Here is a 115,343-nt window from a genome sequence, read left to right on the forward strand (position 1 = left end):
GATGAGGAGGAATGACTAACGCTGGCTGATCGAGCTCCACGCCGCTTCAGCCAGCAGCTCACGGTACTCAAAGGGGCTCTTTTTGACCTTCGCCGACAGCCACGCACGGGAGTAGCTTTCCGCCGCGCCAATGATCAACGAAGGGATAAGTTCTGCGGGCAAATGGCTGAAGTGTTCCTTGCGCCCTTCCCCGCCCATCCACTCCTTCAACTGCTGGTTGCGCTGCTTGTTGCGCGCAATCAACTCGTCCTTGAACGGGCCGTTGGACACGGCAAAACGGCTTTGGAAAACAAACCGCGCCCAGTCCGGCTGGGCGGTGACCCATTCAACGTAGCTGTACACCAGGCCGACCACACCGGCGTGGGCCGTATCCGCCGCTTGCAGGTAGTGGTCACGCAGGCTGGCCTGGTCTTCCAGCGCAGCAAAGAACAGCGCGGCGACCAGCCCTTCCTTGTTGCCGAAGTGGTGATAGATAGCGCCCACGCTGGTGTCGCAGCGCGCACGGATGGTCTCGATGTTGGTCGCCTCGATGCCTGCCTCGTTAAAACAGGCCAGCGCCTCACGCAGGATGGTGCGCTTGAGGTCGCTGCGCCTGCCGGGGAAGGTGCGCTCGATGAGATCGATGGAGTGCATGGGGGGAACGCCAAATCAAAACAGTTTATAGGCTGAGCGACCGCCAGAGAAAGCTCGGGTTGACAGGCACGGAATCTACAGAATATTGTTCTGTTACGGAATATTATTCCGCAACTAAGCCTTGAGGATATTCGTATGAGCCAAGCACTGAGCATGTTCAATAGCGTAGGCCCTGCCGCATTCAGCAACCTGGCGTGCCAGATGGCACCCTACTTCAGCACCATCACTCCCGAGATCGCGGAACTCAAGCCCAACCATGCAGTGGTCACCGTGCCGTTTCGCAAGGAAATCACCAACCACCTGGCTTCGGTGCATGCCATTGCGCTGTGCAACGCCGCCGAACTGGCCGGCGGCATGATGACCGATGCGTCGATCCCCGCTGGCGCACGCTGGATTCCCAAGGGCATGAGCGTGGAATACCTGGCCAAGGCGAAAACCGATATCCGCGCCGTCGCCGATGGCAGCGCTATCGATTGGCAGACCGCGGGCGACAAGATCGTGCCGGTAGAGATCTTCGATGCGGGCGGCGTCAAGGTCTTCACTGCCCACATCACCATGAATGTGAAGCTCGCTTAGCCCCTCAGCCGGCACAGGCGGTATCAGCGACACGGCATCTGCAAGGCGTGACTGAACGCGTGGATGTGGTCGACGATGCGCCGCGAAGCGGTGCGGATTGCGGTGGAGGTATTGCCGGCGATATGCGGCGTCAATTGCGCACCGGCAATGCCCGCCAACGGCGAGCTGAAACGGCCTTTTTCCAGGGCGAAGGTGTCAATGGCGACCGCCTTGATATGCCGGGGAAACCGGATCATGAAGGCGGCCAGTTGCTGCTCGTCGACGATGCCACCGCGAGCGGTATTGATCAGTATCGAACCCTGGCGCATCCGCTTGAAATCGGCGCTGCCGAATAAGCCGCGAGTCTGCGGGGTGAGCGGCACATGGATCGAAACGATATTGGCCTCATCCAGCAACTGTTCCAGGGTTTGCCTGCGTTGCAGCCCGAGGCGGCGCGCCTCCTGCTCGGTAAAGCGCTCGGACCCGGTGGCAATCACCTTGATCCCCAAGGCGCTGGCTTTGCACGCCACCTGCTGGGCAATGCTGCCGGTGCCCACCAGCCCGAGGGTGAGTTCGGCGTATTCAGCAGCAGGTGCCAAGGTGCCTTTTGACCAGTGGCCTTGGTGGGTTTGCGCGTTGTAGTGGTCCAGATCCCGAGACAGAAACAACGCCTGGGCCAACACGTATTCAGCGACAGCGGTCGCGTTGGAACCCGGCGTATGCAGGACCGTCACCCCAGCCTGCTCGCACGCCTGCCGGTCAATATGGTTGAGGCCGGTCCCGGCCTGGGCGATGGCGCGCAGCGGTGTGGGCAACCCGGGTGAGCTGGCGGCGCGAATCAGTTCGCCGCCCAGCGGGATGTTCAAGCGCGTCTTGAACACGCTGTAACCCCCAGCCTGATACACCGCTGCGATAAAACCCCGCTCATCATGGCCGTTGATATCGGCATACCCGATGCGTGCGCCGTAGTGCTGCTGGATGCTGTGTTTATCGGTGAAATAATAGAGGTTAAGGACGACCGGCAAGCCCAGTTCAAGGAATCGATCGATTTCCTCATAGAGCAGCGGCGGACCGGGCGCGTCGAGTATCAGCGTGGTGAATGCCATGGGGTTTGATCCTTTTGAAGACACCGCTGACTCAAACAACGGTTGCTTGATTGCCGCTTCGAAGACCGCATTGCCCAAGGCCTCCGCCTGGTTCGACCAATAAAGCATGGTCCTGATTTTTCGGTAAAAGACCTGTTTGGAATAAAACGAAAGGGAAAAAATCATTGGCCGTCAAAAAGAACACGCCTGCGCTCCATGACCATAATCGAGGCGTTTAACTTTTTGATTAATCAGGGCTAAATAAAATAATTCGAAAACGTCTTACTCAAAGGAAAATCTCGGCCCCCATTGCGTGCGAGAGAAACCTGAAAAAATCTTCATAACCCTTGAACGTCAGCCAATGAATTGGCGAAGTATGTGTTTAGCAAGCCAGAGATTCTCTGCACCCCAGAGGATTTTGCGGCCATGCAACCGGCGATTGAAGGCATGGTCAACGACTTGAAAAGCCAGGTCATTGTGCAGACGCTGTAACGCCCTCGCCCTTCTTGCGTGTCAGTGCTGACGCACTGGCGCTGCGATGCTGAGGCGCGGGTATAAAAACCGCTCCCCACCCAGCCGTCGCTATTGTGAAGCGCTATCTGCCTTTAATGTTCTGACTCGACAGCTCGCACGCTCGTAAAATCAAGAATGACCGTAAACCTCTGTTGCTCACGGATCACTTCAATCTGCCAGCCCAGCTTTGCGCACAATTGCCGCATCAACTGCAACCCTAGCCCATACCCAAAATCGTCGGACTCCTGTCGCGGCTTGGCCTCGCGGACGTGATTGGCAATCATCAGCCGCGGGTATTCGAAACTGATGTCTACCGTGCCCTCTTCTGCGTATTGCAGCGCATTGCGCAGGAAGTTGCCGATCACGATACGACACGCCGTAGGGGGCAGTCGGCAAGGTTCGGTGTGGATGTCGATGCTTAGCTTGATATCGCGGTTACCGATCAGGTAGCGGTGCTTCTCAATCAGTTCGCCGACTACCTCGCTCAGATTAACGTCTTGCTCGGGCAGCGATTCGGAACGCTCGCGGCTCATCCACAGCAATGTCTCGGCAATCAGCTGCATGTTCATCACAGAGCGTTCTATACGTTGCAAGGAAGGCGGCAGCACACCGCCCGATTGCAGGGCCAACAATTCGATATTGGCCTTGAGCACCGCCAGTGGCGTGCGCAGTTCATGGCTGGTGTAGCGCAACAGGCGGCCTTCACGCTGGCTGGCGGCCTGCACCTGCTCAACACTTTTGGCCAGGGCATCGGCCAGCATATTGAACTCCTTGAAACTGAAACCCGGCCGTGTGCTGGCCAGGGCATCAGGGTCTTTGAGTGTGCCGGACCATTGCACCAGACGCCCCAGCGGCCGAACCAGCCACCAGACCAGCAAGGCGATGATGATCAGCGCCGGCACGAATACCGCCAGGCTGATGAACTTGACACTCTCTATGACCTGATCGAAATAGGCGTCAGACAACGGCGTCTCGACCTCACCCCCGGCTTCCTTATCGTGATCGATGTCGTACATGTAGAGGGTTTTGCCGTCACCCAGGGGCTGTTCGAGGATGATCTGGAAAGGCTCGTCGTCGTCATCGGAATAGAGATCGCCGAAGATATTCACCGCACCGAAGGACAGGCTCGGTGGGGTATCGAGCAACTCACGCACGTCCTGCGGCAATGCCTGCTTGCCGATGACGCTGGTATAGAAGTAATTGTGCGGCGTCGGCGTGGTCGGGTCCTGCTTGTAGTGCCGGAGAAAATACTGAGCTTCCTCCTCCATCATCGCGCTGGCGGTATAGAACAGGCCGCGCACGGTAAATTCAGGCAGCAGCTTGCTGTAGATCACCAGCACCACCGCAATCAAGCACAGGAAACTGCCGCTGATTACCCACTTCAGACTCAGGCCGTTACGCATGGGGTTTTACCTGAATGCCGACACCCGCCAGGGTATGGATCAGCGGCCGGCCAAAAGGCTTGTCCACGGCCTTGCGCAACCGATGCATATGCACCTTGAGCGTATCAGTGTCGGGTGGCTCGTCGCCCCAGATCTTCGCTTCCAGACGTTCTCGAGAGACCGGCTGTGGGCTTGCGCGCATCAGGTTTTCCAACAAGGTCCAGCAGATGGGCGACAAATGCAGCTCCTGCCCTGCGCGGCTGACCTTGCGGGTGGTCAGCTCCATTACCAGGTCATCCACTTGCAGGCGACTGGTCTGGCCGCTGCGGCGCAGGCTCAGGGCGCGAATCCTGGCGACCAGCTCGGCCAGCTCGAACGGCTTGACCAGGTAGTCGTCGGCTCCGGCAGCGAAACTGGCGAGCTTGTCGGATAACGCGTCCAGCGAGGTCAACATCAGGATCGGCGTCTGGATGCCCTGCTGGCGCAACCGATCGCATACCTGCTGGCCGTTCAGTCGCGGCAGCATGATGTCCAGGAGGATGACGTCGTAATGCTGATTGAGCGCCAGGTTAAGCCCGGTCTGACCATTACTGACGTGGTCGCAGACAATGCCGCTGATCTCCAGATACTCGATGACGGTGGTGGCCAGATCAAGGTTGTCCTCGACCAGCAGCAAGTGGATATGCACGGGGAAAACCTCGAACAGGGAGTGCGCAGAGGTTTGCAGGATAACGGAACTCGAGCTGCTTTCTGCTGACGTTTACCTGACGTTAACCCACTGCTGCTTAAGCTAAGGCTTCTCTTATCCAGAGCTCGCCCTCGCCATGAACCTGTCTTCGATGATCAAAGGTGCCCTGCTAGCCTTGATTTTCCTCGCCCTGCTGGTGGGTTTCCTGCCGCCGGACGCTCAGCGGGGGCGCATGGGCGGCAGCGGCTGGTTTCCGATTGGCCAGAATGCCGAGCGCACAGGATCGAGTTATGTCGCCAGCGCGTCCTGACGACATTGGCGCCAGTTATGCCGCCCAGTTGGTCGCGTGCGTGGTGCTGATTGTTGGCGTGTCGGTTTCGGTGGGTATCTATATTGCTCGCTTGAATGCCCACGTCGATAAGCAACGAGAGCTGGCGCCGGTGTATCTGCACGCCTGCCCCGAAGGTCGCGGGGGCTTTATTGTCTACCCGGATGGCAGGCGCAGCGGTGACAGTTGTTATAGAGCCGATGAAGGTGAATCGACAGAGGCCGGCCAGGCGCGGGATTAGACAGGACTCATGCCTGTCGCACCATGCATTTGCGCGCCCTATTTATTGCTCAGCGCATTGGCCAGACGCAGCATGGCAGATTCAATTTCACATGCGCTCAAGGACGAATACCCTAACAGCCAACCTTGCTTCTTTTGTTCGCCGGCGTATAGCCGGCTGAGGCCGGGCAGTTGCACGCCCGCACTGGCAGCTTGGCGGATGGTCTTTTCTTCCGACCAGCCCTCGGCCAGCAGGCAGGGAATCTGCAATCCACCTTGGGTGGTCAAGGCCGTCGCAATACCGTTCAGATGCTGGCTGATAGCATTGAGCATGACTGCACGGCGGCTGGCGTAGAGTTTGCGCATGGCCCGAACATGGGCGTTGTAGTGACCGTCCTCCATGAATCGCGCCAGGGTCAATTGAAGGACCTGCGGCGTATGGCCGTCCATCATGCTGCGCGCATAGGTGAAGGCTTTGACCAGTTCGACAGGCAGCACCATATAGCCCATCCGCAACCCCGGATAGAGCGTTTTGCTGAACGTGCCGAGGTAGATCGTGCGCCGATATTTATCCAGGCCCTGCACGCAGGCGGTCGGTAGCCCGTCGTAGTGGAACTCGCTGTCGTAGTCGTCCTCGATGACCCACTTGCCGTGCTCGGCTGCCCAGTTGATCAACTCAAGCCGACGTTCCAGGGGCAACGTCGCTCCGGTGGGGTATTGATGCGAGGGGGTGACATAGACGCAATCGGCGCCGCTGCGGTCTGCTCGCAGCAAGTCCGTGCGTATGCCTTGGCCATCGACCTCTATGGGCACGACCTTGGTCTCGGCCGTTTCAAAGGCCTTTCTGGCGCCGTAGTAGCCGGGGTTTTCCAACAAGATCGGTTTACCCGCATCCACCAGCAATTGGGCGCACAGGAACAGGGCTTGGCGCGTACTGCTCAACACCAGAATCTGGTCGGCAGAGCACTTGGCTGCGCGTTCAAGGTTCAAGTAGGTGGCGATGGCCTTGCGCAGAGGCTCAGCGCCTTGCGGGTCGCCATGCAGAAGAACGTTACTGCGATAGTCCTTCATGACGTGGCGTTGCAGGCGCTCCCATACATCAGTGGGGAAGGTACGGGTTTCCGGCAGCCCTGTAGCAAAGGCCTTAACCGTCTGTTGATCGTTAACGCCACCACTGTTGAAAATCATCATGCCGCGCTGACTCAAGCCCACTCCTGGCGTCACCTCACTGGGTCGGGTGGCTTGCGCCTTGATACGGCGACGTGCAGCACCGCGCAATTGGGCGCCGACCGTTTCGCAGACATAGCTTCCCGCCCCCTCACGTCGCACGATGAAACCATCACGATGCAGTTGCCCATAAGCGTTCTCGACCGTGTCGCGGGCCACGCCAAGCGACTTGGCCAGGACCCGCGTCGCCGGTAATTTCAGGCCAGACCCAAGGGTGCCCTCAAGGATAAGTGCACGCAGGGCCCGCTGAATCCGCTGATGCAGGTCCAGCTTCTGAAACTCGGCGTCATTGATCCTTATCTTCAAGGTGTCGAGCTCGAAGGTTTTCGCCATGCGGTCTGCCCTATGCGAATAAATTGGCCGGAAAAGGCAGGCCAGTTTATCCGTAGACTCTGCTCATCGCCATTTGCAGGGAGCAACGTAAAGCCATGTCTTCATCAACATCCATGTCATCTGTTCGCCTCGGCGATCTGCTTCATCCGATTCTCGCCGGTTTGATCTCGGTCATCGTCAACTATGGCGGCACCTTCATTCTGGTGTTCCAGGCGGCCAGGGTCGCCGGGTTAAGCCCGGAGTTGACCGCTTCGTGGGTGTGGTCCGTATCGATTGGTGTGGGCGTTACCGGATTGTTCCTCAGTTGGGTTTCTCGCGAACCGATCATCACCGCCTGGTCAACACCGGCGGCGGCATTTCTGGTGATCGCCCTGGCAAGCGCGCCCTATGCCGAAGCGGTGGGCGCATACATGATCTCGGCCGCCGCCTTTGTGCTGCTGGGATTGTCGGGCTACTTCGAAAAAGTCATCCGCCTGATACCGCCGGGTGTGGCGGCGGGGCTGCTGGCCGGTATCCTGCTGCAGTTTGGCATCGGCGCGTTTGGCGGCATAAGCCTTGATCCCATGCTGGTCGGCTTGCTGATTACCGTATATATCCTGCTCAAACGCTTTACCGCACGGTACGCAGTAGTGGGCATCCTGGTAGTGGGAGTGGTTGCGCTGCTGCTTCAGGGACGTCTGGATATGTCTGGGCTGACACTGCAACTCGCGGCACCCGTGTTCACCCGGCCAGAGTTCTCGCTCAACGCTTTGCTCAGTATCGCGCTGCCGCTGTTTCTGATCACGCTGACCGGCCAGTACATGCCTGGGATGCTGGTGCTGCGCAATGACGGGTTCAGCACCAGTGCCAATCCAATCGTGACCCTTACCGGGTTGGGCTCCTTGCTTATGGCGCCCTTTGGTTCCCACGCATTCAATATCGCCGCGATTACCGCCGCCATCTGCACCGGCAAGGAAGCCCACGAAGAGCCCTCCAAACGCTGGATCGCCGGTATTGCAGCGGGCTTCTTTTACATCCTTGTAGGGATATTCGGCGTGACCCTGGCAGCGGTGTTCATGGCCTTCCCGCCAGCTTTCATCACGGCGCTGGCCGGGCTCGCCCTGCTGGGCACCATTGGCGGCAGCCTGGCCAATGCGATGGCCGACGCCAAAACCCGTGAAGCCTCGCTGATTACCTTTCTGGCAAGTGCGGCCAATATCACGTTGTTCGGGATTGGCGGGGCGTTCTGGGGGCTGCTGATTGGTCTGATGGCGTACGCCTTAATCAATGGCCGTCTGCTGCGTGGCAAGCCGGTCGTCAATGTGGCTGCCGAGTCTGTCAGTGGTAAAGAAGCCGCTAGTTGAGGCGCGTACGTATTGTTTTCGTTCATGGTTGGCAGATAGCTAATGATTGGGAGCTACCTTCGTATGGCGGGTTAACCGGCGCGTCAGCTCCCTGTAGCAATGACTTGACCCACGCCCCCCGCTGTTCGCGGTTTAGATTCACGCTTGCTCCCCACATTCGGTCGCCCTCATGCAGTTGCGCTTCACTTCGTTCGCTGTGATCAGCTTACGGTGGAACTTTTACCCACAAGATTGCGCCCCATGCTGGGCGCAAAGCAAAAAAAAGCCTGCATCTCTGCAGGCTTTTCTCTATCTGGCTCCACGACCTGGACTCGAACCAGGGACCCAATGATTAACAGTCATTTGCTCTACCAACTGAGCTATCGCGGAATGCGCCGTATGTTACTGATTAAAAAGAAGAAGTCAAGCTTTGCGTTACATTCGCTTCAATTACCGCCATGACCGCTTGAAAACGCCGGTTCCGCCGCCAGATCCAGCCAGGCCCGTGCCGCCGGTGGCAGGTGGGCGCTGGCGCGCCAGGCCAGGGCGATGTGCCAGTCGGTGTGGGGTTCGTCCAGGGGGATCAAGGCGATGCCGGCGTGTTGGTGCTTGTGCGCCAGCATTCGCGGCAGGAAGGCAACGCCCAGGCCGGCGGTGACCAGGTCGACGATAAAGTCGATCTGCCCGCTACGGGCGGTGACTTTCGGGGTCACACCTTTGCGCTCACACGCGCTGAGAATCTTGGCGTTGAGGGCGAAACCGGCTTCGAACAGGATGAACGGCGAGTCCGCCAGGTCCGTGAAGTCGATGCGCTTGCGTCGGGCCAGTGGATGGCTGATGGGCAGTACTGCGATCAGGGGTTCGTTGCGTACCGGTTGGTAGTCAAAGCCTTCGTCCACCGGCAACAGCAGTGCGGCCAGATCGACCTCCCCGGCTTCCAGGCATTCACGCAGTTTTTTACTGCCGTACTCGGTCAGTTCAATGTCGATGTCCGGGTAACGGCTGCGGTACGTGGCGAACATGGCGGCAAACAGCACCCCGCACCCCACCGGCGGCAGGCCAATGCGTAGTACGCCGCGTGTAAGACCGCGCAGGTCGTTGATTTCAGCCATCAGGTCGTTGCGTTCGGCGAGTATCACCAAGGCGCGGCGGTAGGCGATTTCACCGGCGGCGGTCAGCTCGTTCTTGTGGCCGAGGCGGTTGAGCAACGGCGTACCCAGCTCGTCTTCCAACGTCTTGATCGCCTTGCTGACGGTAGACTGAGTCAACGCTACCACCTCGGCCGCCTGGGAGAACCCGCCCTGGCGCACCACTTCGACAAACGCACGCAATGTTCGCAGGTTCATCAGTATTCCTTTTGCGACTGGATAGCAGTGATAAAAGTTGTTTTTATCATGTCACAACTTTGCTTATCGTGTAGCACTTTGCCCTGTGGAGACACCGTCGATGATCATCTCGTCCGCTTCCGACTACCGCGCTGCGGCCAAGCGCAAGTTGCCGCGCTTTCTGTTCGACTACATCGACGGCGGCGCCTACGCCGAGCACACGTTGCGCGCCAACAGTTCGGACCTGGCCGAGATCAGCCTGCGCCAACGCATCCTGCGCAATGTCGACAGCCTGAGCCTGAGCACCAACTTGTTCGGCACGGAACTGGCGATGCCGGTCATTCTTAGCCCGGTCGGCCTGACCGGCATGTATGCGCGGCGCGGCGAAGTGCAAGCGGCCAAGGCAGCTGCCAACAAAAACATCCCCTTCTGCCTGTCGACGGTGTCGGTGTGTTCAATTGAGGAAGTGGCCTCGCAGAGCCCGCAGTCGATCTGGTTCCAGCTCTATGTGCTCAAGGATCGCGGCTTTATGCGCAATGCGCTGGAGCGAGCGCAGGCGGCCGGCGTGACCACGCTGGTGTTCACCGTGGATATGCCCACACCCGGCGCACGCTATCGCGATGCGCACTCGGGCATGTCCGGGCCGTACGCGGCGCAGCGGCGCATGCTGCAGGCGGTCACCAAGCCGCAATGGGCATTCGATGTGGGCTTGATGGGCCGCCCCCACGACTTGGGCAATATCTCCAAGTACCTGGGCAAACCCACCCATCTGGAGGACTACATTGGCTGGCTTGCCAACAACTTCGACCCGTCGATCAGTTGGAAAGACCTGGAGTGGATCCGCGAATTCTGGAAAGGCCCGATGATCATCAAGGGCATCCTCGACCCTCAGGATGCCAGGGATGCGGTGAGCTTCGGTGCCGACGGTATCGTGGTGTCCAACCATGGCGGCCGCCAACTCGACGGCGTGCTGTCCACCGCCAAGGCGTTGCCGCCGATTGCCGACGCGGTGGGCGATGACTTGACCGTGCTGGTGGACTCCGGCATTCGTTCCGGGCTCGACGTGGTGCGTATGCTCGCCCTGGGTGCCAAGGCGTGCCTGCTGGGGCGCGCGACCACCTATGCGCTGGCCGCCGAAGGCCAACGTGGGGTAGAGAACGTGCTGGATATCTTCGCCAAGGAAATGCGCGTGGCCATGACGCTGACCGGAGTCACTTCCATCGCGCAGATCGACCGCACGACGCTGGTCCAGCCGTGATGAAGGCGGTGTCATTTATGTGAGGTTTATTTGAGACGTTGTTTGTTCGCGACAAACAACGCGAACCACCGTGACATTAAAGTTGAACGGGTCGGCTGCAACGCCGGCCCATACCAGCCAAATAACTGGCGCCATTAATTAAAAGATAATTTTTGCTTTAATTACAGTCTTTTGATTTATAAGAACTTTTTAAAACAAAACGGCTTTGGCACGAATCTCGCTGTAACACTTGCCAAGCAGGTTAAGTGATGACAAGACGTGCGGCACGTGCCCCGGGGTTATAACTCAATGCAAAGCGGTTTAAACTGCTCCCATGTTTTACGGAACTGAAGGAACAGTAAGACGCCTGGCACTTGCCGCCCTCATCTCGCCTGTAAGACAGCCAAGTGCTTAGAGGCCACCCGCTTATGAAAACACCCACCCAGACCAACGCGATTGACTTCGACACTGCCAAATTGCAGCGCCTGGGATTTGGTCAACCTTCCCTGCGTCCACGCCGCCCCGCAACCCTGAGCGAACTGTGCCAGCAACTGAGCCAACAGTTGCAAACCAGCCTGGAGCCGGAGCGCATCCTCGGCCTGTTCTTTCGCGAAATACAACGCCTGGTGCCGCTGGACGCGTTGCAGTATCGCCATGCCGCCAGCGACCTGCGCCTCGAGTTCGGTCATCGTGGCCACCATTCGGTGAGCTACACCTTGAGCCACGAAGGCGAGCACCTTGGGGAACTGGTGTTTCGCCGCAACCAACGGTTGATCGACGAGGAACTGAGCCAGCTCGAATCCCTGCTGGTGACGTTGCTGTATCCGATGCGTAACGCCCTGCTCTACCGTGCAGCCACCCGCAGCGCCCTGCGCGATTCGCTGACCGAAACCGGTAACCGCGTGGCCATGGATCAGACGCTGCAACGGGAAATCGACATGGCCAGGCGGCATCTGCACCCCTTATCCGTGCTGATGCTGGACATCGACCACTTCAAGAGAATCAATGACACCCATGGTCACGCCGCCGGCGATAGCGTGCTGCGCACCGTGGCGGGGGCGATCAAACACCAGTTGCGTAACGTCGACATGGTATTTCGGTTTGGCGGGGAAGAGTTTCTGATCCTGCTGTCCAACACCGGACGCGATGCAGCGAAGATGGTCGGTGAGCGTTTGCGCCAGGCGGCACAAGCCCAGGACTATTGGGTGGAAGGCACGCGGGTCGAATTGACGGTGAGCCTGGGTTGCTCGACGCTGCTGGCGGCCGAATCGGCTGAAAGCCTGCTGCGCCGGGCAGACAACGCGCTGTACGTGGCCAAGCGCGAAGGCCGCAACCGCTTGGCGATGGCGGGGTAAGTCCCCGCCATCACGTTTACATCACGCCTCGCTGGCAACGCGCACCGGGCGCTCGCGAATGGCTGGCGCCTTCTCTTTGTCTTTCTCTACGTTCTCCAGGCGCATGCAGCTTTCCAGGAACAGGTACATGTAGTCGTAGCTTTTGCATACTGCCTGGCGCAACTCTTCCTGCAGGGCCTTGCCAGGGTTGTTCCCGGCCAGGGTGCAGATGATTTCCAGGGCTTCCCACGGGTGGGCGTCGTCGTACTGGGCGTGCATCTTCAGCCACTTCATCGCCCGCTTGCGATCTTCCTCGGGGAAGGCGTCGGCATACACACCGGTAGAGCAGACCACGGCAGACCACTCCCCAGTCGCCCCCTCGATCGCATAGTTGGTGGCGGCAATCGCGACGATCAACGAATCCGCCGAGCTGGTGTGCCAGCACCAATGACTCAGTGCATGCAGTTCCGGCGGCACGTCCTGGGCTTGCAGCTCTTCAAGGCTGACACCATGGGCACGCGCCCAATTCACCCAATAATCAGCATGGTTGAGTTCCACGCGAATGTTGCGCATCAGCCAACGTCGCGCCATATCCTCACCCGGGTGGCGGGCGAACTTGGTCTTGGTCAGGTTTTGCGCCATGTACAAAGCAAACTGTTCCACCACCGGCCAACCACCAATGAGGTAGTGGCGCATGGTCTTGGCGCTGAGGGCGTTGTCGCGCATACGCTGATACAGTTCGTGCTCGACAACCCGACGCTTGCTCTCGCTACAGGCCTGGATCAATTGCTGCGCCCAGGCTGGGTAACTAGAGGCTTCCATAAGCGGCCCGGTTCTGTTGAATGTGTCGATCACTGTAGGGCTCCTTTTTAAGTGTGATTTTACAGACCAGCAAATGTTTCAGCGGAATGTGCCGGGCGCCTTGAACACCAAGGGCTGAGGCCGCACGGGTCGACACTGCAAGCTATCAAAGGTAAACAATTGCGGGCGTTCAATCAGGTAGCCCTGAGCGTAATCCACACCGATCTCAAGCAACGCTTGTTCGATCTGGGGTGTTTCAACAAATTCGGCAATTGTGCGCTTACCCATGACGTGGCCGATGTGGTTGATCACTTCGACCATGGCGCGGTTAATCGGGTCGTCCAGCATATCCTTTACGAAACTTCCATCGATCTTCAGGAAGTCTACAGGTAAATGTTTCAAATATGCGAATGAGGACATTCCGGCGCAAAAGTCGTCGAGTGAGAAATGGCAACCTAACGCTTTGAGTTCATTAATAAATCGAATGGCACTACCCAAATTGGCTATAGCGCTGGTTTCAGTTATTTCAAAACAAATCATTTCTGGTGGAATGCTGTAAGCACCGAATTTCTCACGTAAAAAACCTAGAAAATCGTCATCACCGATAGTTATTCCTGACAGATTAATCGCACACATGGCCATAGGACGGCCCGGACGTTCAGTCATGCATCGAGCAATGATCTTGAATACGTTTTCAACCACCCAACGATCCAGCGACGTCATCAAACCGTATCGTTCGGCTGCCGGGATAAAACTGTCGGGCAAAATGATGCGCCCGGCTTCGTCATGCAGGCGTAGAAGAATTTCGATGTGCCCATTGCCGGCTTCGGTGTGGCCCAACGGCGAGATTTCCTGCGCATAGAGGCAAAACCGATCCTCCTCAAGGGCAATGTGCAGGCGCTGCACCCAGGCCATTTCGCCAAAGCGCAGCGACAACTCGGAATCATCGGCGTGATAGACCTGTATGCGGTTGCGCCCTTTTTCCTTGGCCATGTAGCAGGCCATGTCGGCCGCCCGCAGGGAGGTTTCCAGGGTGGTTGGGGTTTGCGAGATATGCACAAGGCCGATGCTGACGGTGGTCATGAACGGTCGGCCTTTCCACACAAAATGCAGGCTTTGCACCGTATGGCGCAAGCTCTCGGCGATCTTTTCCGCCACCGGCGCCGGGCAGTTCTCCAGCAGAATGCCGAACTCGTCCCCCCCCAGGCGTGCCAACGTATCGCCCTCGCGCAAGTCAGATTGCAACAGCGCGCAGATGTGGCGCAGGAGTTCGTCGCCTGCCGCATGGCCGCAGGTGTCGTTGACCAGCTTGAACTGGTCGAGGTCGAGAAACATCAAGGCATGTCGCCCATTTTGCTGGCGTGCCACCTGTTGCAGTACCTGCTCAAGACGGAACTCGAATTCGCGGCGATTGGCCAGGCCAGTCAAGGCATCATGGGTCGCCTGCCACGAAAGGTTGGCGATGTACTGGCGCTCCTGGGTCATGTCGTGCAGCACCAACACCGCACCGCTGACCTTGCCGGCACTGCGGATCGGCGCGCCCACCAGCGTGACCGAGACGGTGCTGCCGTCCAGGCGCTGGATCAGCTTGGAATGCTCGCTGCCGCCACTGAGTTGGCCCTTGATGATGTGTTCAATCAAGGTAAAGCCGTCGGGCTCGGCGTTTTCATCCAGCAACTTGAATAACGCCGCCAACGGCAAGCCCTGGGCCTGTTCGGACTTCCAGTGGGTCAGCGCTTCGGCCGCGGGGTTCATATAAGCAATGGCGCCGTCGACGTCGGTGGTGATCACCCCGTCACCAATCGACTCCAACGTGATCTGCGCCCGCTCCTTCTCCGCCTGCAGCGCGTCAGCGAAGGCGTGGCGCTGGGCCAGCAACTTGTGGGTACGCAACAGCGCCAGGACGATCAGCCCCAGGGCGGTGGCCAGGTTGGTGATCAACAACAGGCGCAGGATCATTCGCGAACCTTCGCCCAGCGCATCACTGAACGCCTTGGCGGCCGGCGTTACACCCTCGTTGATGGCAATGATGCGCGCTTTCCAGGCGCGCACATCCTGCTCGGTGACCTGATCGGTGCTGATGGCGCTGTGCATCTGCTGGGCCAGTTCATCCAGTTGCTCAAGGTAGCCATCGCCCACCGTCCACAGCTCAATGGCTTTTTCCAGGTAGCTGAAATGGCGGAAGTTGAGGTACAGCCAGATCAGGCTGGGGACGTCGTCCGGGTGATTGCCACCCTTGAGGATGCCCAGGCGCGCGGCAGCCAGGTTTGGCGTGGCCCGATCCAGAGCCACACGCAGCTCATGCCCGCCTTGAGGTACGGCAATGGCATGCTGGTATTTGAGATAGGTGGCGTCGTCGCGGCTATCGGCATACAGCGTCAGGTAATAGATGGCATCCTTCTGGCCCTTGGACCACAAGCTTTCGCCAGCCACATAGCCACGCACCGCAGAGAGCACGTAGAGACTGCCACAGCCTAACAATGCCTGGAACAAGACAACGGCAATAAAGGGCCAGACGATACCCAACAACCGTGGCGTTCCGAGAGTCCGCTTTTGCTTCATGAAGTCCCTTACACATGCACAGCTTGATACGCACGCGAAAATCCGCTTCCGATAGCACAGCCTAAGCTAAATCAACGCACTTGTTGCAGGTGTCCGTAAAGTTTGGCGTAGAGCCCGCCGTCGGCAATCAATTGCTGATGGTCACCATCCTCGGCGATGTGCCCGCCATCGAACACCAGTACTCGGTCAGCCTGTTTCACCGCGGACAGCCGGTGGGCGATGATCAGTGTAGTACGCCCGCTGAGAAACCGCGCCAATGCCTGGTGCAGGTTGTACTCGGTCGCCGCATCCAGTGCCGAGGTGGCTTCGTCCAGAATCACCACTTTAGGCTCGGCGAGCACCATGCGGGCGATGGCCAGGCGCTGCCGTTGACCACCGGAGAAGCGCACACCCGAGCGCCCCACCACACTGTCCAGGCCCATGGGCAGCGCCCTGACAGTAGCATCCAGCTGGGCGATTTCCAGCGCCTGCCAGCAGGCTTGATCGGAGCGAGTGCGGCCCATGGTCAAATTGGCGCGCACGGTGTCGTTGAACAGCGCCGGGTGTTGCAGGACTACGGCGACGTTTTCACGAATGGTTTCCAGGCCGATCTCCTGCTGGGTGGCCCCCCCAAAACGAATGCTGCCGGCCTGTGGTGTGTAGAGCCCCAGCAGCAACTGCACCAGGGTACTTTTGCCGCCACCGCTGGCGCCGACAATCGCCACCTTCTCCCCCGGCGCGATCGCCAGGTTCAATTGGTCGAGCACCAGGTCCTCACCGTAGCCAAACTCCAGGCCACGCACCTCGATACCGACAGTCTCATGCCCGGTAAACGGGTCGGCACCACCGGCGTACTGCGGCTCATCGGCGCGTGCCAACAGCTCGTTGATCCGCGTCAGCGCGCCGCCCGCGGCGTAGTAGGCGTATTGCAGGTTCAGCAGTTGTTCCACCGGGCCGATCATGAACCACAAGTAGCTGAACACGGCGAGCATCTGGCCGATGGACAGGTCGGAGAACAGCACCGTAAGCATGGCTGCCGCACGGAAAATGTCGATACCGAACTGGAACAGCAACCCACTGGCGCGGCTGGAAGCATCGGTTTTCCATTGGGAATGAATCGCATAGTCGCGCACTTCCTGGGCACGCTGGCCCAGGCGCCCAAGGAAAAAGCCCTGGCGATTGCCGGCGCGCACTTCCTGGATGGCATCGAGGGTTTCGGTCAATGCCTGGGTAAAGCGCGAGGTGCTGTCGTTCTCCAACTTCTTCAGATGCTTGACGCGCTTGCCCAATTGCACGGTGGCGTAGATCACCAACGGGTTGAACAACAGGATCAATAGCGCCAGCTGCCAATGCATCCACACCAGGATTGCCGACGTGCCGACCAGGGTGAGCATCGCCACCAGGAAACGGCTGAGGGTTTCGCCGACGAATTTGTCCAGGGTGTCCAGGTCGGTGACCAGGTGGGTAGTGACCGTACCGCTACCCAAGCTTTCGTACTCACCCAGGGAGATCCGCTTGAGGCGTTCGATCAGGCGCACGCGGATGCGATAGACGATGTCCTTGGCCAGACGCGCAAACAGCCGCGCCTGCACCACGTTGAACACCAACGCACCACAGCGCAGGGCCAGCGTTACCAATAGCATCAGGCCGATGTAGCCGGCGGCTTTCTGCCAACCCAGGGGCAACGCGTGGTTCATCACCTTGAGCGCGGCATCGCCGTGGCCCAGCAGCACTTCGTCCACCAGCAATGGCAACAGCAGGGGGATCGGCACACTGCACAGCGTCGCCAGCACGGCCACGCCATTGGCGATCCACAGGGCTTTCTTGTGGCGCAGCGCCAGACGGCGAATCTCTGCCCAGGTCAGGCGGTCAGTGCGTTGAGGTTGCTCATACACAGGCAGCTCGCTCCAGCCATCGACCCAATAACGGCGACAGCTCGGACAGCGGCTGGTAACCATTGGTCAGCAAGGCCAACTGGCCATTGCGCTCTGCGAGCAACGTCGGGAAACCGGCGATCCCCAGATCCTGCACCCAGGTGAAATCGGCGGCCGTGGCGGCATGCTGCTCGGCGCGGTCGAACTCGCCTGCAAACTCGATACGCGGAATACCGGCCTGCTCGGCCAAGTCCACCAGCACATGGGCGAGGGTCACGTCCTGTCCCTCGACATAGAACGCGCGCTGGATCAGCCCCAGCAGCTTCCAGGCGCAATCCGGCGCCAGGCTGCGCGCGGTGACGATGGCACGGCAGGCAGGCTCGGTGTCGTAGACAAACCCGTCAGGCAATGCGCCCTCACGCTTGAATGGCTGGCCGGTGGCCTCGGTGACCGCTTGCCAGTGTTCAAGAATGTAGCGCCGGGTGGTCGGCTCCAGCGCTGCACCGCTGCCGGTGCGCAAGCCGCCCACCACCAGGTGCACGTCCACGCCGGCCGCCTGGGCCTGCTCTACCAGCGCCTGCGCGACCGGGGCGAAGCCCCAGCACCAGGAACACATCGGATCCATTACATAGAGCAGGCGCGCAGACATGGCTCAGGCCTCGGAAGGAGTTTGCTTGTAGTTGAAACCAATCGGGTGCGGCATGTTGCGGGCCTTGGCCAGCTCGATCTGCTTCTGCCGGTCGATCGCGCTGCGACGGGTCTTCTCCGGCAGCTTATCCCAGCAATGGGGGCAACTGATGCCAGCCACATAATGCTCAGAGGCGCGATCTTCTACGCTCACTGGTGTGCGGCAGGCATGACATTGATCGTAGTCGCCTTCGCTCAAGTCGTGGCGCACGGTCACGCGATTGTCGAACACAAAGCAGTCGCCCTGCCATTTGGTTTCTTCCTGGGGCACCTCTTCGAGGTACTTCAGGATCCCGCCCTTGAGGTGATAAACCTCATCAAAGCCTTCGCTGAGCATATAGCTCGACGCCTTCTCGCAGCGAATGCCGCCGGTGCAGAACATGGCGACTTTCTTGTGCTTGGCCGGGTCGAAGTTGGCTTTGATATAGTCAGGAAATTCGCGAAAACTGGTGGTCTTTGGGTCGATTGCGCCCTCAAAGGTACCGATTGACACCTCATAATCGTTACGGGTGTCGATCAACAGCACTTCAGGATCGCTGATCAGCGCGTTCCAGTCTTGCGGGTCGACGTAGGTGCCGACTTTTTTGTTCGGGTCAACACCTTCGACGCCCAGGGTCACGATCTCTTTCTTGAGCTTGACCTTGGTTCGATAGAACGGCTGGTCGTCGCAGTAGGATTCCTTGTGGTCGATGTCGACCATGCGCGGGTCTTTTTTCAGCCAGGCCATCAGGCCATCGATACCTTCGCGGCTGCCGGAAACGGTGCCGTTGATGCCTTCTTCGGCGATCAGCAAGGTGCCTTTGATGCCGTTGTCGACCATCGCCTGCAGCAGTGGCTCGCGCAGGGCGACGTAATCTTCGAGGGTGACGAACTTATACAGTGCCGCCACAACAATCGGTTGAGTCATGGGTGTTCTCTCCAGGTGGCTACCCTCGTAAGGGGTGAACCGGATGCAAAAAGGCGTCGGTCAGGCGACGCGGCGCGCATTCTAACAAAAGTGCGGCGCCATCGCATCGGCACGCAGCCGCTGATAGGTCCTCAGCGATGTGGGTTACGTACCCCCTCCACTCGGTAACGCTGGCCGCCGAGATGGCTGAACATCAAACGATAGGCACCGCGTCCACGAGCAGCGGCGTAGCCGTGCAAATCAGCGGACCATAGTTGGTCTCTGTGAGCATGCCAATGAATCGCGCCGAAACGCCCTTCACGCAAGTGGCTGAGGGTAAGGGCAATACTGCGGCGCTCGCGGCCCGATAGTTGGGTATCTACAAGCCTCGCGGTATCGAACTCCATCTGCGGGGCAGCGGCTCTCGCTACCGCCGGCGCCACCAACGGCACCTGCGCCTGTGCTTGCCGACCACCGCGTGCGCGACTTGAGCCAGCCACCTGTGTCGTCACCCCAACCTCGAACGCACTTGGCCCCGCCTGCTGGCCGCTCGCGCCAGCGGCATCACGTCCTGGACTTCGCAGCACTATCGCGCCATAGCCCATGCGTTTCAACTCAGGCATCGGGTTACGACTCTCCCTCAGTGCGCGTACGACGTCTCCCGACTCGTCCACAGGTCCCGCGTAGCCACGCAGGGTCCCCTGATGCCGATGGACCATAAGGGTAATGCCTTCTTCACCATGACGGCGCGCGTAGGCAAAATTCACCAGCCGCTCCGTTTCTTCGTGACTCAGCCCCGCATCCTCCGCCGCTGCGATCGCCGTCTCCGAAACGGCCCTGGCGAAATCTTCTTCCTGTTGTTGTGCTGCGCTGGCCAGGGCCTGCGGCTGCATGCGTTGATAGCTAATGAAGTGGGCGGTACCAACCAGTCCGCCTCCCACCAGAGCCCCCACGGCAGCCCCCACCCTCGCATCGCCCAGCAACGCTCCCGCCCCCAGGCCCAGCAAGGCCAGAACCAGGATGAGTATGATTTCGTCCTGTATCTGAGGATTTTCCATGTCGGTAGGCTGCAACCCCATTGAATCAACGAACGTGACCGGGTTGTTGAACGCCATGAGATAAGGATTCAGCTGCGTCCCTCCCCCAACGGGGTCGGGGCTTATCCAGCGCTGCAACCATGGGGCGTAATAGCGGAAACCGTAGTAATACAAACCGCTGCCGTCACGCTCCTTGCCTGAATATCGACGGGTTTTGTAACTGCCCTCCACCGCGTTGCGCGATGCCCACCACGCTGTCCCCCCATACGGGAAATAACTCTCCTGACTCAATAACTCGGCCTCTTCGCCCAACTCCAACCCATGGCTCGACTGCTGATCGGTCAGGCAGAAACGCAGGGCTTCATCGTCAGCCCCCTCATCAAGTCCCAGCTCCCATTGCAAGACCTCCACCGCGCAGCGCGCTACGTCAAGGCGCAACACATTCAATCGACGCAATGGCCACTGGCGAATTTCCAGGCCTGGCAGGTAATAGACACGCGCCGTTTGTCGACTGCCGGCAACCTGCTGGTGAGTGAGCTTGAGCACACGCTGGCCGTCGCCTGCATACACATAAGCTTCCTCATCCGAGTCAGCTCCGTCGCGCACAACTGACGTGACCCTGGACAACTGATTACGCACATTCCACGCCATCGCTACACCACGCCCCAGCCGTTGCTGATTGCCATTGGCGTCAAAACCCTGCGCCAACGCGCCAACCGGATGCTCGCTAGACAACGCGCGGTTGCTGCCACTGGCGACCTGCATGTCGCGCGTGTAACCGACGCCACTGGACGGCACATGCCGCAACCGGGTCAGGTTGCCCCCCTCGTCATAAGCATAATGCTGGGTGTAGTTGCGACATAAACCGGCATCGGTCGAACCGAACGAAATACGCGCAGGCAGTGCTGGGGTGATGGCGGCGACGGTACTTTCCCGGCCTGTCGCCTGGGTCAGTTGGTACAGCGAGTCGTATTGATAGCAATAGGCGGCATTCACTTGCGTGTTGTGGCTCCATTGGGCCGGTTGCGCCTGATCCCGCAGCTTCGAAACATTTCCCACGGGATCATAGTCGTAGCGCAAATCCTGTAATGGCGCCGCCGGCTCATTTTGGCGGTACGCCATCAACCGGTTCATACGGCCATCCTCGGGCCGATAGGCGGCCAGACTGCTCACGCCATTGCCCAACCGGGCCGTCTCCACCTGACCGGCGGCATTATAGACGTAGCGGTCTATCACGGTTTTGCGTGCGCCACTTTTCAAGGCGAGGTGAATATGTTTCGTCTGTCCGTCCAACCCATAGGCAAACTGCCGACCATTACCCTTGGCGTCGACCTGTTCCAACGTGCCGCCGAGGGCATCAAATATCCAGCGTGTGGTGTAACGCTCGCCGTCCAACTGCGCGTCCTGATCGGCCTGAGCAAGCGGCCAGTCAACATCGCCCGGCGCCTCGCGAAATCGCCGCGTCTGCCGAAGCACTTGCCCGCTCATCCCATACGCTTCGAACACTTGGGTGCCAGCCGGGTCGGCATGGCACACCAGACGACCACCGCGGTTAAGGGCGCGGTGCTCAGACGTTGGGGTGGCATATACCAGGCGTTCAACACACCGGGGTCGCTCTTCGTCGGCAGCCTGTTCGAACACCGCCACCGGACGTTGCAAGTCATCGTAGTCGTGGCGCTGATAGCCCCCCCTACCATCCCAGACCTGCAACAGTTGCCCGGATGGCGCTACCAGCATCAGCCGCATGCCGGCGTCCACATCGTGGTTGCGGATCAGCGTCCCGGACAGGCTGTACACCGACACCTGATTCGCCTCGATCAATGGTTCACGTGATTTAAGGGTATGCAGGCGAGAGTCCCACTGCTCAAGCATCAGGCCGCTGGCCCCATAGACTTGACGCCTGACACGGGCCGTCGGCGCAGCCTGGGGGGTAGCGCGCAGATAAGCGACACTGCGGACCGTCAACCCACGGGGGTCGAATGCTACAAGCGAGGGCGTATTTCGATGAAGTGAAGCAGACATAATCACATGGCCTGAGTTGCACAATGGTCAGAAAAGCCTAGGGCTCATGTCTTGCACAGAGGTGGTATCGGTGTATAGGCACCTCAACCGGCGTGCACCGACGACGCCTGTAAATACCTATACCTGGCCCCGTTAACCTGCGTGATAGCGTTTTTCATTGCCCGCCGGCACCCTCGGCGGGCGTGAAGGAACGTATGAATATGCAAACCGACAGCAGCCCCTTGCTCGCCAAGCTGATTGATCACTCACGTCCTCCCGCCCCCGGTCGGGACGATTTCAAGACCGCCCTGCGGCGCCTCAACCTCAACTCGGTATTGGACATCGTACGATTGTCCGAAAGCGCCTTTGCCGAGCAACTGGCAACGTACAACGATGACGATGCACACACGGTGTACCTCAAGGCCCAGAGCGCCGCCGCGCAACTGGAAACGCTATTTCGCGAACAGCAAGTCTCGTCCCCCCCTTCTTCACCGCGCAATAAACGCAGTCTCCCCCCCGAGACCAGCGCAACCTACCAGGCCTTGTTCAAGGAAAAGTGGGACCAGTTCTGCTCCAGTTCGTCGATTGCAGCGGTTGACTCACCGACTGCCTACCTGCGGGCGCTCTATTTGTTCGCCCAGCAGCTGGAAGAAAACACCAAGGACGCAAACGCGCTCAAGCTGTCGCAGCGACGCCCGGAACTCAAAGACCAGGTGATCAACCAACATAGCGTTTCGGGCCAGGTTCCCATGTTGTCGATCGTCAACCAGATCTTGCTCAAAAATATCGCGCCGGCCAAAGAAGAAGATACCTATAAGGTGCTGAGTGAAACCTGGTATCCGTTTTCTCTGCCCTATCATTTGCACCATCAGCAATGCCAACAGGGCCTGTCGGGCGACAAGCCGGCGTTGGGTGAGTTGAACTATCGCATCAGTCGCCAATTGCCTCTGGCGGGAGAAACCAGCACTTACGGGCAGGTCGGCGAACAGAACAACGAAGTCCAGTGTCAGTTATCGGGGTTGAGCCCTCAACAACAGAACATGCTGAAAAGTAGCTTGGTAACCCAAGCGGGCGCGAAAGGGTTCTATCACGCCTATTACAACTGGAAGACTGATCTGATCGGACCGGCAGAACTCACTGACTTTCTGAACCATACACAACTGGATGCCGACCAACTTCAGGCGCTGCTTGCACAACAGACTCAGTCACCGCGCCAATCGCCTAACTGCAAGCAAAACCCCGGCCTCACCTACGGTGCGTGTTACATCAACGGCACGACCACACCCGCTATCAGCCTGGACAACGCCAAGCTGACCCACGTTAGCCTTGAGCGCTTCGACAGGCTGCAACGCATGATTCGTCTACAGCGCTGGCTCGGCCTGCCTTTCGCGCAATTGGACACCCTGATAGTCAGCGCCATGCGCTGCGAAGGCCATCGCAACAGCACGCTGCTGATCACCCATAACACCCTCCGGTCGCTGGGGGTCTTTTGCTATTTGAGCAAACGCTACACGTTGCAAGCCGAAGAATTTGCCGCCCTGCTTCATCAGTTACCCGTCCATGCCTCAGGCGACCGCGTGTCATTGTTCGACCAGGTGTTCAATCGCACGGGTTCCGCCCTGCCCCCCCTGTATCTGGACAGCGCTACGTTCGACGGTACCACCCGGCAACAGCTCTGCGCTGGGTTGGGCCTGCAAGACACCCAGGATTCGCTTCAACTACTGATCACCCCCAACAAACCTGCAACCCGTACGATCGAGACGGTCAGCGAGATCTATCGGCAAGCGAGAGTCGCTCGCCTGTTCGGGTTATCGGTCGTGGAATGCCGACAGTTGGTGCAAATGCTCGGGAATGCGAACTTTCTCATGCAGCTGCGCAACCCAACGTTACGCAACAAACCGAAGGGCACGACTGACTTCCTCGACATGCTCATGCACCTGGAGTGGGCCAGCCGTTGGTTTAAAGAAAACGGCAGCAGCCTGGCGCTGCTCAGCCGCCAGCTATTGCTGGATCGCCAGGCCCAGGACCCGATCATCAATCAGCTATTGAAGGAGTTCGCCAGCTATGACCAAGCGTCTCTTTCCGAAGCGTTGCACCGGCTTGATCTTCCTCAGCAACCCGATGACGAAACAGTTCGTTTACCCGCCGTTGACTGGGAATCCTTGGCCTATGCGGCGCTGCAACGGATGCGTCCCAATAACAGCATCGAGATGGCGCTCGATCAAGTGCTCTCCTCCGTTGAAATCAGCACTATGCCTGTACGTACGACACATTTGATCAACCAAGCGAAATCTACACTCAACACACTGCTGGGCAAGGTGCGTGATGAGTTGTGGGCTTTATATCTACGCCTTAAAGAAATCACCCAAGCCGTCCTCCATGAACCAAGCAATACCAACGGCTATCAAAAATACGACAATGACCACCATTTCCTGCGTTTATATGCCCCCGCTGCTTCGCCGCTGCAAACGCTCAGTTATCTGATACTGCGGTTACCTCACGCCGCCGATATTCTGCAACTGCCCCTCAGCCCACAAGCACTTCACCAGTTCCTGGTCAATCCGCACTGGCTCGCGAGCAAGTACAAGATGTCTTCGTTACTTGAACTCACCCCGTACAACCTCTACCTCATGCAGCAGTTCAAACATTGCCTACACCACTGCGGCCTGACGGAAGAGCAACTGCTCGACTACTTCGAACACGCCAATACCTTGCCCAACGGCGCTACGCAAAACACCAGTGAAGAAACGAACGAGCGTCTCGCTCAACTTTTAGGTTGGAATGCCAGTGAAATCGACGTCTTCTGCGACAAACTGAGACCTCCACGCATTACCTCAATGATGCGCCTGGACTGGGTGCTGCGCTGCCGCCAAGCCAGCATCGACACAGGCCTGCCTGCCAACATGCTGATCAAAGCCAGCGAACTGAAAGCCGACTCTACATTTGCTGACTGGAAGAGCGTCGGCGAGGCGATCACAAGTGCGTATTCATAACCCATTCACACCCTACTCACATTCGACCTGCTCAAGGATTGATCATGTCTCACTCGCTTAATCAACAGCTCAATGAAAGCCTGCGCGACGCCATGCTCGCGTACTACCTGACCTACAAGGTACCTACCGATTTAAAGGAAAAGATCACCCATGCCGACGATCTTTACGAATACTGGCTGCTCGACGTACAAGTCAGCCAAGCCGTACCGACCAGCCCGGTAGCCTGTGCCATCTCCAGCCTGCAGCAGTACATCACGCGCATCCAACTCGGCCTGGAACCGGGCTATGAAAAGCAGGGCATGACCGCGCAACAGGACACGTTATGGCGCGAACAGTTGCACACCTACGCTCTCTGGAACGCCAACCAACAGTTGCACTATCACCCCGCCAACTACTTGGACCCGACATTACGGCGTGACAAGACCGACAGTTTTGAACAGTTGGAAAACGACCTGAGCCAGTATCGAATTCAAGCGGATACCGTCACCACGGCGGTTCACAATTACCTGGCCAGGTTCGAGGAAACCGCCAACATACGCACGATCAACGGTTATATCGACGCCGACTTGAGCAAGCTGCATAGCGGCACCTATTACTTCGTCGGTAAATCGAGTTCCGAAAACACCTATTACTGGCGCTCCCTCGACCTGTCCAAGCGCGCAGGCTCGGTACTTTTTCAGGACGCCTGGTCAGACTGGGAGAGAATCAACTTGTCGGTCTCCGACGCCACCGCCGAGCAAAGTATCCGGCCGGTGTACTTCAATAACCGGTTATTTTTCATCTGGGCCGAATGCATCAAACCCGCCCCCACCAGTTCCGTCCCACCGGCGCAAACGGATTCAGAGGAAAAAAAACAGCTGACCGAATGGATCAACAGCCGCTACGTCAAGTTTCGCCTCAATTTTTCTTATAAAAAGCACGATGGCAGTTGGAGCGCACCCAAAGCCTGCATCGAGGAGCACTGCGCTACCGAAGACGTCAATACATTGACCTCTGCCTTTCTGAAAACCATTACGCAGACGGTAGCTATCGTCGACAGTAACGGCCCCCCGGTACTGTTTTTAAGTGTGCTGGCCACCAGCCGTAAAGACCCCAAACAGCAGGAGAACTTTATTGGCAAATTTTTCCAGGCTGTCCACGTCGACCAGTCCTTCAACATCACCACCATCGCCGATGGTGGCAGCCCCGAGCGCTACAGCGTGCTGACCGGCTCACAGGTGGACGAAGAGATAAACCGACTCCTGGAACACTTCGATCCATCGCAGAAGACAAAAGTGCAGACTGTCGTTCAAGGCAAAGATCAAAGCGTGAGTGGGTACTACAGTGAGTTGCTGCCTGACACCGCCCGGCAATACCTCACGTTCTTTGCTCATAAAAACCAAGGTAACTTGCAGTTCAAGGTGACACCCCCAAACAAGCACTCGATTTCCCCCAGGGAAGAAACGATTACCGAAGACAACAACCATTGGAACTTTGGAAAAAATCGAGAAAAAATAAAAAACCCAGAAACAAGTGACGTCTCTTTTGATTCAAACACCAATGAACTCGTATTTACTTCCACCCTCAATCAAAATTTCCGGCAATCGTACAGCGTCACATTAACAAAAGAAGCCCCTAAGGACATTAGCATCATACTGATGGTAGACGACGCACTGGATGATCCGAAAGCCACTCAGCTCAAACTGACCAGCGAGTCTAAAATTACCGGCCCAACAGACGCGTTAAAAACTGATTTTTACGCTATTTATTTTAAAAACACGGCCACGCATGACGAGTTCCCCAACGCTGTACATATCAAAAACGGGTTACTCATTAACGCCAAGTCCAAAGACGGGAACACCGTCTCACTCGAAGATCATTATATCGACAAGAATGCGTTCATCAGTTTATACACAAGTACAAAAAACTCCATCCAGGTCGCCCTTGACCGCTACAGCAAATACCCAGACGCAAACAAAAAGACGTCGCTGCACGCACAAAATACGTTGACCATCAAAAGGCCCAACGTGCGCACATCTAATTTACGTGCCTATAAGCACATCATTATGAGAGCCAATTTTACAGACTATCCATTCACCGAAAAAATCAATGCCAACTCGCATCAAATCATCAACTATCAGGACACTGTCCACGAAAGCCTCACCGGATCAAAACCCGAATTACCCAGCGGCCATCGGGTCACGGCGCGGATTCCAGTGACCACGGAGGAAATAACGTCGGGCATTACCCTGATACACGGGGTGGTGACGCTTGAGCCTGCCAAAGAAGACGGCTCGACAATTCTCGGCTATACCCTGAAAGCGACCACCTTGAAGCTGGCCCCTTCCACCTCTGACACAACGCTCAATCAACAACTGGCGCCGACGATCAAAAGACAGACGTCGGAAAAACTCGGCACCGCCGAATTTATTGATTTCCCAACGAGCACCTCAACCCCGCCTGCCGACACGCCCCCCCGCCTTCGCATGAATACCTGTTTTGCCGGCAATCTGGTCAAAGCGGCCAATGTCAGCCTTGAGCATTTGTTTTCGTTAACGCCGAAAACGTGGCAAGAACCTCCACTCACGCCAGGTGGAGCAGCAGAGGACATTGACTTTAACGGGGCTCACGGCAAGTACTTCTGGGAGCTGTTCTTGTACGTGCCCTGGCTGGTTGCCCACCGCCTGAATCAGGAGCAGCAGTATGTCGAAGCCCAAGCCTGGCTCAAACACATCTTCGACCCAGGGCGATTGGCCGATACGGCCAGCGAGCGCCCTGCATTTTGGGGGTTCAACGAGCTCGTTCGTACGGGTCCGCTCCCCGGTTCAGTCACTCACGACCCACATAAACTGGCGATTCGCTCACCGGTGCATTTTCGCAAAGCAATCTACCTGCTTTATCTCGACATACTGCTCAATCGTGGCGATGCAGCCTATCGGCAACTCACCCCCGACAGCCTGACCCAGGCCAAACTCTGGTACACGCGAGCCAATCACTTTCTCGGGCCACGCCCCCGCGTCACCACCACTGAACCGTGGGATGAAATCACCCTCGAAAGTTTGACGACGAGCCGCTCTAAAGCCCTGGTAGAACTGGAGCAAGAAAACCCACCAATCAATGTCAACCCTGCGACCGAAAGCACCGCACTGGCTTCGCTCACGGACACCGATAATCTGTGCCTACCCTTCAATACCGATCTGGTGGCGCGCTGGGACAAGCTCGAAAGTCGCCTGCATAACCTGCGCTACAATCTCGATATCACTGGCAAACCCTTGCGCCTGTCGCTGTACGCAACCCCGCTCTCACCTCTGAAACTGTTGGCCAGCCGCAGCAGCGGTGCCTTCGGCGAAGGAGGCGCGGCGCCGTTCATTGACGCGCAAGTCGGCCATTATCGCTTCCAGATCATGCTGGGCCACGCGCTCACGGCAACCGAGGCGGTGATTCAATTCGGCAACACGGTGCTGAGCCTGATTGAGCGCAAGGAACAGGCTGAATACCTGGAGTTGCAGCAACAACAAGCCTGGGACTTGGCCAATATCGTCGTCACCCAACAACACCAGGCATTGTTGCTCGACGAGAAAAACCGCCAGGCACTCGGCGCCAGTCGTAGCATGATCGAATCCCGGATGCGCCACTACGAACGCCTGCTCACCGAAGGCATCAGCCCCGCAGAAGCACACGCAGGCCAACTCTACCTGATCAGTAGCGGATTCGAGGCCGCAGGTTCCGCCGCCGCCGCAGCGGCCGGCATCGCGATGATCGCGCCGAACATCTTCGGTACGAGTACCGGCGGGTCGCGCTGGGAGGGCCCGTTTTATGCAGCCCAAGCCTTGGCTCAAGGCGTCGCGACAGTGTTGCGGGGCACTGCCGCAGACCTGGACCGTTCCGAGCAATTCAACCGTCGGGAGCAAGAGTGGGCGCATGCCCAGGATCAGGCCCGACTCGAATTGGCACAGGTCGATGCCCAGTTACAAGCCTATGCCGAGCAGGAAAAAGCCACGCGCCTGCAATTACGCCTGGCCGAGACCTCCCTGGCCCAGGCCTGGTCGAACTATCAATTGCTGGCCAAGCGCTTTACCAGGGCACAACTGTATGACTGGCTCAATGTACAACTGAGCAAGTTCTACTACCAAGTCTATGACCTTAGCCTTTCCCTGTGCCGCACCGCGCAAGCGTGCTGGCAGTACGAAGTCGCAGACTATGCGAGCACGTTTATCCAGCCCGGTGCCTGGAACAACAACTACCGCGGCTACCTGGCGGGTGAGGCCCTGAAGCTGTCGCTGTTGAAGATGAATGCGGCCTATGTGGACCAGAACGTGCGGGACCTGGAGATCGTCAAGACCATCTCCCTGCGTCATCGCATGATCGATTGCAAAGTCTCCACACCCACAACAGACACAACCGGCACTCAATCATCGAGTACACAAAACACATGGGCCGAGCATAAACGACAACTGGTCGATAACGGCACGTTGTGCTTCAAGTTGCCCGAGGCTCTGTTTGAAGAGGATTACCCCCACCACATCCTGCGGCGAATAAAAGGCATCAGCGTGTCGTTGCCCGCGACGCTAGGCCCCTATGAGGACATCAAGGCGATACTGACCCAAACCCATAACGAAATCGTATTGCCCGCAGGCGAGCGTCGCCGCGACATGCGTGCCCATCAGCAAATCGCACTGTCCACCGGCCTGGATGACAACGGCCTGTTCACCCTCAACTTCGAGAGCCACGATCGCTACTTGCCCTTCGAATACACCGGGGCCATCTCCAACTGGACCCTGGAATTCCCCAATCACAGCCGGCAAGAAGCCGTACTCCAATCAATCAACGATATCGTCATTCACCTGCGTTACACCGCCAGGGTGCCAGTTGCCAGCGGGGGTAAGGTATGAACGACGATACGCCCAACCTCCAAGTCAATACCCCGGCCCTGCCCAAAGGCGGCGGTGCCATTCAAGGCACCGGCAAAGGCTGGGGCGATGTCGGCGCCAGCGGTATGGCCACCTTTGAGATTCCCTTGCCGATCTCTCCCGCGCGCGGTTACGCGCCGGCCATGTCGCTGGCCTATCACAGCGGCGCTGGCAACGGCCCCTTCGGATTGGGTTGGGGGATACCCCTGCCGGCTGTCAGCCGGCGTACCTCCCATGGTGTGCCGGCCTACACGGAGCACGACGTACTGGTGGGCCCCGACGCGCAAATATGGCTACCCGAACGCGACGCCGAAGGTGCGATCGTCAGCCGCGCCGCGACCTCCTTCAATGGTTTGCCACTGACCATCGCCTACACGGCCACCCGGTACTTTCCCCGGGTCGAGAGCCATTTCGACCGTATCGAGCACTGGCACTCGGCAACCGATGCTGCAGGCTTCTGGTTGATACAAAGTGCCGATGGCAGTCAGCACTTTTACGGGAAGACCCCATTGGCCCGAATTGCCGATCCGGACCACCCGCACCATGTGGCGCAATGGTTGTTGCAGGAAAGCCTGAATACCCACGGCGAACACATTTATTATCACTACAAAAAAGAAACTGACTCCTCACGCTACCCGAGGGACTGTCGAGCCCAGCGTTACCTGGAGCGCGTCTGCTACGGCAACTTCACCGCCGAGGAGCAGGAACAACTCTACCTTTGGAAGACCGACGATGAGCCGGGCATGGGCTGGCACTTTCAGTTGCTCTTTGACTATGGCGAACGTGACCTTGAGCTGGATAAGCGGCCGACGTATCAGAAAATCCGGGAGTGGCCGACACGACCCGATCCTTGCTCGGATTTTTCGTTCGGCTTCGAGCTACGCACCCTGCGCTGTTGCAACCAGATTCTGATGTTTCACCACTTCCCCAAGGAAGCGCAAATGGGCACCGACCCGGTGCTGGTCAAACGTCTGCTGCTGGAATACCGCGCGCCCACCCATGTCAGCCTGTTGATTGGGGTCCATGAGCAGGCCTTCGACAGCTCGGGCAATAGTGTGAGCCGCCCGCCGCTGGAGTGTTTTTACCAATCGAGCCAGCTCAAGGTAGACAAGAGCGGCTATAAGCCCTTCAGTTCGCTGCCCGGGCTGCATGACAGCGATCGCTATCAACTGGTCGATCTGTATGGCGAAGGCATACCGGGTGTGTTGTATCGCGCTGACAAGAGTTGGTACTACCGTGAACCGCTCAGGCCGCAGCACACGAAAACCAGCGACGAGGTGATTTACGGCGCGGCCCAGGAGTTGGCGCGGGTGCCGGTCGCCGACAGCAGCCGGCCCATCCACCAGGCGCTGGCCGATGTGGACGGCGATGGCCGTTTGGACTGGCTGGTTGCCCACCCAGGAATGAATGGCTTTTTCAGCCTGGATGAACAGCGTAACTGGTCAGCCTATACGTCGTTCGATGCATTCCCCTCGGAGTTCTTCCACCCCCAGGGCATCCTCGCCGACTTGATGGGGACGGGACGCCCTGACGTTGCCATGATCGGCCCCCGTAGCGTACGCCTGTATGCCAATCGCCGAAGAAAAGGCTTCGAACCCGCCATTGAGGTGCCTCATAAGCTCGATGACGTCTTGCCGATCGTTTCCGCCTCGCCTAACGAGCTGGTGGCGTTCAGCGATGTACTCGCCACGGGCCAACAGCATCTGGTGCGTATCCGGCATGACGAAGTGAAATGTTGGCCGAACCTGGGTCGAGGCCGCTTTGCCCGAGGGTTTGTGTTGGCTACGTTGCCACTGCGTTATGAAACGTTCAAGCCGGCCAATGTACTGCTCGTCGACCTCAATGGAGGTGGCGCTACGGACTTGCTGTATTTGAGCGCCGCCCACCTGTGGATTTTCCTCAATAAAGGCGGCAACGGTTTCGAGGCGCAGGCGATCAAGGTCCCGTGGCCAGAGGGTGTGCAGTATGACGACCACTGCCAGGTCAACATCGTCGACGTGAGCGGCCGGGGCTGCCCTAGCCTGATCCTGACCGCCGCCCACCAGACCCCCATCCATTGGCGCTACGACTTTTTCAGCCACAAGCCCTGGCTGCTCATACGCACCGACAACAACATGGGCGCCCAGGCGGCGATCAAATATCGCAGCAGCGCCCAGGAGTGGCTGGACGAAAAACGCGAGCTGCATGCCAAGGGCCAGCCCGCTATCAGCCAGTTACCCTTTGCGCTGCTGCTGGCCAGCCAACAAACCCAACGAGACGAAATTACCGGCAACCAGCTGACCCAGCGCGTGAGCTATCGTCAGGCTTATTACGACCGTGTGGACCGCAAGTTTCGTGGCTTTGGGCTGTTGCTGCAAACCGACACCGACAGCCGCAAAGACGCCCCTCACGCGCCGGGTTCAAGCGCTCCCGTGCTCAGCAAAACCTGGTTTCATACCGGGCGATCCCTTGACATGCCCTGCCTCGGCCAGAGCACTCACGACCCGAACGCCAAGGCTCCCGGCCGCACGCTGGTCAGCCGCTACAGGGGGACAGCTGGGGCACAACCGCTGGATCATCATGACGACTTGATCAGCGACCCCGCACCGGCGCTGGCACGCGACGTGGCCCGTGCACTCAGTGGCGCGGTGCTGCGGGTCGAAGTGATGGCAGCAGACCCGGCGCAAGACGCCGTGCCCTACTCGGTCAAACACCAGCGGTATCTGGTCCGTGAACTGGCCCCCGCCAGTGCTCATACGCCCTACCCCCGGTTGCTGCCATTAGCGCTGGAGTCGATCAGCTATCAATATGAAGGCGTGGAAAACGATCCCGTCTGCCAGCACCAGATCAATCTGCGCTGGGATGCCTATGGTTACCTGGTGCATAGCGTGACCCTGCATTATGCCCGCCGTACCACCACCGACAGCCCGCCGCCCGCCGTGCTGGTGGATGAGCACCAGCAGCGCTGGTGGCACGATACCCATGACAACGCGCAACAATTCTATTACCTGAGCGAAACGCTGGCGCAGCCCATTCATCTGGACGACGCACAGCAGTGGTGCCTGGCCTTGCCCTACCGCCAACGAGACAACGCCCTGGTGCTCGGCAAGGCGCCGGCGCCTGGCGGGCTGGACCCTGCGCGTATCGCCTATGAGGTGTTCATCGATACCAGCGTCGGGCCGTTGGCCGCAGGGGCCAGCCGCACCCTGAGCGGCTTGTCGCTGCAGTACTACCGGCAGGCCGGTAGCTCCGGTAAAACCCTGGAGCCTGGCGTCGCCACCGTCCAGGCATTGACTGACTATCTGGAAATCGCCGAGCTGGATGACCAGGCCATAAGTGCCTACAACGACATTCCGGCCATGCCCAACCAACCCAAGGTGGACCTGGTGCAAAAGCTCACCGACAGCGGCTATCACACCATGGAGTTGTTTTTTCTATTCGAGGGCGAGGTGCCGCCCAAGGAAAACCGACTGTGGTCGATTCGCCGGCACTTTCCCCGCTATGGCAAGGCCACCCAGTTTTATCGGATAAGGGCGCTGCGGGCCACCGAGGCCCATGGCGAAACAAAGCTCACCTATGACCCCTACACGTTGCAAACCGTGCGCGTAAAAATGCCCGACGATTGTGTAACCAAGGCCGAATACGACTATCGATTGCTGCTGCCGATAAAAATCGTCGACCCCAATGGCACTATTCAAGAAGCGCTTTATGACGGTTTTGGGCAGTTACTCGCCAACACCTTTTACGGCCACGAACAAAGCCTCAGAGTGGGCTTCGCCGCCCTGGAAAGCTACCGCCCGCGCAAAAATGTAACGCCCGCATTGGCCATCGAACAGGCGCAAAGCGTGCTGCAAGACATGGCCAGCGCGCACTGCTACGCGCCTTTCAGTTGGATGGGCAGCATCGACTTGGCTCTGGTCAAGCCCGAGTGGATTACCAAGGGGTATCTGCTCCCCGGCGGGCATATCCGCATGAGCGCGCGATCGCGGCTGAGTGGTGCTCGCCAGCCCCTCAGTGACAGTGCAAAACAACTCAAGGCGTTGATCGATGAGGCCAGCCGTACGCCGGTACATGGGCTCATATTGCAAGCTGACCGCTACCCCGGCGATGCCGAACAACAGATTCGCATGACCCTGACCTGCTGGGATGGCTTCGGCCGCTCATTGCAGACCAAGCAGAAGACCGAACCAGGCCCGGCCCATGCGGTCGACGACAAGGGCAACCTGTTGGTCGACGAACTGCCGGATGCAAACGCCACTTTGAAGAAACAGCTGCGCCAAGTGCAAGCCGACCCCCGCTGGCGCATCAGCGAGCGTGTCGAATACAACAACAAGGGCTTGGTCATTCGCGTCTACCGCCCCTACTTCGCCGACAAGCACACCTACGTCAATGATCAATCCATGCGCGAGTTGGGCCACAGCGACCAACAGTTCTACGACCCTCTCGGGCGCCCGACAAAGACACTGACCGCAGGAGGATTTATGCGGCGTAACACCTATTGGGCCTGGTACACCGTCAATGAGGACGAAAACGACACTTATGCAGAGCTGAACTCCGACAACATACTGACTGATACCCCCTAAAGACCTGGGTATCTACAGAACTTTTGCTCCTGCGCCAGACCTGTAGCGGTCTGGCCCCTCCAACGTGAGCCGTTCAAATGTGTGTGTGGCTTGCCTGCAAAGGCAGCCTTGAAGCCGACTGGGATGTTGAATGGGCCGCAGCGACGACCCATTCATGTTCTTGTCAGGATCGCCGGGCTGCGCCCCATCGCGACGCCAAGGTTGTATACCCGCGCCTGGCAAACGTTACGAAAAAGCCGCGCCATTCGGTCAATGATGCAATCACGCCGCGGGCCGCCATGACAATTGTTCGAGTGGTCCGGCCTTGAGCGGCCTGTGGCAGGCCCGTCAGCGCAACGGCCAATGCCTCGACACCGGACGCGGCCCAGTGCGTCCACACCTGATTGAACATTCTGCTCAGCCCACCGTGCGCCGTCGCGACAGGATCCGGCAGCTGTACGGTTTGGCCATGGGGATCGTGGACGGCGGTCCGGTGACCGCCACGCATCATCGTTCCCATCGCCCCATCGTAGGCTTCTATTGCAGGTGAGACATTGGGTTGCATCAGCGCAGGCACTTCCCCGCCATAAACAGCGTTGGCCACGGTAGCAAGGGCATAGGCGGCCGTCGCTCCGGCGGTGCGCGTGACCCTGCCGCGCAGGGGCGTGCTGCCCCAGGAGATGCCGGTACCGTGCCCACGAAGGACCTGCTGCACCAGTTCTCTGGAGAGCGCGCGCACATGTCCGCCCAACCGCTGGACCGCCACCGGGTCCCAGCTGTGCTCGGCTTGATCACCTATCGAGTCGCCATGCATGGCATACCCCATACCCGCGGCACCTGCAAAAATAGCACCGATCTGTGGCGCATATCGCGTCCAGTTACCGGCGATACCGGTGCTCATATGTGCCGTGGACACTGCATCCAGCACCGCAACGGTAAGGCGCAAGATTTGGTTGCGTTGTGCCGTGGGCTGGACGGTACTGAAGACCGCCAGATCGACGCCCGTCGCAATTGCATTGGCGATATAGGTGGATAAACCATCGCGAATCGCTGCCGCCGAGGCCGGTTGTATCCTCGGGCGCATAACCCTGCCTATATTCGCGAGCCTGCGGCTGATGGAAAGCCTGCGTATTTGTTTATCCTGCGACTCCTCCAAAGCCGGTGTGGCAGCCAGCCCTTGCGCATCGACCTTGCTAACCGGATTACCGCCAACCATGGCGTACAGATTCAAACCATCGGCATCGCCAATCGGGTCCGGGCTGATCCATCGGCATAACCACGGTGCGTAATACCTGAAGCCGTAGTAAGACAACCCACTGGCATCGCGCTCCTTGCCCGAGTAACGGATGAACCTGTAACTCGCCTCGCTGGCATTCTTCGCCGCCCACCAGGCAGTCCCGCCGTAGGGGTAATAACTTTCCTGGCTGAGCAGTTGCGCCTGCTCACCCAGTTCCAGGCTGCTGCTGCCCAAGTGGTCCGACAAGCCGTAACGGATCTGCGCGTCCTGGCGCCCCCCCGAAGGGTGGCGATCCCAAAGCAGGACGCGCACCGTGGTCGTACCGGCATCAAGGTTGAGTACATTCAGCTGCTCACCCGTTGCGCTGTCATGCCGTATTTCCAGCCCCGGCAAGTAGCGCACCTCGGCCCTATGCAGCACGCCCCGGGCCTGGGAGACCCGGCGCTTGAGGATGCGCTGGCCCGTGGCATCGTAGGCGTAACGTTCTTCATCGTCGTTGCCGCCCTCGCGCCGCACCTGCGTGAGGCGCACCAGTTGATTGCGCACATCCCAGCCCATCTTGTGATCGCCTGCCGACGCTTGCAGATTGCCATTGCGGTCAAAGCCCTGGCCCAACCCCGGCGCAGTCTTGCCATCGGCCTGCGGCAAAAAATGATTGCTGCCCGCGGCGACGCTCATCTGCCGCGTGAAGCCCGTGCCGCTGCTGGGCACATGTTGCAACTCAAGCATATTTCCGGCGGCGTCATAGCTGAACCGCTGGGTGTAGCGACGCCATACGCTGTCGTCAGTCGAGCCGAACGTCACACTCGCTGGTAACGCCGGGCCTCCAGTGTTGCCGGCGGTTTCGCGGCCGGTGGCCTTGGTCAGTTGCGATAACGTGTCGTACTCATAAAGGCTGGTCGAACTGATTCGGGTGTTGCTGGACCATTGCGTCGGCTGGGCAAGGTCATCGATCCGCACGACGTTGCCAACGCCGTCATACTCGTAGCGCAGGTCTTGCAGCGCTGCGCCCGGTCGCGCGGGCAGATGGGCAGTCATTTGCCGCAAGCGACCATCGAATTCACGGTAGTGCATGGCACGCACAACGCCGTTGCCGGCGCGTTCGCTGAGCACCTGACCCGCTGCGTTATAGTGCCGCTGGCCCAGTACCTGCGTACGCTCGCCGCCCCTGGGCGTCACAAAGATGCTCGCCGGCTGGCCGTCAATGCCGTAGGCGTAGTCGAAGCGATTGCCCTTGGCGTCCGTGTGATGCAGGCGCTCACCCAGCGCGTTGAACCCAATGGATGTCTGGAATCTCTCGGGCTCCAGGCGCAGCTCGCGTTGTGCATCGAGCTGCGGCCAATCCAGCGCGGCATCCGCCTGCCGGAAGCGTCGGGTCTGCTGAGCAACTTCTGCGTGCACCCCATACCGCTCGTGGAACAACGAGCCGCCGCCGTCATCGTGGCGAACCACCCGGCCGCAGCGGTTGCGCGCCGCCTCTTCGTTCGAAGATGCAGCATAGGCAAGACGCTCGACGCACAACGCTTGCCCGTCACTGGCCGCCTGCTCGAAGACCGCCACCGGCCGCAGATATTGATCGTAGCGATGAGCCTGGTGAGCGCCCCGCCCATCCCATTCTTCCAGTAACTGCCCAGCCTCCCCCATCAGCGTCAGCCGCCAGCCGGCATCCACGCTGTCGGTGCGCAACGCTTGTCCACCAAGGCTATAGACCGTGCGTTGATTGGGCGCGGTGTCAGGCTGTGAGCGTGACAACTGCAACAAACGTGGGTCCCACTGTTCAATCATCAAGCCCGTACTGCCATACACCTGACGATGAATGCGCATCTGCGGTTCAACCTCTGTGCTTGAACGGTGGTAATCGATGTTACGAACAATTAACCCACGCGGGTCGACTGCGACCAGGGACGGCGTGTTTCGATGGATGGAATCAGACATGACCTCAGGACCTTATTGCTGAACAAGTAGTCCTGAGAGCCTAGGGATGAGGGGATGAGAAAGGTGGTGCTGGAGGATGCTTTTGTGTATCCAGTTACTGGCATCGCCCCGACCCGCTCACGTGTCAGCGTGCCGCCCGCCCTGACACCCTCGGACGGCTGGGCTTGTAGCGACGCCAAGCGGACGCGTTTGACTCCCAAGGCGCGTCGACCCGTTGTTGGTGTCGATAGAACGTCACGCGGCCTGCCAGTTGCAGACGATGCCGATAAAGCCAGCGCAGCTCGGAGGCCGTGGCAGATACCCCTTGCTTGCTGACGACGGCTCCTATGTCCAAATTGTCGAGAGCGAAATGGACCATCGCCGCACTTTGCGGGCTAGTCAAGGTTTCCAAAGCCGATTTGCTGCTTCGAGTGACGATTTTTTGCTGAATGGCCAATAGGTCTGTGCCAACGTGTTGGCGAGCCGTCGCCTCGAGTGAATACCTGCCTGCGGCAAGATCACTGACAAACCTCCTCGCGAATTGCTGGTTGCAGGAAGTTGACGTACAACCTGAATATTTCGAAACAATGCCCTCGTAAAACGGCCGGACGCCGACCGAAAGCTGCTCAATGAGCTCGGCCTTGAGTTCGTTAGCTTTCGCTGGGTCATGTGGATCTTGCGTCAAGTCGCTGAATAGCTCCGCATTCACGTTGCGAAATGCAGAGAAGGCGCGAACGGGAGGCGCCAGCCCGGCAGTCCAGCGCTGCAGTTCCGCGCCTGAAAAATAGGCCACCATCGCATCCCCGCGCGCGCTCAGCTTCGACCAGAAACTCCTGTAGGCAGCAACCGTCGCGGCCAAGCCAAAGAGAATATCGCCTCGACCGGGTTGGAATTGCTCGCCAAACGTCGTTTGCGTGCCATCGGCATCCCTGAACCCTACGGGATTGCCCCGGGCCATCGCATACAGGTTCAAGCCGTCCACATCGCCCATCGGGTCCGGGCTTATCCAGCGCTGCAACCACGGTGCGTAATAACGCGCACCGTAGTAGTACAGGCCCGTGGCGTCGCGTTCCTTGTCGGAGTAACGGCGAATCTTAGGGTGCCCCCGAACGATATTGCTGGTTGCCCACCACGCCGTTGCGCCATAAGGATAGTAATGCTCCTGGCTCAACAAGCGAGCCTGCTCGTCCAGTTCCAGCGCACAGCTCTTGAGGTGATCCAGAATGCTGAATCGCAGTGAGTGGGTACTCATCTCGCTGGGTTTGCCCGACTCCCATTGCACCACGGTGACTCGCCCACCGCCCGTATCAATGTCCAGCACATTGAAGCGCTGTGCCCTTTGCTTGTGTACTTGCAGGCCCGGCAGGTAATAGGTTTCCTGGGTGTAAGGTTTTGCACGAGCCTCACGGCTGCGAACCTTGAGTGCGCGCAGGCCTTGACTGTCATACAGGTAACTCTCCACGTCAGGGTCACCGTTCTCACGCTGTACCTGGGTGGTGTAGGTCAATTGATTGCGCACATTCCAGGCCGCCTGCTGTGTGCCGTCGAGCGACAACTGATTGCCATTGGCATCGAACGCCCCATCCCATTGAACCTGCCGCCCTTGCGCTACGGGCACGGCGCGGTTCGTGAGCGCCGCCACTTGCATTTCGCGGGTATAGCCTGTGCCGCTGGAGGGCACGTGTCGAAGGCGCGTCAGATTGCCCGCACCATCATAGGCATAATGCTGGGTGTAATTGCGCCAGAGCCCCTGATCCGTCGCCCCGAACTGCACCTGCGTTGGCAAAGCCCGGCCCCCGGCATTGGCGCTATTTTCCCGACCGCTGGCCTGGATCAACTGATAAAGCGTGTCGTACTGGTAGCGATTAACCGCATCAATCCGGGTGTTGCTGTGCCATCGAGTCGGTTGCGCCAGGTCGCTGAGGCTGAGGATGTTGCCGACCGGATCGTACTCATATACCAGCTGCTGCAGCGGCGTGCCGGCCTGCCCTTGGCGGTACACCTCAAGTTGCTGCAAACGACCGTCGTGCTCGGCGTAACGGGCGACTTTGGTAACGTTATTGCCCGCCCGCTCGGACACGACTTGGCCGCTGGCGTTGTATACCCGCTGATTCATCAACACTTGGCGCTCGCCGGTCTTGAAGATCAGCAGCATTTCCAACACCCAGCCCTGTTGCCCATAGCGCCACTGTAGGCGGTTGCCCTTGGCATCGATCTGCTCCAGCATTGCACCCAGCGCATCGTAACGCCAGGTGGTGGTATAGGCCTGGCGTTCCGTTAGCAGATCCTGTGCCTCATCGCTGTTTGGCCAGTCGACCAGAGCAATATCGGCGCGAAACCGTCTGGTTTGCTTGATGACGCGTTGATCGATCGCGTACGCCTCCACCAGCAGCACACCCGCCGGGTCCGCATGGCGAATCAACCGTCCACAGCGATTGCCGACGACCTCGGCCGAGATTGCGGGCGCGTACGTCATACGCTCGACACAACGGGGTGACGGGTCCTCTGCAGATTGTTCGAACACCGCCACAGGGCGCAGCAAATGGTCATAGTGAAACGCTTGAAGGGCGCCGCGCGAGTCCCAGCTGTGCAACCGCTGCCGCGCTGCACCGTACATGACCAAACGCCAACCGGCATCCATACTCTGGGTTCGCACGGTTTCACCCGACAGGCTGTAAAGGTTCGATTGCGCCGCCACCCCGGTCGAGCCAAGGGCGAACTGACGTGGGTCCCACTGTTCAAGCAAAAAACCACTGGCACTCAACACCTGGCGATTGACCCGCGCCTGAGGGGAGTCCGCGAGCGTTGCACGATGATACTGCACAGTGCGCACGGCTAACCCGCGAGGGTCAATGGCCGTCAAGGTAGGCGTATTTCGATGTAGGGCGTTAGACATGAATTCATGACCTGTTTTGCACTAAGGTCAACAAATCCTAGAGGTACCGGCCTCGATAAAGGGGTATAAAAAGTAGCCTTGTGTAACCAGATTCTGGCACTACCTGTCGAGACCAGCAGGCTTGGCACCTGCTGGCCTCAAAGGTTTTCAGTGCCCGCCGGCGCAGGTCGGCGAGGCCGGGGCTGCGTCGATTTTCGCCCATTCCTCAGGCGTGTAGGTATGCAGCGCCAACGCATGAAATTCGCTCATCAGGTCACCCAGGGTGGCGTAGACCTTCTGGTGGCGCTTGACGCGGTTGAGCCCTTCGAACTGCGGGCTGACCAGCACGGCCTTGAAGTGGGTCTGCAACCCACGGCTGTGCATGTGGCTTTCATCCAGCACACTCAAGTGTTCCGGCCCCAGGGCGGCGAGCGCCGTTTCGATACGCTGTTGCATGGTCATTGCTGCTTACTTCTTCTTGGCCGGTGCGGCACCTTTTGGCGCCAGCTCATTGGTCATGTCTTCCAACAGCTTGTTCACCACCGGTACGGCGCTTTCCAGTTTGGCCTGGGTCATCTGGGCCGATTGCTGGGTCAGCTGCGGCATTTTTTCCAGGACTTTCTTGCCCAGTGGCGACTGGTAGAACGCTACCAGGTCCTTGAGCTCGGATTCGCTGAAGTTGGTGGTGTAGAGCTTGACCATATCGGGCTTGAGCTTCGGCCAACCGATGGCCTGGTCCAGGGCCGCGTTGGCCTTGGCCTGGTAGCTGTCCAGTACGGACTGCTTGGCGGCAGGCGCCTTGGTCTGTTCGAAACGCTGGGCGAACATTTGCTGCACTTGCATGTACACCGGGGTCCCCAGCTTGTCAGCGTGGGCCAGGGTAAGGAAGGCTTCGGCACTGGCGTTGTGGCTGGCGGTATCGGCAAAAACCTGGCCGCTGGCGCAAACCAGAGCAACCGCGGTACAGATGGCACGAAGACGAGTCATCGAGTTTCCTTTTCTAGCAGGCGAGGTAAGACCCCAAGGGCGCCCATTCTGCGCCTAAAAAACCTCGCGGCTCAACCCCACCCCACGCAGGCCCTGGTTTTGCGGGGCGCAATGGCACAAATGCGGATTTAGGGAACCCACGGCAGCCGCCAGGGCCTAAACTGACCAATCACGACTGGATAAGGAGGGTGCCCGATGAGCCGTATCGAAACCGACAGCCTGGGAGAAGTACAGGTCCCTGATGATGCCTATTGGGGCGCGCAAACCCAGCGCTCGCTGGTCAATTTTGCGATTGGCGAGCAGCGTATGCCGCTGGCGGTATTGCATGCCCTGGCCCTGATCAAGAAGGCCGCCGCCCGGGTCAATGACCGTAACGGCGACCTGCCCGCCGATATCGCCCGGCTGATCGAACAGGCTGCCGACGAAATCCTCGACGGCCAGCATGACGACCAGTTCCCGCTGGTGGTCTGGCAGACCGGCAGTGGCACCCAGAGCAACATGAACGCCAACGAAGTGATCGCCGGCCGCGCCAACGAACTGGCCGGCAACAATCGGGGCGGTAAAAGCCCGGTACACCCCAACGACCATGTGAACCGCTCCCAAAGCTCCAACGACTGCTTCCCAACCGCCATGAGCATTGCTGCGGTGCAAGCGGTGCACCAGCAACTGCTGCCTGCTATCGCGACGCTGTCCGGTGGCCTGGCGGAACTGGCCGCGCGGCATATGAAGCTGGTCAAGACCGGCCGCACCCACATGATGGACGCCACGCCGATCACCTTCGGCCAGGAGCTGTCGGCGTTTATCGCCCAGCTCGATTACGCCGAGCGCGCGATCCGCAGCGCCCTGCCCGCCGTGTGCGAGCTGGCCCAAGGCGGCACTGCTGTCGGCACCGGGCTCAACGCACCCCATGGCTTCGGCGAGGCGATTGCCTCCGAACTGGCGGCGCTGTCGGGCTTGCCCTTCGTGACCGCACCGAACAAATTCGCCGCCCTCTCCGGCCATGAACCGCTGGTCACCTTGCACGGCGCGCTGAAAACCCTGGCCGTGGCCCTGATGAAAATCGCCAACGACCTGCGCCTGCTGGGTTCCGGCCCACGCACAGGGCTGGCCGAAGTGAAGTTGCCGGCCAACGAACCGGGCAGTTCGATCATGCCCGGCAAGGTCAACCCCACACAGTGCGAAGCGCTGTCGATGCTGGCCTGCCAGGTATTGGGCAACGACGTGACCATCGGCATGGCCGCCAGCCAAGGGCACTTGCAGTTGAACGTGTACAAACCGGTGATCATTCACAACCTGCTGGAGTCGATCCGCCTGCTGGCCGATGGCTGCAACAACTTCCAGGAGCATTGCATCGCGGGTCTTGAGCCCGACGCCGCGCAAATGGCCGAACACCTGGAACGCGGGCTGATGCTGGTCACCGCGCTCAACCCGCATATCGGCTACGACAAGTCGGCAGAGATCGCCAAGAAGGCTTACGCCGAAGGGCTGACACTGCGCGAAGCCGCGCTGGAACTCGGCTACCTCACCGACGCCGAGTTCGACCAGTGGGTCCGCCCGGAAAACATGCTCGGCGCTTAAACCGATATCCGCAGCCGCCGGGCCCTGAGCCCGGCGAGCAGCGAAGGCGCCAACGCCACCATCGCCGACCCCGTCACCACCACCAGCGCCCCCACATACCCCAAGGCATTGATCTCTTCGGCCTGCACATAGTCAGGCCACAGCCAGGCCGCCAAGGCCACCGCCACAAAGGTCACCAACGGCGTCAACGCCAGGGTCGCACTGACCCGCGAGGCTTCCCAATGCGCCAGGGCTTCGGCAAATGCGCCGTAGGCCACCAGCGTATTCATGCAACACGCCAGCAGCAGCCATCCTTGCAGCGGGCTCAACTGCAACGCCTCCAGCGGATGCGCCCACGGCGTGAGCAACACCGCGCACGACAGGTAGATCACCATCATCACCTGCAACGAATTCCACACTGTCAGCAACTGCTTCTGCCCCAATGCATAGAACACCCAGATGGTGGTGGCGAGCAGGATCGTCAGCACACCGGCGGTGTAGGTGCCCATGGACGTCAGCAACTCCACCAGGCGTTGGTTGAAGAACAAACCAAAGCCGATAATCAGTACCACCAGCCCCACACCCTGCCCCAGGCTGAAGCGCTCCTTGAACACAAACACACTGGCTACCATCAGAAAGATCGGGCCCATCTGCACTACCAGCTGCGCGGTGCCTGGGCTGAGCATTTTCAGCCCAACCAGATACAGCACGTAGTTGCCGACCAGGCCGCACACCGCCATGCCCACCAGCCAGCCGCCCCTGGGGCCGAGCACTTTACGGCTGGGCAAGCGCTTGGTGGCAGCCAGATAGACAAACAGGCAAGTACCGGCCACCGTGAGGCGAAACCAGGTGACGGTGATCGGGTCCATCACTTGCAGCACTTGCTTGAGCTTGACCGGAAGGATGCCCCACAGAAACGCGGTCAGCAGGGTCAGGAAAAAGCCGTAGACCCAGCGGCCGGAGGAGATGTGCATGAGTGCCCCAGATGCCAGAGGAAGTGGAACCGCATTCTAGGGGCAAGTCACTGGATTGGGATACGCCACAATCCTAAATGTGGGAGGGGGCTTGCCCCAATGCCAGTCAGTTAAGAGCTAGAGCAGACAACTAGTGAGCTGTGGCCCGATAAGGGAGTGTCAGTCAGCACATCTGTGACTGACTCACCGCCATCGGGAGCAAGCCCCCTCCCACATTTGGACCGAGCCGGGTGCAGGCTATTTCTTTTTCTTTTTGTCGTGCTTATCGGTTTTAGCGAACGCATCCTCCAGCGCCCGGTTGATGGTGCGCAACACCTTGACCCGCGCCCAGCGCTTGTCATTGGCTTCTACCAGGGTCCAGGGCGCCACCTCGGTGCTGGTGCGATCAACCATGTCGCCCACCGCCGCGCGGTAGTCGTCCCATTTGTCGCGGTTGCGCCAATCATCTTCAGTGATCTTGAAGCGCTTGAACGGGATTTCCTCGCGGGCCTGGAAGCGCTCCAGTTGGGTGTCCTTGTCGATGGCCAGCCAGAACTTGACCACGATCACCCTCGCATCGCGCAATTGCTCTTCGAAGTCATTGATCTCGCCATAGGCGCGCATCCAGTCCGCCGGGGTGCAAAAGCCTTCGATGCGTTCCACCAGCACGCGGCCGTACCAGGAGCGGTCGAACACGGTGAACATGCCACGCGCCGGGATCTTCTGCCAGAACCGCCATAGATAAGGCTGGGCGCGTTCGTCTTCACTGGGCGCGGCAATCGGCACGATGTGGTACTGGCGCGGGTCCAGTGCTGCCGCCACACGACGGATCGCCCCGCCCTTGCCGGCTGCGTCGTTGCCTTCGAATACGCTCACCAGCGCGTGTTTGCGCATGCGTTTGTCGCGCATCAGACCAGAGAAGCGCGCCTGCTCGGTGATCAGCTGTTCTTCGTAATCGTCCTTGTCCAGGCGCAGGGTCATGTCCAGGCTGTCGAGCAGGCTCTTCTGGTCAACCGAGGCAAGCAACGGCGCCGGGTTCATGCCGCTGGCCTTGACCTTGGCCTGTTTCAAGGCACTTTGCAGTCCATCCAGCAGGATCTTGCCCACGGTCAGCCCACGGTAATGGGGGTCGACGCCTTCGATCACATGCCACGGCGCGTAATCGCGGCTGGTGCGGCGCAGCACACGCTCACCGAAATGCACGAACTTGTCGTAGGTCTCGGACTGCTGCCAATCCAGCGGGCTGATGCGCCAGCTGTGCAGCGGGTCGTCGGCCAGGGCCTTGAGGCGCGCCTTCATCTGTTTTTTGGACAGGTGGAACCAGAACTTGAAGATCAGCGCACCTTCATCGCAGAGCATTTTTTCCAGACGTTCGGCGCCGGCGATGGCCTGGTCCAGGCGCGCATCCTTGATCTGCCCATGCACCCGGCCTTGCAGCATCTGGCTGTACCAGTTACCGAAAAAGATGCCCATGCGACCCTTGGCCGGCAGTTGCCGCCAATAGCGCCAGGCCGGCGGGCGCGCCAGTTCTTCGTCGGTCTGCTGGTCGAAGGTGCGCACTTCGATCAGGCGCGGGTCCATCCATTCATTGAGCAGCTTGACGGTTTCGCCCTTGCCCGCGCCTTCGATGCCATTGATCAGGATGATCACCGGGAAGCGCTTCTGCTGCTGCAACTCGTACTGCACCTCCAACAAGGCTTCACGCAGGGCCGGCACTTCGGCGTCATAGGTGTCTTTGTCGATGGCGTGACCGATTTCGGCGGATTCGAACATGGGCAGCTCCGTTTCAAGATGGCTCAAGACTAGCGGATTGGGCACCACGGCAGGCAAGGAATTTCACTCGGCTTGCCGTGGATCAATCACTGCGGCTACGGTTAATACCCAGGAACGTGACATAGGCCCAGGTCCTGATGCTTCAACATCTGCTGTGTCAGGCGCTCCATCACTGCGGTTATTGCCTGCCGTCGCGGTGTGCGCAGGGCTTCCATTTGTTTGAAATACTCCCCGTCAGTAAGGTCCTGGCGATTCTCAAAAAGTGTTTGCTGCTGCGTATCGAAGGGCTCAGTCACCGATAGGAACTCAGCAGGAAACTGCTGTTTGAGATGGGTTTTCCAGAACGTCAACTGGGTAATAAAACGCAAGAAGGCAGGCGACAGCTCAGCTGTTCGCACCTGGGCTTGCGCCATCGCCAAATCGTTGCTGGGCACCTCGAAAAACGAGTCATAGACCATATGTTTCGGCTGCCCCGGCAGTTGCAGGTCCTTGGCCAACCCGATCCGAAATGCCAGGTTGATCTCCAGCGGATCCGAGGAGGCTTTTTCAACCGCGTATGTCGCCGCAATTTTCTCCAGCTCGCTGAGGCGAAACAAACCTCGACTCAAGTTCAACAGCGCCCCGGAGTTGCTCTGTGCACGACCCGCCTGCAGCGTTGCCTTCTCGACTTCCTTGAGAACCTCAATCTGGCTGAACATCTGCGCCGCCCCATCCTCACAACCAGTCGGATGGGCTGCCAGTTGGAAGACCTGCTCGCGCAGCCCGACATTGTCATGGGTCGCCTGCAATACGTCCCAGACACGTTGCGTCATATCCTCGCGCACACGGCGACTGTCAGCAGCACTGGTCAATTCAGCCAGCAACAGGAACAACTCTGTCGACTCCGGATCATCCCGCAGGTTGGCCCAGACGCTACGCTTGTTGGCATCGCGGGCAGCCACCTCGTCCGGCAACCACCGCGCCCTGGCCTTCAGTTCGCTCATACGAGGCTGATCGTCGTCTACATACCCCATACCAATACCCACGTCAGCGCGGTAACGCTCGAGTGCCTCTACTGTCGTGTCGGATAGCGGATTGCCGCCCAAGTCGATCGACTGGCTGAAAATGCGCGGCACCGTGAACAACCACTCGGGCAGCACGGTGATCAGGTTATCGCGCAGATCCACCTGCTCCAAGTGGGCCAACCGCCCGATGCCCGACGGCAGGTCGACGAGTCTGCTGTCCCGCAGCAACAGCGTGTGCAAGTCACGCATCCTGCTGACATCCACCAGCTTATCCAGTGGGTTATGGCTCAGGTCCAGCAGGCGCAGCGTATTCAGATCAGCCAGTTTCAGCTGGGTATACTCGGTCAGTGCAAGACGGTTATGGGGCATCGACAAGCTTTCGAGGTCGAGCATCCGCGAGAATATTTCCGGCAAGCGCGTCAGGCGGTTACGGTCCAGCGCCAGATGCCGAATGCCTTTGAAACACTTGAGGAAATACGCGACGTCATCGCCCAATCGCATGTTCTTGAGTGACACCTGACGGACATGGTCGAAACGAATGTCGGCAGGCAGCGTCGGCAACGATCCGACGCGCATTCCGTCCAGGTTCAAACTGGCAACCGACATCTGATGTTCATCCAGAGCAAAGCTTTGACGCCGCCAACAGGCTTCAATGCGCTCAGCCACCTGCTCGCGGCTGGTACGAATGTCACTCAGGCCCGGCTGTTTATCCATGCCCTGGGTATCGGTCTTCCAGTGTTTGAGCAGCGCTCGCAGATGAGTAAGCTCTGCCTTCAAACGCTTTACCGCCCTGGCCCGGGAAAGATGGTCAGCACCCAAGGCCATCAGCAGCGAAGACACTTGTGCAGTGCTGAACAAGGGGTACAAACGCTTCACCTTGCGCACCAGCGCGCGAGGGTGCGCCAATGGCCCCGTCGGCGAATCAGCCATTTCACAGGGCATCGCGTCCAGTACCGGCTCGCTGCCCCTGCTGGAAAAAGCCTCGGCGGCCAGCTCCCGTTCCCCCTTGGCCTGGGAAGCGCTCATGTAGCGCAGGCGCCAGAGATTGTTGGCCTCGTTGAGCGGCAACCCCATTGCTACGCGCTGACTGTCGGTCAGCGCGCACTCAATCGCCTGAAACAAGCCGTCCGGTCCGGAGTAAGGCCCACCTAGACTCAGGCCGTTGTCGTCGAACGTTGCAAACCCAGCGTCCGAGCTGACCACTATTCGTCGCGCACCGGCGCCATTGCTCGCGCCCAGGGCCAATAAGTCACCCTGTGGCGAACCCTGGCGCAACTCAAGCCGCACCTCCCTGCCCCACCCTGCCAGATGCGGCATCGACCGAACCGCCACACACGCCGTATCCAGGCTGGCCAGCTCAGGCTGCTCAAACCCCATCAGGGCGCGGTCCAGGCGTTGCTCCCCGAGGGCACGCTGGACCGACTCGGCCAATGCCATGGGGATACGTTGATTATCGCGCAGGGTCTCGCGCTGCACCGTTGAGGTCTGGGCCATCAATTCGCGCATCAGCGTACAGGGCAGTTGCGGATAGGTACGCCTGAGCAACGCCCATTCGGGCGGTACAGGTCCGTCATGGGCCTGATACAACTGCTCGAACAACGGCCTGCAGTCAGCCTTGAGGTGTGCGAGCAACTGACGCTCCAATACGCCGCGCTCCTGATCAGCAGCAACCCCCTCTCCAAGCAGGCCGATTTTTTGTGCCTCGTCCAGCTCGGACAACAGCACATCAAACACTTTGCCCTCACGAAGCATCTGCTCAGTGAGCGTCAAACGCAGGCCTACATTGTCAAACGGCCCACCGGTGGGGTAACGCGCCTTGACGCGGCCCTGTGCATCCAGCACCTCAAAATAGCGCCCCACCGGCCACCCGTCTAACAAGGGCAGGGCATGCATCTGCAAGGTCAAGTTTTCTACACTGGGGGACGCACCGCTTTCCAACTGCCAGATCAGATCACGAATGGACTGGTCCAGCTTGAAACGCTCATACAAATCACGAAAACGTGCGGGAAAGGGCAGGCACTCTTCGGCCTGATAGACGCCCCATTCATGGGGCATATCCATAATGGCCTTGATCTGCACAAGCTTCCTGGGATGCAGCGAAGCACCTGGGCCTGCCGGGTTCAGGCGTGAAAAGAGATACTCCTGATCCTCCCATTCGTCGGGCGTTTCGAACGCAAAACGCCAGCGTCCTTCGCCGTTGTGCAGCAACAGCGGGCGATAAGCCGTCTGCCGCAGCGGGTGACTGGCCCGCCATCGATCCAGTTTCGAGTCAAACGCAACCCGATGTACGCAATCATTGACCTTGACGTATGAATGCCCTCCGACTTTGTAAATTCCCGTAGCGTCCGCAACCTCGTCGTCGACAAGACGCTGATCATGGAAGTACGGCGTGACATTTGCCCGCCACAGCCGCAGATTGCCATCTGTGGGGCGTACCACTTCAAACTGGCGAAAAAAGTTATCCAGGTTAAGACCGCTGCGTTTCATCGCCGAACCGACAACCTTGCTCCCCGCCGCGAACAGCACCATCGAGGTGATGTTTTGCGCTACCGCTGCCAACTGCTTGAACGCCTCTTCTTTATCGCCACGGCGCCAGTCCTCAATGCCCTCATACAGCTCGCCGAGCATCTGGCCCACCGCCACGCCAGTCATCAATAGTCCCAACTCCGGCACAACAAACCCGGCGAGGTTGAGCACTGTCAAACCGGCATCCAGGTACGCTTGCAAGCGCTGCTCGCGGGCCACCTCATCCACGTCGGCTACCGGTACCGCCAGGGTCCGCGCGTCGGCTTGGAGTTTGGCGGCGTAAGTTGCGAAAAAATGCCCCGCCAGGCTAACCGTAATGGGGGTTGCCTCCAGCGCCCCCAAGGTACGGGATTGATCGAAATGGCTGAAGAAGCCGACCCGGTCATCCTGGCTCAGGTACCGGGTAAAGAAACTACGATAAGCCGGCACTTCAAGCTTGCGCTTGAGGTAGACCTGAAAGTCATCAAACGAGGAATACTCGAACAATGGCCGCTCCGGCTCATTGGGCATGTACACCACACAGGGTTCTTGCGGATATTGCGCAACCGAGCGGCCGGAGAACACCAGAATGCTCCACAGGCAACTGCCCTGTACATTCAGCCATTGCCAAGTGACGGGGCGCCATTCAAACAAAATCCCTGCCGCCTGAGCCTGAGACGCTGTCAGCTTGCGGTCCAGCAATTTGCACAACACCTCGTAGACACCTTGGGAAATATCTGCGCGCATCAGGGCAATGTGGGCGTCGATTTTCATATCCAGGGTTTTCATCTGGCCGATATCGGTTGCGACATCATTGAGGTTGGGCTGATCACTCCCCAGCTTGAATACTTCACTGATGTGCTGCTGATACAGGCCACCCAGATCCAGGGCACGGCACCCCTGTGCAAACTCCAGGGGGGTTATGCCAATGACCCCGCGAGCGGCAGCCCCCAAGCGCAGCAGCGAGCCCGTCGGAAAGTGCTGCGCTCGCACTTCATCCTCGGAAAAATTCTGCATCGCCACATGCAGGAGACTGTCCTGCACCAGCCTCACCGTTTTCACATATTTCAATGGCAAGACTTCTTTCTCGTACTCGTTTACAGCACGCACCAAAAGATCTTTTTTCGGATCCACGGTCAGTTGCCATCGGGTCTGACAGTAAGCCTTGAGCCGCTCACTGCAAAACTCATCCAGTGCTTGCAAAGGCTTCAATTGCTCGGCGACAACTGCCTGGGCATCTGCAACCCGTGCGGCATCTCTGGTCAGTGCGTCCAACACGCCAGGCGGTGCGTTGACCATCCAGCCCGGCAGTTGCTTTTGCAACACCTGGGCCTTGTCCAAATCACCCGTCATTTCCAGTAAGGCGGATTGCAGTTGCCGCTGGGTCAATTGGTTCAGTTTGCTGTTCAAATCGTCCTGCGGGCGCATCAGCAATGTCCTTTATTGCCTATAAATCAAGCTATTACGATACCGCAGCAACTTGCACAGAATTAACGCTGATAGTTGATGGATTGCAGGCCGGACGCAGCAGCTATTTCCATGCAAAACCTATGGGGCTACCACCTGGAATCGGCCCTGCGCGCCGCGATCGGCTAGAATGGCCGCCTTGTCTTTGCCTGCTGTATGTCTATGAGCCGCCCATGACCCCCATCACCCACGCCCAGCTCGACTGGGATGACCAAGGTCGCCCGCATTCGCGGGTGTTCGACGACGTGTACTTCTCCGACCAGTCGGGCCTTGCAGAAACCCGCTATGTGTTCCTGGAGCAGAACCGCTTGCAGGAGCGCTTTGCTGGCTTGCCAGCGGGCGGGCGGCTGGTGATCGGCGAAACCGGCTTCGGCACGGGTTTGAATTTTCTCTGCGCCTGGCAATTGTTTGAGCAACACGCACCGGCCGGCGCGCGCCTGCACTTTGTCAGCGTGGAAAAATATCCGCTGAGCCATGCCGACCTGCAACGCGCCCTCGCCCTCTGGCCTGAACTGCAACCCTTGGCCGAACAACTCTTGGCGCAATACATCGCCATTCACCAAGGCTTCCAACGCCTGGTACTGGATAACGGCCGCGTGGTCCTGACCCTGTTGATCGGCGATGCTCTGGAGCAATTGCCGCAACTGGATGCGCAGATCGACGCCTGGTTTCTGGACGGTTTCGCCCCGGCGAAAAACCCCGATATGTGGACCGCCGAACTGTTCGCTGAACTGGCGCGCCTGGCCGCTCCGGGCTCGACCATCAGCACCTTTACCAGCACCGGCTGGGTACGGCGCCTGATCAACGCCGCGGGCTTCAAGATGAAGCGCACGCCGGGCATCGGGCACAAGTGGGAGATTCTGCGTGGAGAGTTTCTCGGCTGGCCCGACGAGACGCCGCCGCCCGCAAAAAGCAAACCCTGGTTCGCTCGCCCCCCAGCCATCGACGGTGAACGCCACGCCGTGGTTATTGGCGGTGGCCTGGCCGGTTGCGCAACGGCTGCCAGCCTGGCCGCCCGCGGTTGGCGCGTCAGCTTGCTGGAACGCCATGCCGGCCTGGCGCAGGAAGCCTCGGGCAACCCTCAGGGCGTGCTGTACCTCAAGCTGTCGGCCCATGGCACCGCATTGTCCCAACTGATACTCAGCGGTTTCGGCCACACCCGCCGCCTGCTGGAGCACTTGCACCGTGGCGTGGATTGGGATGGCTGTGGTGTGTTGCAACTGGCGTTCGACGCCAAGGAAGGCCAGCGCCAGGCCCAACTCGCCGACGCCTTCGCACCGGGCCTGCTGCACCTGCTCGACCGCGAGCAGGCGCAACAACAGGCTGGAATCCAACTGGCCCACGGCGGCCTGTTTTTCCCCGAGGGCGGCTGGGTGCATCCACCCGCACTGTGCCAGTGGCAGGCGACGCATCCGCTGATTGAGGTGCTCAGCCACCATGAGGCGCTTGAACTGGACCGGCGAGACGACCAGTGGCACGCTCGCGCCGGCGATCGCGTGCTGGCCAGCGCCAGCGTGGTGGTGCTCGCCGGGGCGGCCGAGATCAAGCGTTTCCCCTTGAGCGCAGACATGCCGCTCAAGCGTATTCGCGGGCAGATCACCCGGCTCGCACAAACCCCAGCCAGTGAGGCCCTTACTACTGTGGTCTGTGCCGAGGGTTACGTCGCACCAGCCCGCCTTGGTGAACATACCCTGGGCGCCAGTTTTGACTTCAACAACCAAGACCTCACACCCACGCTCGCTGAACACACCGGCAACCTGGAGATGCTGCGCGAGATCTCCACAGACCTGCTGCAGCGCCTGGGCGCCGACCGCCTGGCGGCCGAACAGTTGGAAGGGCGTGCTGCGTTTCGCTGCACCAGCCCCGATTACCTGCCGATCGTCGGGCCGCTGGCCGACCATGAAGCGTTCCAGCAGGCTTATGCCGTGCTGGGCAAAGACGCCCGGCAAGTACCGGATACGCCGTGCCCCTGGCTGCCCGGGCTGTACCTCAACAGTGGCCATGGCTCCCGCGGCCTGATCACCGCACCACTGTGCGGCGAACTCCTGGCCGCCTGGCTGAATGGCGAACCGCTGCCGGTACCGGCCAGCGTGGCCGCGGCTTGCCACCCCAACCGGTTTACCCTGCGCGCTCTGGTTCGAGGCCAGGCCGCAGCCCGTAAAGAGCGGGATTGATGGCTAGGCGGCCATCTGCCTTATAACTTATCGGTCTAAAACTCCACGCATAGCACTGGGTCAGTTTCTGGGTACGCGCCGTTTGGCGCATTGAGTATTGACCCCTCCCCAACGGAAAAACCGGTAAGGAACTTATGTGTGGATTAGCTGGCGAGTTACGCTTTGATCATCAACCTGCCGACCTGGCAGCCGTAGAACGCATCACTCATCACCTCGCCCCCCGTGGCCCCGACGCATGGGGCTTCCACGCCCAAGGGCCGATTGCCCTGGGCCACCGCCGCCTGAAAATCATGGACCTGTCGGACGGCTCCGCGCAGCCGATGGTTGACGCCCAACTGGGATTGTCCCTGGCGTTCAATGGCGCGATCTATAACTTCCCGGAACTACGAGAAGAGCTGGAAGCCCTGGGCTACGCCTTCTATTCCGGCGGTGATACCGAAGTGCTGCTCAAGGGCTACCACGCCTGGGGCGAAGCACTGCTGCCCAAGCTCAACGGCATGTTTGCCTTCGCCATCTGGGAACGTGACGCCCAACGTCTGTTCATCGCCCGTGACCGCTTGGGCGTAAAACCTTTGTACCTGTCGCGCACCGGCCAGCGCCTGCGTTTTGCCTCGGCGTTACCGGCGTTGCTCAAGGGCGGCGACATCAACCCGATCCTCGATCCGGTCGCTCTCAACCACTACCTGAATTTCCACGCCGTGGTCCCCGCGCCGCGCACGCTGTTGGCGGGCATTGAAAAGCTGCCGCCCGCCAGCTGGATGCGCATCGACGCAAGCGGCAAGACCGAACAGAAAACCTGGTGGACCCTGCCGTACGGGCCCCATGAGGACGAAAAACACCTGACGCTGGAAGACTGGACCGACCGCGTGCTCGACAGCACCCGCGAAGCCGTGGCCATCCGCCAACGCGCCGCCGTGGATGTGGGCGTGCTGCTCTCCGGTGGCGTCGACTCGAGCATGCTCGTCGGCCTGCTGCGTGAAGTCGGTGTGCAGGACCTGTCCACGTTCTCCATCGGTTTTGAAGACGCCGGTGGCGAGCGCGGCGACGAATTCCAGTACTCGGACCTGATCGCCAAGCATTACGGAACTCGCCATCACCAACTGCGCATCGCCGAAAGCGAGATCATCGAGCAACTGCCGGCGGCGTTCCGCGCCATGAGCGAGCCGATGGTCAGCCATGACTGCATCGCGTTCTACCTGTTGTCGCGGGAAGTCGCCAAGCATTGCAAGGTGGTGCAGAGCGGCCAGGGCGCCGACGAATTGTTCGCCGGTTACCACTGGTACCCGCAGGTGGATGGCGCAAGCGACCCGTATGCCGCGTACCGCGAGGCGTTTTTCGACCGCAGCTACGATGACTACGCGGCCACCGTCGCACCGAAATGGCTGACCGCCAACGACGCTGCCGGCGACTTTGTGCGCGAACATTTTGCCATGCCGGGCGCGGAAGCCGCCGTAGACAAGGCCCTGCGCCTGGACAGCACGGTGATGCTGGTGGACGACCCAGTCAAACGCGTCGACAACATGACCATGGCCTGGGGCCTGGAAGCCCGGACACCGTTCCTCGACTACCGCCTGGTAGAACTCTCGGCCCGCGTACCGGGCAAGTTCAAACTGCCCGATGGCGGCAAACAGGTGCTCAAAGAGGCCGCGCGCCGGGTGATCCCCAGCGAAGTCATCGACCGTAAAAAAGGTTACTTCCCGGTCCCCGGCCTCAAGCATTTACAAGGCGACACCCTGAACTGGGTGCGCGAGTTGCTGCTGGACCCGAGCCAGGACCGTGGCCTGTTCAACCCGGCCATGCTCGATCGCCTGCTGACGGACCCTCAGGGTCAACTGACCCCATTGCGCGGCTCCAAGCTGTGGCAACTGGCGGCGCTGAACCTGTGGCTCAGCGAACAAGGAATCTGATCCATGAAACCTAACGCCGCGGCGTATAGCCAACGCTTGATCAAAGGCCAGGCGCCGACCTACGAGCGCCTGCAGGCCCGGCTTGCCGAAGACGGCAGCCCGCAAGGTCCCGAACCGATTGCCGTGCATTGCGGTTGGGGGCGTTTGTTGATCGGGCATACGTTTCCCGACCCTGCCAGCCTTGCCCTGGAGCTGCTCAACGAACAGCCCGGCGAACGTGATATCGCTCTGTATGTGGCCGCGCCCCAGCAAATCCTCGGGATCGACCCGCAGCAGTTATTCCTCGACCCGTCAGACACCTTGCGCCTGTGGTTCAGTGACTACCGCCCCGCCACCCGTGTGTTTCGCGGTTTTCGGATCCGTCGGGTACAGAGCGAAGCCGACTGGCACGCCGTCAACTTGCTGTATCAGGGCCGCGGCATGTTGCCCGTCGACGTCGAACGCCTCACACCGCGCCATCAAGGCGGCCCGGTGTATTGGCTGGCGGAAGACGAAGACAGCGGCGCCGTGATCGGCAGCGTGATGGGCCTCAACCATCAGAAAGCCTTTCACGACCCGGAAAACGGTTGCAGCCTGTGGTGCCTGGCGGTAGACCCACAGTGCACCCGCCCCGGCGTGGGTGAAGTGCTGGTGCGCCACCTGGTGGAACACTTCATGAGCCGTGGCTTGAGCTACCTGGACCTGTCGGTGCTGCACGATAACCGCCAGGCCAAGAGCCTTTACGCCAAGCTGGGTTTTCGCGCACTGACCACCTTTGCGATCAAGCACAAGAACGGCATCAACCAGCCGCTGTTTCTCGGCCCGGGGCCGCAGGCGGGGTTCAATCCGTATGCGCGAATCATCGTCGAAGAAGCCCATCGGCGCGGTATCGATGTGCAGGTGGATGACGCCGATGCCGGGCTGTTCACCCTCAGCCACGGCGGGCGCCGCGTGCGGTGCCGCGAGTCGCTGAGCGATTTGACCAGCGCCATCAGCATGACCCTTTGCCAGGACAAGAGCCTGACCCACAAGGTGCTCAAGGCCGCTAGCCTGAAGTTGCCTGCGCAGCAGTTGGCAGGCAGTGCCGACGACAACCTCGAGTTTCTGGACGAGCACAAGCGCGTGGTGGTCAAGCCGTTGGATGGCGAACAAGGCCAGGGCGTGGCGGTGGACCTGCGAACGATCGAGGAGGTGCAGCAAGCCATCGAAACGGCACGCCAGTTCGACAGCCGCGTACTGCTCGAAAGCTTTCACGAGGGCCTGGACCTGCGCATCCTGGTGATCGGTTTCGACGTAGTCGCCGCCGCGATTCGCCGCCCCGCCGAAGTGATCGGCGACGGTCAGCATTCGATTCGTGCATTGATCCAAGCGCAAAGCCGACGTCGTCAGGCCGCCACCGATGGCGAAAGCAAGATCCCCCTGGACGGCGAGACCGAGCGCACGCTCAAGGCCGCCGGCTACGACTACGACAGCATCCTGCCCCGCGGCCAGACCCTGGCCGTGCGGCGAACTGCCAACCTGCATACCGGCGGTTGTCTGGAAGACGTCACCGCCATCCTGCACCCGACGCTGGTGGACGCCGCCGTGCGCGCCGCCCGCGCCCTGGATATTCCCATGGTCGGCCTGGACCTGATGGTACCGGCGGCCGACCAGCCGGAGTACGTATTTATCGAAGCCAATGAACGGGCCGGGCTGGCCAACCATGAACCGCAACCGACTGCAGAGAAGTTTGTGGATTTGTTGTTTCCACACAGTCAACCGGCCGCTTGAGGCTTGTGTTGCTTGAGGCTTGTGTTGAATGTGAAACCGCTATCGGGGGCAAGCCCCCTCCCACATTTTCCTGTGTTCACACATCAAGGGTGGGAGGGGGCTTGCCCCCGATGAGGCCGGCACTGGCAACGAATCTCTCAACCCTATCATCGAAACCATCGATGCCCTCAACTCATCAGGAGTTTCCATGACCAGAACCATCCCAGAACCCGATCTCGCCTACCTGCAAAAAGTGCTGCTGGAGATGCTCGCCATTCCCAGCCCCACCGGATTTACCGACACCATCGTGCGCTACGTCGCCGAACGCCTGGAAGAACTTGGCATCCCGTTTGAAATGACCCGGCGCGGCACTATTCGCGCCACCCTCAAGGGCCAGAAAAACAGCCCTGACCGTGCCGTCTCTGCGCACCTGGACACCATCGGCGCCGCCGTGCGAGCGATCAAGGACAACGGCCGCCTGACCCTGGCACCGGTGGGCTGCTGGTCGAGCCGCTTTGCCGAAGGCAGCCGGGTAAGCCTGTTCACCGATAACGGTGTCATCCGCGGCAGCGTATTGCCGTTGATGGCGTCCGGGCATGCGTTCAACACCGCCGTGGATGAAATGCCGGTGAGCTGGGACCATGTGGAACTGCGCCTGGACGCCTACTGCGCCACTCGTGCCGACTGTGACTCCCTAGGCATCAGCGTCGGTGACTATGTAGCGTTCGACCCACTGCCGGAGTTCACCGAAAGCGGGCATATCAGCGCCCGTCACCTGGACGACAAAGCTGGGGTCGCCGCCCTGCTCGCCGCGCTCAAGGCAATCGTCGACAGTGGCGAACCGCTGCTGATCGACTGCCACCCGCTGTTCACCATCACCGAGGAAACCGGCAGTGGCGCAGCGGCCGCCCTGCCCTGGGATGTCAGCGAGTTTGTCGGCATCGACATCGCCCCGGTCGCCCCGGGCCAGCACTCCAGCGAACACGCGGTGAGCGTGGCGATGCAGGACTCCGGCGGGCCGTACGACTATCACCTGTCGCGGCACTTGCTGCGCCTGGCCGCCGATAACGACTTGCCGGTGCGCCGCGATCTGTTCCGCTATTACTTCAGCGATGCGCACTCAGCGGTTACCGCCGGCCATGACATTCGCACCGCCCTGCTGGCCTTCGGTTGCGATGCCACCCACGGCTACGAGCGTACCCATATCGACAGCCTGGCCGCCCTGAGTCGCTTGCTGGGCGCCTATATCCTCAGCCCGCCGGTCTTTGCCAGCGATGCGCAACCGGCCCAGGGTTCCCTGGATCGGTTCAGTCATCAGATCGAGCATGAAACGCAAATGGAGAGCGACACCCGCGTGCCGTCGGTGGACAGCCTGGTCGGAAACAAGTCCTGACGCTGGCGACAGCTGCTACTGGCAACATAGGTCCCGGCGCAGTAGCATCGCCGGGACCTGACACCTGAGGCTTGTATGCTGATTCCCTACGATGCACTTGAAGTCGACACCCTGACCCGCCTCATCGAAGACTTCGTCACCCGCGACGGCACCGACAATGGCGACGACACGCCGCTGGAAACGCGTGTGCTGCGCGTACGCCAGGCGCTGACCAAGGGCCAGGCGCTGATCGTCTTCGACCCCGAGAGCGAGCAATGCCAACTGATGCTCAAGCACGATGTGCCCAAGCATCTGTTCGACTGAAAACCCCGCCTAAGGATTGGGTACCGACACGGGATGCGTGACGGGCCCCTGGCGTTCGCGGATCTTCTGGTAAACCTCGGCGCGGTGCACATTGACGCCCACGGGGGCTTCGATACCGAATTTCACGTGGGTGCCGTTCACTTCGAGAATATAGACGGTGATGTCATCGCCAATAGCGATGGCTTCGCCTATGGTGCGGCTTAAGACCAGCATGGCGTGTGTCCTTTTCAAGTAGCAGGACCTGGACCATGCGCCCTTGGAAATGGACCGGCAATGGCTTGCTGGAAAATCAGGCATTACCTACACAGGTAGGTAATTTGCCTGACAGACTTCATCCAAATCAGCCCTTAACGACCTGCGCCTTCGCGCGCATCTTGTCGGCCATCAGAGTCATTTCGTCATACAGCAACTGCGGGTTTTTCTGCTTCAGGGCCCAGGCCATGCGCCCTTGCTCATGGGGCAGGATCATGAATTCGCCCGCGGCCACGCGCTGGTAGATGTAATCGGCGATATCGGTCGCCGAAATAGGTGAACTTTCAAGCAACTTGCCCACCTGCGCCTTCATGGCCGGGGTCGGCCCACGGAAGGAGTCGAGCAGGTTGGTCTGGAAAAACGATGGGCACACCACGTGCACGCCCACTTCCTGCTGCTTGAGCTCGACCAGCAGGCTTTCCGACAACGCCACTACGCCGGCCTTGGCCACGTTGTAGTTGCTCATGGCCGGCCCCTGCATCAATGCAGCCATCGACGCGATGTTGATGATCCGGCCCTTGCTCTTCTCCAACAGCGGCAGGAACGCCTTGCAGCCCTTGACCACGCCCATCAGATTGATTGCGATCTGCCAGTCCCAATCCTCCAGGGACAGTTCGGCGAAGAACCCACCCGAGGCCACGCCTGCGTTGTTGACGATCACATCAATGCCGCCGAGCTTGACCTCGCACGCCTGGGCAAACGCGGTGAGCTGGCTGTAGTCGCGCACGTCGCAGCGTTGGATAAACCCTTCACCCCCCGCCTCGCGCACAAGTTTGAGGGTCTCCTGCAAACCGGGCTCACTGACATCCGACAACGCCAACTGCCAGCCCTCACTGGCCCAGCGCAGAGCGATTTCACGACCCAGGCCGGACCCGGCGCCAGTGATCATCATGCGATTTTGCATAGGAAGTAGCCTTGTGGTTTACCGAAGAAGTGACCGGCAGTGTAGCGAAGGTTTTTCCCGCACCCACGCACCATCAGATTGATGAATGCCCCAGGCAAACCGTGGGCCGGGTCGCAGGCACGCATATAGCCCAAGTTCAATTTTTTTCAACTGATTAGTTCAAGTTGCGCACGGGTTAAAAGAAATAAACAACTAATCAAAATGTTTTAGAAAAACAATGAATTTTCTGCGAAGTGCATGAGTCGGAATGGTTAAGACGTCCCGATGCACATGGACGAGATAACGGTCAAACAGCCGGTTTTTGCACAGAACCTATAAGGAATAAAACCATGAGCCTCATTCTAATCATTATCCTGATCCTTCTGTTGGTCGGCGGCCTGCCAGTGTTCCCGCACTCGCGTAACTGGGGTTATGGACCGTCGGGTATCCTGGGTGTGGTGCTGGTCGTCCTGCTGGTGCTGTTGTTGCTCGGCAAGATATAAAAGCCGGGACAAAAAAAGAGGCCTCGATCGAGGCCTCTTTTTTATTGCCGGTCAGTTAGTCCGGCTTACCATCTACAACACCTGCGGTGTTATCCAGCAGGCTCTTGGTAGCGGTCTGCAGGAACGACTCAAGTTTCTGCTTGAGCGCAGCTTCGTCCGGCGACTCAGGGATCACCTTGCCAGTCGGTTCGGCGCCCAGGGTGTATTCCCACAACTTGGGTGGCATTTCCTTGGGCAATACCAGTACGCGGTCAGCGGTAAGCAAGGCCACGGTCTGGTCGCTGCCCGATGGCTTGATCACGCCGAAGCCCTTGTCGCCTTCCGGCAGGTTCAACAGGTCACGCCCCCAGCACTGGTGCAACGTGTCGCCACCCAGGCGGCCCATGATGGTCGGCACGATGTCGATCTGGGTGCCCACGGTGTGGTCACGTACGCCGAACTTTTCCTGCATGCCAGGTGCGATCATCAGCATCGGCACGTTGAAGCGGCCCAGGTCCATTTCAGTGATCTGTTGCTCGTTGCCGAAACCGTGGTCGCCCACAATCACGAACAGCGTTTCCTTGAAGTACGGCTCCTTGCGGGCCTTTTCAAAGAACTGGCCCAAGGCCCAGTCAGAGTAGCGCATGGCCGTCAAATGCTCGTTGAGGCTGCCACGGTCGGTGACTTTTTCAACCGGCAATGGCGTCGGCAACGCGTACGGGGTGTGGTTGGACAAGGTTTGCAGCAATGCGTAGAACGGCTTGCCGCCTTCACGGGCTTTGAGTTCCTCCAGGCCACGGTTGAACATGTCCTGGTCGGACACGCCCCATGTCGGGTCGGAGAACACCGGGTCGACAAAGTCATTACGGCCGATGAAGTTGGTCATGCCCTGGTTGCTGAAGAAGCCCGACTGGTTGTCCCAGGCGAAATCGCCGTTGTAGACATACACATCGTCGAAATCACGCGCACTGAGCAACTGCGGCAGGCCCGACAACTTGTGGCTGCCTTCCGGGGTCTGCATCAGGTATTCGAAGCCCGGCAGGTTCGGGAAGCAGGCCATGGTGGCGAACATACCCTGGTGGGTGTGGGTACCGTTGGAGAAGAAGCGGTCGAACAGCAAGCCTTCCTTGGTCAGCTTGTCGAAGTACGGCGTGATATTGCCCGGACGCCCCAACGCGCCCACCGAGTGACCGGCAAAGCTTTCCATCAGGATCACTACGACGTTCTTGATCGGCAGAGTCTTCTCGGCCGGCGGCGTGAAATCACGGCGCACGGCAGCGGTGTCGGTATCCACCAGTTTTTCGCTCGGCAACACCAGCATGTCGCGCACGGTCTGGGTGGCCAGCGGTTGTTCGAGGGTGGCTTTCCAGATGTTGGCACGGTCTTCACCGAACCGCGCCTTGGCCGCCGCGATCAGCGACAGGGTGCCATTGAGGCCCAACTGGTTGGCGAAGTTCGAATCGGTGGTGTAGACATCCCCCCAACGCAATGGCGGGCCCTGACGCAGGGTGCCGCGAATGGCGACCACGGCGACCAGCAGGCAAACCACGAATACAGCGATGCGGCTGTACCACGGAGCCACCTGGCGCGTGCTGATCGTACCGCCGCTGAACGGGCCACGCGGGCGCGTTGCACGGTCGGCGCCCTTGAAGGCCATGCTCAGGATCAGCGTGCCCACGGCCCAGGCCAGCAGGTAGCGCACCACCGGGAAACCGTACCAGAGCATGCTCATCACGGTTTTCGGGTCTTCCTTCACATACTGGAAGACCAGGCCGTTGAGGCGCTGGTGGAATTCACGGTAGAAGTCCATTTCCATCAGCCCCAGGAACAAGGCGATGCTGGACACGACGGTCAGCCACAAACGGAAGAAACCCCGTGCCGCCATGGCCCGTACACTGAACAACGCCAGCAGCAACGGGATCAGCAGGTACATCACCAAGCGGATATCCAGGCGCAGGCCATTGGCGAACGCTTCCAGGAACGTCGAGGCCGGCGTGTCCAGGATCATCTCGCGGTTGTAGACCAGCAACGCCAGGCGCAGCAGGGAGAACATCACCATCATGACCAGTGCGCAGAGCAGCGTGTACGCCAGATGGGATTTGACGGTCGGTTGCAGCAGGCGATTTGAAGCTCGCTGCTGATTCAGGGCGTCCGGGTTTGCCATGTCGTTTTAGGACCCATTGGAAGTTTAAGTTGCGAAATAATGCAGTGACGTCCGCCCTCGCCCAGGCTGGCTGGGGTAAGCGGTTTACGCGGTGGCACAAATGGTGCCCGATCAAGGCCGGCAAGGCTATTAATTACTGAACGTGCAACCTTGTCGTGTCTTTAAAGGCCCCAGGGATAGAGCCTTGGCAGGCGAATAAAGCCGGCAAATTGTCTTGGATGGAATGTGAAAATTCTGTACAGCGAATATTTCGATACACAAATTTTTCGAACAAATGTGGGAGGGGGCTTGCTCCCGATAGCGGTGTGTCAGTGAGCTTATTTGTCACTGATCCACCGCTATCGGGAGCAAGCCCCCTCCCACATTGACTGCGCCGACTCCAAGAGGAGTGAGGCGCTCAGATCCGCACGTTACCGCGTGGCCCGGCGATAGCCCAGATAATCAGACCCAGTACCGGCAACAGCAGGATCAACAGGATCCACAGCACTTTGGCGCCCGTACTTGCGCCGCTTTTGAACACGTTGATGATCGCCCAGATATCCAGCGCGAGGATGATCAGGCCAATCAGGCCGTTGAAAGTGGAACCCATGGTGTCGCTCCTAAGTGAGGGCATGCACTTGTAGGATAGTCAGCCTTGGCGGGGGTTCCGTTTTAATTTCAGACGTGCACGGCGATCTTCAATGCCTCAAGCGACGGCTCAGCCTTGATGCCGACTTCAGCGCACAGTTGCAGCACGCGCGGCAGGTCGTTGCCGAACACCAATACCGCCTGGATCTCATCATCGAGCAACTGACTGAAGTTCATCAGCACATAACCGCCGTCTTCCGGGCTCAAGGCGCTCATCTGAATCTGGATGCGGTTCAACGCGGTCAGGTCTTCAGTCTTGGTCAATTGCTTGGGCTTGAGATTGAACGCCACGCCCGGACCAAACGAGGCGACGATCTGCGCGAACAGGTCGCCGTAGGTATCAGCCTGAAACAACACCGTGTCGGGCAGGCTGCCGACCACCACCCACTCCCCCAGCGGTATCGGGAAGCTGTCGTCGTAGTTGATATCCGGGTTAGCCGCCAGGAAAGCGGCCGGGTCTGCGTAGGCTTGCGCCGCTTCGTCGGCAATACGTGCCACCTCGTCCTCAGCCATGACGCCGGCGCTGATTTTGCTGATGAGTTCGACGAGCGCGGTTTTCATGGGCGATCCTGTAGCGGGCGGGTTTTCGAGGGCGCGTAGCCTACACCAGTTTCTGCAACTGCGCCGCCGTATCCACCGCGCCCATGGTCTGTGCCGCAGCCAGTGCCGTGGCACCTTGAGCGTCGGTAGCCTTGGGATTGGCGCCTTGACCGAGCAGGTATTCGACCATTTCAACGCGGTTGAACATCGCCGCCATCATCAACGCCGTACGCCCATCCGATGAGGCCGCCTCAACCGGCGTACCGCCTTCGATCAGGGCCCTAACCACCGGCAGGTTGCCTTTGAACGCCGCGCCGGCAATCGGCAACTGGTTCTTGTCATTGGCGATCAAGGGGTCGGCCTTGAATTCCAGCAGTACTTTTACCGCCTCGGCGTGTCCGTGGTAGGCCGCGAGCATCAATAAGGTGTCGCCATTGTGATTACGAAAGTTGGCCGGCAAGCCCTTGGCCAATAACGCAGCAAGCATGGCTGCATCGCCGCGGCGGGCCACGTCGAAGACCTGCTCGGCAAATTCGGCGGCTTCGTCTTCGGTCATTTGTTTAGGCTGATCTGACATGGGGGCTCCTTGCTGAGGCGGCTTGTGTAACTGAATAAGGCGCCCAGTGTCGCGATGGAGTTCCCCCCTGTCATGGCTTTTTTGTCAAAAGCCGCCATAGCCAGAATCAATAACGAAAGTGCCCGCCCTGGATCTGCGCCAATAATTGCCCGGTAACCGGCACATAGCTCTGCGAACCTGGCAGCCAGGCGTACACCGGGTCATTGCCGGCCTTGGCCGGGTCGAATGCTTCCTCTTTGAGTTTCATTTTCTGGTACTTGAAGGTGCCGGTGGTTTCCATTTTTACCTTGATCCGCAGGAACAGCGGCACCGCATAGTGCGGCAACTGGCCGTGGGCAAATTGCAGCAGTTCGCGCATGTCCAGGGCAGCCAGAGACTCACTCGGGGTGATGGCGACCATGCCAGCACGGCCATTGGTGTTCGCGATCTCGACACCATAAGCCACCACTTCGGCGATTTGCGGGTGTTGCAGCAGCACGTTTTCCACTTCGGTGGTCGAGACGTTTTCACCCTTCCATCGGTAGGTGTCCCCCAGGCGATCGACAAATTGCGCATGACCGAAGCCGATGCTGCGTACCAGATCGCCAGTATTGAAATACCGGTCGCCCTTCTCGAACACGTCGCTGATCACCACTTTGCGATTTTTTTGCGGGTCGGTGTAGCCATCGAACGGTGACTTTTCATCGATCTTCGCCAGCAACAAGCCCTGCCCGCCCGTTGAGACCTTGTGCATGAACCCATCACTGCCGCGCAACGGTTCCCCTGTGTCCGGAGCGTAATCCACCAACGCCCAATGCTGCAGGCAAAAGCCGATGGTGTTGTCAAAATTCAGCACGTTGGTAAAACCGATATTGCCGTCACTGGCCGCATACAGTTCGCAAATATGCTCCACCTCATAGCGCTGTTTGAACTGCGCCCATACACCGGGGCGCAGGCCATTGCCGACCATCTTGGTCACGCGGTTATCGCGATCCTGTTCGCTGGGGGGCTGGTCGAGCAAATAGCGGCATAACTCACCGACATAGCCGAGGGTGGTCGCGTTGAACTTGCGCGCATCCTCCCAGAACTGGCTGGCGCTGAACTTGCGCCGAATGGCGAAGCCGGACGCGCCGATAATGGCCGAGCCCCAGCACACGCACAAACCGGTGCCGTGGTACAGCGGCAAGGTGCAATAGAGAACGTCGTGCGGTGCCATGTCCAGGGCAATCCTGCCGAAGCTCACAGCGGTTTTGGTCCAGCGCCCATGCTTCATGATGCCGGCCTTGGGCAAGCCGGTGGTGCCGGAGGTGTAGATATAGAAGCAGGGATCGTTGTAGGAAATCTGCGCGCAGATCGCAAGGTTGTCCACCGGGTGCCCGGCACTGGCCGCCATCAGGTCGATGTAGCCCTCAGGAACTGCGCCATCGGGTTGATCCGCCACAAACCAAGTGCGCTCGGCCGGGATCTGCACCTGATCGCGCACCGCTGCGTAGGCGCTCAGCAACTCTGCCCCCACCACAATGGCAACCGGGTCGACCAGCGTCAGGCTGTGCACCAGCGTCCCCTGGGTTTGCGACGTATTGAGCATGGCGCAGACGCCGCCCAGCTTGGCCACGGCCAACACGTTGAGCAGCAACTCGGGGCGATTTTCAATTAACAGCGCTACCACGTCGCCTTTGCGAATGCCCTGGTCATGCAGGTGATGGGCGATGCGATTGGCCTGCTGATTGGCGTCGCGATAGCTGATCACCTGGTCAGCGTAAAGCAGCGCGGCACCGTCAGGATTGCGCAAGGTCGCTTGCTCGAAATGCCAGCCCAGGCCGCAGGGTTGCCTGGGGTCGGTGACATTGGCCGCGCGCATGCCGCGTACCACACGCGGGAGCGCCCGAACGATGGCAGGCACCTTTCGCAGCATCATGCCCCAGGTAATCATGTCGTTTTGCCGATGGCTCATGGCGGGACTTCCTTTTTCTTATTTTTGGTCGAGTCCAGATACCTGACGAGCTTGTAAGCACTCGCCAATGCGTTACAGGAAAATACGTCAGCCCTTCTTGGGCTGTACACGCGGGATTTGAAAAGTTTTGTATCCCAAAGGGCAGTCGCCGCAGGCAACGGAATTTTCCGGCAAAAAAGGCGGTCAATAGCTGTAAGGCAAGCCCGACACCTTCGCAAAGGCGCCGACTAAATAACGCAAAATGCAGGATGCACGATGGCCTTTCATGCAAATTGCACGAAAATGAAAATTCGATTATTTTATAAGTATCTGATTTTTAAAGACTTTTTTCTTTAAGCAATACTGGCACAATCACTGCACCTATCACTCCATGCTTGCCAACTTGAGCCAATGGAGCTGATAGACATGAGCCTGATCCAAGATAAATTCGCTTCGGTATTCTCCAACTACGACGTCACCACCCAGCCACGTCCTGACGGTGGGATCCTGTTGACCCTGCGCAACAGCGAAGGCAAACAGGTCAAGCGCTCGATCTCGTACCAGCAATTGCACACCGCCGATCAATTGACCTGGGTGATCAGCGCCATTCGCCGTGACCTGGCCGAACAAGCCAGCGAGCTGCCGCAGATTTCCATGCTGCAAAGCCAGAACCGCTTTGCGCTGCCGACCTACCATTCGGCATAAGCGACAGACATGAAAAGGGCCGCGACGCCGTTGAGCGTCGCGGCCCTTTTTTGTGCCTTCAGCACAAGCCTTGGCGAGTGGCTTCGTTTTTCGCCTGTACCCGGTTGGTCACGTCCAGCTTGCCGTAGATATTGCGCAGATGAAACTTCACCGCCGCTTCGGAGGTGCCGCGAATCTGGCTGATCTCCCAGATGGTCTTGCCCTCGGAAGCCCACCGCAGGATTTCCAGCTCCGTTGGGGTCAGGGGCTTGCCGGACAAGTTCAGGCGTTTTCTGATAGCCGTCGGCACGCTATCGATGGGGGCACACGTCTGCTCTGGGCTGCTCATCGCTCTCTCCTTATATCTGCTGATGCGGCACCGCCTTTCGGACTCCTCCTATTGACAGATGACATAAACATTGGCGCCGCACAGAGAGTTACATAACCAGCGGAGTGAAAGCGTACAACACAGAACAAACAGCTTCGCCCTACGAATATTCAGGCGTTTTCCCACAACAAGTTCCAACTTGCCCGGGTTGAACATTTAGATATTTATGCTTAGTCGTCCAGCCCTGGAAAACGCGCGGCAATGTTATCTGCGCTGAACGTCGGCACCTCGCCCTGAGCGGTGTTGAACAAACGCAGCGCCACCAAGTGCGGGTTCTCGCCGATGTCGAGCCAGTGCGACATACCCGCCGGGATAACCAACAGGTCATTTTTCTCGGCGCGCACGCCGTATACATAATCACCCACATGCAGCATGAACAGGCCTTGGCCGGCGATAAAGAAATACGCGTTATCTTCACGGCAGGTGCGCTCTACCAGGAAGGGGTCACGCAATTCATGCATCTGGGGATGGTCGCCCGTCACGCTGATCACCTTCGCCGTGGCATAGCCGAGCGCATCGATCTGTGGACGGTACGCCGCGATCATTTGCGCGTCACTGGCGCCTTTCTCGATAACGCTGGGCTGCCAACGTTCAAAGCCTATGCGGTGTTCGGCCAGGGTCGACTGGATGTCGTCGAAATGGGTCAGCACCTTGTTGGGTGTGTCCGCGGTGGCGATGTGGTAAACGGCTACGTAACTCATTGCACGGTTCCTTGATTCGGCTCTTGCAATCGAAGGCCAATGATAATGGCGGCGGCCAGCGCAGCGACGCTGGCGATACTGAACGTCAGGGTCGGGCCCAGCAGGTTCCAGCTATAACCGGAATACAGGGCGCCGAGGGCACCGCCAGTACCGGCCAAGGCAGCGTACAGGGCTTGGCCCTGGCCTTGCTGACGGTCACCGAAGCTGCGCTGCACAAAGGCAATCGCCGCCGCGTGAAAACTGCCGAATGTGGCTGCGTGCAGGAGCTGCGCCAACAGCAACACCCAGAAAAATTCGGCAAAGGAGCCCAGCAGCAACCAGCGCAGCGCCGCCAGCACAAAGCTGGCCAGCAGCACCCGGCGCACCGAAAAACGCGCCAGGATACGGCTCATGGCCAGGAACATCAGGACCTCCGCCACCACCCCCAGGGCCCACAACATCCCGATCACGCCACGGCTGTAGCCCAAGTGTTCCAGGTGCAGGGTGAGGAAGGTGTAATACGGGCCATGGCTCATTTGCATCAATGCCACGCAGGCATAGAACGCCAGCACCCCGGGGCTGCGCAATTGCTTGAGGAAACCGTCACCGGCCAAGCGATTGCCATGGCTGGCAGGCTGGGCATTGGGCACCCACAGGCTGGCGCCGATGATGCCGGCCATGATCACTACCACCACGACCGGGTAGATATCCAGGCTCAGCCAGTCGAACAGCCGCCCCATGATCACTACAGTGAGGATAAAGCCGATGGAGCCCCACAGACGGATCTGGCTGTAGCGCGAGGTTTGCTTGTGCAGATGGGCCAGGGTGATGACCTCAAACTGCGGCAGCACCGCGTGCCAGAAGAATGCGTGCAGGGCCATGACCATCGCCAGCCAGGCGTAGGTCTTGCTGACGAAGATCAGGCAGAAACTGGCCAGGGTACAGGCCGCGCCAAATCGCACAATGGCCAGGCGCCGGCCGGTGAAGTCGCCGATCCAGCCCCACAGGTTAGGCGCCACGCAGCGCATCAGCATGGGGATGGCCACCAGTTCGCCGATACGCGCGCTGGAAAAGCCCAGGTGATCGAAGTACAACGCCAGGAACGGCGCCGTCGCCCCGAGCAGGGCGAAGTAGAACAGGTAAAAGCTGGAAAGGCGCCAATATGGGAGCGGTGGGGTCATTTTATTGGGGCTGCTTCGCAGCCCGGCGCGAGCAAGCTCGCTCGCCACAACAAGCGCACTCACCCTGGCAAGCTCGCTTGCCGGCGGCGATCACAGTTGGCCCAGTACCGGCGTGGTCACGCGCACATCGGCATTTTGCCCACGGTTGCGCAGCAGGTGGTCCATCAACACGATGGCCATCATGGCTTCGGCAATCGGTGTGGCGCGGATGCCGACGCACGGGTCATGACGGCCCTTGGTGATCACGTCCACCGGGTTGCCGTGTACATCGATCGAACGGCCCGGTGTGGTAATGCTTGAGGTCGCCTTGAGCGCCAGGTGCGCAACAATCGGTTGGCCGGAGGAAATACCGCCAAGGATGCCACCCGCATTGTTGCTGAGGAAACCTTCAGGCGTCAGCTCATCGCGATGTTCGGTTCCGCGCTGGGCAACACAGGCGAAGCCTGCGCCGATTTCCACGCCTTTGACCGCGTTGATGCTCATCAGCGCGTGGGCCAGTTCGGCGTCGAGGCGGTCGAAGATCGGCTCGCCCAGGCCCGGCTTGACGCCTTCGGCCACCACGGTGATCTTGGCACCGACGGAGTCCTGGTCGCGGCGCAACTGGTCCATATAGGCCTCCAGCTCCGGCACCTTGTCCGGGTCGGGACAGAAGAAGGCGTTGTCTTGCACGCTGTCCCAGCTCTTGAACGGGATCTCAATCGGACCCAACTGGCTCATGTAGCCACGGATGACGATGCCCTGGGTGGCCAGGTATTTCTTGGCGATGGCACCGGCGGCCACGCGCATGGCGGTTTCACGCGCCGAGCTGCGGCCACCGCCGCGGTAGTCGCGCTCGCCGTATTTATGGTGGTAGGTGTAGTCGGCATGGGACGGACGGAACACATCCTTGATTGCCGAGTAGTCCTTGGACTTCTGGTCGGTGTTGCGAATCAACAAGCCAATGGCGCAGCCGGTGGTGCGGCCCTCGAACACCCCGGAAAGGATTTCGACTTCGTCCGGCTCCTGGCGCTGGGTGGTGTGGCGGCTGGTGCCGGGCTTGCGGCGGTCGAGGTCATGCTGCAGGTCGTCCAGGGACAGCTCAAGGCCTGGTGGGCAGCCGTCGACAATGGCGACCAACGCCGGGCCATGGCTTTCGCCCGCGGTGGTGACAGTGAACAGCTTGCCGAAGGTATTGCCGGACATGCAGGGCGCTCCGTGAAATCAGTTGAATCAAGTCAACCGTAATAACTTAAGGCGGCCAGTATACGCAGGCTAACCGACTAGTTCATCCTCGAAACCTTACCGGTAGACATTGGTCCAACCGGCACCTCACTGATGATGGCGCGATGATGCTGCGAGTTCTGCTGTTCACCCTCACCCTGTTTACCGCCGCGGTCCAGGCCGCCTCCCCTGTGGTACTGCAACGCCCTATCAGCCTGGACACCGGCAGCGGCCAACTGTTTGGCTCATTATTGTTGCCGCAGTCCGACAAACCGGTGCCGGTGGTGCTGATCATCGCCGGCTCCGGCCCTACCGATCGCAATGGCAACAGCGCCGACGGCGCCCGCAATGACAGCCTCAAGCGCCTGGCCTGGGTGCTTGCCCGACATAACATCGCCAGCGTGCGCTACGACAAGCGCGGGGTCGCCGCCAGCCTGGCCGCCACGCCGGATGAGCGCAACCTCACCCTGGACGCCTATGTGTCCGATGCGGTGGCCTGGGGCAAGCTGCTCAAGGCCGACAAGCGCATGGGCCCGTTGATTGTGCTGGGCCATAGCGAAGGCGCGCTGGTAGCCGCCCTCGCCGCGCCGCAACTGGCGCCGGCCGGGGTGATTTCCCTATCGGGCAGCGCCCGCCCGGTAGACCAGGTGATTCGCCAGCAACTGGCCGATCACTTGCCCCCTGCCCTGTTGTTGCGCAGCAATGAAATCCTCGACCACCTCAAGGCCGGCCAAGTGGATGCCGACGTGCCGCGCCCACTCGAAGGCATCTTCCGACCAAGCGTGCAGCCTTATCTGATCAGCCTGTTCCGCGCCGACCCATCGGCCGCCTTCGCCAGGCTGAACATGCCGGCGTTGATCATCCAGGGCACCAACGATATTCAGGTCGGCGTAGCGGATGCCCAGCAGTTGAAACACGCCAAGCCCGACGCGCAGTTGACGGTTATCGAAGGCATGAACCACGTGATGCGCATCGTGCCCAACAACGTGAAGCAGCAACTGGCGTCCTACAATGACCCGAAACTGCCCCTGGCTGCGGAACTGGGCCAGCGTATCGTCGCGTTTATCGACGGACTTCAACCCCGTTAAGCGACAATTTGCCTCCAGTCCTGGGCAAACCGGCCGATAAGTCCAGAGTCGACAGTAAAAAGACTGTCGGCTTGCTGGGCTTGGACAGGATCGCGCCGCATGACAACCACCGAAGCAACACCCGAATCTACCGCCGACACCTCGACTGCAACCGCGGCCGTCGAGGCGGCGGCCCTGCCGTGGGCGGACGTCCACGCCGAACACTTCAAGATGCTGCGCCTGGCTCCGCTGACCACCGACCGTGCCACTGGCGCACGGCCGTTGCGCTTTGTGCAGTTCGGCTATGCCGAGCGCCACGACAAGCACCACAGCCTGTTGCGCATGGTTATTCAACTGCCCGGCCAGCGAGTACGCCGCGAGCAGAACCACCTGGATATCTGGGTGGACCACGATAAACATCGCGTGCATTTCGGCCCAGGCAACAGCCTGGAAATCGAACCGGCCAACCGGGGGATCGGCCGTTTCCTGGTCGCTCAGGCCGCCGCCTGGGCGAAGAAGAAGTGGTCCCACTACCGCGTCGACGGCGTGGACCTGGCCAACAAGGACGCCCTCAACGAAGCCACGCGCCTGCGTCGTGATCACTTTTTGCGTATCCAGGGATTTGATGTGGCCTATGCCGACGTGCAGCACCTCAAAGGCAATGTGCAGCCGGGCAAGGTTGGCGACGTGCTGGACAGTTGGAACACCGAGAAGGTGCAGTTCGTGGAGATCCTCGAAGCCGCGCAGATGCTGCAACAGGCCGATCAGAACCTGGCGGAACAGGAAGTGAAGCTGCGCAAGGAAGAGGAAAAAGTCATCAAGTTCAAGCGCGAGGACAGCGGGCTGCGCTTTACCATCACGTGCCTGGTGGCGTTTACGGTGTTTCAGGCAGGGTTGTTGATCTGGATTGCCACTCACCGCTGATAGATTGAAATGCAATCAAAATGTGGGAGCTGGCTTGCCTGCGATAGCGATGTATCAGTAGCACAAGTGCAAGCTGACCCACCGCTATCGCAGGCAAGCCAGCTCCCACATTGACCGAGTTTCTGCAGTTATATCCGGGCAGCGAAAACGGCCTGGTGTTGGCGACACTGCTCAGCCGTCAGCATGAACACCCCATGCCCACCCCGCTGGAAGTCCAGCCAGGCAAAGTCGACTTCCGGATACAGCGCGTCAACATGCACCTGGCTGTTGCCCACTTCGACAATCAGCAAACCCTTCTCGGTCAGATGGTCCGCCGCTTCGGCCAGCATCCGGCGTACCAGGTTCAGGCCGTCGTCACCACAGGCCAGGCCCAGTTCCGGCTCGTGCTGGTATTCATCCGGCATGTCGGCAAAATCTTCGGCATCCACATACGGTGGGTTTGACACGATCAGGTCGAATCGCTGGCCGGGCAAGCCGTCAAAACCATCGCCCTGCACGGTATAGACCCGCTCATCGACGCCATGGCGCTCGATATTCTGGTTTGCCACTTCAAGGGCTTCGAAAGACAGGTCACCCAGTACCACTTCGGCCTCCTGGAACTCGTACGCACACGCAATGCCGATGCAACCGGAGCCGGTGCACAGGTCGAGGATGCGCGCCGGCGGCTGCGCCAACCAGGGTTCGAAGCGGTTTTCGATCAGTTCGCCAATCGGTGAACGCGGGATCAACACGCGCTCATCGACAATAAACGACATGCCGCAGAACCACGCCTCTTTCAACAGGTAGGCGGTGGGCACACGCTCGTGAATACGGCGATGCAGTAAACGCTGCACATGGGAGATTTCCTCTTCTTCGAGGTTGCAATCCAGGTAGCTGTCAGCAATTTCCCACGGCAGGTGCAAGGCGCCGAGCACCAATTGCCGGGCTTCGTCCCAGGCATTGTCGGTGCCATGGCCAAAAAACAGGTCTTCCCCATGGAAACGGCTGACAGCCCAACGGATATGGTCGCGCAAAGTGCGCAGGCGGGAAGTGATCACGGGGCAAGCTCCTGGAAAAAACGACTGGCAATTCTAACAGCCTTCACCTGTACCGACGATGTACGAAAACACTGGCGCCGTACGTCGGATTTCATCCAATTGCCCCGCATTGTGTTAAACAAGCCCACCTCTTGACATGGCTGCACGCCAGCAACGGCGTACCTTACGATAGTAGCGATTCACAGAAGCGCTCAGCCAGTGGACAATGTCGCAAAAGCCCCACTCACAGGAGCCCCAGAATGTCCGTTCCAAAGACGATGTTTCAACTCAGCGGTCGCGGTTACGCAGCAGCCAACCTCAGTCATGCGACCCTCGTGATCATCGACGCCCAGAAGGAATACCTCAGCGGCCCGCTCGCCCTCTCGGGCATGGACGCAGCTGTCGCTAATATCAAACAACTGGTCAGCGCCGCGCGCAATGCCGGGCGCCCGATTGTGCATGTACGCCACTTGGGTACCGTAGGCGGTCTGTTTGATCCACAGGGCGAGCGCGGCGAATTCATCCCGGGGCTTGAGCCAGAGGGTGACGAAACCATCATCGGCAAGCTGCTGCCGAGCGCCTTCCACGGCACCGGCCTGGAAAAACACTTGCAGGACCTTGGCTCCCTGGACCTGATCGTCTGCGGCTTCATGAGCCACTCCAGCGTCAGCACCACCGTGCGTGCGGCCAAGAACCTGGGCTTTCGCTGCACCCTGGTGGAAGACGCCTGCGCCACTCGCGACCTGCCCTACAAGGGCGGCATCCTGAGCGCCGAACATGTGCAGCACACCGAAATGGCGATCATGGCCGACAACTTCGCCACCCTCGCACTGACTAAAGATCTGATCTGATCATTCTGGCGTTGAGCGGCGTGTTTATTGCTCCGCTCATCCGCAAAGCCCTTTCATTTGGCGCATTTACCCCTCCCTCCGGAACAACCTGTGTATTGTCCGGTCGAAGGGCCGATACCCTGGAGGAAAGGTCGGAATGAAGATATCCGATGGTTTTGATGCTCGTCGCTTGCGCCCCAAGGGCCCGAGCAACTGGCGTCTGCGCCTGATGGCGGGCATTGCCGCGTTGCTGGCGATCATAGGCTTGTTGTTGGCAGGCGCTGGTGGCGCCGGCCTGTTTGGGCATTCGCCGGCACTGGGCGAGCTGAATGCCAGCCCGGGCGGCTCGGCGATCCTGTTGGGGATCGGCCTGCTGGTGCTGTGGTTGGGCGTATGGTTATGGCGCCGCAGCCGTCGGCGGATGCGTCAGCCCTTGTCGTTGAATATCGCCTCGCACCTGATGAAAAAGCACGACTGATGGCGCTTGGATAGCGTTTGCTGCGCCCTGGCCGCCGCGATTTAGGTAAACTGCCCGCCCTTCGCGGAGGCTGACATGCAAGACGACGATTTTTCCCTGTTCAAAAACGAGCTGCGCGGCGTCAAGCCGATCAAGCACGACCGCGCCGACACCGGCAAACCCAAGACCGACCGGGCACAGATCGCCAAGCTGCGCCAGGCCGCGACCGTGCGCAGCGATGCCACTACCGTGGATGGCCTGTCGGATCAGTTCGTGATTGACGTCGGCCCCGAAGACGAGCTGATGTGGGCCCGAGATGGTGTGCAGGAAAGCCAGATGCGCAAGCTCAAGGCCGGCCAGGTCCCGTTCGAAGGCAGCCTCGACCTGCACGGCATGAACGTGGAAAAGGCCCGGGAAACCCTGTGGGCCTTCCTCGCCGAAGCGACTAAATTCGAAATCCGCTGCGTGCGCGTCACCCACGGCAAGGCTGTGCGGCTGGATGGCAAGCGGCCAATGATCAAGAGCCACGTCAACACCTGGCTGCGTCAACATGCCCAGGTGCTCGGCTTTACTTCCTGCCAGGCCCGCCACGGCGGTGCCGGTGCGGTGTATGTGATGCTCAAGCGCACCATGCTCGAAGGCCGCGACGAGTAAAGTGCCATCGTCAGGCTTGCAGCGATGTGCCCGCCACCGTAACCTTGCGCTTTGCGAAAATCCCACAGGTAGTTTCATGTCCCTGGAACAGAATTACACAGAGATTCTCGGCCAACTCGGCGAGGACGTCTCCCGCGAGGGTCTGCTCGACACGCCAAAGCGTGCCGCCAAGGCGATGCAGTACCTTTGCCGCGGTTATGAACAGACGCTCGAAGAAGTCACCAACGGTGCCTTGTTCAGCTCCGATAACAGCGAAATGGTGCTGGTCAAGGACATCGAGCTGTACTCGTTGTGCGAACACCATCTGCTGCCGTTTATCGGCAAGGCCCATGTGGCCTACATCCCAAGCGGCAAAGTGCTGGGCCTGTCGAAGGTTGCACGAATCGTCGACATGTATGCGCGCCGCCTGCAGATCCAGGAAAACCTCAGCCGCCAGATCGCTGATGCGGTGCTGCAAGTGACCGGCGCCCTGGGTGTGGCCGTGGTAATCGAGGCCAAGCACATGTGCATGATGATGCGCGGTGTGGAAAAACAGAATTCGTCGATGATCACCTCGGTGATGCTCGGTGAGTTCCGCGATAACGCGGCCACTCGCAGCGAATTTCTCAGCCTGATCAAGTAACGGGCTGGGTAGGAAAGAACCGGCGTTCATCGCCGGTTTTTTTTCGCCTGCAGAAATCAGGTAAGCTGCGCCCCCTCAGTTATGGGCAAGAGGTAACAGCCATGTTCGTCAAAGCACTTCGAGTGGGCCTCGGCCAGATCATCATCGCGGGCGATTTCCTGACCCGCCCACGCAAAAAGCAGCGCCCCGCCGAACAACAGGCGCGGGTGAACGACGCGGCCAAGGCGCTGACGCTGTACCAATTCCACGCCTGCCCGTTTTGCGTGAAGACCCGCCGCACCCTGCATCGCCTGAACGTGCCGGTAGCCCTGAAGGACGCAAAGAACAACGAGCAGGACCGCCAGACCCTGCTGGAACAAGGCGGCAAGATCAAGGTGCCGTGCCTGCGCATCGAAGAGAACGGCCAGACCACCTGGATGTACGACTCCAAGGTGATCATCGACTACCTGGACAAGCGCTTCGCGGCAATCTGAAGCACGCGACGGTCAATGTAGGAGCAAGCTTGCTCGCTCCTACAGAAATCAGACCAGTGTTGTCAGGTCGAGATCCAGCAATGCCGAGCCCAGGCACTTGCCGTGGGCATCCAGCGCCAGTGAGCGGGTCACGCCCCCACGCAAGATACCCGGCAACACGAAGTTCAGCGCCTGCACATTCGGCAATTCATAACGCCGAACCGGGGCCGCAAGCGGTTCGAGCAAATCCTTGAAAAATTCCGTGACGCGCTCGGCCGTCAGCTGTTCGCACAGCAATGGGTAGTCTTGCGCGCGATAGGCAATGATCGAGATGTTTGACGTGTCGCCCTTATCCCCTGTGCGGGAATGAGCCAGTCTGTGCAGTTTCATTCTTCAATCCTCGGTTTGACCGCTTCACGGGGCAACAGCAACGATGCCACCGCCACCACCTGACGCACGCTCTTGCTCGCCCCACCGCCGCCGGCCGGGCCGTTGGTGTAGAGGGTCTCCACTTCATTGCCAACCCGCACGGCGTCGCTGCGCTCGTCACAACGGGCGGCAACCCGCAGGCGCACTTCCCAAGGCTCGACGCTGCTGCGCGGGCCGTGCAATGAATCCATGCCGATCAATTCGGCGCGCAGGTCCTGCATGTTTACGCCGATCAACGCCAGGCGCTTGAGCACCACGTCCCGCGCCAACTCGGCCCGTGCGACAGCACCGGGACCGCCGTAGGACATCTGCCCTTCACCGATCCAACCGTCCAGATAACCGACGCTGACCTTCAGTTGATCAGGCCGAGCACGCCCGCTCGCCCCCTCAGCGCGCACCCGGTCCACGCCCTCCTCGACAAACCCCACCCGGGAAAAGTCGGCCGTCACATCCGGGGTCAAATAGGCTGCTGGGTCGTGAACTTCATAGATCAGTTGTTCAGCACAGGTCGCGCGACTGACCCGCCCACCGGAGCCTGCCACCTTGGTGATCACCGCATTGCCGTCGGCGTCGATCTCGGCCAGGGGAAAGCCCAGGCGCGCCAGATTCTCCACATCCTTGAAACCGGGATCAGCGAAGTAACCGCCACTGACCTGCCCCGCGCACTCCAGCAAATGCCCCACCAACGTGCCCCGGCCCAATCGTTGCCAATCATCGAAGGCCCAGCCAAACTCGAACATCTGAGGCGCCAGGAACAACGAAGGGTCGGCCACCCGCCCGGTGATGACGACATCGGCGTCGGCGCGCAGCGCCTCAAGAATGCCGTCAACACCCAGGTAGGCATTCGCAGAGATCAACCGCTCGCCAAGGGAGCCAACAGACTGGCCGTTATCCAGCACCTGCTCGGCAGGCAAAGCGTGCAGCACATCATCCCCCACCACCGCGACAACCTTCAGACCCAGGCCCAGCTCTGCAGCAATGCGCCGCACTTCAATGGCCGCCGACACCGGGTTGGCCGCACCCATGTTGGTGATCACCCGTAGGCGTCGACGCCCCGCCCGCTGCCCCACAAAGGGCAAGACACGGCGCATACGCTCAGCGAGCAACGGGTCATAACCGCCCTGCGGGTCGCCGATGCGCGCCTGTTGTGCCAGGGCAATGGTGCGTTCGGCCAGGCATTCGAAGACCAGGTAATCCAGGTCGCCATGTTCGGCCAGTTCCACGGCAGGTTCGATACGGTCACCGGAATAGCCGGCGCCGGAGCCAATGCGCAAGGTGTTCATCTCAAATCACTCCCAGGAGCAACGCCGTCAGGGTCATCAACACCGAGGCGGCAAACAGAAAAGAAATCGTGAATCGCTGGTGATCGGCCAACTCGATCTTGCACAGGCCCACCAACAGGAAGGTCGCGGGCGTCAGCGGGCTGACCGGAAAACCGGTGGTGTGCACGCCCAGCAACGAGGCTTGGGCCACTTGCAGGGGATCGACGCCCAGCGCCTTGCCGACTTCGGCGATCACCGGCATCACGCCGAAGTAGTAGGAGTCGGGGTCAAACAACATGCTCAGGGGCATCGACAGGAAACCCACGACCGCCGGGATCAACTTGCCGTGGCCCGCCGGAATCTGCGCCACCGCTACTTCGGCGATAGCCTTGAGCATGCCGGAGCCTTGCATGATGCCGGTGAACACCCCGGCGGCGAGCAGGATACTGGCCATGGTCAGGGCGGTTTTCGCATGGGCGTCGATGCGCGCACGCTGGGCGTCCACGTTGGGGTAGTTGATGCACAGCGCAACCACGGTGCCGAGCATGAACATCACCACCGGGTCGACCCAACCGGCAATCATCACCACCATCACCAGCACGGTCAGGATCAGGTTGACCCAGAACAACCGTGGGCGGCGCAGCTTGATATCGTCGTCGCTGAGCACCCGTTGCGGCACCGCCTCCACGCCGGAACCGGTGCCCAGGCCGAGGCGCTTTTCTTCACGATGGCCCAGCCACCAGGCGCACGCGAAGACGAAGATCAGCCCGACGATCTGCACCGGGATCAACGGCTGGAACAGATCGGCCACCGGCACATGCAGCGCCGCCGACGAACGCAGCACCGGGCCGGTCCAGGGCAGGAAGTTGACGCCTGCGGCCATCGCACACACGCAGGCGAGGATGCGTTTATCAATGCCCAGCCGCGTATACAGCGGCAGCATCGCCGGCACCGTCACCAGAAAGGTCACCGCGCCAGAGCCGTCCAGGTGCACCAGCAACGCCAGCGTCGCGGTGCCGACCACAATTCGTGTAGGACGCGTCCCTACCGTGCGCAGGATGCGATCAATGATGGGGTCGAGCATCCCGGCATCGGTCATGATCCCGAAAAACAGGATCGCAAACACAAACATGCCGACCACAGGGGCGACGTTCTTGATACCGGTGATGATAAAGGCACTGGTTTGCAGGCCGAACCCACCGACCAGCGCGGCGATGATCGGCAAGGCGATCAGGGCCACCAGTGGCGAGAGACGCTTGCTCATGACAGCGACAAGCAGGCTGAGAATGGTGATGACGCCCAGGGTTGCGAGCATGGATAACTCCAGGGTGGCCGTTTTGGGCCGGTTATTGTTTTCCCGGAGTATTGGAAGCGGGTTAGTCTTTGTAAATTGGAATATTCGGCCTAGCACGTTCGGAAAAACAAAATGAAGAACTCGATCCAGCACATCCAGGCCTTCCTCGCGGTGGCCCGCACCGGTAGTTTCACCAAGGCGGCCCACGAGCTGCACCTGTCGCCTTCGGCCCTGACCGTGCAAGTACAGCAATTGGAAGACTGGCTCGGCGTCGCCCTGCTCGACCGCAGCCCGCGCCATGTGAGCATCACGGCTGCCGGCCAGGATGCGCGCGGGCCCATGGAAAAACTGCTGCTGGACCTGGACAACATCGTCACCGGCTCACGCGACCTCGCAGCCTTGCGTCGCGGCGTGGTGACCATCGCCGCCCTGCCGTCAGTTTGCGCCGGCGCCCTGCCCCCGGCCTTGCGCCTGTTTCGCCAGCGCTTTGCCGGGATCGAGGTGCGCCTGCATGACCTGGTGGCCCATCGCATTCATGCCCAGGTCCGCAACGGCGAGGTGGATTTCGGCATCGGCGTACGGGCGCGCCTGAGCCATGGCCTGCAATTTCAGCCGGTGCTCAATGATCGCTTGTGCGCGTTTGTGCCGCTGGATCATGCGCTGACGCGCTATCGGTCACTGACCCTGGCGCAACTGGCCGACCAGCCAATTATCCTTACCGGACGTGACAGCAGCGTGCGCGAACAGGTCGACGCACTGTTCGACCAGACACGGCTGACGCTGAATGCGGGCATGGAGGCCAACTACATGTCGACGGTATTGGCGCTGGTGCGCCAGGGGTTGGGGATCAGCGTGCTGCCGGAATCGGCGGCGGACAGCCTGGAGGGATTGAAGCGAATCGACATCGATCATCCCGGCGTGAACCGGGAGATCGGCTTGATCACACGCAGCGCGATGGCATTGAGCCCGGCGGCGCAGCGCTGCTTTGAACTGCTCAACAGTACATTATCTACAAGCACATCGCTCTAAATGTGAACTCAATCCAGCATCGCCACGTGCTTGGGATGGCTGGCCACCCGCTGCAACCACGCCTGCACCGCCGGGTAAGGCGCCAAATCAAAGCCGCCTTCATGGGCTACATGGGTGTAGGCATACAGCGCGATATCAGCAATCGAATAGGTGTCGCCCACCAGGTACGGCGTGGCTTGCAACTGGCGCTCCATGACTCTCAATGCCTTGTAACCGCCCTTGTGGGTGGTCTTGTATTCCTCAAGACGGTCCTGCGGCATATTCAGGTAAAACTGGATAAACCGCGCCACCGCTATATACGGCTCATGGCTGTACTGCTCGAAAAACTGCCACTGCAATACCTGGGTGCGCAGGCGCGGTTCCGTGGGCAGGAACTCGCTGCCATCGGCGAGGAAATTGAGAATCGCATTGGACTCCCATAGGCAGGTGCCGTCTTCCAGTTCCAGCACCGGGATCTTGCCGTTGGGGTTCTTCGCCAGGAACTCAGGGGTCTGGGTGTCGCCCTTGAGGATGTCGATATCGATCCACTGAAACGGGATCCCCAACAAGCTAAGCATCAATTTGATCTTGTAGCAGTTGCCCGACTTGTAATCGCCATAAACCTTGTACATGGGCTCCCCTTATGCCGCTTTGCGCATTCCGAGCGAATGCTTGCGCCCTCAAAGTGCGGGTATTGCGGCAATGTTTCAAGGCGGCGGGCGGAATAAATCTGCCTGCCCACCCTGGAAGTCCGCCTTTCATCCACTTTCGCCCAGACATTCGAAAACATTATTTGCTTTATTTGTATACAAAAGCATAATTCGCTTCGTGCGAGTTCCTGACCTATTGGTCAACAAACCCGCCAGTACCTCAAAGCGCTGTTGCCCACTCATGTGACCGGCGCTGGACATAACAATAAAACGATTGAGGAGTACTCGCTGTGGATAGCCGTAAAACCGAAGCCCCTACGTTGGACCAGGCCACGCCGCAAGGCGGTTGGCTGGAACGCCTGTTCAAACTGCGCTTGCATGGCACCACAGTGAAGACCGAGCTGATCGCCGGCCTCACCACCTTCATCACCATGGCCTACATCATCTTCGTCAATCCCAACATCATGGCCGACGCCGGTATTGATCACGGTGCGGCCTTTGTCGCCACCTGCATCGCCGCAGCCCTGGGGTGCCTGTTGATGGGCCTGTACGCCAACTGGCCGGTGGGCCTGGCGCCGGGTATGGGCCTGAACGCGTTTTTCACTTACACCGTGGTCGGCACCATGGGCTACAACTGGGAAACCGCCCTCGGCGCGGTGTTTATCTCGGGCGTACTGTTCATGATTCTGACGCTGTCACGCATCCGAGAATGGCTGCTCAACAGTATTCCGGTCAGCCTGCGTCATGCCATGGGCGCAGGTGTGGGCCTGTTCCTCGGGGTGATCGGCCTGAAAACCGCCGGCATCATCGTCGACAGCCCGGCCACCCTGATCAAGCTCGGCTCCCTGCATGAACCCGCCCCGCTGCTGGCGGCGGTGTGCTTCCTGCTGATCGCCATCCTCAGTTATCACCGTGTATTCGGTGCAATTCTCATCAGCATCATCGCCGTGACCCTGGCCGGCTGGGGCCTGGGCCTGGTGCATTACAACGGCATTCTCTCCACCCCACCGAGCCTGGCACCAACCTGGATGGCGATGGACGTGATGGGTGTGTTCAATGTGAGCATGATCAGCGTGGTATTTGCCTTTCTTTTTGTACACATGTTCGACACTGCCGGTACACTGATGGGCGTTGCCCAACGCGCCGGGCTGGTCAAGGCCGACGGCAAGATCGACAACCTGTCCCGCGCATTGAAGGCCGACAGTGCTTCCAGTGTGTTCGGCGCCATGGTTGGCGTGCCGCCAGTGACCAGCTACGTGGAAAGCGCCGCAGGTGTGGCAGCCGGTGGCCGCACCGGGTTGACCGCTGTAACGGTGGGTGTGCTGTTCGTGGCGGCGATGTTCTTCGCACCACTGGCCGGCATGATTCCCGCCTACGCCACCGCTGGCGCGCTGATCTACGTAGCGATGCTGATGATGGCGAGCATGGCCCATATCAATTGGGATGAAGCTACCGACAGCATTCCGGCGATCGTCACTGCCATCATGATGCCGCTGACGTTCTCGGTCGCCGACGGGATCGCTCTGGGCTTTATCACCTATGTAGCGCTGAAGGCCGGCACCGGCAAGTACCGCGAGATTTCTGTCAGCCTGTGGGTGTTGTGCGCGATTTTCATTGCGAAATTCATATTTTTATAAAAGGAGCAAATGATGAACCTGGATACCTGGCTGCTGTTCAGTGGGGCTGCATTGATCGTGATCCTGATTCCAGGGCCATTGTCGCTGCTGATGATCAGCAACAGTCTCAACTACGGCCTGCGCCGCTCGTACCCGGCGTTTTTGGGCGGAGTGTTTGCGTCGATCTGCCTGTTGAGTGCTTCGGCCTTGGGTCTGGGGGCCTTGTTGCTGGCCTCGGAACAGCTGTTCAGTGCCTTGAAAATTGTCGGCGCGCTGTACCTGTTCTACCTGGCCTGGCAGAGCTGGCAGCAATCGCGTCTGCCGAGCGAAGGCGCCGAAGTCCCACAAACGCCGTCTGTACCGCGCTTTCGTGCGTTGTTTGGGCGAGCCTTTGTGTTGGGCGCCAGCAACCCCAAGGACATCCTGTTTTTCGCTGCCTTCCTGCCGCAGTTTCTCAGCAGCCAGCAACCGTTCCTGCCGCAATTGCTGATCATGATCGCCACCTGGACGGTGCTCGACCTGCTGTGCAAGCTGGCCTACGGTCTGGGTGCCCATGGCGCAGCGCGTTACTTGCGCAGCGGTTCGGGCCAGAGCTGGTTCAACCGCATCAGCGCGGCACTGTTCGGCGGCGCCGGTGCGATGGCACTCATCAATGCTAAGGGGTCAATTTGACGAAATAAACAGTTGGATCGAGACGCCCCTTTGTGGGCCATTGGATGCCGGCCACAATCCGCACCAAGCGCTGTTCCTGCATCGCGGTGTCAACTGCCCTTAATAAAAGAGAGTCGGGGTGTGAGTTGATGGCTATCCGAACCCAACGGTTCGAAAGCTTCCCTCTCACGGTCATTCGCCCCAGTTCAAGCCATTGGTAGGCCACGTAGTAAATGGTGTTCGAACGGGGATGAGTAACGACTGATTCAATACTGGGTTCTCCAAAACGCATCCCTGCGCGCCGCACAGACAAGTCCTCGACGCGGTAACCCTGCTGCTCCAGCACGGTCCTGACGGCGGCGCGCTCCGCTTCAAGCCTCTGCGTCCTGACCGGGACGACACCATATTGCAGGCTCGGGTCTAACGGATGAGGCGGCGTGAAATCAACGCGCGTGAAGCCGGGTGCCTTGCCTTCGAAACCGACGTATAGATATTGCTTGCGCCGTTCATTAATCCGCAACATCCGTAGTAAATCGTCCGTTTGGCCGCTCCTCGCAGGGAGCGGGGGTAGCCATTCGTCCAGCGTCGCGCGGATGCCGAGCAAATGGCTTGCCGTGGCAGAGTGGGAAGGATCTGCCAATTCAATCATTCTCATGACGGTAAACTTTCGAGCTTCATTCGTCATGGAGGGAAAGGCCCTGCCCACAGAGTGCTCCAACGAACTGTCGAACAGCGCCGAATGATGTTGCCATTCACCTGTAGGCAGGCGTGATACGGGAATGGGCTGGTCGCGAATATCAGTGCTGGTCCAGCGCATGATATCGGCTCGCGCGGATGGCCCCGGTGGCTCATTTCGGGTGATAAACACCAGGTCGGTCAACGATGCATGGTCGCCCTGCGGGAGCATCCGGTAAAAACCGCTGTTCGGATCCTGGAAGTCGGTATAAGGAGGAGCCACGCGCAAAAACCTGGCATTGAGCGAAGAACCTCTGGGAGCCGAGCCAACCTCAAACACTCCAGGCGCAGGGAAGCCCACAATGTCACGGGGGTGAACTTGAGCACGCCAACTCAACCACTGGGTGTCCGTTGTACGTGACTGGACAATCCGGTTCTCAGTCGCCATGCGCTCACGAGGGGGTTGCCAATCCGACGAGGGCGCCCGGGGAGCGCGCCATGGGTCATGCACCCCGGAGCTGGGCCCAGGTTGAGGATTATCGGCCTCCAGCAACCACTCCTTGGGCTGATGGATATTCAGGACCAACTCATCCTCACCGCTTTTCAGCATGTTTCTCAGCCGAAACGCAGACTCGCTATCACGTTGGTAAACGGGATAATGGTGAGTGTCATCCGTTACAAATTGCTGACCGTCTTTCACATAAACGCCCTCCCTGCCACGCCCTTTGAGCGCCACAGCATCCGGAGGCACGCCCTTGACTTTGAAACGGTCCAAGGGTTTTAACGCGGCCGCAGAAGGCGCAGCCTGACGCAGCACTCGGCCACGGCTGAAATGCGAACGATGTATCCGATTCAACACCGCCCCCAGCGGGCGCCGCACGATACCCGCCGCTACGCCTCTGATCTTGGGGCCGGGGGTAAAGGTCTGCCACAAATCGAACACCAGATACTGGGTCATAAACACAATATCCACGACATCACTGGGGTCTGCGAAACGGTGAAAACGTCGTGCCACAATCAGCAATTCATAAAAGGAGTTAGCCAGCGCAAATAACGGAAAGAAAAAAGATATGAGCGCTCGCAGGCTGCTATCAGTCTGCTCCGCAAGGCGGCGGACACGATACTCATCCAGCACCTTGCCGGAATTACTCGCCGCTTGAGTGCGGCGTTGCAAATCCAGCACATTGGCGTAATACAGCAATGCCCTGGGTTCACTGTGGGATATGGGAACGATCGCCAGCCAGTTTGACGGGTTACTGGCAATTTGCTCGCGGATCAGTTTTTCGATCTCATCGAGCACTGGCGTCGGTTGCAGATGTGTAATGCTGAAGGAGCGAATAAAACCAGGGAGCCTCCACTTACCTTCGAAATAATAAGCATCCGGCATGACAGAAAGCCATCCAGGCTCTCCTGCTTCATCGGCGTCATGAATGATTGCGTCAAATGCCCAACCGGGCGCTACCTGCCGCGCCAGTAACTTTACAAGGTCAGCCGAAGCGGCAACGCGACTGAGTTCTACCCGCGCCATCGCCACGCTGATGTACTCGGTGATGATCAAGGCGTGCGGCGCAGCAGGCCAGTAAACTACGCAGCGCCCGCTGCCCTGATCCTGCATGACCACGACCCCTGAGATATAGCGATCATGCTGCATCGTGTGCGCCGCCAGATGAACGACGTACAACTTCAAATCATACCCGTTTTTCAGCAGGTCCTCAGGCGTTCGCGCCGCCATCGCCGTGCTGAACAGGCTCTGTGCAAAGGTGCTTAGCCCTTGTTGAACCGCCGAAAAAAGCTGCATGTGAGCGCATTCATCCAGCGTGCGATTGATCAGCGCAGGAATGCGACTGGCATCCAGACTCGGTTTGGCTTTAACCGTGGGGTAGAAGGTATGGTTGATCTGCGTGTCGTAGTTTCCGCCGATATCCAGCGAAGAGACTGTCTTGATCAGATATTCCTTGTTCAGCCGTTGCTTCCACTGCGGTTGCAGATAGCGTGCTCGATTCAATCGCCAAGGCACCCAGGGTGCTTGCGGATCAAGATTATGCAATGCCAGCTGTAACATGCTGAAGGTTGTGGTTTGAGTACTTGGGGTCAGGACCTGCCCGCGATCACCCGGCGTGCAGTGGCTTTGATTACCGCAGAAGCTGCCTCTGACATCGTCCGGCATCGTGATCAGGGGCTTGTCGATGTCCAGCTCCGGGTAGAAACCATCCTCGGTTAAGCGGGCGATCAACTTGCGGCGGGCGAACGTTTCCAAGTCACTCAGAGCGCGTTCAAGCAGGCTTTCAGAGGCAAAGGCGCTGCTCAGGTACCGGCGCTGCAAGCGCTTGAAGTGCTTAAGCTGGGCAGGTGTTGCGCCCGCTAACCACTGTGGCAGTTTTTTTGCCTCAAGCGCAGCCTTGCGCAGAAGATCAATATTGGCCTGAGCCTGGTTCAAGGCGGGACTGTCGGGAATCTTCAAGTGCGCGTCCAGCTCAGCCAATAGCAACAAACGGCTCAGCTCGGCATCTTTTACCTCATTGAACAGACCGGCAGTACCCTCAATGCGCTTGTTCAAGCGAAAGTAGTAGGCCATCAAGTGTTTGAAAGAAACCGTCGCAGGGTTCCCCTCAATGGGTTCATAGCGCACCGTCAGGGTTTCACGCCGGGCATGGTCACGTAAGTCGTGACGCTTATCGTGCTCTATACAGCCCCACAGGACCGAATCATCACTGCTCCCGAGGCTGGCTTTCAGACCGCGGGTCAAAGCGTCCAGGCCTGAAAAAGCCTTCAGCCCGCCATATTGCCCGAATGCATACAGCGCGACCGGAACTCCACGGGACGGGAGCTTCATCGCCGTCGCCCGAGCCACTACCCAAACGTTATGAAGCGGGTAGAAGGCAGCCTGCACGCTGCCCACAGAGACCGAAAACACCTGGGCTTTACCGCCCACGTATTTGGATGTCGACAGCCGCTCCACGACCTCCATCACTAAGTCCTGATGTGCAGTGGGTATCAGCTTGAGCCGGTGTTGCAACTGAACCTCACAGCGCAGGGCCTCGACATGGGCACGCAGGAACAAGGCATAACGTTTGTGCGCACCGGTTGGGCGCTCAATCCAAAAAGGCATATCGTAGAGCCGCTGCTGTGCACCGTTAATCAGCGAATTCAACGCTTCTTTATGCGCTTTGAGTTGGCTCTCAAGCACCACAAATTCCTCAAGCGCTGCAGTCTCGACGCTCAGGTCATCGGCGTTGAATAGTGCGAGCAGACCTTTTTCGTAGCGTTTGACCTGCTGTTCTGCGGTGAGCAGGGCCAGGCCGGGCGCGGTGCTGGCAAAGATAATTTCTGCGCGTCGTCGCTGCTCGTCCCACTTGAGCAATTGATAGAGGAGGGTCCCAAGCCGGACTTTACCGACCAGTTGCTTCCTTGCACGCTCGATAAAACGCAGAAAAGGCACAGCGGTCAGCGGTTGAGGTCGCGGCTTTTTTGGAGAAAACACGTGTGCGTGATTGATCGCCAGCGCACAGGCCAGCTCGTTTTCCCATTGACCTTCCAGCAACGCTTGCGCGCTCATCGCCAGCGCATCACCGGAGATTGTCGAACCGCGATCCACGCTTAACGCGGGGGTCAGGTCCGTAGGCCGACACAACTCATGTCGGCGCTCTAACGGCAGGCATTGCCAGAGTTCGTCGAACAGTGACTCACTGGCCAACTTTACCAAACCGCATTGCAGGTCGAAGAAGGACGGGTACTCGTAGAAATTGCGCACCACACCCGGCAGGTAAATCACATGCGGTGCACCATCAGGATCGCCTTCACGGTAGATATGCAATGCACCGGGAATTGCAACCGCAGGCGTACCCGGCCACATCAACGAACTCGCTCGCACAGTGGCCCAATCGCCCCCTGCTCGCTGGCGCGCCCCAGCACTGGGTGCGTCGATCAGGGCCTGAAGCAGAGCCATCCCGGCACTCGACAGCTCGTCCAATTGCTGCGCCATAAAAGCCCGGTCAGCGAAGAGTTCGGCGTGCAGCTCTGCCCAATACCCCCTGCGTGTTTGCGAGGAACCGGGCTGCAGCGCGTCCCAATAAGGCGTGGCCGACCAGGCAATTCTGTCTTGCAGCTTCATGGCGATAACTCGCTGCAGCACTTGCAACGGCGTATAAGGCAACTGGCGAGTCGGGTCACCCTTGACGCTCAGGGCAGTGAACTGATTCAGGTTGATCGGCACTGCGGGCAAGGCCAGTGACAGCAGCGTCCGATCAGTCAGGCTGTCGACTTTCTGGGGTTCTGCTGGTGGTTTGGGCACGGTGAACAGCAGGGTGTCCGGGTCTATTTCAAACTCTTTGCGTAGCTCGTCGCGGATCACCCACAAAACTTTTGGCGCGCGCGCTATCAGCCTTCCAAGCACCTTTATTACCTCGACGCAGCGCAGTTCGGCAAAAGCAATCTGATTGATCAGGCGGCTTGGATGGGCGTGAGCGTTGATTCGCCGGGTCAGCTGGCTGCGCATACCCTGAAGCGTTGCTTGAGCAGCGATCTCCGGATCTTCTGGGTCGGGTATGTGGTTGAGTGAGGCCATGATGTTTTCTTGATTGAGGAAAACACCGAGCCTAGGCAACGCACAGGCACTTAAGGCTTTAGATAGTTGAACGCAGCACGCGCAAAAAAAGCCCGCAGTGTGCGCGGGCGAAACCAACGAAGAGCATTTTTTGGGGGGGTGTGAAGCGAGGTGACGACTCAGCTACCGCGATAGGTGGAGTAGCTGTAAGGCGAAATCAGCAGTGGCACATGGTAATGGTCTTGTTCGGCGCTGATGCCGAAACGCAATACCACCACGTCGAGAAAAGCCTGCTCCGGCAGTTGCACATCGCGGGCGCGGTAGTAGTCGCCAGCACTGAATTGCAATTGGTAGACACCGCTGCGGTAGTCATCGCCTTGCAGCAACGGCGCGTCGCAACGGCCGTCGCTATTAGTCACGGCGCTACCCACCAGTTCAAGCTGCGCGCCTTCGACGCGATACAACTCGACCTTGATCCCGCTGCCGGGGCAGCCGTGTGCGGCGTCCAAAACGTGTGTGGTCAAACGTCCCATGGCTTTTATGCGCCTCCCGAAGTCAGTCATAGAGAAACCCGCACTCTTTCAGGGCAGTGAAAAAGCCGGCGATGGCCGATTAAGACACTTTTATAAAAAATTGTACACAATAAATTTCACAGCGCTCCCACCCTCCTGTATGAGCGAGCTTGCTCGCGAAAAACGCCAACGATGACGCGGGCTCTCAGAATGAAAAGTGGCGCCATCAGGGTTTTCGCGAGCAAGCTCGCTTCTGCAGTGGGCTTTTTCATTTTAACCTGACCACTTAGGCAAGTTTCTTGCAGACAGACCGTTCAGAAAAAATGCAGAAATGCAGGCTTACAAAGTTTGCGATAAGTTGTATACAATCACTCATCGCTGTGACGCCACCCAGTCTTTTCACTGCCCGGCCGCCACACACCTAGCTACCACGAACAAGAAGGAAGACTGCAGTGAGCGCTGACTACCCACGCGACCTGATCGGTTACGGCAGTAACCCTCCTCACCCCCACTGGCCGGGCAACGCACGCATTGCGCTGTCGTTCGTACTCAACTACGAAGAAGGCGGCGAGCGCAATATCCTGCATGGCGACAAAGAGTCCGAAGCCTTCCTTTCGGAAATGGTCTCGGCCCAGCCGCTGCAAGGCGAGCGCAACATGAGCATGGAGTCGCTGTACGAATACGGCAGCCGTGCCGGGGTGTGGCGCATCCTCAAATTGTTCAAAGAATTCGACATACCGCTGACTATCTTCGCCGTGGCCATGGCTGCCCAGCGTCATCCGGATGTGATCCGCGCCATGGTCGCCGCCGGCCACGAGATTTGCAGCCACGGCTACCGCTGGATCGACTACCAGTACATGGACGAGGCCCAGGAGCGCGAGCACATGCTCGAAGCCATCCGCATCCTCACCGAGCTGACCGGCGAACGCCCGCTGGGCTGGTACACCGGTCGTACCGGCCCCAACACCCGCCGCCTGGTGATGGAGGAAGGCGGTTTCCTGTATGACTGCGACACCTATGACGACGACCTGCCCTACTGGGAACCCAATACCCCTAACGGCAAGCCGCACCTGGTGATCCCCTACACCCTGGACACCAACGACATGCGCTTCACCCAGGTGCAGGGTTTCAACAAGGGTGACGACTTTTTCGAATACCTCAAGGATGCCTTCGACGTGCTGTATGCCGAAGGCGCCGAAGCGCCGAAGATGCTTTCGATCGGCCTGCATTGCCGCCTGATCGGCCGCCCGGCACGCCTGGCCTCGCTCAAGCGCTTCATTGAATACGTCAAAGGCCATGATCAGGTGTGGTTCACCCGCCGCGTGGACATCGCCCGTCACTGGCACCAAACCCACCCCTGCACGGGAGCGGCGAAATGACTGCGTTCCAGACCTTGCAACCGTCGACCCTGAGCCGCGACGCCTTCGTCGCAGCCTTTGCCGATATTTACGAACACTCGCCATGGGTGGCCGAAAAGGCCTTCGAGCTGGGCCAGGATACGTCGATCGACCAGATCGAAACCCTGCACCAGCGCATGAGCGATATCCTGTTGAGCGCTGATCATCAAAGCCAGTTGGCCCTGATCAATGCTCACCCGGACCTGGCCGGTAAAGCCGCCGTCCAGGGCCAACTCACCCAAGCCAGCACCGATGAGCAAGCTGGCGCGGGGATTCACCAATGCACGGCCGAAGAGTTTTCTCGCTTCACCGAGCTGAATGACGCCTACAAGGCCAAGTTCAAGTTTCCCTTCATCATGGCGGTAAAAGGCAGCAACCGGCACCAGATTCTCGCCGCGTTCGAAACGCGCATCCATAACTCGACAGACACCGAGTTCAAGTGCGCGCTGGACGAGATCAACAAGATCGCGTTGTTCCGTTTATTGACCCTCTAAACGACCATCCCCAGCCACTCTATCCAAGGCAGACAAGAAGAATGAAAGCTTACGCCGTACCTTTCGAAAAGTTCGTCAACCTGGCCGACGCCCGCCTGGGCACCAAGATCATCTCGGTGACCGATGACTGGTTCGCCGACGCCAACCGCCTGTTCCAGCCGACCCCGGCCGTGTGGAAGGAGGGCGTTTTCGATGACAACGGCAAGTGGATGGACGGCTGGGAGTCACGCCGCAAGCGCTTCGAAGGCTACGACAGCGCGGTGATCCGCCTGGGCGTGCCGGGTTCGATCAAAGGCGTGGACATCGACACTTCATTCTTCACCGGCAACTTCCCGCCGTCGGCCTCACTGGAAGCCTGCTTCCTGGCCTCGGGCGAGCCGGACGCCAATACCCAATGGGTTGAAGTGCTGTCGGCGGTAGAGCTGCAAGGCAACAGTCACCACTACCACGAGATCAACAACGACCAGGCGTTCAGCCACCTGCGCTTCAACATCTACCCGGATGGCGGCGTCGCCCGTCTGCGTGTGTATGGCGTGCCGTTCCGCGATTGGTCTTCGGTGGGCGACAACGAACAGGTCGACCTGGCTGCCGCGCTCAATGGCGGTCGTGCCCTGGCCTGCTCCGATGAACACTTCGGCCGCATGAGCAACATCCTCAACCCGGGCCGTGGCATCAACATGGGTGATGGCTGGGAAACCGCGCGTCGTCGTACACCGGGCAATGACTGGGTGATCGTCGCGTTGGGCCACCCGGGCGAGATCGAAAAGATCATCGTCGACACCCTGCACTTCAAGGGCAACTACCCGGACACCTGCTCGATCCAGGGCGCCTTCGTCAAAGGCGGCACCGACAGCCAGATCGAAACCCAATCGCTGTTCTGGCGTGAACTGTTGCCGGCGCAGAAACTGGAAATGCACGCAGAACACACCTTCGCCGAGCAGATCAAGGCGCTGGGGCCGATTACCCATATCCGCCTGAATGTGTTCCCGGATGGCGGTGTGAGTCGCCTGCGCGTCCTGGGCAAAGTGTCGAAATAAGCGGTGATGCCATCGCAGGCAAGCCAGTTCCCACAGGGGAATGCATTCCAAATGTGGGAGCGGGCTTGCCCGCGATAGCAATAGACCAAACAACACAGTATTCGGATAAGAGACAGCCATGCGCACACTGATGATCGAACCCCTGACCAAAGAAGCCTTCGCCCCTTTCGGAGACGTTATCGAAACCGATGGCAGCGATCACTTCATGATCAACAACGGGTCGACCATGCGCTTTCACAAACTGGCAACGGTCGAAACAGCACAGCCTGAAGACCACGCCATCATCAGCATCTTCCGCGCCGACGCGCAGGACATGCCGTTGACCGTGTGCATGCTGGAGAGACACCCGCTGGGCAGCCAGGCGTTCATACCGCTGCTCGGCAACCCCTTTCTGATCGTGGTCGCGCCACTTGGCGATGCACCTGTATCAGGCTTGGTCCGCGCCTTCGTTACCAACGGCAGGCAGGGCATCAATTACCATCGCGGCGTCTGGCACCACCCGGTGCTGACGATCGAAAAGCGGGATGACTTCCTGGTGGTTGATCGCAGTGGCACAGGCAATAACTGCGATGAGCATTTTTTCAAAGAGGATGAGCGGTTGATCCTCGCCCCCCACCAATAAGAGAAGGCCGGATCACCCGACAACAAGGGTGACAGGCGAGAGGTAAAGACTGTGGAAGCACATCTGTTGGAATGGCTGAACCTGAGCGTGCGCTGGGTTCACATGATCACTGGCGTCGCCTGGATCGGCGCTTCGTTCTACTTTGTCTGGCTGGAAAACAACCTCAATCGCGTCAACCCCAAGAACGGCCTGGCCGGTGACTTGTGGGCGATCCACGGTGGCGGTATCTACCACCTGGAAAAATACAAACTGGCTCCGCCGACCATGCCGGACAACCTGCACTGGTTCAAATGGGAAGCCTACTTCACCTGGATGTCGGGCGTCGCACTGCTCTGCGTGGTGTTCTACCTCAACCCCACGCTGTACCTGCTCGCCCCCGGCAGCAGCCTCAGCGGCACCGAAGGCGTATTGCTGGGCATCGGCTCACTGTTCGCCGGCTGGTTCATCTACTCCTTCCTCTGCGACTCGGCCCTGGGCAAGCGCCCTGCCCTGCTCGGCTTGATCCTGTTCGTGCTGCTGATTGCGGCGGCGTATGGCTTCAGCAAGGTGTTCAGCGGCCGTGGCGCCTACCTGCACGTGGGTGCGGTGATCGGTACGATCATGGTCGGTAACGTGTTCCGCATCATCATGCCCGCCCAGCGTGCACTGGTGGCAGCCATCGCCGAGAACCGCACACCGGATCCGGCGCTGCCGGCCAAGGGCTTGCTGCGTTCACGCCACAACAACTACTTCACCTTGCCGGTGCTGTTCATCATGATCAGCAACCACTTCCCGAGTACCTACGGCAGCCAATACAACTGGCTGATCCTGGCCGGGATCGCAGTGGCGGCGGTGCTGGTAAGGCACTACTTCAACACCCGGCATGACAGCCAGAAGTATGCGTGGACCTTGCCGGTGGGCGCGTTGGCGATGATCAGCCTGGCGTATGTAACCGGGCCCAAACCTGCAGAACCGATTGCCAAGGCACCTGCTGCGATCGAGTACCAGCCGCTGCCGGAAACCGCCCTGGGCGGTGGCTTGAAACCCGCAGCGCCTGCCGCCCCCGCCGCTGAACCGGCACCGGCCCAGGCCACGACCGACTTCGGCCAGGTGCACCATGTGATCGAGCAACGCTGCACCGTGTGCCATTCGGCCAAGCCCACCAGCCCGTTGTTCAGCACCGCTCCGGCTGGGGTGATGTTCGACACACCGACACAGATCCAGCAGCAGGCCGCGCGTATTCAAGCGCAGGCCGTGGCCAGCCAGATCATGCCGTTGGGCAATATTACCCAGATGACCCAGCAGGAAAGAGACCTGATCGGCACCTGGATCAATCAGGGGGCCCGCACCAACTGACTGTTTCACACGGGACCAATGTGGGAGCTGGCTTGCCTGCGATAGCAGTGTGTCAGTCACCGGATGAGTTGCCGACCCTGCGCTATCGCAGGCAAGCCAGCTCCCACAATTGAGATCTGCCGTGTTTTGAAAATTGCTTTGCAAACAACACAAAAATAAAAAGATTCGAGGTGTTGCATGTCCCAGTTAGAAACGCAGACTCCTGCCGCACCCGCCATGGTGCGGCTGCCCCTCTTGCAACTGATTCTGGTTGGCTTGCAACACGTCTTGCTGATGTACGGCGGCGCCGTCGCCGTCCCCCTGATCATTGGCCAGGCCGCAGGCTTGAGCCGTGAAGAAATCGCCTTCCTGATCAACGCCGACCTGCTGGTGGCCGGTATCGCCACCATGGTGCAGTCGTTCGGCATCGGCCCGGTAGGTATCCGTATGCCGGTGATGATGGGTGCCAGCTTCGCCGCCGTCGGCAGCATGGTCGCCATGGCCGGTATGCCCGGTATCGGTTTGCAAGGCATCTTCGGCGCGACTATCGCCGCCGGGTTCTTCGGCATGCTGATCGCGCCATTCATGTCCAAGGTTGTGCGCTTTTTCCCGCCGCTGGTAACCGGTACCGTCATTACCGCCATCGGCCTCTCGCTGTTTCCCGTGGCCGTGAACTGGGCCGGTGGCGGCAGCGCTGCCGCCACGTTCGGCTCGCCGGTGTATCTGGCGATTGCCGCCCTGGTGCTGGCGACCATCCTGCTGATCAACCGCTTCATGCGCGGCTTCTGGGTGAATATCTCGGTGCTGATCGGCATGGGCCTGGGTTACGGGTTGTGCGGCGTTATCGGCATGGTCGACCTCAGTGGCCTGGCCCAGGCGCCCTGGGTGCAGGTGGTCACGCCGTTGCACTTCGGTATGCCCAAGTTCGAGTTGGCGCCGATCCTGTCGATGTGCCTGGTGGTGGTGATTATCTTTGTCGAGTCCACCGGCATGTTCCTCGCCCTGGGCAAGATCACCGGCCAGGAGGTCACCCCGAAAATGCTGCGCCGCGGCCTGCTGTGTGACGCCGGCGCGTCGTTCTTTGCCGGTTTCTTCAACACCTTTACCCACTCCTCCTTCGCGCAGAATATCGGCCTGGTACAAATGACCGGCGTGCGCTGCCGCTCGGTCACGATCATGGCCGGGGCCTTTCTGATTGTGCTGAGCCTGTTGCCCAAGGCGGCCTATCTGGTCGCGTCGATTCCGCCGGCAGTACTCGGTGGCGCGGCGATAGCCATGTTCGGCATGGTGGCGGCGACCGGGATCAAGATCCTGCAGGAAGCCGACATCGCCGACCGTCGCAACCAGCTATTGGTAGCGGTGAGCATCGGCATGGGCCTGATCCCCGTGGTACGGCCGGAGTTCTTCGCGCAACTGCCACTGTGGATGAGCCCGATTACCCACAGCGGGATCGCCATGGCCACACTCAGCGCGTTGTCGCTGAACATCCTGTTCAACATCCTCGGCGGCGCTGAACGCCCCGAAGTCGCCCATACGCATTGATTCCTTTGTTAGTACAAAAATAACAACAAACAGGGAACAGCCACATGCACAGCCTTCAACCGGGGCCGGCCACACGCCGCGCCCCATTCTCGCCCCTCGCGCTCTGTTACAGCGCACTTGAGCCCAGGCCTGGGAGCCAGTATTCTCCGCGCCCGCTCGAATCGACTCAAAAAAAAACAGCGAATGTAAAAGCTGACTTCAAGGCCAACTTATCCCGGCCTGATGTTGGCTGCCAAAGTGCGCAAAAGTCCTCTGAATTCGACTGCATCCGCTGCAGCCGACGGGGATTTTTTGGCTTTTCAAACACCTTGGCGCAGCTCTTGCTAACAGCATTAAAGCTGACCGAACAGACGATTTTTGCAGCGAACCAAAAGGCGCCATACCAGAGCGCCTGCGTAGAAGAAAAAAAACCATAAAACTTTAACTCGGGAGCAACCGAATGAAACCCATGTTCAAAGGCCTGATGCTGGCGGGATCCCTGCTGGCTGGTGGCCAGGCCGTCGCCGGTGACTTGTTGCAGTGGCAGAACAACAGCCTGACTTACCTGTGGGGCAAGAGCTTTACCGTCAACCCGCAGATCCAGCAAACCGTCACCTTCGAACATGCCGACGCATGGAAGTACGGCGACAACTTCTTCTTCCTCGACCGTATCTTTTACAACGGCAAGGAAGACGGCAATGTCGGCCCGAACACTTACTACGGTGAGTTCAGCCCGCGTTTGTCGTTCGGCAAGATTTTCGACAAGGACCTGTCGTTCGGCCCGATCAAGGACGTGCTGCTGGCCTTCACCTACGAGTTCGGCGAGGGCGATAACGAGTCCTACCTGCTGGGCCCGGCATTCGACTTGAACATCCCCGGTTTTGACTACTTCCAGTTGAATTTCTACCAGCGCCAGACCGAGGGCAATCGCCCGGGTGACGGTGTGTGGCAGATCACTCCGGTGTGGTCGTACACCATCCCCGTGGGCAATTCCGACGTGCTGATCGACGGTTTCATGGACTGGGTGGTGGATAACGACAAGAACGCCCGTGGCACTTATCACGCCAACCTGCACTTCAACCCGCAGGTCAAATACGACTTGGGCAAGGCGCTGCACTGGGGCGACAAGCAGTTGTATGTAGGTTTTGAATACGACTACTGGAAGAACAAGTACGGGATTGAAGACAGCGGCGCGTTCAAGACGACTCAGGACACCGCAAGCTTCCTGGTCAAGTACCACTTCTAAAGGTTGATCGCGGTTCCCTGTGGGAGCTGGCTTGCCTGCGATCGCGGTGTGTCTGTGCCAGCAGTGTTGGCTGGCATACCGCTATCGCAGGCAAGCCCCCTCCCACATTCAGTTAGGCGTCAGGCCGAGGAATCGGCTGATTTCGTCGCGCTTGGCCAGCGCATCCTTGCGCCCCAACTCGATCAACTCGCTGCAATACCCCGCCTCGAACAGCAAATAACTCAACACCCCCGCCCCGCTGGTCTTGGTCGCCCCCGGCCCGCGCAAGAACAAGCGCAACGCCGCCGGTAATTCCTGGCGATGTCGCGCCGCGATTTCATCGATAGGCTGGCTGGGCGCAATCACCAGCACGTCCACCGGCGCCAGGCCCTGCACCGCGGCGTCGACAGGGACAACCCGACTAAACTGGTTCAAGCGCTCCAGCAGTTCGATATCGCTTTCCAGGCTGTCAATGAAGGTGCTGTTGAGCATATGCCCACCGATTTGCGCCAGGGTCGGTTGCTGGCCGGTGTAGGTACGTTGCGTCGACGCTTCATTGCCCCTGGGATTGCCGCTCACGCCGACCACCAACACGCGGCTGGCGCCCAGGTGCAAAGCCGGGCTGATGGGCGCTGACTGCCGCACCGCGCCATCGCCAAAGTACTCTTCGTCGAGTTTGACCGGAGCAAACAACAGCGGAATCGCCGAACTCGCCAGCAAGTGCTCCACCGTCAGCTGGGTCGGCACGCCGATACGCCGATGGCGCAGCCATGCATCGATGGTGCCGCCGCCCTGGTAGAAAGTCACCGCTTGCCCGGACTCATAGCCAAACGCCGTCACCGCCACTGCCTGCAAGTGCTTGCGGCGAATAGCCTCGTCGATGCCGTCCAGGTTCAAGCGTTCTTGCAGCAAGTCGCGCAGTGGCGAGCTGTTGAGCAGCGCCACGGGCACCTGGGCGCCCAGGCCCAATAGGCTGTGGATGAGGAAACGGCTGGCCTGGCGTATTACCCCAGGCCAGTCGCTGCGCAGCACCTGGTAGCTGCGAAAGCCCTGCCAGAACGCTGTCAGCCGTTCAATCGCCGCCGTAAAGTCAGTGGCGCCACTGGCCAGGCTCACCGCATTGATCGCGCCGGCGGAGGTGCCGACAATCACCGGAAATGGATTCGGCGCCCCCGGTGGCAGCAACTCGGCAATCGCCGCCAACACCCCCACCTGATACGCCGCTCGCGCCCCGCCGCCGGAAAGAATCAAGCCTGTGACCGGTTCAACTGGGCGCATTGCGTCACTCCGTGTGGGAAAAATCAGCGTTATCGACGGCGCTTTTCATACAGTTTGGGCTCACCCGGCGGCCGGCTCTTGAAACGGCGATGGGTCCACAGGTATTGCTCGGGGCAATCGCGTACCGAGGCTTCGACCCATTGGTTGATGCGCAGGCAGTCGATTTCGTCGGTTTCACCCGGAAAATCGGTCAACGGTGGATGGATCACCAATCGGTAACCGCTGCCATCGGCCAGGCGCTCCTGGGTGAACGGCACCACCAACGCCTTGCCCAGGCGTGCGAACTTGCTGGTAGCGGTGACGGTAGCTGCCTGGATACCGAACAGCGGCACGAAGATGCTTTGCTTGGCGCCGTAATCCTGGTCCGGTGCGTACCAGATGGCCCGGCCGGCACGCAGCAGCTTGAGCATACCGCGCACGTCGTCGCGCTCCACGGCCAGGGAATCGAGGTTATGGCGCTCACGACCACGGCGCTGGATAAAATCGAACAGCGGGTTGCCATGCTCGCGGTACATGCCATCGATGGTGTGTTTCTGCCCCAGCAGCGCCGCGCCGATTTCCAGGGTGGTGAAGTGCAGGGCCATCAGGATCACGCCCTTGCCTTCCAAGTGTGCCTGCTTGAGGTGTTCCAGCCCTTCGACATGGGCCAGTCGCGCCAGGCGCGGCTTGGGCCACCACCAGCTCATGGCCATTTCAAAAAAGGCGATACCGGTGGAGGCAAAGTTTTCCTTGAGCAGGCGTTTGCGCTCCTGCACGGATTTTTCCGGGAAGCACAGCTCAAGGTTACGCGCCGCGATACGGCGGCGATCGCCAGCCACGCGGTACATCCCCGCACCCAGCAGGCGACCAATGGTCAACAACGCCCGGTACGGCAACTGGGTGACCAGCCACAGCAGGCCGAGCCCCAGCCATAGCAGCCAAAAACGCGGGTGAAGAAATACAGCTCGAAAACGCGGGCGATCCATTACAGATTCCGGTAAAGACAAGGGCCGCGCATTCTACAACGGTTCGACTCGGCTTGCGGCGGGTGAGTGTTCTCGTTATAAGTCTCGACACTTTTCGTGACAAGCCGCTTTCGCCGACCATGAGCCAAACCGAACCGCTAGACCAAGATCCCGTGTTCCAGCTAAAAGGCAGCATGCTCGCCATTACCGTGCTGGAACTGGCGCGCAATGACCTTGATGCCCTGGACCGCCAACTGGCCGCCAAGGTTGCCCTGGCGCCAAACTTTTTCAACAACGCCCCGCTGGTGCTGGCGCTGGACAAGCTGCCGGCCGGCCAGGGCGTGATTGATTTGCCCGGGCTGATGCGCGTGTGCCGCTCCCATGGCCTGCGCACCCTGGCGATTCGTGCCAGCCGCATCGAAGACATTGCCGCCGCCATCGCCATTGAACTGCCAGTACTGCCTCCGTCCGGTGCCCGCGAGCGTCCCTTGGAACCGCTGGTCGGTGAAGAGAAGAAAAAACCGGAAAAACCACCCGAGCCTGCGATCAAGCCGACAAAGATCATCACCTCGCCGGTACGCGGCGGGCAGCAGATTTACGCCCAGGGCGGCGACCTGGTGGTGATCTCCTCGGTCAGCCCGGGGGCGGAACTTCTCGCCGATGGCAACATCCATGTATACGGCCCGATGCGCGGACGTGCCCTCGCCGGCATCAAGGGTGATACCAGAGCGCGGATTTTCTGCCAGCAGTTGACCGCTGAGCTGGTTTCCATCGCGGGTCAGTACAAGGTTTCCGAAGATTTGCGCCGTGATCCGCTGTGGGGGGCTTCGGTACAGGTCAACCTGTCGGGCGATGTGTTGAACATCATCCGGCTTTAACGGATACTGCCGCATTTTCCAAGCATCTCTAGACTCTGATAGCAAAGCGAAACCGGCAAGACTTGTGTAGGACTTTTTGGAAGTTGGTGTTTCCCCATGGAAACTCCTTCTTTTTCCTGCAAAGGCTGTCCGCCTGCAGCGAGTTTCAAGAGATGTTTTTCAGGGACCGAAAGTCCTTTTTCCTTAGGGGTGAAACACCTTGGCCAAGATTCTCGTGGTTACATCCGGCAAGGGTGGTGTGGGTAAGACCACCACCAGCGCCGCTATCGGTACCGGCCTCGCACTGCGCGGCCACAAGACAGTCATCGTCGACTTCGACGTCGGTTTGCGTAACCTCGACCTGATCATGGGCTGCGAACGCCGCGTGGTGTACGACTTCGTCAACGTGGTGAACGGCGAAGCCAACCTGCAACAGGCCCTGATCAAGGACAAGCGCCTTGAGAACCTGTATGTACTGGCCGCCAGCCAGACCCGCGACAAAGACGCGCTGACCAAGGAAGGCGTGGGCAAGGTTCTCGCCGAGCTCAAGGAAACCTTCGAATACGTGGTGTGCGATTCTCCGGCCGGTATCGAAACCGGTGCTCACCTGGCGATGTACTTCGCCGATGAAGCCATCGTGGTGACCAACCCGGAAGTCTCCTCGGTACGTGACTCGGACCGTATGCTGGGCCTCTTGGCCAGCAAGTCCAAGCGCGCTGAAGAAGGCCAGGACCCGATCAAGGAGCACCTGTTACTCACCCGCTACAACCCGGAGCGTGTCAACAATGGCGAGATGCTCGGCGTTGAAGACGTGAAGGAAATCCTCGCAGTGACCCTGCTGGGCGTGATCCCTGAATCCCAGGCCGTGCTGAAGGCATCCAACCAGGGCGTGCCGGTGATTCTTGACGACCAGAGCGACGCCGGCCAGGCGTACAGCGATGCAGTCGATCGCTTGCTGGGCAAGACCGTGGAACACCGCTTCCTCGATGTTAAGAAGAAGGGATTCTTCGAGCGTATCTTTGGAGGCAACTAAACAATGAAATTTCTCGACTTCTTTCGCGCCAACAAAAAGCCAAGTACCGCGTCGGTAGCGAAAGAGCGTCTACAGATCATCGTGGCGCACGAACGCGGCCAACGCAGCACGCCGGATTACCTGCCAGCCTTGCAGAAGGAACTGGTCGAGGTGATCCGCAAGTACGTCAATATCGGCAACGATGACGTGCATGTCGCTCTGGAAAATGACGGCAGCTGCTCGATTCTGGAACTCAATATCACCCTGCCCGATCGTTGATCGAAAGGGCGGTCGCCACGGCGGCTCGATCACCTTGATCCTTCGGGAACCAGGTGGGCGAGCCGCCGTTGGCGTTTGTTACGAGGCTGTTTAATGCCGCTGTCCAATATACATATCCTGCATCAGGACGACGCTGTCCTGGTGGTGAACAAGCCGACCCTGCTGCTCTCGGTGCCTGGTCGCGCCGACGACAACAAGGACTGCCTGATCACGCGCCTGCAGGAAAACGGCTACCCCGAAGCCCGTATCGTCCATCGCCTGGACTGGGAAACCTCGGGGATCATCCTGCTGGCCCGGGACGCCGACACCCACCGCGAACTGTCCCGCCAGTTTCACGACCGCGAAACAGAAAAAGCCTACACCGCCCTGGCCTGGGGCCAGCCGGAACTGGACAGCGGCAGCATCGACCTGCCCCTGCGCTACGACCCGCCGACCAAGCCACGCCATGTGGTGGACCACGAGTTCGGCAAGCACGCCCTGACCTTCTGGAAAGTGCTGGAGCGTTGTGGCGACTGGTGCCGCGTGGAGCTGACGCCGATCACCGGGCGTTCGCACCAGTTGCGTGTGCATATGCTGTCCATCGGGCATCCGTTGCTGGGTGATGGTTTGTATGCTCATGAACAAGCCTTGGCTGCCTGGCCGCGGCTGTGCCTGCATGCAAGCATGCTCAGTTTCACCCATCCACAAAGCGGCGAGCGCTTGCGCTTCGAGTGCCCTGCCCCCTTTTAAGCTGCGAACACAGGTAAATGTGGGAGGAGGCTTGCCCCCGATGGCGGAGTGTCAGTCACTGTATTTGCTCACTGACACACCGCAATCGGGAGCAAGCCCCCTCCCACATTTGTTCTGTGCACTTCTGGCCATCGAACGGTAAACTCCGCGCATTGCTGTCTGGAGCTATTTATGCGCGAAGCGTTGAATCAAGGCCTGATCGACTTCCTAAAGGCCTCCCCTACTCCTTTTCATGCCACTGCGGCCCTCGCCCAGCGCCTGGAAGCGGCCGGTTACCAGCGTCTCGACGAGCGCGACACCTGGACCACCGAGGCCAATGGTCGCTACTACGTGACCCGCAACGACTCCTCGATCATCGCCTTCAAGCTCGGCCGCCACTCGCCGTTGCAGGGCGGCATCCGCCTGGTCGGCGCCCACACCGACAGCCCGTGCCTGCGGGTCAAACCCCAGCCTGAGCTGCAACGCCAGGGCTTCTGGCAGTTGGGCGTGGAAGTCTACGGCGGTGCGCTGCTCGCGCCGTGGTTCGACCGCGACCTGTCCCTGGCTGGCCGCGTCACCTTCCGCCGCGACGGTAAGGTCGAAAGCCAATTGATCGACTTCAAGCTGCCGATCGCCATCATTCCCAACCTGGCCATTCACCTGAACCGTGAGGCCAACCAGGGTTGGGCGATCAATGCCCAGACCGAGCTGCCGCCGATCCTTGCGCAATTTGCCGGTGACGAACGCGTGGACTTTCGCGCCGTGCTCACCGAACAGTTGGCCCGCGAGCATGGGTTGAACGCTGATGTGGTGCTCGACTACGAGCTGAGCTTCTACGACACCCAAAGCGCGGCGGTCATCGGCCTCAATGGCGATTTCATCGCCGGTGCGCGCCTGGACAACCTGCTGTCGTGCTACGCCGGCCTGCAAGCCTTGCTGACCAGCGAGACCGACGAAACCTGCGTGCTGGTATGCAACGATCACGAAGAAGTCGGCTCCTGCTCGGCCTGCGGCGCCGATGGCCCGATGCTGGAGCAGACCCTGCGCCGCCTGTTGCCTGAAGGTGATGAGTTCGTACGCACCATTCAGAAGTCACTGCTGGTATCGGCGGACAACGCCCACGGCGTGCACCCCAACTACGCCGAGAAGCACGACGCCAACCACGGTCCGAAACTCAATGCCGGGCCGGTGATCAAGGTCAACAGCAACCAGCGCTACGCCACCAACAGCGAAACCGCCGGGTTCTTCCGTCACCTGTGCATGGCCGAAGAAGTGCCGGTACAAAGCTTTGTGGTGCGCAGTGACATGGGCTGCGGCTCGACCATCGGCCCGATCACCGCCAGCCACCTGGGTGTACGCACCGTGGATATCGGCTTGCCGACGTTTGCCATGCACTCCATTCGAGAGCTGTGCGGCAGCCATGACCTGGCGCACCTGGTGAAGGTGCTGGGGGCGTTTTACGCGAGCCGCGACCTGCCCTGATTTGACGGGCAAAATGTGATCGAAATGTGGGAGGGGGCTTGCTCCCTCCCACATTTGGTTCGATGTACTGCCAAACTGACTTGTATCACCTGCACTTCCTGCAATCGCGCCTAGACTTGTCAAAACTTCCACTGCGACAAGGCTATTGCTCCCATGATTTCAATGTCCTCATTCCACGCCATGCTCATCCCCATCGTGATCGGCATGATCATGCTCGCGGTCGGTTTCAATTTTCGCGACAAGCCCCTCGGCGTGTTCGGCATGTGGGTTGGTATGCTGCTGATCCTGGGCACCGTGGTCTACAAGATCCTCGCCAAACTGGCGCAATGACAAATGCGCTCGCATTGGGCATAGCGGCCTCGTACACTCGGTCAATTCGTTGCTTTGAAGGTTGACCGCCTCGTGCTTTCCCGTCTGTTTGCCCTGCCCTGCTACCTGCTGATCGCCCTGCTCACGCTGCTGCCGCTGTCATCCGCCCAGGCGGTAGGCTTGCCCGGAATGCTGGGTGGTTCCAGCAAGGCCCAACCCCAGGCTGAAGTGCCCCTGGGGCAGTCGCTGGACGAGGTGATCAAGACCCTCGAAAACGACCAACAGCGCACCCAGCTGCTGAGCGACCTGAAAAAGCTGCGCGCCGCCACGCAAAAGGCCCAACCCGCTACAGAGCAAGGTGTGCTCGGGTTGATCGGCAGCACGCTGTCGGGCTTTGAACAGCAGTTTTCCGGCGCCGACAGCCCATTGGGGCGCTGGTCCAATGAAGTCGACCTGGCCAAGGATGAACTGGGCGCGCTGATGCTGCCGGCCAACGAATGGCTGCCGATCATCTTTGGTTTTGCCGTGATCCTGGCAGTGTGGAGCCTGCTGGCCGCCGCGCTGATCTGGCTCAGCCACCGGGTACGCGAGCGTTTCGGCCTGCCCGAAGAGTTACCGCAACACCCGCGCACCTGGGACATGCTGCGCTTTGCCCTGCGCAAGCTGGGCCCCTGGTTGATCGCCCTGGTGATCACGGTTTACCTGAGCTACGCCCTGCCTTCCTCCCTGGGCAAATCCCTGGCGATGGTGCTGGCCTATGCCTTGGTGGTCGGCACCTGTTTTTCGGCAATCTGCGTAATTGCCTTCTCCGTACTTGACGGCCCGCACCGCCACCGCGCCCTGTATATCCTGCGCCATCAGGCGTTCCGCCCGCTGTGGTGGATCGGCAGCTTTGCCGCCTTCGGTGAAGCCTTGAGCGATCCGCGCCTGGTCGAGGCGCTCGGCCAGCACCTGGCCCACACCGCCGCAACCGTGGCCAATGTAATGGCGGCGCTGTCCACCGGCGTGTTTATCCTGCGTTTCCGTCGACCGATTGCACACCTGATCCGCAACCAGCCGCTGTCGCGCCGCCTGACCCGCCGCGCCCTCACCGACACCCTGTCGATCATCGGTACCTTCTGGTACATCCCGGCCTTGCTGCTGGTAGGTATCTCACTGTTCGCGACCTTCCTGTCGGCCGGCGACACCAGCACCGCCCTGCGCCAGTCGCTGCTGTGCACGGTGCTGCTGGTGTTGTGCATGGTGATCAACGGCCTGGTGCGCCGCCACGCCCTCAAGCCACAGCGCGGGCACAAACGCCATGCGCTGTACTCCGAACGCCTTAAAGGGTTTGTCTACACCCTGGTGCACCTGGTGGTGTGGCTGGCGTTTATCGAGCTGGGGCTGCGGGTGTGGGGCCTGTCGATGATTCGCTTTACCGAAGGTGACGGCCATGAAATAGCCGTGAAGCTGTTTGGCCTAGGTGGGACCTTGCTGTTTGCCTGGCTGATCTGGATCCTCAGCGACACCGCCATCCACCACGCCCTGACCCGCTCACGCAAAGGCCTGGCCAACGCGCGTGCGCAAACCATGATGCCGCTGATCCGCAACGTGCTGTTCGTGACCATCTTCATCATCGCCGCCATTGTGGCGCTGGCGAACATGGGCATGAATGTCACCCCATTGCTGGCCGGTGCGGGTGTAATCGGTATCGCTATCGGCTTTGGTGCGCAGTCGCTGGTAGCGGACTTGATCACCGGCTTGTTCATCATCATCGAAGACTCCCTGGCCATCGACGACTACGTAGACGTCGGCGGCCACCTGGGTACGGTGGAGGGCCTGACCATCCGCACCGTGCGCCTGCGCGATATCGACGGCATCGTGCACACCATCCCGTTCAGCGAGATCAAGAGCATCAAGAACTACTCCCGAGAGTTCGGCTACGCGATCTTCCGGGTGGCAATCCCCTACAACATGGAAATTGACGACGCAATCAAGCTGATGCGCGATGTCGGCCACGCCATGCGCAATGACCCGCTGCAACGCCGCAATATCTGGTCGCCGCTGGAAATCCAGGGCGTGGAGAGTTTCGAATCCGGCAGCGCGATCCTGCGCGCACGCTTCAAGACCGCGCCAATCAAGCAGTGGGAAGTCTCGCGAGCGTTCAACCTCTCGCTCAAGCGGCACCTGGATGAAGCCGGCCTCGACCTGGCAACGCCGCGCTTGAGCGTGCAGGTAGTGACAGCAGGCAGCGTGCAGGAGAAAGATCCACAACAATAAGCAAGCAGAGGTTGGTATGCGAATGAACGGTCTGACACACCAATGGGTTTTGGGTTTGCTCTGCGCGGTCACGAGCAGTGCAGTGATTGCCGCCAGCAGCGGCCAGGACGGTGCCAGGGAAACCATTGCCTCCCAGGCAAAAATACTCGAACCCAGCCTGTTGGAAACCCGCCGCGACATCCACGCCCATCCAGAACTGGGCAATACCGAAACCCGCACCGCCGAGTTGGTCGCCAAACAATTGCGCGAACTCGGCCTTGAGGTGAAGACCGGGGTGGCCCGCACCGGCGTCGTTGCCATATTGAAAGGCGCGCTGCCCGGCCCGACCGTGGCCCTGCGCGCCGACATGGATGCGCTGCCGGTCAAGGAAGTCGCCGACCTGCCCTTCGCCTCCAAAGCCAAGGGCACCTACCTGGGCAAGGAAGTCGATGTGATGCACGCCTGCGGTCACGACGCCCATACCGCCATCCTGCTGAGCACTGCGAAGATTCTTACCGGGATGCGCGACCGCCTGCCCGGCACCGTGGTGTTTTATTTCCAACCGGCCGAAGAAGGCCCCAGCGATTTTATCCCCGACGGCAAGAACACCTGGGGCGCGAAGATGATGGTGCAGGAAGGCGTGATGAAAGCGCCCAAGCCTGACGCGGTGTTCGGCCTGCATGTGTGGGCCGGTGTGCCTGCCGGGCAAATCGCCTACCGCCCAGGCCCGACCCTGGCCAGCTCCGACGACCTGCGCATCAGGATCCTCGGCAAACAGACCCACGCCGGCCGCCCCTGGGACGGTATCGACCCGATCACCGTTGGCGCGCAAACCATTGTCGGCCTGCAGACCGTGGTCAGCCGCCGTACCGATATTTCGTCATTCCCCTCTGTCGTGAGCATCGGCACCATCAACGGTGGTACCCGCTACAACATCATCCCCGAGTCGGTAGACATGAGCGGCACCATTCGCTCCTACGACTACGGCATTCGCCAGAAGCTGCATGCAGACGTGCGTCAAACCGTAGAGAAAATCGCCGAAAGCGGTGGCGCCAAGGCCGAAGTGACGATCATCGAGAAGTATGACCCCACCATCAACAACCCGGCGCTGACCGAGAAAATGCTGCCGAGCCTGCGCTGGGCGGCTCAGGGTGATGTGGTGCAAGGCCCGTTGGTGGGTGGCGCCGAAGACTTCTCGTTCTATGCCAAAGAGGCACCGGGGCTGTTTGTCTTCCTGGGGGTGACACCGAGGGACCAGGACATGAGCAAGGCGGCGCCGAATCACAACCCTGGGTTCTTTGTGGATGAGTCGGCGTTGGTGGTGGGCGTGAGGACGCTGGCGTCGTTGGCGACGGATTACCTCTACACCCACACCCCGCACTAATGCTTGATGTGGGAGGGGGCTTGCTCCCGATAGCAGTGTTTCAGTTGAACATTGGCTGACTGATACACCGCTATCGGGAGCAAGCCCCCTCCCACAGTCGGGCCCAAGTGAATCAGTTGGCGAGGGCGGCGCCGTCCATCTTCTGGCGCAAGCTCAACGGACGCATATCCGTCCACACTTCCTCGATATACGCCAGGCACTCCTTCTTCATGCCACTCTTGCCCACGGTTCGCCAGCCTTCAGGCACAGCCTTGTAGTCAGGCCAGATCGAATACTGCTCTTCGTGGTTGACCACTACCTGAAACAGGATGTCGTCGCGGTCAAATACTGAGGTCATTGCTGTTCTCCATCGCTCAAAGGCTGGCTGCGCACCACGCGCAGCGCTGATATCTGTAGAAACGTACCAGGCACCGCAAAAATTAAACGCCGGCAACCGCCGCCGCCAAGGCGCGCCCGAAGATCTCGGCCACCTGGTCGACTTCGGCCGCGGTGATCACCAGCGGTGGCAGAAAGCGCACCACGCCGCCATGGCGCCCGCCCATCTCCAGGATCAGCCCGCGCTTGAGGCACTCACGCTGCACCAGCGGTGCCAACAGGCGATGCACCGGCGGGTGCCCCAGGCTATCAAGCGGGCCAGTCGGATCCACCAGCTCGACCCCCAGCATCAGCCCACGACCACGGATATCCCCCAACTGCGGAAAGTCGCGCTGCAGGATGCGCAGGTGCTCGCACAGACGCTCGCCCATGGCAGCCGCATGACTGGCCAAGTCGTGATCCTTGAGGTAGCGCATCACCGCCGAGCCCGCCGCCATCGCCATCTGGTTGCCGCGGAACGTCCCGGCATGGGCACCCGGCAGCCAGGTGTCGAGCCAGTCGCGATACACCACCACCGCCAGCGGCAGGCTGCCGCCAATGGCCTTGGACATCACCACCACATCCGGAATGATGCCGGCGTGTTCGAAGGCAAACATCTTGCCGGTACGCCCAAAGCCGCTCTGGATTTCATCGATGATCAGCGCCACCCCCGCTTGCGCGGTGATACGCCTTAAGCCACGCAACCAATCGAGGTCGGCAGGGATCACGCCGCCTTCACCCTGAATCACTTCGACAATCACCGCCGCCGGCAGCACCACCCCGGCTTCGGGATCGTTGAGCAGGTTTTCCAGGTAGTGCAGGTTGGCCCGCACACCCTGGGCGCCGCCCAGCCCGAACGGGCAGCGGTAGTCATACGGAAATGGCAGGAACTGCACGCCATTGCCCAACAACGCCCCCAGCGGCTTCTTCGGCCCCAGGCTGCCCATCAAACTCAACGCCCCCTGGCTCATGCCGTGATAAGCGCCCTGGAACGACAGCACAGTGCTGCGCCCGGTGGCGGTGCGCACCAGCTTCAACGCGGCTTCCACCGCATCGGTGCCGGTGGGGCCGCAGAACTGGATTTTCGCTTCCCGCGCCAGTTCCGATGGCAGCAAGCCGAACAGGTCCTGCACGAACTGATCCTTGACCGGTGTGGTCAGGTCCAGAGTGTGCAGCGGCAACTCGTCGCTCAAGACTTGCTGGATCGCCTGGATCACCACCGGATGGTTATGCCCCAGCGCCAGGGTGCCGGCGCCGGCCAGGCAGTCGATGAAACGCCGCCCCTCGACGTCTTCCACATACAGGCCCTTGGCGCGTTTGAGCGCCAGGGGGATACGCCGCGGGTAGCTGCGGGCGTTGGACTCCTGCTGGCGCTGGCGGGCCAGCAGCGGGGTTTCGTCAAACTGGTAGAGCGTTTCCGCAGGCGCCAGGGCGTCTTCGATACGGCTGGTAGCGACTGACATCTCTCGATCCCTCAATACGCTGATGATGACCAAACTGCCGATCCGTTGGCGGCTGGCCCAAGGGCATGCGCACGGATTTCCTGTTCTGGAAACGCATCAGCTAGAACAGGATTTAGGGGGCGGCGATCGATAACTGATGAATGAAGATGCAAATGTGGGAGCAAGCCCCCTCCCACACTTCATAGCCCGCGGTATTTGTCGTTCAGTGCATACAAGATCGCGCAGCTCTCTGCATCCAGGAACCCGCAATAATCCCTAGCCCGAAAATGCATCTGGAACGCCCGGGTGCGCTGTTCAAAGGCTCGGCGATTCTGCGCGGGCTTATAGCCGTAGCGCTGAAACGCCCGCTCTACCTCAACCTCTGGTGGCAAGCCGACACAAAAGCGGCGCTGGTACATCGCCCGTGTTGGCTCATCAAACCAGGCCCCAATACCGGCCTCATGCAGAACACGCCAGGGCAGCCGCGGCCCCGGATCACTCTTGCGCCAATAGGCCACATCCGAATGCCCGATCAGGTCAGTCGGGCCGACCTGCGGATAACGTGCAAGCACGTCGCGGACTATTGCAATCAACGCATCGATCTGTGCCGGGGAGTATTCGGGAAAGGTAAATACCCCCGCGTCATCCCGCGCCAGGTTGACGATTTCAACGCCAATCGAGCGGCTGTTGAGGTCGTCCCTCCCCGCCCAATGGCTCACTCCCGCGTGCCAGGCGCGTTTGTCCTCCTCCACCAGGCGAAACACGCGCAACTCTTCATAACCCGCGGCGCGGTAGCTGGATTCATCGGGGTCGGGCAGCAGATAGTGGGCGCTGACGCCGTGTTGCGTAAGGGTACGCAGGGACGAAGCAAAAGGCGCCGCGGTGTAGTGCAGAATAACCTGCTGCACGGATTCACCTCGGCGGTCGTTGAAATCCCTGGCTGGGAAACTGGTGTCGATAACCAACATAAGAACCGTCCTTTTCATTTCAGGCCGAATCATTCGGCCCGTTCAAGCGCAAAAAAATTACCGCCATCCTGAAGGGTTGAATGTCAGGCGGGCGGTAATTACTTGGCACATGAAAAGCAAGGTTCAGCGGCGCAGCGGCATACCCAGCTCAACCCGCAAGCCGTCCGGCTGGCTGTCGAACTCAAGCGAGCAGGCGCAGCGCTGCACAATCGCCTGCACGATCGCCAGGCCCAGGCCGCAGCCTTCGCTGTTGCCATTACGCCAGAAGCGCTGGGTAAGGTATTGCAGGTCTTCGCTGGAGATCTGCTTGCCATGGTCACGCACGCGAAACACCACGTTATCCGGGGTAGAAAACACGTGCAGTTCCACGCGGGTATCGGCGGGGGTATGGCGCAAGGCGTTGTCCAGCAGGTTACGCAAGGCCGCGACGGCGAGGCCTACGGGCATTTCTACCGGAACGTGGGAGAGGTCCGGCGCAAGAATAAGATCGATACGGGAATTGTCACCGGCATTGGCGTCCTGGATCGCCAACCTGGCGACTTCTTCGGCACTGGACTGCAAGCCATCGTCAAACGACAAGCTGCCCTCCACCCGCGCCAACAGCAACAATTGCTCCAGCGTGCGATGCAAGCGGTCGGCTCCCTCCTCGGCGTGCGCCAGCGACTGGTCGCGCGCCGCACCTTCGGTCATGCGCGCCACTTGCAGGTGGGTCTTGATTGCCGTCAACGGGCTGCGCAGTTCATGGGCCGCGTCACCGGTCAGGCGGCGCTCGCGCTCGATGGTCTTGGCGATGCGCTGCAACAGTTGGTTCTGGGTGTCGAGCAACGGCTTGAGCTCGCTGGGCAACGGGTGAATCTGCAAGGGTTCGAGAGAGTCGGCGCTGCGGCGCATCAAGGCGTCGCGCATACGATTGAGCGGCACCAGGCTCTGGCCGATGCCCAGCCACAACAGGCACAGGCAACCAAGCAATGCCACGCCGACCGGTACCGATGCTGCCAGCAGGATCGACAGGTTGAGTGCCTCACGCTCCACCTGGCGGTCTGCGGTGGTGATCAGCAGGTCGCCCCGGGACAGGGTGAAACTGCGCCAACCCACGCCATCGATCATCTGGTCACGAAAACCACTCCTGCGCGACTCCAGACCTTCATCCGGGGTCGTGTGGCTGCGTGCCAGGATCTCGCCGCGCAAGGAGCTGACCTGACAGGCCATGCCCCCCGGCACATTCAACTGTTCGGTGCGCAAATGTGCACCACCGCTGACGCTGGCCAAACCCGGCATCTGCTCGGTGAGCCCGGCTACCATGCGCGCCGAGGCCACCAGGCGCTGGTCGAGGGAGAACATCATCTGGTTGCGCAAATCGTTGAGCATCCAGGCGGCCGCCAGCACCCAGATCAGCACAAAAGCGGCGCCCAGCTTGAACGTCAGGCGCAGGCGCAAGCTCATCACTGAGTGTTCTCTCCTGCATCAGCCGGCCCCAGGCGATAGCCCAAGCCCCTGACGGTCTCGACGATGCCATTGCCCAACTTGCGCCGCAGGTGATGGATATGCACGTTGAGCGCGTTGCTTTCCAGCTCATCACTGAACCCGTAGATGCTGTCCTTGAGCTGCTCGCTGGACAACACACGGCCCTTGTTGTGCAGCAGCGCCTGCAACAGCGCCTGTTCGCGACGGGACAGGTCCACCGGCTGGCCATCCAGGAAGGTCTCGCGGCTGCTGGGGTCGTAGGCCAGGCGGCCGTGCTCGATCAGGTTGACACTGCGCCCCGCCACCCGGCGCAACAGGGTTTGCAGGCGGGCGGCGAGTTCGCGCAGGTCGAAGGGCTTGAGCAGGTAGTCATCGGCGCCAGCTTGCAGGCCGTCGACGCGGTTGGTCACCGAGTCCCGCGCGGTGAGGATCAGCACGGGAATTTCCAGGCCCTGGCTGCGCTGTTGTTGCAGCAGCTTGAGGCCATCTTCGTCAGGCAGGCCGAGGTCGAGCACCATGATGTCGAACGCTGCAGCCTTGAGCATCGCCCTGGCGGCTGCGGCCGTGGCCACGCGCTCGACCGTAAAGCCCTGGGCACCGAGGCCGGCCACGATACCGCTGGCGATCAGTTCGTCGTCTTCACAGACCAGTACGTGCATGCTGAACCCTTCATGAAAGATGGGGGTGATTAGAAAAGCGCCAGATTAAGCGCGCATTATGCCGCTAAAGTTCACAACATCAGATTATCCCTACACTCTAGAATAGCGTCCGGTTAATCATCGGTTAATCAGCGCCACACATTGTGTGCCTCACTTGCATCGAACTAAGGCTTGACCATGCGGCATCTGTTTACCTTTCTGCTGGTGTTGTTCGCGGGATTCGCCCAGGCAGCGCCGGGCAACCCCTTCGAAACCAAACCCGACTTTCTCCCGGTGGGCAAAGCCTTCGCCTTTACCTCCGAACGTCTTGAAAGCGGCGAAACCCAACTGTATTGGCAGATAGCCGACGGTTACTACCTGTACCAGCAACGCATGAAGTTCGACGGCCTGGCCGAACAACCCGTGCTGCCCCAGGGTGAAGCCCATAGCGATGAGTTCTTCGGCGAACAGCAAGTGTATCGCCAGGGCCTGGAAGTGAAGATCCCGGCCGGCGCCACCGGCAAGGTCAAGCTGGGCTGGCAGGGCTGTGCCGATGCGGGCCTGTGTTATCCACCGCAGTCGATCACCGTGGACCTGGGCGGCAACCCGGCCGTAGCCGCTACCGCGCAGGCCCAGGACCAAAGCCTGGCCAGCGGCCTGCAACAACGCAGCCTGGGCTGGAGCCTGCTGATCTTCTTTGGCCTGGGCCTGTTGTTGGCGTTTGCGCCCTGCTCGCTGCCGATGCTGCCGATTCTCGCCGGCCTGGTAGTCGGCAGTGGCGCCAGCCCGCGCCGTGGTTTTGCCTTGGCCGGTAGCTACGTGGTGTGCATGGCACTGGTGTATGCGGGCCTGGGTGTGATGGCCGCGCTGCTTGGCGCCAACCTCGCCGCGCTGCTGCAAACCCCGTGGATCCTTGGCAGCTTTGCCGCGCTGTTCGTGCTGCTGGCCCTGCCGATGTTCGGCTTCTTTGAATTGCAGTTGCCCGCCTTCCTGCGCGACCGTCTCGATAACGTCAGCCGCCAGCAAAGCGGTGGCAGCCTGGTGGGTGCTGGTGTGCTCGGCGCGCTGTCCGGCCTGCTGGTGGGCCCGTGCATGACCGCGCCCCTGGCCGGCGCCCTGCTGTATATCGCCCAGAGCGGCAATGCGCTGCACGGTGGCCTGATCCTGTTCGCCATGGGCATCGGTATCGGCATTCCGCTGTTGCTGCTGGTGACCGTGGGCAATCGCTTCCTGCCCAAGCCGGGCACCTGGATGAACGTGCTCAAGGGTATCTTCGGCTTCCTGTTCCTGGGCACCGCCGTGCTGATGATTCGCCCAGTGGTCGGCGACAGCCTGTGGATCGGCCTGTGGGGTGCGTTGGCGCTGGTGATGGCGTACTGCGGCTGGACACTGGCCCGTGAGTTCGGCCTGGCCGCCAAGGTGTTCGGCGCAGGTTCCCTGGTGCTGGGCCTGTGGGGCGCGATACTGGTGGTGGGCGCAGCCGGTGGCAGCGATGAGCTGTGGCAACCGTTGAAGGTTTACAGCGGCTCAAAGGTCGCCGGTGCACCGAGCGCTCACGATGCCTTCACCACCATCAATGACCCGGCAGTGCTGCAAAGCCAGCTCGACAGCGCCAAGGCCCAGGGCCAATGGGTGCTGCTGGATTACTACGCTGACTGGTGCGTGTCGTGCAAGATCATGGAGAAACAGGTGTTTGGCAAACCCGAAGTCATGGACGCGCTCAAAGACGTGCGCCTGCTACGCCTGGACGTCACCGCCGACAACGCTGCCAGCCGCGAACTGCTGGGCCGCTACAAGGTGCCGGGGCCACCGAGCTTCGTGTGGATCGGCCCGGACGGTGATGAACGTCGCGCCCAACGCATCACCGGCGAAGTGGATGCCGCCGCCTTCCTGCAACGCTGGACGCAAACCCGAGACGCGCGCTGATGTTGACCCTGACCATCGGCACATTCGCCATCGCCCTGAATCACATCCTGCTGATCAGCGCGCTGATTCTCGCCACCCTGGTGGGCTGGCGCGTGGCCAAGCGTGGCGGTGAGAACCCCGAATCGGTGCTGTTCAGCCTGTTCCTGCTGGGCATGTTGGCCGCCCGCGTCAGCTTCGTGCTGATGTACTGGAGTTATTACAGCAACGACTGGGTCGAGATGGTCGACCTGCGTGACGGTGGCTTCCTCGCCTGGCCCGGCATCATCGCACTGGTGCTCGGCGCGCTGGCGTATGGCTGGCGTCGCCCGGCCCTGCGCAAGCCGCTCAGCGCCGGGGTGATCACCGGTCTGTTGTTCTGGGGAATGGCCAGCCTGTCCCTCAGCCTGTATGAAAAAGGCACGCGCCTGCCGGACATCACCCTGCGCAACGCCAATGGCGAGGTGGTGCAACTGGCGGATTACCAGGGTGGCCCGCTGGTGATCAACCTGTGGGCCACCTGGTGCCCGCCGTGCCGGCGCGAAATGCCCGTGCTGGAAAACGCCCAGCGTATGCGCCCCGACGTGACCTTTCTGTTCGTCAACCAGGCCGAGAGCATGCAAAGCGTCAGCACCTACCTGGCCACCCAGGGCCTGAACCTGGACAACGTGCTGTTCGACGCCAGCGGCCGCCTCGGCCAGGCCGTGGGCTCCATGGCCCTGCCGACCACGCTGTTCTACCAAGCCGATGGGCGCCTGATCAACAGCCACCTGGGCGAACTCTCCGAAGCCAGCCTGGCCCGGGCCATGGAACCCTTCGATGACACCACGACAAGGAAACCGACATGCCTCGCCTCCGCCACCTGCTGACCCTGCTGCCCTTGACGCTCGCCGCCTCCCTGGCCCAGGCCGAAGACTGGCCGGCGCCGATCAAACAGATCGAAGCCAAGGGCGCCAGGATCATCGGTAAATTCGATGCCCCCAGCGGCCTCACCGGCTACGCCGCGCAATACCAGAACCGTGGCATGGCCCTGTACCTGACCGCCGACGGCAAAAACGTGATCGCCGGCAACCTGTACGACGCCCAGGGCAATGACCTGAGCACCGCGCCCCTGGAAAAACTGGTGTACGCACCCATGGCCAAGGAAGTCTGGGCCAAGATGGAAAAAAGCAGCTGGATCCAGGACGGTGATAAAAACGCCCCGCGCACCGTGTACCTGTTCAGCGACCCTAACTGCCCCTACTGCAACATGTTCTGGGAACAGGCGCGGCCGTGGGTCAAGGCCGGCAAGGTACAGTTGCGCCACATCATGGTCGGCATCATCCGCGAAGACAGCCCAGGCAAATCCGCCGCCCTGCTCGCCGCCAAAGACCCGCAAAAAGCCCTGCAAGAACACGAAGCCGCCGGCAAGGGCAGTAAGCTCAAGGCGCTGGAGAAGATCCCGGCCGAGGTCGAGGCCAAGCTCGATGCCAATATGAAGTTGATGGATGAACTGGAGTTGTCAGCAACGCCGGCGATTTTCTATCTGGATGACAAGGGTGGATTGCAGCAGCAACAGGGGGCGCCGTCGCCGGAGAAGTTGGTGAAGATTTTGGGGCCGAAGTAAGTTGATAAAAACGACGTGCATAAAGCGCCCACCCTAAGCAGGTGGGCGTTTAGTCAAGCTGCCTGAAGCTACAACCAGAAGGTAAAGAAATCAAAGTACATCCAATCGCCAGACGATATCTCTATGTAGCCTATTACCGAACCTACCGGTGCAGAAAAATCGATCCAACTATTCAAAGGACTCCCATTTAAATTTACTGCACCTAAATATCCGCCAGACGGACTGTAAAAACTCACTGTTGTAGGATAGTGATTCCAGGTATATGCACACTTCACACGCTTACATGTAAAGGTTAAATCAAGGCGCACTCTTTGATGACTCGGTGCCTGGCCTAATCCATCAGCAAAAACAAGTGCCTGCCCCTCTAGCATCCCTGGTGTCGATGGATACGTTGAGATACCCATTTTTCCTGGCCCAGATAGAAAACG

At 59.8% G+C, this 115,343-nt stretch carries 91 protein-coding genes and 1 tRNA gene (1 of these 92 only partly in view); 46 read left to right on the top strand and 46 right to left on the bottom strand.

The window, feature by feature from the left end; genetic code table 11:
* Positions 1 to 15: 15 nt before the first annotated feature.
* Positions 16 to 633, bottom strand: a complete 618-nt coding sequence (locus tag E3O56_RS20840; RefSeq protein WP_005789869.1) for a TetR/AcrR family transcriptional regulator — start codon at positions 631 to 633, stop codon at positions 16 to 18.
* 135 nt (positions 634 to 768) lie between these two features.
* Between E3O56_RS20840 and E3O56_RS20845 the strand changes: the two genes are divergently transcribed.
* Positions 769 to 1,209, top strand: coding sequence for a hotdog fold domain-containing protein (locus tag E3O56_RS20845; protein ID WP_005789870.1), 441 nt, complete (start codon positions 769 to 771; stop codon positions 1,207 to 1,209).
* 23 nt (positions 1,210 to 1,232) lie between these two features.
* On the opposite strand, the gene E3O56_RS20850 is transcribed toward E3O56_RS20845, so the two are convergent.
* The 3 genes from E3O56_RS20850 to E3O56_RS20860 all read right to left on the bottom strand — a co-directional run bounded on the left by E3O56_RS20850 (position 1,233) and on the right by E3O56_RS20860 (position 4,856).
* Positions 1,233 to 2,294, bottom strand: a complete 1,062-nt coding sequence (locus E3O56_RS20850; protein WP_248128934.1) for an NAD(P)-dependent oxidoreductase — start codon at positions 2,292 to 2,294, stop codon at positions 1,233 to 1,235.
* Positions 2,295 to 2,878: 584 nt separating this feature from the next.
* A complete protein-coding gene (locus tag E3O56_RS20855) occupies positions 2,879 to 4,189 on the bottom strand; it encodes a HAMP domain-containing sensor histidine kinase (RefSeq protein WP_032880173.1) in 1,311 nt (436 codons plus the stop codon).
* A complete protein-coding gene (locus E3O56_RS20860; RefSeq protein ID WP_078821902.1) occupies positions 4,182 to 4,856 on the bottom strand; it encodes a response regulator transcription factor in 675 nt (224 codons plus the stop codon). The genes E3O56_RS20855 and E3O56_RS20860 overlap by 8 nt, the downstream gene beginning before the upstream one ends.
* 136 nt (positions 4,857 to 4,992) lie before the next feature.
* Here E3O56_RS20860 and E3O56_RS20865 point away from each other — a divergent pair, with 136 nt between their 5' ends.
* Positions 4,993 to 5,166 (top strand): hypothetical protein, encoded by a 174-nt coding sequence (locus E3O56_RS20865; protein ID WP_164365968.1) that lies wholly within the window; start codon positions 4,993 to 4,995, stop codon positions 5,164 to 5,166.
* Positions 5,147 to 5,425, top strand: a complete 279-nt coding sequence (locus E3O56_RS20870) for a hypothetical protein (protein WP_032880171.1) — start codon at positions 5,147 to 5,149, stop codon at positions 5,423 to 5,425. Before E3O56_RS20865 ends, E3O56_RS20870 begins: the two co-directional genes overlap by 20 nt.
* Positions 5,426 to 5,463: 38 nt before the next feature.
* Here E3O56_RS20870 and E3O56_RS20875 read toward each other — a convergent pair whose 3' ends face one another.
* Complete coding sequence (locus E3O56_RS20875; RefSeq protein ID WP_248128935.1) at positions 5,464 to 6,963, bottom strand: PLP-dependent aminotransferase family protein; 1,500 nt, start codon at positions 6,961 to 6,963, stop codon at positions 5,464 to 5,466.
* Positions 6,964 to 7,058: 95 nt separating this feature from the next.
* On the opposite strand from E3O56_RS20875, the gene E3O56_RS20880 reads away from it, so the two are divergent.
* Positions 7,059 to 8,306 (top strand): benzoate/H(+) symporter BenE family transporter, encoded by a 1,248-nt coding sequence (locus E3O56_RS20880; RefSeq protein WP_216091854.1) that lies wholly within the window; start codon positions 7,059 to 7,061, stop codon positions 8,304 to 8,306.
* A gap of 293 nt (positions 8,307 to 8,599) precedes the next feature.
* On the opposite strand, the gene E3O56_RS20885 is transcribed toward E3O56_RS20880, so the two are convergent.
* A tRNA-Asn gene (locus tag E3O56_RS20885) sits at positions 8,600 to 8,675 on the bottom strand.
* Positions 8,676 to 8,731: 56 nt separating this feature from the next.
* On the bottom strand, positions 8,732 to 9,631 hold the full coding sequence (locus E3O56_RS20890) for a LysR family transcriptional regulator (RefSeq protein WP_078821905.1): 900 nt from the start codon (positions 9,629 to 9,631) through the stop codon (positions 8,732 to 8,734).
* A 100-nt stretch (positions 9,632 to 9,731) separates the two neighbouring features.
* Here E3O56_RS20890 and lldD point away from each other — a divergent pair, with 100 nt between their 5' ends.
* Entirely contained in the window at positions 9,732 to 10,868 is a 1,137-nt protein-coding gene (gene lldD / locus E3O56_RS20895; protein WP_032880167.1) for an FMN-dependent L-lactate dehydrogenase LldD, read from the top strand.
* A gap of 407 nt (positions 10,869 to 11,275) precedes the next feature.
* The gene (locus E3O56_RS20900) at positions 11,276 to 12,202 is read left to right on the top strand and encodes a GGDEF domain-containing protein (RefSeq protein ID WP_005789880.1); all 927 of its coding nucleotides are present in this window, start codon (positions 11,276 to 11,278) and stop codon (positions 12,200 to 12,202) included.
* 21 nt (positions 12,203 to 12,223) lie between these two features.
* Here the strand turns inward: E3O56_RS20900 and E3O56_RS20905 are convergent, their stop codons facing one another.
* From E3O56_RS20905 to E3O56_RS20930, 6 genes are all read right to left on the bottom strand, one after another.
* Positions 12,224 to 13,036, bottom strand: coding sequence for an iron-containing redox enzyme family protein (locus E3O56_RS20905; RefSeq protein WP_032880165.1), 813 nt, complete (start codon positions 13,034 to 13,036; stop codon positions 12,224 to 12,226).
* Between the two features lie 45 nt (positions 13,037 to 13,081).
* The gene (locus tag E3O56_RS20910; protein ID WP_032880164.1) at positions 13,082 to 15,544 is read right to left on the bottom strand and encodes an EAL domain-containing protein; all 2,463 of its coding nucleotides are present in this window, start codon (positions 15,542 to 15,544) and stop codon (positions 13,082 to 13,084) included.
* Between the two features lie 71 nt (positions 15,545 to 15,615).
* Complete coding sequence (locus tag E3O56_RS20915; RefSeq protein ID WP_005789883.1) at positions 15,616 to 17,418, bottom strand: ABC transporter ATP-binding protein; 1,803 nt, start codon at positions 17,416 to 17,418, stop codon at positions 15,616 to 15,618.
* A complete protein-coding gene (locus E3O56_RS20920; RefSeq protein ID WP_078821909.1) occupies positions 17,411 to 18,046 on the bottom strand; it encodes a DsbA family protein in 636 nt (211 codons plus the stop codon). Before E3O56_RS20920 ends, E3O56_RS20915 begins: the two co-directional genes overlap by 8 nt.
* A 3-nt stretch (positions 18,047 to 18,049) precedes the next feature.
* Positions 18,050 to 18,991, bottom strand: coding sequence for a rhodanese-related sulfurtransferase (locus tag E3O56_RS20925; RefSeq protein ID WP_078821910.1), 942 nt, complete (start codon positions 18,989 to 18,991; stop codon positions 18,050 to 18,052).
* A 131-nt stretch (positions 18,992 to 19,122) separates the two neighbouring features.
* The gene (locus E3O56_RS20930) at positions 19,123 to 22,029 is read right to left on the bottom strand and encodes an RHS repeat-associated core domain-containing protein (RefSeq protein ID WP_248128936.1); all 2,907 of its coding nucleotides are present in this window, start codon (positions 22,027 to 22,029) and stop codon (positions 19,123 to 19,125) included.
* A 200-nt stretch (positions 22,030 to 22,229) separates the two neighbouring features.
* On the opposite strand from E3O56_RS20930, the gene E3O56_RS20935 reads away from it, so the two are divergent.
* From E3O56_RS20935 to E3O56_RS20945, 3 genes are read left to right on the top strand one after another with little or no spacing between them, the layout of a single operon-like run.
* Positions 22,230 to 25,001, top strand: coding sequence for a Tc toxin subunit A (locus E3O56_RS20935; protein WP_248128937.1), 2,772 nt, complete (start codon positions 22,230 to 22,232; stop codon positions 24,999 to 25,001).
* 44 nt (positions 25,002 to 25,045) lie between these two features.
* On the top strand, positions 25,046 to 29,872 hold the full coding sequence (locus tag E3O56_RS20940) for a neuraminidase-like domain-containing protein (protein ID WP_248128938.1): 4,827 nt from the start codon (positions 25,046 to 25,048) through the stop codon (positions 29,870 to 29,872).
* Positions 29,869 to 34,452, top strand: a complete 4,584-nt coding sequence (locus tag E3O56_RS20945; RefSeq protein WP_248128939.1) for a SpvB/TcaC N-terminal domain-containing protein — start codon at positions 29,869 to 29,871, stop codon at positions 34,450 to 34,452. Before E3O56_RS20940 ends, E3O56_RS20945 begins: the two co-directional genes overlap by 4 nt.
* 163 nt (positions 34,453 to 34,615) lie before the next feature.
* On the opposite strand, the gene E3O56_RS20950 is transcribed toward E3O56_RS20945, so the two are convergent.
* The 4 genes from E3O56_RS20950 to E3O56_RS20965 form a co-directional block, all read right to left on the bottom strand.
* The gene (locus E3O56_RS20950) at positions 34,616 to 37,603 is read right to left on the bottom strand and encodes an RHS repeat-associated core domain-containing protein (RefSeq protein ID WP_248128940.1); all 2,988 of its coding nucleotides are present in this window, start codon (positions 37,601 to 37,603) and stop codon (positions 34,616 to 34,618) included.
* A 124-nt stretch (positions 37,604 to 37,727) separates the two neighbouring features.
* Positions 37,728 to 40,415, bottom strand: a complete 2,688-nt coding sequence (locus E3O56_RS20955; RefSeq protein WP_248128941.1) for an RHS repeat-associated core domain-containing protein — start codon at positions 40,413 to 40,415, stop codon at positions 37,728 to 37,730.
* Between the two features lie 210 nt (positions 40,416 to 40,625).
* Positions 40,626 to 40,919, bottom strand: a complete 294-nt coding sequence (locus E3O56_RS20960; protein ID WP_032880157.1) for a BolA family protein — start codon at positions 40,917 to 40,919, stop codon at positions 40,626 to 40,628.
* A 6-nt stretch (positions 40,920 to 40,925) separates the two neighbouring features.
* A complete protein-coding gene (locus tag E3O56_RS20965; protein ID WP_032880156.1) occupies positions 40,926 to 41,444 on the bottom strand; it encodes a DUF2059 domain-containing protein in 519 nt (172 codons plus the stop codon).
* Between the two features lie 195 nt (positions 41,445 to 41,639).
* Between E3O56_RS20965 and E3O56_RS20970 the strand changes: the two genes are divergently transcribed.
* Positions 41,640 to 43,022 (top strand): class II fumarate hydratase, encoded by a 1,383-nt coding sequence (locus E3O56_RS20970; protein WP_032880155.1) that lies wholly within the window; start codon positions 41,640 to 41,642, stop codon positions 43,020 to 43,022.
* On the opposite strand, the gene E3O56_RS20975 is transcribed toward E3O56_RS20970, so the two are convergent.
* From E3O56_RS20975 to E3O56_RS20985, 3 genes are all read right to left on the bottom strand, one after another.
* Positions 43,019 to 43,975, bottom strand: coding sequence for a DMT family transporter (locus tag E3O56_RS20975; RefSeq protein ID WP_032880154.1), 957 nt, complete (start codon positions 43,973 to 43,975; stop codon positions 43,019 to 43,021). The genes E3O56_RS20970 and E3O56_RS20975 overlap by 4 nt on opposite strands.
* A gap of 237 nt (positions 43,976 to 44,212) precedes the next feature.
* Positions 44,213 to 45,727, bottom strand: a complete 1,515-nt coding sequence (gene pap, locus E3O56_RS20980; protein ID WP_078821923.1) for a polyphosphate:AMP phosphotransferase — start codon at positions 45,725 to 45,727, stop codon at positions 44,213 to 44,215.
* Between the two features lie 101 nt (positions 45,728 to 45,828).
* Positions 45,829 to 50,664, bottom strand: coding sequence for an NEL-type E3 ubiquitin ligase domain-containing protein (locus tag E3O56_RS20985; protein ID WP_248128942.1), 4,836 nt, complete (start codon positions 50,662 to 50,664; stop codon positions 45,829 to 45,831).
* Positions 50,665 to 50,876: 212 nt separating this feature from the next.
* On the opposite strand from E3O56_RS20985, the gene mnmC reads away from it, so the two are divergent.
* From mnmC to E3O56_RS21010, 5 genes are all read left to right on the top strand, one after another.
* Positions 50,877 to 52,877, top strand: coding sequence for a bifunctional tRNA (5-methylaminomethyl-2-thiouridine)(34)-methyltransferase MnmD/FAD-dependent 5-carboxymethylaminomethyl-2-thiouridine(34) oxidoreductase MnmC (gene mnmC / locus E3O56_RS20990; protein ID WP_248128943.1), 2,001 nt, complete (start codon positions 50,877 to 50,879; stop codon positions 52,875 to 52,877).
* Between the two features lie 134 nt (positions 52,878 to 53,011).
* Positions 53,012 to 54,784 (top strand): N-acetylglutaminylglutamine amidotransferase, encoded by a 1,773-nt coding sequence (locus tag E3O56_RS20995; protein WP_032880150.1) that lies wholly within the window; start codon positions 53,012 to 53,014, stop codon positions 54,782 to 54,784.
* A 3-nt stretch (positions 54,785 to 54,787) separates the two neighbouring features.
* Positions 54,788 to 56,533, top strand: coding sequence for an N-acetylglutaminylglutamine synthetase (gene ngg, locus E3O56_RS21000; RefSeq protein WP_248128944.1), 1,746 nt, complete (start codon positions 54,788 to 54,790; stop codon positions 56,531 to 56,533).
* Positions 56,534 to 56,720: 187 nt separating this feature from the next.
* A complete protein-coding gene (locus E3O56_RS21005) occupies positions 56,721 to 57,905 on the top strand; it encodes an osmoprotectant NAGGN system M42 family peptidase (protein ID WP_005789901.1) in 1,185 nt (394 codons plus the stop codon).
* 75 nt (positions 57,906 to 57,980) lie between these two features.
* Positions 57,981 to 58,208 carry a YheU family protein gene (locus E3O56_RS21010; protein ID WP_003192759.1) on the top strand — a complete coding sequence of 76 codons (228 nt, stop codon included), beginning with the start codon at positions 57,981 to 57,983 and terminating at the stop codon, positions 58,206 to 58,208.
* Positions 58,209 to 58,217: 9 nt separating this feature from the next.
* Here the strand turns inward: E3O56_RS21010 and csrA are convergent, their stop codons facing one another.
* Positions 58,218 to 58,421 (bottom strand): carbon storage regulator CsrA, encoded by a 204-nt coding sequence (csrA, locus tag E3O56_RS21015; RefSeq protein WP_005789902.1) that lies wholly within the window; start codon positions 58,419 to 58,421, stop codon positions 58,218 to 58,220.
* 127 nt (positions 58,422 to 58,548) lie between these two features.
* The gene (locus tag E3O56_RS21020; protein ID WP_032880148.1) at positions 58,549 to 59,364 is read right to left on the bottom strand and encodes an SDR family oxidoreductase; all 816 of its coding nucleotides are present in this window, start codon (positions 59,362 to 59,364) and stop codon (positions 58,549 to 58,551) included.
* Between the two features lie 329 nt (positions 59,365 to 59,693).
* Here E3O56_RS21020 and E3O56_RS21025 point away from each other — a divergent pair, with 329 nt between their 5' ends.
* Positions 59,694 to 59,846, top strand: a complete 153-nt coding sequence (locus tag E3O56_RS21025) for a DUF3309 family protein (protein ID WP_003192767.1) — start codon at positions 59,694 to 59,696, stop codon at positions 59,844 to 59,846.
* A gap of 55 nt (positions 59,847 to 59,901) precedes the next feature.
* Here the strand turns inward: E3O56_RS21025 and E3O56_RS21030 are convergent, their stop codons facing one another.
* From E3O56_RS21030 to E3O56_RS21050, 5 genes are all read right to left on the bottom strand, one after another.
* A complete protein-coding gene (locus tag E3O56_RS21030; protein WP_005789904.1) occupies positions 59,902 to 61,989 on the bottom strand; it encodes an LTA synthase family protein in 2,088 nt (695 codons plus the stop codon).
* 397 nt (positions 61,990 to 62,386) lie between these two features.
* Positions 62,387 to 62,578 (bottom strand): PLDc N-terminal domain-containing protein, encoded by a 192-nt coding sequence (locus E3O56_RS21035; protein WP_003172956.1) that lies wholly within the window; start codon positions 62,576 to 62,578, stop codon positions 62,387 to 62,389.
* Between the two features lie 68 nt (positions 62,579 to 62,646).
* Positions 62,647 to 63,177, bottom strand: coding sequence for a hypothetical protein (locus E3O56_RS21040; RefSeq protein WP_005789905.1), 531 nt, complete (start codon positions 63,175 to 63,177; stop codon positions 62,647 to 62,649).
* Between the two features lie 40 nt (positions 63,178 to 63,217).
* Positions 63,218 to 63,733 carry an ankyrin repeat domain-containing protein gene (locus E3O56_RS21045; protein WP_248128945.1) on the bottom strand — a complete coding sequence of 172 codons (516 nt, stop codon included), beginning with the start codon at positions 63,731 to 63,733 and terminating at the stop codon, positions 63,218 to 63,220.
* A 106-nt stretch (positions 63,734 to 63,839) separates the two neighbouring features.
* Positions 63,840 to 65,666, bottom strand: a complete 1,827-nt coding sequence (locus E3O56_RS21050) for a long-chain-acyl-CoA synthetase (RefSeq protein ID WP_248128946.1) — start codon at positions 65,664 to 65,666, stop codon at positions 63,840 to 63,842.
* A 405-nt stretch (positions 65,667 to 66,071) separates the two neighbouring features.
* On the opposite strand from E3O56_RS21050, the gene E3O56_RS21055 reads away from it, so the two are divergent.
* On the top strand, positions 66,072 to 66,350 hold the full coding sequence (locus E3O56_RS21055) for a DUF3509 domain-containing protein (RefSeq protein ID WP_003172952.1): 279 nt from the start codon (positions 66,072 to 66,074) through the stop codon (positions 66,348 to 66,350).
* 58 nt (positions 66,351 to 66,408) lie between these two features.
* On the opposite strand, the gene E3O56_RS21060 is transcribed toward E3O56_RS21055, so the two are convergent.
* The 4 genes from E3O56_RS21060 to aroC form a co-directional block, all read right to left on the bottom strand.
* Positions 66,409 to 66,678, bottom strand: a complete 270-nt coding sequence (locus E3O56_RS21060) for a helix-turn-helix transcriptional regulator (RefSeq protein WP_032880144.1) — start codon at positions 66,676 to 66,678, stop codon at positions 66,409 to 66,411.
* Between the two features lie 209 nt (positions 66,679 to 66,887).
* Positions 66,888 to 67,418, bottom strand: coding sequence for an acireductone dioxygenase (locus tag E3O56_RS21065; RefSeq protein WP_248128947.1), 531 nt, complete (start codon positions 67,416 to 67,418; stop codon positions 66,888 to 66,890).
* Complete coding sequence (locus E3O56_RS21070; RefSeq protein ID WP_032880141.1) at positions 67,415 to 68,578, bottom strand: MFS transporter; 1,164 nt, start codon at positions 68,576 to 68,578, stop codon at positions 67,415 to 67,417. Before E3O56_RS21070 ends, E3O56_RS21065 begins: the two co-directional genes overlap by 4 nt.
* A 90-nt stretch (positions 68,579 to 68,668) precedes the next feature.
* Positions 68,669 to 69,760 (bottom strand): chorismate synthase, encoded by a 1,092-nt coding sequence (aroC, locus tag E3O56_RS21075; protein ID WP_248128948.1) that lies wholly within the window; start codon positions 69,758 to 69,760, stop codon positions 68,669 to 68,671.
* A gap of 143 nt (positions 69,761 to 69,903) precedes the next feature.
* Between aroC and E3O56_RS21080 the strand changes: the two genes are divergently transcribed.
* Positions 69,904 to 70,866 carry an alpha/beta fold hydrolase gene (locus E3O56_RS21080; protein ID WP_248128949.1) on the top strand — a complete coding sequence of 321 codons (963 nt, stop codon included), beginning with the start codon at positions 69,904 to 69,906 and terminating at the stop codon, positions 70,864 to 70,866.
* A gap of 99 nt (positions 70,867 to 70,965) precedes the next feature.
* Entirely contained in the window at positions 70,966 to 71,769 is an 804-nt protein-coding gene (locus tag E3O56_RS21085; protein WP_005789918.1) for a hypothetical protein, read from the top strand.
* 128 nt (positions 71,770 to 71,897) lie between these two features.
* On the opposite strand, the gene prmB is transcribed toward E3O56_RS21085, so the two are convergent.
* Positions 71,898 to 72,806, bottom strand: coding sequence for a 50S ribosomal protein L3 N(5)-glutamine methyltransferase (gene prmB / locus E3O56_RS21090; protein ID WP_032880136.1), 909 nt, complete (start codon positions 72,804 to 72,806; stop codon positions 71,898 to 71,900).
* A 239-nt stretch (positions 72,807 to 73,045) separates the two neighbouring features.
* Here prmB and E3O56_RS21095 point away from each other — a divergent pair, with 239 nt between their 5' ends.
* The 5 genes from E3O56_RS21095 to E3O56_RS21115 all read left to right on the top strand — a co-directional run bounded on the left by E3O56_RS21095 (position 73,046) and on the right by E3O56_RS21115 (position 75,821).
* Complete coding sequence (locus E3O56_RS21095; protein WP_032880134.1) at positions 73,046 to 73,636, top strand: cysteine hydrolase family protein; 591 nt, start codon at positions 73,046 to 73,048, stop codon at positions 73,634 to 73,636.
* 136 nt (positions 73,637 to 73,772) lie between these two features.
* A complete protein-coding gene (locus E3O56_RS21100; RefSeq protein ID WP_248128950.1) occupies positions 73,773 to 74,093 on the top strand; it encodes a hypothetical protein in 321 nt (106 codons plus the stop codon).
* Between the two features lie 75 nt (positions 74,094 to 74,168).
* Entirely contained in the window at positions 74,169 to 74,726 is a 558-nt protein-coding gene (locus tag E3O56_RS21105) for a Smr/MutS family protein (protein ID WP_005789925.1), read from the top strand.
* Between the two features lie 76 nt (positions 74,727 to 74,802).
* Entirely contained in the window at positions 74,803 to 75,348 is a 546-nt protein-coding gene (gene folE, locus E3O56_RS21110) for a GTP cyclohydrolase I FolE (RefSeq protein ID WP_005789928.1), read from the top strand.
* A 101-nt stretch (positions 75,349 to 75,449) separates the two neighbouring features.
* Complete coding sequence (locus E3O56_RS21115) at positions 75,450 to 75,821, top strand: glutathione S-transferase N-terminal domain-containing protein (protein WP_005789930.1); 372 nt, start codon at positions 75,450 to 75,452, stop codon at positions 75,819 to 75,821.
* Between the two features lie 48 nt (positions 75,822 to 75,869).
* On the opposite strand, the gene E3O56_RS21120 is transcribed toward E3O56_RS21115, so the two are convergent.
* The 3 genes from E3O56_RS21120 to E3O56_RS21130 are packed head-to-tail and all read right to left on the bottom strand — an operon-like array spanning position 75,870 to position 78,806.
* Complete coding sequence (locus E3O56_RS21120; protein ID WP_248128951.1) at positions 75,870 to 76,190, bottom strand: hypothetical protein; 321 nt, start codon at positions 76,188 to 76,190, stop codon at positions 75,870 to 75,872.
* Complete coding sequence (locus E3O56_RS21125) at positions 76,187 to 77,512, bottom strand: acyclic terpene utilization AtuA family protein (RefSeq protein WP_248128952.1); 1,326 nt, start codon at positions 77,510 to 77,512, stop codon at positions 76,187 to 76,189. The genes E3O56_RS21120 and E3O56_RS21125 overlap by 4 nt, the downstream gene beginning before the upstream one ends.
* A gap of 1 nt (position 77,513) precedes the next feature.
* Positions 77,514 to 78,806, bottom strand: a complete 1,293-nt coding sequence (locus E3O56_RS21130; RefSeq protein ID WP_248128953.1) for a citrate:proton symporter — start codon at positions 78,804 to 78,806, stop codon at positions 77,514 to 77,516.
* 111 nt (positions 78,807 to 78,917) lie between these two features.
* Here E3O56_RS21130 and E3O56_RS21135 point away from each other — a divergent pair, with 111 nt between their 5' ends.
* Positions 78,918 to 79,814, top strand: coding sequence for a LysR family transcriptional regulator (locus tag E3O56_RS21135; RefSeq protein ID WP_032880126.1), 897 nt, complete (start codon positions 78,918 to 78,920; stop codon positions 79,812 to 79,814).
* A gap of 8 nt (positions 79,815 to 79,822) precedes the next feature.
* Here the strand turns inward: E3O56_RS21135 and E3O56_RS21140 are convergent, their stop codons facing one another.
* Positions 79,823 to 80,425 (bottom strand): glutathione S-transferase family protein, encoded by a 603-nt coding sequence (locus E3O56_RS21140; RefSeq protein WP_032880125.1) that lies wholly within the window; start codon positions 80,423 to 80,425, stop codon positions 79,823 to 79,825.
* A 308-nt stretch (positions 80,426 to 80,733) separates the two neighbouring features.
* On the opposite strand from E3O56_RS21140, the gene E3O56_RS21145 reads away from it, so the two are divergent.
* Together E3O56_RS21145 and E3O56_RS21150 are read left to right on the top strand one after the other, a co-directional pair.
* Positions 80,734 to 82,080 carry an NCS2 family permease gene (locus tag E3O56_RS21145; RefSeq protein ID WP_032880123.1) on the top strand — a complete coding sequence of 449 codons (1,347 nt, stop codon included), beginning with the start codon at positions 80,734 to 80,736 and terminating at the stop codon, positions 82,078 to 82,080.
* Positions 82,081 to 82,092: 12 nt separating this feature from the next.
* Complete coding sequence (locus E3O56_RS21150; protein ID WP_032880122.1) at positions 82,093 to 82,731, top strand: LysE family translocator; 639 nt, start codon at positions 82,093 to 82,095, stop codon at positions 82,729 to 82,731.
* On the opposite strand, the gene E3O56_RS21155 is transcribed toward E3O56_RS21150, so the two are convergent.
* Both E3O56_RS21155 and uraH read right to left on the bottom strand, forming a co-directional pair.
* Complete coding sequence (locus tag E3O56_RS21155; protein WP_248128954.1) at positions 82,715 to 87,949, bottom strand: DUF6543 domain-containing protein; 5,235 nt, start codon at positions 87,947 to 87,949, stop codon at positions 82,715 to 82,717. The genes E3O56_RS21150 and E3O56_RS21155 overlap by 17 nt on opposite strands.
* A 158-nt stretch (positions 87,950 to 88,107) precedes the next feature.
* Positions 88,108 to 88,491 carry a hydroxyisourate hydrolase gene (gene uraH / locus E3O56_RS21160; RefSeq protein ID WP_248128955.1) on the bottom strand — a complete coding sequence of 128 codons (384 nt, stop codon included), beginning with the start codon at positions 88,489 to 88,491 and terminating at the stop codon, positions 88,108 to 88,110.
* Between the two features lie 401 nt (positions 88,492 to 88,892).
* Here uraH and puuE point away from each other — a divergent pair, with 401 nt between their 5' ends.
* From puuE to E3O56_RS21200, 8 genes are all read left to right on the top strand, one after another.
* On the top strand, positions 88,893 to 89,819 hold the full coding sequence (gene puuE, locus E3O56_RS21165) for an allantoinase PuuE (RefSeq protein WP_005789948.1): 927 nt from the start codon (positions 88,893 to 88,895) through the stop codon (positions 89,817 to 89,819).
* On the top strand, positions 89,816 to 90,331 hold the full coding sequence (gene uraD / locus E3O56_RS21170) for a 2-oxo-4-hydroxy-4-carboxy-5-ureidoimidazoline decarboxylase (RefSeq protein ID WP_103733709.1): 516 nt from the start codon (positions 89,816 to 89,818) through the stop codon (positions 90,329 to 90,331). Before puuE ends, uraD begins: the two co-directional genes overlap by 4 nt.
* Positions 90,332 to 90,372: 41 nt before the next feature.
* The gene (gene alc / locus E3O56_RS21175; protein ID WP_005789952.1) at positions 90,373 to 91,368 is read left to right on the top strand and encodes an allantoicase; all 996 of its coding nucleotides are present in this window, start codon (positions 90,373 to 90,375) and stop codon (positions 91,366 to 91,368) included.
* Positions 91,369 to 91,486: 118 nt separating this feature from the next.
* Entirely contained in the window at positions 91,487 to 91,990 is a 504-nt protein-coding gene (locus E3O56_RS21180; protein WP_005789953.1) for an ureidoglycolate lyase, read from the top strand.
* A 51-nt stretch (positions 91,991 to 92,041) separates the two neighbouring features.
* Complete coding sequence (locus E3O56_RS21185) at positions 92,042 to 93,325, top strand: urate hydroxylase PuuD (RefSeq protein WP_032880113.1); 1,284 nt, start codon at positions 92,042 to 92,044, stop codon at positions 93,323 to 93,325.
* Positions 93,326 to 93,502: 177 nt separating this feature from the next.
* Complete coding sequence (locus E3O56_RS21190; RefSeq protein ID WP_103733708.1) at positions 93,503 to 94,846, top strand: nucleobase:cation symporter-2 family protein; 1,344 nt, start codon at positions 93,503 to 93,505, stop codon at positions 94,844 to 94,846.
* Positions 94,847 to 94,890: 44 nt separating this feature from the next.
* A complete protein-coding gene (locus E3O56_RS21195; protein ID WP_143508472.1) occupies positions 94,891 to 95,262 on the top strand; it encodes a hypothetical protein in 372 nt (123 codons plus the stop codon).
* 23 nt (positions 95,263 to 95,285) lie between these two features.
* Positions 95,286 to 96,071: an outer membrane protein OmpK gene (locus tag E3O56_RS21200; RefSeq protein WP_005789957.1), complete on the top strand. Its 786-nt coding sequence runs from the start codon at positions 95,286 to 95,288 to the stop codon at positions 96,069 to 96,071.
* Between the two features lie 108 nt (positions 96,072 to 96,179).
* On the opposite strand, the gene E3O56_RS21205 is transcribed toward E3O56_RS21200, so the two are convergent.
* Positions 96,180 to 97,328, bottom strand: a complete 1,149-nt coding sequence (locus tag E3O56_RS21205) for a patatin-like phospholipase family protein (RefSeq protein WP_248128956.1) — start codon at positions 97,326 to 97,328, stop codon at positions 96,180 to 96,182.
* Between the two features lie 29 nt (positions 97,329 to 97,357).
* Positions 97,358 to 98,293 (bottom strand): lipid A biosynthesis lauroyl acyltransferase, encoded by a 936-nt coding sequence (locus E3O56_RS21210; RefSeq protein WP_005789961.1) that lies wholly within the window; start codon positions 98,291 to 98,293, stop codon positions 97,358 to 97,360.
* Between the two features lie 119 nt (positions 98,294 to 98,412).
* On the opposite strand from E3O56_RS21210, the gene minC reads away from it, so the two are divergent.
* The 8 genes from minC to E3O56_RS21250 all read left to right on the top strand — a co-directional run bounded on the left by minC (position 98,413) and on the right by E3O56_RS21250 (position 106,541).
* Entirely contained in the window at positions 98,413 to 99,150 is a 738-nt protein-coding gene (minC, locus tag E3O56_RS21215; protein WP_005789962.1) for a septum site-determining protein MinC, read from the top strand.
* A gap of 199 nt (positions 99,151 to 99,349) precedes the next feature.
* Positions 99,350 to 100,162, top strand: coding sequence for a septum site-determining protein MinD (gene minD / locus E3O56_RS21220; protein WP_003192835.1), 813 nt, complete (start codon positions 99,350 to 99,352; stop codon positions 100,160 to 100,162).
* Positions 100,163 to 100,165: 3 nt separating this feature from the next.
* Positions 100,166 to 100,420 (top strand): cell division topological specificity factor MinE, encoded by a 255-nt coding sequence (gene minE, locus E3O56_RS21225; RefSeq protein WP_003175252.1) that lies wholly within the window; start codon positions 100,166 to 100,168, stop codon positions 100,418 to 100,420.
* A 93-nt stretch (positions 100,421 to 100,513) separates the two neighbouring features.
* On the top strand, positions 100,514 to 101,149 hold the full coding sequence (locus E3O56_RS21230; RefSeq protein ID WP_005789965.1) for an RluA family pseudouridine synthase: 636 nt from the start codon (positions 100,514 to 100,516) through the stop codon (positions 101,147 to 101,149).
* A gap of 171 nt (positions 101,150 to 101,320) precedes the next feature.
* A complete protein-coding gene (locus E3O56_RS21235; protein WP_228308780.1) occupies positions 101,321 to 102,610 on the top strand; it encodes a M18 family aminopeptidase in 1,290 nt (429 codons plus the stop codon).
* Positions 102,611 to 102,763: 153 nt separating this feature from the next.
* Complete coding sequence (locus E3O56_RS21240) at positions 102,764 to 102,940, top strand: hypothetical protein (RefSeq protein ID WP_164699536.1); 177 nt, start codon at positions 102,764 to 102,766, stop codon at positions 102,938 to 102,940.
* A 72-nt stretch (positions 102,941 to 103,012) separates the two neighbouring features.
* Positions 103,013 to 105,178 carry a mechanosensitive ion channel domain-containing protein gene (locus tag E3O56_RS21245; protein ID WP_248128957.1) on the top strand — a complete coding sequence of 722 codons (2,166 nt, stop codon included), beginning with the start codon at positions 103,013 to 103,015 and terminating at the stop codon, positions 105,176 to 105,178.
* Positions 105,179 to 105,194: 16 nt separating this feature from the next.
* On the top strand, positions 105,195 to 106,541 hold the full coding sequence (locus tag E3O56_RS21250; protein WP_032880106.1) for an amidohydrolase: 1,347 nt from the start codon (positions 105,195 to 105,197) through the stop codon (positions 106,539 to 106,541).
* Between the two features lie 112 nt (positions 106,542 to 106,653).
* Here E3O56_RS21250 and E3O56_RS21255 read toward each other — a convergent pair whose 3' ends face one another.
* The 5 genes from E3O56_RS21255 to E3O56_RS21275 form a co-directional block, all read right to left on the bottom strand.
* Entirely contained in the window at positions 106,654 to 106,878 is a 225-nt protein-coding gene (locus tag E3O56_RS21255; protein WP_003192847.1) for an MbtH family protein, read from the bottom strand.
* An 82-nt stretch (positions 106,879 to 106,960) separates the two neighbouring features.
* Positions 106,961 to 108,358, bottom strand: a complete 1,398-nt coding sequence (locus E3O56_RS21260) for an aspartate aminotransferase family protein (RefSeq protein ID WP_103733705.1) — start codon at positions 108,356 to 108,358, stop codon at positions 106,961 to 106,963.
* Positions 108,359 to 108,537: 179 nt separating this feature from the next.
* The gene (locus tag E3O56_RS21265) at positions 108,538 to 109,305 is read right to left on the bottom strand and encodes an N-acetylmuramoyl-L-alanine amidase (RefSeq protein WP_248128958.1); all 768 of its coding nucleotides are present in this window, start codon (positions 109,303 to 109,305) and stop codon (positions 108,538 to 108,540) included.
* A gap of 123 nt (positions 109,306 to 109,428) precedes the next feature.
* Entirely contained in the window at positions 109,429 to 110,748 is a 1,320-nt protein-coding gene (locus E3O56_RS21270) for an ATP-binding protein (RefSeq protein ID WP_078821947.1), read from the bottom strand.
* The gene (locus E3O56_RS21275; RefSeq protein WP_005789979.1) at positions 110,748 to 111,428 is read right to left on the bottom strand and encodes a response regulator; all 681 of its coding nucleotides are present in this window, start codon (positions 111,426 to 111,428) and stop codon (positions 110,748 to 110,750) included. Before E3O56_RS21275 ends, E3O56_RS21270 begins: the two co-directional genes overlap by 1 nt.
* 177 nt (positions 111,429 to 111,605) lie before the next feature.
* On the opposite strand from E3O56_RS21275, the gene dsbD reads away from it, so the two are divergent.
* Genes dsbD through dsbG form a run of 3 tightly spaced genes read left to right on the top strand, consistent with a single transcriptional unit; the run spans position 111,606 to position 114,915 of the window.
* Positions 111,606 to 113,333: a protein-disulfide reductase DsbD gene (gene dsbD, locus E3O56_RS21280; protein WP_248128959.1), complete on the top strand. Its 1,728-nt coding sequence runs from the start codon at positions 111,606 to 111,608 to the stop codon at positions 113,331 to 113,333.
* Positions 113,333 to 114,178 (top strand): TlpA disulfide reductase family protein, encoded by an 846-nt coding sequence (locus E3O56_RS21285; RefSeq protein WP_032880099.1) that lies wholly within the window; start codon positions 113,333 to 113,335, stop codon positions 114,176 to 114,178. Before dsbD ends, E3O56_RS21285 begins: the two co-directional genes overlap by 1 nt.
* Complete coding sequence (gene dsbG, locus E3O56_RS21290; protein ID WP_032880097.1) at positions 114,154 to 114,915, top strand: thiol:disulfide interchange protein DsbG; 762 nt, start codon at positions 114,154 to 114,156, stop codon at positions 114,913 to 114,915. The genes E3O56_RS21285 and dsbG overlap by 25 nt, the downstream gene beginning before the upstream one ends.
* Positions 114,916 to 114,983: 68 nt before the next feature.
* Here the strand turns inward: dsbG and E3O56_RS21295 are convergent, their stop codons facing one another.
* Positions 114,984 to 115,343, bottom strand: the 3' end of a protein-coding gene (locus tag E3O56_RS21295; RefSeq protein ID WP_248128960.1) for a hypothetical protein. Its footprint extends 2,229 nt past the window's final position; only the last 360 of its 2,589 coding nucleotides appear in the window; its start codon lies off the right edge, out of view; the stop codon is at positions 114,984 to 114,986.

It is taken from the genome of Pseudomonas sp. W2Aug9 (assembly GCF_023127755.1).
GTDB lineage: Bacteria > Pseudomonadota > Gammaproteobacteria > Pseudomonadales > Pseudomonadaceae > Aquipseudomonas > Aquipseudomonas synxantha_A.

Excerpts from the sequence above, each read along its gene's own strand:
- E3O56_RS20840 (WP_005789869.1), bottom strand. The coding sequence starts at position 633 with ATGCACTCCATCGATCTCATCGAGCGCACCTTCCCCGGCAGGCGCAGC.
- E3O56_RS20845 (WP_005789870.1), top strand. The coding sequence starts at position 769 with ATGAGCCAAGCACTGAGCATGTTCAATAGCGTAGGCCCTGCCGCATTC.
- E3O56_RS20850 (WP_248128934.1), bottom strand. The coding sequence starts at position 2,294 with ATGGCATTCACCACGCTGATACTCGACGCGCCCGGTCCGCCGCTGCTC.
- E3O56_RS20855 (WP_032880173.1), bottom strand. The coding sequence starts at position 4,189 with ATGCGTAACGGCCTGAGTCTGAAGTGGGTAATCAGCGGCAGTTTCCTG.
- E3O56_RS20865 (WP_164365968.1), top strand. The coding sequence starts at position 4,993 with ATGAACCTGTCTTCGATGATCAAAGGTGCCCTGCTAGCCTTGATTTTC.
- E3O56_RS20870 (WP_032880171.1), top strand. The coding sequence starts at position 5,147 with ATGTCGCCAGCGCGTCCTGACGACATTGGCGCCAGTTATGCCGCCCAG.
- E3O56_RS20875 (WP_248128935.1), bottom strand. The coding sequence starts at position 6,963 with ATGGCGAAAACCTTCGAGCTCGACACCTTGAAGATAAGGATCAATGAC.
- E3O56_RS20880 (WP_216091854.1), top strand. The coding sequence starts at position 7,059 with ATGTCTTCATCAACATCCATGTCATCTGTTCGCCTCGGCGATCTGCTT.
- E3O56_RS20890 (WP_078821905.1), bottom strand. The coding sequence starts at position 9,631 with ATGAACCTGCGAACATTGCGTGCGTTTGTCGAAGTGGTGCGCCAGGGC.
- lldD (WP_032880167.1), top strand. The coding sequence starts at position 9,732 with ATGATCATCTCGTCCGCTTCCGACTACCGCGCTGCGGCCAAGCGCAAG.
- E3O56_RS20900 (WP_005789880.1), top strand. The coding sequence starts at position 11,276 with ATGAAAACACCCACCCAGACCAACGCGATTGACTTCGACACTGCCAAA.
- E3O56_RS20910 (WP_032880164.1), bottom strand. The coding sequence starts at position 15,544 with ATGAAGCAAAAGCGGACTCTCGGAACGCCACGGTTGTTGGGTATCGTC.
- E3O56_RS20920 (WP_078821909.1), bottom strand. The coding sequence starts at position 18,046 with ATGTCTGCGCGCCTGCTCTATGTAATGGATCCGATGTGTTCCTGGTGC.
- E3O56_RS20925 (WP_078821910.1), bottom strand. The coding sequence starts at position 18,991 with ATGACTCAACCGATTGTTGTGGCGGCACTGTATAAGTTCGTCACCCTC.
- E3O56_RS20930 (WP_248128936.1), bottom strand. The coding sequence starts at position 22,029 with ATGTCTGCTTCACTTCATCGAAATACGCCCTCGCTTGTAGCATTCGAC.
- E3O56_RS20935 (WP_248128937.1), top strand. The coding sequence starts at position 22,230 with ATGCAAACCGACAGCAGCCCCTTGCTCGCCAAGCTGATTGATCACTCA.
- E3O56_RS20940 (WP_248128938.1), top strand. The coding sequence starts at position 25,046 with ATGTCTCACTCGCTTAATCAACAGCTCAATGAAAGCCTGCGCGACGCC.
- E3O56_RS20945 (WP_248128939.1), top strand. The coding sequence starts at position 29,869 with ATGAACGACGATACGCCCAACCTCCAAGTCAATACCCCGGCCCTGCCC.
- E3O56_RS20950 (WP_248128940.1), bottom strand. The coding sequence starts at position 37,603 with ATGTCTGATTCCATCCATCGAAACACGCCGTCCCTGGTCGCAGTCGAC.
- E3O56_RS20960 (WP_032880157.1), bottom strand. The coding sequence starts at position 40,919 with ATGACCATGCAACAGCGTATCGAAACGGCGCTCGCCGCCCTGGGGCCG.
- E3O56_RS20965 (WP_032880156.1), bottom strand. The coding sequence starts at position 41,444 with ATGACTCGTCTTCGTGCCATCTGTACCGCGGTTGCTCTGGTTTGCGCC.
- E3O56_RS20970 (WP_032880155.1), top strand. The coding sequence starts at position 41,640 with ATGAGCCGTATCGAAACCGACAGCCTGGGAGAAGTACAGGTCCCTGAT.
- E3O56_RS20975 (WP_032880154.1), bottom strand. The coding sequence starts at position 43,975 with ATGCACATCTCCTCCGGCCGCTGGGTCTACGGCTTTTTCCTGACCCTG.
- pap (WP_078821923.1), bottom strand. The coding sequence starts at position 45,727 with ATGTTCGAATCCGCCGAAATCGGTCACGCCATCGACAAAGACACCTAT.
- E3O56_RS20985 (WP_248128942.1), bottom strand. The coding sequence starts at position 50,664 with ATGCGCCCGCAGGACGATTTGAACAGCAAACTGAACCAATTGACCCAG.
- mnmC (WP_248128943.1), top strand. The coding sequence starts at position 50,877 with ATGACCCCCATCACCCACGCCCAGCTCGACTGGGATGACCAAGGTCGC.
- E3O56_RS20995 (WP_032880150.1), top strand. The coding sequence starts at position 53,012 with ATGTGTGGATTAGCTGGCGAGTTACGCTTTGATCATCAACCTGCCGAC.
- ngg (WP_248128944.1), top strand. The coding sequence starts at position 54,788 with ATGAAACCTAACGCCGCGGCGTATAGCCAACGCTTGATCAAAGGCCAG.
- E3O56_RS21005 (WP_005789901.1), top strand. The coding sequence starts at position 56,721 with ATGACCAGAACCATCCCAGAACCCGATCTCGCCTACCTGCAAAAAGTG.
- E3O56_RS21010 (WP_003192759.1), top strand. The coding sequence starts at position 57,981 with ATGCTGATTCCCTACGATGCACTTGAAGTCGACACCCTGACCCGCCTC.
- csrA (WP_005789902.1), bottom strand. The coding sequence starts at position 58,421 with ATGCTGGTCTTAAGCCGCACCATAGGCGAAGCCATCGCTATTGGCGAT.
- E3O56_RS21020 (WP_032880148.1), bottom strand. The coding sequence starts at position 59,364 with ATGCAAAATCGCATGATGATCACTGGCGCCGGGTCCGGCCTGGGTCGT.
- E3O56_RS21025 (WP_003192767.1), top strand. The coding sequence starts at position 59,694 with ATGAGCCTCATTCTAATCATTATCCTGATCCTTCTGTTGGTCGGCGGC.
- E3O56_RS21030 (WP_005789904.1), bottom strand. The coding sequence starts at position 61,989 with ATGGCAAACCCGGACGCCCTGAATCAGCAGCGAGCTTCAAATCGCCTG.
- E3O56_RS21035 (WP_003172956.1), bottom strand. The coding sequence starts at position 62,578 with ATGGGTTCCACTTTCAACGGCCTGATTGGCCTGATCATCCTCGCGCTG.
- E3O56_RS21040 (WP_005789905.1), bottom strand. The coding sequence starts at position 63,177 with ATGAAAACCGCGCTCGTCGAACTCATCAGCAAAATCAGCGCCGGCGTC.
- E3O56_RS21045 (WP_248128945.1), bottom strand. The coding sequence starts at position 63,733 with ATGTCAGATCAGCCTAAACAAATGACCGAAGACGAAGCCGCCGAATTT.
- E3O56_RS21050 (WP_248128946.1), bottom strand. The coding sequence starts at position 65,666 with ATGAGCCATCGGCAAAACGACATGATTACCTGGGGCATGATGCTGCGA.
- E3O56_RS21055 (WP_003172952.1), top strand. The coding sequence starts at position 66,072 with ATGAGCCTGATCCAAGATAAATTCGCTTCGGTATTCTCCAACTACGAC.
- E3O56_RS21060 (WP_032880144.1), bottom strand. The coding sequence starts at position 66,678 with ATGAGCAGCCCAGAGCAGACGTGTGCCCCCATCGATAGCGTGCCGACG.
- E3O56_RS21065 (WP_248128947.1), bottom strand. The coding sequence starts at position 67,418 with ATGAGTTACGTAGCCGTTTACCACATCGCCACCGCGGACACACCCAAC.
- E3O56_RS21070 (WP_032880141.1), bottom strand. The coding sequence starts at position 68,578 with ATGACCCCACCGCTCCCATATTGGCGCCTTTCCAGCTTTTACCTGTTC.
- aroC (WP_248128948.1), bottom strand. The coding sequence starts at position 69,760 with ATGTCCGGCAATACCTTCGGCAAGCTGTTCACTGTCACCACCGCGGGC.
- E3O56_RS21080 (WP_248128949.1), top strand. The coding sequence starts at position 69,904 with ATGATGCTGCGAGTTCTGCTGTTCACCCTCACCCTGTTTACCGCCGCG.
- E3O56_RS21085 (WP_005789918.1), top strand. The coding sequence starts at position 70,966 with ATGACAACCACCGAAGCAACACCCGAATCTACCGCCGACACCTCGACT.
- E3O56_RS21095 (WP_032880134.1), top strand. The coding sequence starts at position 73,046 with ATGTCCGTTCCAAAGACGATGTTTCAACTCAGCGGTCGCGGTTACGCA.
- E3O56_RS21100 (WP_248128950.1), top strand. The coding sequence starts at position 73,773 with ATGAAGATATCCGATGGTTTTGATGCTCGTCGCTTGCGCCCCAAGGGC.
- E3O56_RS21105 (WP_005789925.1), top strand. The coding sequence starts at position 74,169 with ATGCAAGACGACGATTTTTCCCTGTTCAAAAACGAGCTGCGCGGCGTC.
- folE (WP_005789928.1), top strand. The coding sequence starts at position 74,803 with ATGTCCCTGGAACAGAATTACACAGAGATTCTCGGCCAACTCGGCGAG.
- E3O56_RS21115 (WP_005789930.1), top strand. The coding sequence starts at position 75,450 with ATGTTCGTCAAAGCACTTCGAGTGGGCCTCGGCCAGATCATCATCGCG.
- E3O56_RS21120 (WP_248128951.1), bottom strand. The coding sequence starts at position 76,190 with ATGAAACTGCACAGACTGGCTCATTCCCGCACAGGGGATAAGGGCGAC.
- E3O56_RS21125 (WP_248128952.1), bottom strand. The coding sequence starts at position 77,512 with ATGAACACCTTGCGCATTGGCTCCGGCGCCGGCTATTCCGGTGACCGT.
- E3O56_RS21130 (WP_248128953.1), bottom strand. The coding sequence starts at position 78,806 with ATGCTCGCAACCCTGGGCGTCATCACCATTCTCAGCCTGCTTGTCGCT.
- E3O56_RS21135 (WP_032880126.1), top strand. The coding sequence starts at position 78,918 with ATGAAGAACTCGATCCAGCACATCCAGGCCTTCCTCGCGGTGGCCCGC.
- E3O56_RS21140 (WP_032880125.1), bottom strand. The coding sequence starts at position 80,425 with ATGTACAAGGTTTATGGCGATTACAAGTCGGGCAACTGCTACAAGATC.
- E3O56_RS21150 (WP_032880122.1), top strand. The coding sequence starts at position 82,093 with ATGAACCTGGATACCTGGCTGCTGTTCAGTGGGGCTGCATTGATCGTG.
- E3O56_RS21155 (WP_248128954.1), bottom strand. The coding sequence starts at position 87,949 with ATGGCCTCACTCAACCACATACCCGACCCAGAAGATCCGGAGATCGCT.
- uraH (WP_248128955.1), bottom strand. The coding sequence starts at position 88,491 with ATGACTGACTTCGGGAGGCGCATAAAAGCCATGGGACGTTTGACCACA.
- uraD (WP_103733709.1), top strand. The coding sequence starts at position 89,816 with ATGACTGCGTTCCAGACCTTGCAACCGTCGACCCTGAGCCGCGACGCC.
- alc (WP_005789952.1), top strand. The coding sequence starts at position 90,373 with ATGAAAGCTTACGCCGTACCTTTCGAAAAGTTCGTCAACCTGGCCGAC.
- E3O56_RS21180 (WP_005789953.1), top strand. The coding sequence starts at position 91,487 with ATGCGCACACTGATGATCGAACCCCTGACCAAAGAAGCCTTCGCCCCT.
- E3O56_RS21190 (WP_103733708.1), top strand. The coding sequence starts at position 93,503 with ATGTCCCAGTTAGAAACGCAGACTCCTGCCGCACCCGCCATGGTGCGG.
- E3O56_RS21195 (WP_143508472.1), top strand. The coding sequence starts at position 94,891 with ATGCACAGCCTTCAACCGGGGCCGGCCACACGCCGCGCCCCATTCTCG.
- E3O56_RS21200 (WP_005789957.1), top strand. The coding sequence starts at position 95,286 with ATGAAACCCATGTTCAAAGGCCTGATGCTGGCGGGATCCCTGCTGGCT.
- E3O56_RS21205 (WP_248128956.1), bottom strand. The coding sequence starts at position 97,328 with ATGCGCCCAGTTGAACCGGTCACAGGCTTGATTCTTTCCGGCGGCGGG.
- E3O56_RS21210 (WP_005789961.1), bottom strand. The coding sequence starts at position 98,293 with ATGGATCGCCCGCGTTTTCGAGCTGTATTTCTTCACCCGCGTTTTTGG.
- minC (WP_005789962.1), top strand. The coding sequence starts at position 98,413 with ATGAGCCAAACCGAACCGCTAGACCAAGATCCCGTGTTCCAGCTAAAA.
- minE (WP_003175252.1), top strand. The coding sequence starts at position 100,166 with ATGAAATTTCTCGACTTCTTTCGCGCCAACAAAAAGCCAAGTACCGCG.
- E3O56_RS21230 (WP_005789965.1), top strand. The coding sequence starts at position 100,514 with ATGCCGCTGTCCAATATACATATCCTGCATCAGGACGACGCTGTCCTG.
- E3O56_RS21235 (WP_228308780.1), top strand. The coding sequence starts at position 101,321 with ATGCGCGAAGCGTTGAATCAAGGCCTGATCGACTTCCTAAAGGCCTCC.
- E3O56_RS21240 (WP_164699536.1), top strand. The coding sequence starts at position 102,764 with ATGATTTCAATGTCCTCATTCCACGCCATGCTCATCCCCATCGTGATC.
- E3O56_RS21250 (WP_032880106.1), top strand. The coding sequence starts at position 105,195 with ATGCGAATGAACGGTCTGACACACCAATGGGTTTTGGGTTTGCTCTGC.
- E3O56_RS21255 (WP_003192847.1), bottom strand. The coding sequence starts at position 106,878 with ATGACCTCAGTATTTGACCGCGACGACATCCTGTTTCAGGTAGTGGTC.
- E3O56_RS21260 (WP_103733705.1), bottom strand. The coding sequence starts at position 108,358 with ATGTCAGTCGCTACCAGCCGTATCGAAGACGCCCTGGCGCCTGCGGAA.
- E3O56_RS21265 (WP_248128958.1), bottom strand. The coding sequence starts at position 109,305 with ATGTTGGTTATCGACACCAGTTTCCCAGCCAGGGATTTCAACGACCGC.
- E3O56_RS21270 (WP_078821947.1), bottom strand. The coding sequence starts at position 110,748 with ATGAGCTTGCGCCTGCGCCTGACGTTCAAGCTGGGCGCCGCTTTTGTG.
- E3O56_RS21275 (WP_005789979.1), bottom strand. The coding sequence starts at position 111,428 with ATGCACGTACTGGTCTGTGAAGACGACGAACTGATCGCCAGCGGTATC.
- dsbD (WP_248128959.1), top strand. The coding sequence starts at position 111,606 with ATGCGGCATCTGTTTACCTTTCTGCTGGTGTTGTTCGCGGGATTCGCC.
- E3O56_RS21285 (WP_032880099.1), top strand. The coding sequence starts at position 113,333 with ATGTTGACCCTGACCATCGGCACATTCGCCATCGCCCTGAATCACATC.
- dsbG (WP_032880097.1), top strand. The coding sequence starts at position 114,154 with ATGCCTCGCCTCCGCCACCTGCTGACCCTGCTGCCCTTGACGCTCGCC.